Annotated in this window: 86 protein-coding genes and 1 tRNA gene (1 of these 87 only partly in view); 41 read left to right on the forward strand and 46 right to left on the reverse strand. The window is 39.2% G+C overall.

The window, feature by feature from the left end:
* From ACQQ5U_RS07805 to ACQQ5U_RS07840, 8 genes are all read right to left on the reverse strand, one after another.
* Positions 1 to 538 carry the 5' portion of a hypothetical protein gene (locus ACQQ5U_RS07805; protein ID WP_437396533.1) on the reverse strand. Its footprint begins 320 nt before the window's first position, so 538 of the gene's 858 nt are visible here — the first part of the coding sequence; it begins with the start codon at positions 536 to 538; the stop codon falls past the left edge of the window.
* Positions 531 to 1,430, reverse strand: coding sequence for a GyrI-like domain-containing protein (locus ACQQ5U_RS07810; protein ID WP_437396535.1), 900 nt, complete (start codon positions 1,428 to 1,430; stop codon positions 531 to 533). The genes ACQQ5U_RS07805 and ACQQ5U_RS07810 overlap by 8 nt, the downstream gene beginning before the upstream one ends.
* Positions 1,431 to 1,459: 29 nt before the next feature.
* Positions 1,460 to 2,791: a vanadium-dependent haloperoxidase gene (locus ACQQ5U_RS07815; RefSeq protein ID WP_437396536.1), complete on the reverse strand. Its 1,332-nt coding sequence runs from the start codon at positions 2,789 to 2,791 to the stop codon at positions 1,460 to 1,462.
* A gap of 10 nt (positions 2,792 to 2,801) precedes the next feature.
* A complete protein-coding gene (locus ACQQ5U_RS07820; RefSeq protein ID WP_437396538.1) occupies positions 2,802 to 6,041 on the reverse strand; it encodes a VCBS repeat-containing protein in 3,240 nt (1,079 codons plus the stop codon).
* The gene (locus ACQQ5U_RS07825; RefSeq protein ID WP_437396539.1) at positions 6,034 to 9,381 is read right to left on the reverse strand and encodes an FG-GAP-like repeat-containing protein; all 3,348 of its coding nucleotides are present in this window, start codon (positions 9,379 to 9,381) and stop codon (positions 6,034 to 6,036) included. Before ACQQ5U_RS07825 ends, ACQQ5U_RS07820 begins: the two co-directional genes overlap by 8 nt.
* Positions 9,378 to 12,674, reverse strand: coding sequence for a VCBS repeat-containing protein (locus tag ACQQ5U_RS07830; protein ID WP_437396541.1), 3,297 nt, complete (start codon positions 12,672 to 12,674; stop codon positions 9,378 to 9,380). Before ACQQ5U_RS07830 ends, ACQQ5U_RS07825 begins: the two co-directional genes overlap by 4 nt.
* 173 nt (positions 12,675 to 12,847) lie before the next feature.
* Positions 12,848 to 14,482, reverse strand: coding sequence for a RagB/SusD family nutrient uptake outer membrane protein (locus ACQQ5U_RS07835; protein WP_437396542.1), 1,635 nt, complete (start codon positions 14,480 to 14,482; stop codon positions 12,848 to 12,850).
* An 11-nt stretch (positions 14,483 to 14,493) separates the two neighbouring features.
* Positions 14,494 to 17,562 carry a SusC/RagA family TonB-linked outer membrane protein gene (locus ACQQ5U_RS07840; RefSeq protein WP_437396544.1) on the reverse strand — a complete coding sequence of 1,023 codons (3,069 nt, stop codon included), beginning with the start codon at positions 17,560 to 17,562 and terminating at the stop codon, positions 14,494 to 14,496.
* Positions 17,563 to 17,933: 371 nt separating this feature from the next.
* Between ACQQ5U_RS07840 and ACQQ5U_RS07845 the strand changes: the two genes are divergently transcribed.
* The 4 genes from ACQQ5U_RS07845 (at position 17,934) to ACQQ5U_RS07860 (ending at position 22,967) form a co-directional block, all read left to right on the forward strand.
* Positions 17,934 to 18,953: a LacI family DNA-binding transcriptional regulator gene (locus ACQQ5U_RS07845; protein WP_437396546.1), complete on the forward strand. Its 1,020-nt coding sequence runs from the start codon at positions 17,934 to 17,936 to the stop codon at positions 18,951 to 18,953.
* A gap of 29 nt (positions 18,954 to 18,982) precedes the next feature.
* On the forward strand, positions 18,983 to 20,854 hold the full coding sequence (locus ACQQ5U_RS07850) for an alpha-amylase family glycosyl hydrolase (protein ID WP_437396548.1): 1,872 nt from the start codon (positions 18,983 to 18,985) through the stop codon (positions 20,852 to 20,854).
* A gap of 95 nt (positions 20,855 to 20,949) precedes the next feature.
* Positions 20,950 to 21,702: a glycerophosphodiester phosphodiesterase gene (locus tag ACQQ5U_RS07855; protein ID WP_437396550.1), complete on the forward strand. Its 753-nt coding sequence runs from the start codon at positions 20,950 to 20,952 to the stop codon at positions 21,700 to 21,702.
* Positions 21,702 to 22,967 carry an NAD(P)/FAD-dependent oxidoreductase gene (locus ACQQ5U_RS07860; RefSeq protein ID WP_437396552.1) on the forward strand — a complete coding sequence of 422 codons (1,266 nt, stop codon included), beginning with the start codon at positions 21,702 to 21,704 and terminating at the stop codon, positions 22,965 to 22,967. The genes ACQQ5U_RS07855 and ACQQ5U_RS07860 overlap by 1 nt, the downstream gene beginning before the upstream one ends.
* An 8-nt stretch (positions 22,968 to 22,975) precedes the next feature.
* On the opposite strand, the gene ACQQ5U_RS07865 is transcribed toward ACQQ5U_RS07860, so the two are convergent.
* Positions 22,976 to 23,701 carry an MIP/aquaporin family protein gene (locus ACQQ5U_RS07865; protein WP_437396553.1) on the reverse strand — a complete coding sequence of 242 codons (726 nt, stop codon included), beginning with the start codon at positions 23,699 to 23,701 and terminating at the stop codon, positions 22,976 to 22,978.
* A 38-nt stretch (positions 23,702 to 23,739) separates the two neighbouring features.
* Complete coding sequence (glpK, locus tag ACQQ5U_RS07870) at positions 23,740 to 25,236, reverse strand: glycerol kinase GlpK (RefSeq protein WP_437396555.1); 1,497 nt, start codon at positions 25,234 to 25,236, stop codon at positions 23,740 to 23,742.
* 60 nt (positions 25,237 to 25,296) lie between these two features.
* Between glpK and ACQQ5U_RS07875 the strand changes: the two genes are divergently transcribed.
* Positions 25,297 to 25,836, forward strand: coding sequence for a DUF1697 domain-containing protein (locus ACQQ5U_RS07875; protein WP_437396557.1), 540 nt, complete (start codon positions 25,297 to 25,299; stop codon positions 25,834 to 25,836).
* Here ACQQ5U_RS07875 and ACQQ5U_RS07880 read toward each other — a convergent pair.
* Entirely contained in the window at positions 25,833 to 26,309 is a 477-nt protein-coding gene (locus tag ACQQ5U_RS07880; protein WP_437396559.1) for a TspO/MBR family protein, read from the reverse strand. The genes ACQQ5U_RS07875 and ACQQ5U_RS07880 overlap by 4 nt on opposite strands.
* Positions 26,310 to 26,402: 93 nt before the next feature.
* On the opposite strand from ACQQ5U_RS07880, the gene ACQQ5U_RS07885 reads away from it, so the two are divergent.
* The 4 genes from ACQQ5U_RS07885 (at position 26,403) to ACQQ5U_RS07900 (ending at position 30,387) form a co-directional block, all read left to right on the forward strand.
* Positions 26,403 to 27,488: a diphosphomevalonate/mevalonate 3,5-bisphosphate decarboxylase family protein gene (locus tag ACQQ5U_RS07885; protein ID WP_437396560.1), complete on the forward strand. Its 1,086-nt coding sequence runs from the start codon at positions 26,403 to 26,405 to the stop codon at positions 27,486 to 27,488.
* A gap of 141 nt (positions 27,489 to 27,629) precedes the next feature.
* Positions 27,630 to 28,568: a mevalonate kinase family protein gene (locus ACQQ5U_RS07890; protein ID WP_437396562.1), complete on the forward strand. Its 939-nt coding sequence runs from the start codon at positions 27,630 to 27,632 to the stop codon at positions 28,566 to 28,568.
* Positions 28,569 to 28,578: 10 nt separating this feature from the next.
* The gene (locus tag ACQQ5U_RS07895) at positions 28,579 to 29,484 is read left to right on the forward strand and encodes a geranylgeranylglycerol-phosphate geranylgeranyltransferase (RefSeq protein WP_437396564.1); all 906 of its coding nucleotides are present in this window, start codon (positions 28,579 to 28,581) and stop codon (positions 29,482 to 29,484) included.
* Positions 29,485 to 29,544: 60 nt separating this feature from the next.
* A complete protein-coding gene (locus ACQQ5U_RS07900; protein ID WP_437396566.1) occupies positions 29,545 to 30,387 on the forward strand; it encodes a pseudouridine synthase in 843 nt (280 codons plus the stop codon).
* 46 nt (positions 30,388 to 30,433) lie between these two features.
* On the opposite strand, the gene ACQQ5U_RS07905 is transcribed toward ACQQ5U_RS07900, so the two are convergent.
* The 22 genes from ACQQ5U_RS07905 to ACQQ5U_RS08010 all read right to left on the reverse strand — a co-directional run bounded on the left by ACQQ5U_RS07905 (position 30,434) and on the right by ACQQ5U_RS08010 (position 57,249).
* The gene (locus ACQQ5U_RS07905) at positions 30,434 to 30,853 is read right to left on the reverse strand and encodes a DUF3995 domain-containing protein (RefSeq protein ID WP_437396567.1); all 420 of its coding nucleotides are present in this window, start codon (positions 30,851 to 30,853) and stop codon (positions 30,434 to 30,436) included.
* Positions 30,854 to 31,269: 416 nt separating this feature from the next.
* Complete coding sequence (locus ACQQ5U_RS07910; protein WP_437396569.1) at positions 31,270 to 32,238, reverse strand: MBL fold metallo-hydrolase; 969 nt, start codon at positions 32,236 to 32,238, stop codon at positions 31,270 to 31,272.
* Between the two features lie 525 nt (positions 32,239 to 32,763).
* Positions 32,764 to 34,953, reverse strand: coding sequence for a DUF5916 domain-containing protein (locus ACQQ5U_RS07915; RefSeq protein WP_437396571.1), 2,190 nt, complete (start codon positions 34,951 to 34,953; stop codon positions 32,764 to 32,766).
* A 132-nt stretch (positions 34,954 to 35,085) separates the two neighbouring features.
* The gene (locus ACQQ5U_RS07920; RefSeq protein ID WP_437396573.1) at positions 35,086 to 35,925 is read right to left on the reverse strand and encodes a DUF5694 domain-containing protein; all 840 of its coding nucleotides are present in this window, start codon (positions 35,923 to 35,925) and stop codon (positions 35,086 to 35,088) included.
* Between the two features lie 242 nt (positions 35,926 to 36,167).
* Entirely contained in the window at positions 36,168 to 36,653 is a 486-nt protein-coding gene (locus tag ACQQ5U_RS07925; protein ID WP_437396574.1) for a hypothetical protein, read from the reverse strand.
* A gap of 588 nt (positions 36,654 to 37,241) precedes the next feature.
* Positions 37,242 to 38,774 (reverse strand): M20/M25/M40 family metallo-hydrolase, encoded by a 1,533-nt coding sequence (locus ACQQ5U_RS07930; RefSeq protein WP_437396575.1) that lies wholly within the window; start codon positions 38,772 to 38,774, stop codon positions 37,242 to 37,244.
* Between the two features lie 203 nt (positions 38,775 to 38,977).
* Positions 38,978 to 40,570: a M1 family metallopeptidase gene (locus ACQQ5U_RS07935; protein ID WP_437396577.1), complete on the reverse strand. Its 1,593-nt coding sequence runs from the start codon at positions 40,568 to 40,570 to the stop codon at positions 38,978 to 38,980.
* Between the two features lie 50 nt (positions 40,571 to 40,620).
* Entirely contained in the window at positions 40,621 to 41,904 is a 1,284-nt protein-coding gene (argH, locus tag ACQQ5U_RS07940; RefSeq protein WP_437396578.1) for an argininosuccinate lyase, read from the reverse strand.
* A gap of 55 nt (positions 41,905 to 41,959) precedes the next feature.
* Positions 41,960 to 43,030: a M20 family metallo-hydrolase gene (locus ACQQ5U_RS07945; protein WP_437396580.1), complete on the reverse strand. Its 1,071-nt coding sequence runs from the start codon at positions 43,028 to 43,030 to the stop codon at positions 41,960 to 41,962.
* Entirely contained in the window at positions 43,027 to 43,806 is a 780-nt protein-coding gene (gene argB, locus ACQQ5U_RS07950; RefSeq protein ID WP_437396582.1) for an acetylglutamate kinase, read from the reverse strand. Before argB ends, ACQQ5U_RS07945 begins: the two co-directional genes overlap by 4 nt.
* Position 43,807: 1 nt before the next feature.
* Positions 43,808 to 44,554: an SDR family NAD(P)-dependent oxidoreductase gene (locus ACQQ5U_RS07955; RefSeq protein ID WP_437396583.1), complete on the reverse strand. Its 747-nt coding sequence runs from the start codon at positions 44,552 to 44,554 to the stop codon at positions 43,808 to 43,810.
* Complete coding sequence (locus ACQQ5U_RS07960) at positions 44,551 to 45,489, reverse strand: acetylornithine carbamoyltransferase (protein ID WP_437396585.1); 939 nt, start codon at positions 45,487 to 45,489, stop codon at positions 44,551 to 44,553. The genes ACQQ5U_RS07955 and ACQQ5U_RS07960 overlap by 4 nt, the downstream gene beginning before the upstream one ends.
* On the reverse strand, positions 45,489 to 46,613 hold the full coding sequence (locus ACQQ5U_RS07965) for an aspartate aminotransferase family protein (protein WP_437396587.1): 1,125 nt from the start codon (positions 46,611 to 46,613) through the stop codon (positions 45,489 to 45,491). The genes ACQQ5U_RS07960 and ACQQ5U_RS07965 overlap by 1 nt, the downstream gene beginning before the upstream one ends.
* Positions 46,614 to 46,722: 109 nt before the next feature.
* On the reverse strand, positions 46,723 to 47,517 hold the full coding sequence (gene proC, locus ACQQ5U_RS07970; protein ID WP_437396589.1) for a pyrroline-5-carboxylate reductase: 795 nt from the start codon (positions 47,515 to 47,517) through the stop codon (positions 46,723 to 46,725).
* Between the two features lie 79 nt (positions 47,518 to 47,596).
* Positions 47,597 to 48,571, reverse strand: coding sequence for an N-acetyl-gamma-glutamyl-phosphate reductase (argC, locus tag ACQQ5U_RS07975; protein ID WP_437396591.1), 975 nt, complete (start codon positions 48,569 to 48,571; stop codon positions 47,597 to 47,599).
* Entirely contained in the window at positions 48,568 to 49,755 is a 1,188-nt protein-coding gene (argG, locus tag ACQQ5U_RS07980) for an argininosuccinate synthase (RefSeq protein ID WP_437396592.1), read from the reverse strand. The genes argC and argG overlap by 4 nt, the downstream gene beginning before the upstream one ends.
* A gap of 62 nt (positions 49,756 to 49,817) precedes the next feature.
* Positions 49,818 to 50,432 (reverse strand): GNAT family N-acetyltransferase, encoded by a 615-nt coding sequence (locus tag ACQQ5U_RS07985; RefSeq protein WP_288935457.1) that lies wholly within the window; start codon positions 50,430 to 50,432, stop codon positions 49,818 to 49,820.
* A 221-nt stretch (positions 50,433 to 50,653) separates the two neighbouring features.
* Positions 50,654 to 52,006 (reverse strand): glycosyltransferase 87 family protein, encoded by a 1,353-nt coding sequence (locus ACQQ5U_RS07990; RefSeq protein WP_437396594.1) that lies wholly within the window; start codon positions 52,004 to 52,006, stop codon positions 50,654 to 50,656.
* 9 nt (positions 52,007 to 52,015) lie between these two features.
* Positions 52,016 to 53,500, reverse strand: a complete 1,485-nt coding sequence (locus tag ACQQ5U_RS07995) for a cellulose synthase family protein (protein WP_437396595.1) — start codon at positions 53,498 to 53,500, stop codon at positions 52,016 to 52,018.
* Complete coding sequence (locus tag ACQQ5U_RS08000; RefSeq protein ID WP_437396596.1) at positions 53,500 to 54,189, reverse strand: glycosyltransferase family 2 protein; 690 nt, start codon at positions 54,187 to 54,189, stop codon at positions 53,500 to 53,502. The genes ACQQ5U_RS07995 and ACQQ5U_RS08000 overlap by 1 nt, the downstream gene beginning before the upstream one ends.
* A 90-nt stretch (positions 54,190 to 54,279) precedes the next feature.
* Positions 54,280 to 55,884 carry a 4Fe-4S binding protein gene (locus ACQQ5U_RS08005; RefSeq protein WP_437396598.1) on the reverse strand — a complete coding sequence of 535 codons (1,605 nt, stop codon included), beginning with the start codon at positions 55,882 to 55,884 and terminating at the stop codon, positions 54,280 to 54,282.
* A 9-nt stretch (positions 55,885 to 55,893) separates the two neighbouring features.
* Positions 55,894 to 57,249 (reverse strand): NAD(P)/FAD-dependent oxidoreductase, encoded by a 1,356-nt coding sequence (locus ACQQ5U_RS08010; protein ID WP_437396600.1) that lies wholly within the window; start codon positions 57,247 to 57,249, stop codon positions 55,894 to 55,896.
* 128 nt (positions 57,250 to 57,377) lie between these two features.
* Here ACQQ5U_RS08010 and ACQQ5U_RS08015 point away from each other — a divergent pair, with 128 nt between their 5' ends.
* Positions 57,378 to 58,391: a glycoside hydrolase family 113 gene (locus tag ACQQ5U_RS08015; RefSeq protein WP_437396601.1), complete on the forward strand. Its 1,014-nt coding sequence runs from the start codon at positions 57,378 to 57,380 to the stop codon at positions 58,389 to 58,391.
* Between the two features lie 99 nt (positions 58,392 to 58,490).
* On the forward strand, positions 58,491 to 59,423 hold the full coding sequence (locus ACQQ5U_RS08020) for a hypothetical protein (RefSeq protein ID WP_437396603.1): 933 nt from the start codon (positions 58,491 to 58,493) through the stop codon (positions 59,421 to 59,423).
* A 19-nt stretch (positions 59,424 to 59,442) separates the two neighbouring features.
* Here the strand turns inward: ACQQ5U_RS08020 and arsM are convergent, their stop codons facing one another.
* The 4 genes from arsM to ACQQ5U_RS08040 form a co-directional block, all read right to left on the reverse strand.
* Positions 59,443 to 60,408 (reverse strand): arsenosugar biosynthesis arsenite methyltransferase ArsM, encoded by a 966-nt coding sequence (gene arsM, locus ACQQ5U_RS08025; RefSeq protein WP_437396604.1) that lies wholly within the window; start codon positions 60,406 to 60,408, stop codon positions 59,443 to 59,445.
* Complete coding sequence (locus ACQQ5U_RS08030) at positions 60,405 to 61,220, reverse strand: purine-nucleoside phosphorylase (RefSeq protein WP_437396606.1); 816 nt, start codon at positions 61,218 to 61,220, stop codon at positions 60,405 to 60,407. Before ACQQ5U_RS08030 ends, arsM begins: the two co-directional genes overlap by 4 nt.
* Positions 61,217 to 61,831, reverse strand: coding sequence for a TIGR04282 family arsenosugar biosynthesis glycosyltransferase (locus ACQQ5U_RS08035; protein WP_437396607.1), 615 nt, complete (start codon positions 61,829 to 61,831; stop codon positions 61,217 to 61,219). Before ACQQ5U_RS08035 ends, ACQQ5U_RS08030 begins: the two co-directional genes overlap by 4 nt.
* A gap of 192 nt (positions 61,832 to 62,023) precedes the next feature.
* Entirely contained in the window at positions 62,024 to 64,069 is a 2,046-nt protein-coding gene (locus ACQQ5U_RS08040; protein ID WP_437396609.1) for a response regulator, read from the reverse strand.
* 322 nt (positions 64,070 to 64,391) lie between these two features.
* On the opposite strand from ACQQ5U_RS08040, the gene ACQQ5U_RS08045 reads away from it, so the two are divergent.
* The gene (locus ACQQ5U_RS08045) at positions 64,392 to 65,939 is read left to right on the forward strand and encodes a glycoside hydrolase family 32 protein (protein WP_437396611.1); all 1,548 of its coding nucleotides are present in this window, start codon (positions 64,392 to 64,394) and stop codon (positions 65,937 to 65,939) included.
* Between the two features lie 72 nt (positions 65,940 to 66,011).
* The gene (locus tag ACQQ5U_RS08050) at positions 66,012 to 67,826 is read left to right on the forward strand and encodes a pyruvate kinase (RefSeq protein WP_437396613.1); all 1,815 of its coding nucleotides are present in this window, start codon (positions 66,012 to 66,014) and stop codon (positions 67,824 to 67,826) included.
* A gap of 488 nt (positions 67,827 to 68,314) precedes the next feature.
* Here the strand turns inward: ACQQ5U_RS08050 and ACQQ5U_RS08055 are convergent, their stop codons facing one another.
* Positions 68,315 to 68,542 carry a hypothetical protein gene (locus ACQQ5U_RS08055; protein ID WP_437396614.1) on the reverse strand — a complete coding sequence of 76 codons (228 nt, stop codon included), beginning with the start codon at positions 68,540 to 68,542 and terminating at the stop codon, positions 68,315 to 68,317.
* Between the two features lie 307 nt (positions 68,543 to 68,849).
* Here ACQQ5U_RS08055 and ACQQ5U_RS08060 point away from each other — a divergent pair, with 307 nt between their 5' ends.
* Together ACQQ5U_RS08060 and ACQQ5U_RS08065 are read left to right on the forward strand one after the other, a co-directional pair.
* Positions 68,850 to 69,146, forward strand: a complete 297-nt coding sequence (locus ACQQ5U_RS08060) for a hypothetical protein (RefSeq protein WP_437396615.1) — start codon at positions 68,850 to 68,852, stop codon at positions 69,144 to 69,146.
* 393 nt (positions 69,147 to 69,539) lie between these two features.
* On the forward strand, positions 69,540 to 70,289 hold the full coding sequence (locus ACQQ5U_RS08065; protein ID WP_437396616.1) for a slipin family protein: 750 nt from the start codon (positions 69,540 to 69,542) through the stop codon (positions 70,287 to 70,289).
* Between the two features lie 438 nt (positions 70,290 to 70,727).
* On the opposite strand, the gene ACQQ5U_RS08070 is transcribed toward ACQQ5U_RS08065, so the two are convergent.
* Entirely contained in the window at positions 70,728 to 71,174 is a 447-nt protein-coding gene (locus tag ACQQ5U_RS08070) for a hypothetical protein (protein ID WP_437396618.1), read from the reverse strand.
* 117 nt (positions 71,175 to 71,291) lie between these two features.
* Here ACQQ5U_RS08070 and ACQQ5U_RS08075 point away from each other — a divergent pair, with 117 nt between their 5' ends.
* The 14 genes from ACQQ5U_RS08075 (at position 71,292) to ACQQ5U_RS08140 (ending at position 82,084) form a co-directional block, all read left to right on the forward strand.
* Positions 71,292 to 71,528 carry a helix-turn-helix domain-containing protein gene (locus ACQQ5U_RS08075; RefSeq protein WP_437396619.1) on the forward strand — a complete coding sequence of 79 codons (237 nt, stop codon included), beginning with the start codon at positions 71,292 to 71,294 and terminating at the stop codon, positions 71,526 to 71,528.
* A gap of 73 nt (positions 71,529 to 71,601) precedes the next feature.
* Positions 71,602 to 72,219, forward strand: a complete 618-nt coding sequence (locus ACQQ5U_RS08080) for a hypothetical protein (RefSeq protein WP_437396621.1) — start codon at positions 71,602 to 71,604, stop codon at positions 72,217 to 72,219.
* A gap of 199 nt (positions 72,220 to 72,418) precedes the next feature.
* Positions 72,419 to 73,114, forward strand: a complete 696-nt coding sequence (locus ACQQ5U_RS08085; RefSeq protein ID WP_437396622.1) for a hypothetical protein — start codon at positions 72,419 to 72,421, stop codon at positions 73,112 to 73,114.
* 384 nt (positions 73,115 to 73,498) lie between these two features.
* A complete protein-coding gene (locus tag ACQQ5U_RS08090; RefSeq protein WP_437396624.1) occupies positions 73,499 to 75,037 on the forward strand; it encodes a hypothetical protein in 1,539 nt (512 codons plus the stop codon).
* 317 nt (positions 75,038 to 75,354) lie between these two features.
* Positions 75,355 to 76,623, forward strand: coding sequence for a tyrosine-type recombinase/integrase (locus ACQQ5U_RS08095; RefSeq protein ID WP_437396626.1), 1,269 nt, complete (start codon positions 75,355 to 75,357; stop codon positions 76,621 to 76,623).
* The gene (locus ACQQ5U_RS08100; protein ID WP_437396628.1) at positions 76,623 to 77,498 is read left to right on the forward strand and encodes a hypothetical protein; all 876 of its coding nucleotides are present in this window, start codon (positions 76,623 to 76,625) and stop codon (positions 77,496 to 77,498) included. Before ACQQ5U_RS08095 ends, ACQQ5U_RS08100 begins: the two co-directional genes overlap by 1 nt.
* Before the next feature lie 104 nt (positions 77,499 to 77,602).
* Complete coding sequence (locus tag ACQQ5U_RS08105) at positions 77,603 to 77,884, forward strand: hypothetical protein (RefSeq protein WP_437396630.1); 282 nt, start codon at positions 77,603 to 77,605, stop codon at positions 77,882 to 77,884.
* A gap of 10 nt (positions 77,885 to 77,894) precedes the next feature.
* Positions 77,895 to 78,284, forward strand: a complete 390-nt coding sequence (locus tag ACQQ5U_RS08110; RefSeq protein WP_437396631.1) for a hypothetical protein — start codon at positions 77,895 to 77,897, stop codon at positions 78,282 to 78,284.
* Between the two features lie 109 nt (positions 78,285 to 78,393).
* Positions 78,394 to 78,585, forward strand: coding sequence for a helix-turn-helix domain-containing protein (locus ACQQ5U_RS08115; protein ID WP_437396633.1), 192 nt, complete (start codon positions 78,394 to 78,396; stop codon positions 78,583 to 78,585).
* A 139-nt stretch (positions 78,586 to 78,724) separates the two neighbouring features.
* Entirely contained in the window at positions 78,725 to 79,312 is a 588-nt protein-coding gene (locus tag ACQQ5U_RS08120; protein ID WP_437396635.1) for a hypothetical protein, read from the forward strand.
* Positions 79,313 to 79,328: 16 nt separating this feature from the next.
* Positions 79,329 to 80,363: a hypothetical protein gene (locus ACQQ5U_RS08125; RefSeq protein WP_437396636.1), complete on the forward strand. Its 1,035-nt coding sequence runs from the start codon at positions 79,329 to 79,331 to the stop codon at positions 80,361 to 80,363.
* 11 nt (positions 80,364 to 80,374) lie between these two features.
* On the forward strand, positions 80,375 to 80,890 hold the full coding sequence (locus tag ACQQ5U_RS08130; protein ID WP_437396638.1) for a terminase: 516 nt from the start codon (positions 80,375 to 80,377) through the stop codon (positions 80,888 to 80,890).
* 88 nt (positions 80,891 to 80,978) lie between these two features.
* Positions 80,979 to 81,248 (forward strand): hypothetical protein, encoded by a 270-nt coding sequence (locus tag ACQQ5U_RS08135; RefSeq protein ID WP_437396639.1) that lies wholly within the window; start codon positions 80,979 to 80,981, stop codon positions 81,246 to 81,248.
* Between the two features lie 20 nt (positions 81,249 to 81,268).
* On the forward strand, positions 81,269 to 82,084 hold the full coding sequence (locus tag ACQQ5U_RS08140; protein WP_437396640.1) for a hypothetical protein: 816 nt from the start codon (positions 81,269 to 81,271) through the stop codon (positions 82,082 to 82,084).
* On the opposite strand, the gene ACQQ5U_RS08145 is transcribed toward ACQQ5U_RS08140, so the two are convergent.
* Entirely contained in the window at positions 82,039 to 82,347 is a 309-nt protein-coding gene (locus ACQQ5U_RS08145; RefSeq protein ID WP_437396641.1) for a helix-turn-helix domain-containing protein, read from the reverse strand. The genes ACQQ5U_RS08140 and ACQQ5U_RS08145 overlap by 46 nt on opposite strands.
* Before the next feature lie 136 nt (positions 82,348 to 82,483).
* On the opposite strand from ACQQ5U_RS08145, the gene ACQQ5U_RS08150 reads away from it, so the two are divergent.
* The 3 genes from ACQQ5U_RS08150 (at position 82,484) to ACQQ5U_RS08160 (ending at position 87,131) form a co-directional block, all read left to right on the forward strand.
* Positions 82,484 to 82,654 carry a hypothetical protein gene (locus tag ACQQ5U_RS08150; protein WP_437396642.1) on the forward strand — a complete coding sequence of 57 codons (171 nt, stop codon included), beginning with the start codon at positions 82,484 to 82,486 and terminating at the stop codon, positions 82,652 to 82,654.
* 129 nt (positions 82,655 to 82,783) lie between these two features.
* Positions 82,784 to 83,083, forward strand: a complete 300-nt coding sequence (locus tag ACQQ5U_RS08155) for a hypothetical protein (protein WP_437396644.1) — start codon at positions 82,784 to 82,786, stop codon at positions 83,081 to 83,083.
* Between the two features lie 616 nt (positions 83,084 to 83,699).
* Complete coding sequence (locus tag ACQQ5U_RS08160; RefSeq protein ID WP_437396646.1) at positions 83,700 to 87,131, forward strand: phage tail tape measure protein; 3,432 nt, start codon at positions 83,700 to 83,702, stop codon at positions 87,129 to 87,131.
* Here the strand turns inward: ACQQ5U_RS08160 and ACQQ5U_RS08165 are convergent, their stop codons facing one another.
* Positions 87,132 to 87,608 (reverse strand): hypothetical protein, encoded by a 477-nt coding sequence (locus tag ACQQ5U_RS08165; protein WP_437396648.1) that lies wholly within the window; start codon positions 87,606 to 87,608, stop codon positions 87,132 to 87,134.
* Between the two features lie 143 nt (positions 87,609 to 87,751).
* Complete coding sequence (locus ACQQ5U_RS08170; RefSeq protein ID WP_437396649.1) at positions 87,752 to 88,075, reverse strand: hypothetical protein; 324 nt, start codon at positions 88,073 to 88,075, stop codon at positions 87,752 to 87,754.
* Positions 88,076 to 88,412: 337 nt separating this feature from the next.
* Between ACQQ5U_RS08170 and ACQQ5U_RS08175 the strand changes: the two genes are divergently transcribed.
* Entirely contained in the window at positions 88,413 to 89,168 is a 756-nt protein-coding gene (locus ACQQ5U_RS08175) for a hypothetical protein (RefSeq protein WP_437396650.1), read from the forward strand.
* A gap of 357 nt (positions 89,169 to 89,525) precedes the next feature.
* Here the strand turns inward: ACQQ5U_RS08175 and ACQQ5U_RS08180 are convergent, their stop codons facing one another.
* Genes ACQQ5U_RS08180 through ACQQ5U_RS08190 form a run of 3 tightly spaced genes read right to left on the reverse strand, consistent with a single transcriptional unit; the run spans position 89,526 to position 92,346 of the window.
* The gene (locus tag ACQQ5U_RS08180) at positions 89,526 to 90,539 is read right to left on the reverse strand and encodes an RES family NAD+ phosphorylase (RefSeq protein WP_437396651.1); all 1,014 of its coding nucleotides are present in this window, start codon (positions 90,537 to 90,539) and stop codon (positions 89,526 to 89,528) included.
* Positions 90,540 to 90,542: 3 nt separating this feature from the next.
* Positions 90,543 to 91,475 (reverse strand): sce7725 family protein, encoded by a 933-nt coding sequence (locus tag ACQQ5U_RS08185; protein ID WP_437396653.1) that lies wholly within the window; start codon positions 91,473 to 91,475, stop codon positions 90,543 to 90,545.
* Positions 91,456 to 92,346: a sce7726 family protein gene (locus ACQQ5U_RS08190; RefSeq protein ID WP_437396654.1), complete on the reverse strand. Its 891-nt coding sequence runs from the start codon at positions 92,344 to 92,346 to the stop codon at positions 91,456 to 91,458. The genes ACQQ5U_RS08185 and ACQQ5U_RS08190 overlap by 20 nt, the downstream gene beginning before the upstream one ends.
* A 136-nt stretch (positions 92,347 to 92,482) precedes the next feature.
* On the opposite strand from ACQQ5U_RS08190, the gene ACQQ5U_RS08195 reads away from it, so the two are divergent.
* Positions 92,483 to 93,496, forward strand: a complete 1,014-nt coding sequence (locus tag ACQQ5U_RS08195; RefSeq protein ID WP_437396656.1) for a hypothetical protein — start codon at positions 92,483 to 92,485, stop codon at positions 93,494 to 93,496.
* Between the two features lie 88 nt (positions 93,497 to 93,584).
* Here the strand turns inward: ACQQ5U_RS08195 and ACQQ5U_RS08200 are convergent.
* Positions 93,585 to 93,660: transfer RNA gene (locus tag ACQQ5U_RS08200), tRNA-Phe, on the reverse strand.
* A gap of 102 nt (positions 93,661 to 93,762) precedes the next feature.
* Between ACQQ5U_RS08200 and ACQQ5U_RS08205 the strand changes: the two genes are divergently transcribed.
* The 7 genes from ACQQ5U_RS08205 to ACQQ5U_RS08235 all read left to right on the forward strand — a co-directional run bounded on the left by ACQQ5U_RS08205 (position 93,763) and on the right by ACQQ5U_RS08235 (position 101,537).
* Positions 93,763 to 94,491 (forward strand): type III pantothenate kinase, encoded by a 729-nt coding sequence (locus tag ACQQ5U_RS08205; RefSeq protein WP_437396658.1) that lies wholly within the window; start codon positions 93,763 to 93,765, stop codon positions 94,489 to 94,491.
* Entirely contained in the window at positions 94,492 to 95,757 is a 1,266-nt protein-coding gene (locus ACQQ5U_RS08210; RefSeq protein WP_437396660.1) for a hypothetical protein, read from the forward strand. It begins immediately after the preceding gene.
* 103 nt (positions 95,758 to 95,860) lie between these two features.
* A complete protein-coding gene (locus ACQQ5U_RS08215) occupies positions 95,861 to 97,231 on the forward strand; it encodes a tetratricopeptide repeat protein (protein ID WP_437396662.1) in 1,371 nt (456 codons plus the stop codon).
* A gap of 1 nt (position 97,232) precedes the next feature.
* Positions 97,233 to 97,835, forward strand: coding sequence for an LPS export ABC transporter periplasmic protein LptC (gene lptC, locus ACQQ5U_RS08220; RefSeq protein WP_437396664.1), 603 nt, complete (start codon positions 97,233 to 97,235; stop codon positions 97,833 to 97,835).
* Between the two features lies 1 nt (position 97,836).
* A complete protein-coding gene (locus ACQQ5U_RS08225) occupies positions 97,837 to 98,040 on the forward strand; it encodes a hypothetical protein (protein WP_437396665.1) in 204 nt (67 codons plus the stop codon).
* 2 nt (positions 98,041 to 98,042) lie between these two features.
* Complete coding sequence (locus ACQQ5U_RS08230; RefSeq protein ID WP_437396667.1) at positions 98,043 to 99,332, forward strand: hemolysin family protein; 1,290 nt, start codon at positions 98,043 to 98,045, stop codon at positions 99,330 to 99,332.
* Between the two features lie 84 nt (positions 99,333 to 99,416).
* On the forward strand, positions 99,417 to 101,537 hold the full coding sequence (locus ACQQ5U_RS08235; RefSeq protein WP_437396668.1) for a peptidylprolyl isomerase: 2,121 nt from the start codon (positions 99,417 to 99,419) through the stop codon (positions 101,535 to 101,537).
* Positions 101,538 to 101,699 lie beyond the last annotated feature (162 nt).

Consider the following 101,699-nt stretch of genomic DNA (forward strand, 5'->3'; position numbering starts at 1 on the left):
AATAAATCAAAGTGTTTCCTGAAAAAGGTCTCGTGCGGTTTTTAGTGAAGATGTACAGATGGTCATTTAGGTGAAAAAACCCTTCCGTATCATAATAAAGACTGTCTTTTTGGGGTGGAAAATCTTTTTGTTGCGGGTATTTAAACTCAATCTTTACGGCATTGGGTTTCTTTTTATCCATTTGGTTTTTTGGAATCTTGTAAATAACCAAATCATCGCGCTCATTGCCATTATTGCCAAAATCTCCGATATATAGATTGCCATAAACATCCATGGTCAAATCTTCCCAATCCTTATTTTTGGCATGGTCAACTTTTAATGATTCCTGGATTTGACCATCTTTATTGACCCTATAAATTTGATCCTTGTTACCACTGTCTTCAATCACCCAGATTTTACCATCTTTGGTAACTTGCAACCCGGATACTTCTTTAAGTTTGGAAGGGAATTTGGCCAAGTTCTCCAATTCGCCAAAATAGGTTCTTTGGGCAAAAGCTTGCACAGCTATTAGTAAAAAAACTAAGGCAAACTTATTCATTGGATTCTTTTATGGGCATAAATACCTCCGTAGTCCATTCCAACTCATTTCCTCCCATATTGGGGTTATTGTAGAAAATTTCCAGTGGTTTTTTCTCTATGGGAATATTATTCTTTTTCGCATAATCCATTATAGCATACCATGCTCTGTCCGAGGTAATATAGTTTCCGTGATAAATGGCCTTGATAGCATTTTTACTAAAGATACGTTTGTATTCAATATCAGGGTGATCTGGAAGTCTTTCGGAACGAATAATCGGGTTGCAAAAATTATAGGAAAGACTATTGTTTTCCAAATCCCAGTCCAGTACCTCTACGAAAGGAGGACCATTCAATTGAATTTGTTTTTCCAAAAGAATTGCGTTAAGAAAGTTGTAGTTTGCCATCATACCCTTAGCCTTTTCTTCGGGAGCTGTAATAAGTTGAATACAGGCACAAAATGAAGAGAATGTCTCTTCCTCACCTTCGATAGAAACATTAAAACCACTTATGTGCTCATTCAAAAAACCATTAAAATCCAAAAGCTTTTTTCTAGAGCCTTTTTCAAAATCGGTGTCAGAAAACGGAATAGTTAAGCGATTGTTGAACGAATAATCCTGGTCTTTGATATTTACTTGGATCTCACTTAAAGAATCGTGAACTGGGTTTATTTCCCATTCGTACATATGCACGGAATCGTTTACAAAAACAGTTTGTTTAAAATGGCTGGGGCTGATGTAGTCCACAGGTATAACGGAATCAAAACCTTGGTTCCAAGCCTTCACGGTTTCGAAGATGGTCCCAGGAATCGCTTTTGCCTTAAAATTGACCTGATAATCTTGTGGTTTTAAAAACAGGTACCACAAAATTACTCCCACCGTAAGGGCAAGGATTATTGAAAAAATCTTCCTCATAACTAGTAACTAGAAAGCAAAAATAGGGTTTAGCCTTTTGTCATGTCCAATTTATCTACTACAAATTTACCTAGTTCTCTACCTTGCTTAATTCCAACAACAATTGCCGCGCGGTAATGGATACCACCATACATTCGGCTTAGGGCAGCCTCATCAGATGCTTGGTTAAAAGAAGAGAATGAGCGTACAGGCAAACCATAGGCTACTTCAGTATCGTCATCAAAGGCAAAATTGTCGCCAAAAATGTCGGTCAAAGCCGTAGCTGCCGCACCCGAGACTACACTGTGTCCACTCGTATATTCAGGGAATGGAGGTGTTTGAAGAACAGGCTCCCAACTGTCGTCGATATATTCGTTAATAACTGTTTCCGGACGGATAAGGTTACTTCTGTATTTTTCATCCCAACAGCTTATAAAGGCATCAGCGATAGCGATAGAGGTTTTGGTATATGCATATACTGTTTTGTCAAAATCCGCATTTGTTTTTCTTGCAGCAATTTTGGCAATGCCTATCCAGTGAGCACCTGGGGTAATTTTCTTTGTGGCAAACATTAAGTGTCCACGGGTTACGGAAACATAAGGATTACAATCCCAAAATTGGGCAATGGCTATTTCATCTGACTTGTCGCCTTTACCGATCATACTTTTTCTAACCTCGTACACTTCCATTACTTCTTTATAAAAATCGGAGTCTTCTTCCATTGAAAATTCAGGAGGTGGAACTGGTTTAAACTGTTGTGCAGAATCTATCGCAAACGGACGTATTTTTTCCCAGTGAGGCTCAATACCGTTCATATAGGCCGGTGGAGTAGGTTGCCAACGAGAAGGGTCGTCAGAGTCCACGGAGAATTTTGGCATGGTACGCGTTTCCTTGTAGTTATCCTTGTCCATCCATTCACCAATAAAGTTGGCCACCTCGAGACCATATTCTTTGGAGGCATTAAAAGCTGACTCGTTTTTTTCTGTCCATATCATATAAAGACTATCCCTGAAGCTTTCCATTTTTTCTTCAGAAAAGATAAGTCTCTTGCTAAGGTCCATTTGGGCAATCAATGCGGCCATTTCGTAATTGATGTTCTCATTGTTCTTTGGCTCAGGGATACTTTCCAAACCTGTTACCTGACCCGCCAAGGATTTGTAACTATCGTTTTTCTTGGCAATAATTTCGTAAGCGGCAATGTTCGGGTAGGCAAATATTCTACTCGCTACCGGTGGGGAGAATATATCGTGAATCATTATCTCGATTACCTTGTCCACAGAGGCGTGGTATTCTTCGGGGGTAATTTCAATAGGTTCCTGTTTTTTTTGACATGATGCCAGAACCAATAATAATGCTGCAATTAAACTTATTCCTTTTTTCATAGCCTTGCTGTTACTTGTTGATTTTGTAGACTTGTGCCTTCTCGTTATTAAATATGGCTAACAAGTATTTTTGATTGTTGAGTATGATTGTTTTTAAATGTCGAATTGATTTTTTCGTGAAATCCAATCCTAGTTGGTTGCCCAAAACAATGTTGTTTTCACTTTTAATCAGGGCACCCGGAAACGAATCGAGTCTACCGTGGTATGGTTTTACCCCAAAATAATTACCTCCAAGTAATGCTTCGGTGCTGCCATCACCATCAAAATCATCTACTAAAAATGACATGATAGGAGATACTTGGAGTTCGTTTTTAAATGGGACAAAAGTGTAGTTACCCTTATCATTTCTTAAATAGCCCGATTTAAGTGTATTAACTTCCAATTTGGTGGATGCATCCAATACGTCCTCTCCAAATATTTCTTCTATGGTTTTACCGGCGAAAGACTTATAGGTAGTGTATTTCTTTTTTAGGTAAACCATCTGGGACGATAAGCCATCTAAAGTTTCTAGTGGATAGTATTTACCATCTTTCTCCATTGTTGTAACCGTTTCTGTTTGACCATTTTCATCAAAGTCGTTGAAATATAATTTCATTGGATGTTCTTCAGAGGCCTTGAACTTGGAATTTGTTCCCCAATTGCCCAAGAGATAATCCAAATCCCCATCCCCATCAATATCAAAGGCTTCAATGGCCTGCCACAATCCTTTTAGGTCTATTGGCTCTATTTCGGTAAAAGTTTCGTTATTCTGTTTTAAAAACTTTGGAGACATCCATTCTCCGATTATAATTAAATCGGTAATACCGTCACCATCAAAATCACTCCAAATAGCATCGGTAATCATGCCTTTTCCAAGCTTGTCAAAACTTTCTTTCTGTTTAAAAGTTCCATCCTCATTTACCAATAAGTATGAGCTGGCAGGAGCTCCAAACTTAGTTGTAATCGTATGTCCGCCAACAAAAACGTCCAAATCACCATCATTGTCAAAATCAAAAGGCCGTACTACAGATGAATTTTGATAGAATTCTGGAAACTCAGTATTGGTAAAAACAGAGTCTTTTTGAACATAATAAGCATCCAAAAGCGCACTGGATTTTCCATAGAAGTCACCACCTCCAGAGTTAATGATCAAATCATTTTTGCCATCATTGTTAAAATCAGCAATGGTGGCCGAAATATTTTCTCGAACGGAATCCTTCTGTAAATTTTTGAATTCTTTGTTTACAAAAACGGAATCTTGATTCATATAAACTTTGGAGGATCTATATTTAGATCCCCCGATAAAGACATCTTCTTTGCCATCACCATTTAAATCACCAATGGCCAATGCGGGTCCTCTATCGGAAATTTGATATGGAATCAATTTTTCACGGTTAAAGTCGGTGTAGTTGTCCTCTATATGCTCAAAATTCAGGCCCAGATTGTTTTCCACTATAGTAAAGCGTAACTTTTTTATTTTATGAAGGGAATTATAATCAAAAGGTTTAGTGTTATTTGGCTTCACCGTGATTGTTTGGTTTACAGGAACATTTTGTAAAAATTGATAGGTCTTATCGGGCCATATAATCTTTATGGAATCGATTTGCTCCGCATTTCGGTATCCAAAATGTATCATCGGCTCGGATGATGCTTGAAAACCACGAGTTGGGAAAAGTTCCTTGAATTGAAGTCCTTCTTCTGTATAGGAATACACTTTGGTTCCAATGCCAAACTTGTTCTTTCCGTTATATTTGAACTTTAGTTTTAAGTAATTTCCTTTGTCGTTTGTTTTGTTGATGTATAAAGATGCGGGCTGATTAATATTGTTCGTGACTAAATCCAAGTCCCCGTCGCCATCGAGATCACCTATGGCGGTAGCCCCAGAAATTAAAGTGTCTTTGGTAATCCATTTTTCGGACATATCCTTAAAATGCAGTTCCTTACTTCCTTTAAAAACATAGTTGTGTGCATTGCCGGATGGCATTAAATCCAACGCTTTTTGATCTACAAGTTTAGTGTTGTCAATCTTTTGTTGGATTTGTTCATTAGAAAGAAAATTGATAAAATCCAAGTCATTAGGTCTTTTCGGTATACCATTGGAAATAAACACATCTTGTTGACCATCGAGGTCATAGTCACCAAAAAGGGCACTCCAACTCCAGTCGGTTGCCGCAATCCCGCTCATCAAAGCAGTTTCCATGAAGTTTCCATCAGGTTGGTTCACATACAACATGTTTCTGGTAAACTGATAATGGTACCCAAAACGATTTATTCTCATTTTTTGGGTTTGGATATTATCATCACCTTCCGAGGATTTCAAGGCAACCTCATCTTCCGGAAGCATGTCCAATGATAGAAAATCGGGTCTACCATCATTATTGATGTCGGCTACATCGTTCCCCATGGAGAACCGAGAAGTATGTCCAAAATATTTTTTTAAACTTTCGGTGAAAGTGCCATCGCCATTGTTTAGGTAATAATAATCGTCTTCATGAAAATCGTTGCCTACGTAAATGTCTGGATATCCATCTTGATTAAAATCGGCAATGGCCAAACCTAACCCATAACCGTTGATGCCTCCATAGATACCAGCTTCTTCACTTACATTGATAAATTTGCCATTATCGTTGCGAAGTAACTTGTCTCCAGTTTCATATCGGCGTTCATATCTCAAATCAAAACGGCCAAAGGAGTTTTGGGTGTGTACGGCATGGTTAAGGAGGTACATGTCGAGGTCTCCGTCCAAATCATAATCAAAGAAAGTTGCGTTGGAACTGTACGAATCAAAGTCGAGCCCATATTTAGCAGCACTTTCGGTAAATGTATTATCCCCATTGTTGATATAGAGTTCGTTGAACCCATTAAACCCATTAATGCCCACCACAGCACAAACATAGATATCCAAGAGGCCATCACCGTTTACATCGGCCATAGTAGTTCCAGTATTCCAACTACTTTTGCCCTCTATTCCTGCGGCACCTGATATATCGTCAAACTTAAGATTGCCTTTATTCAGATATAATTTGTTTTTGACTTGGTTACCGGTAAAGAAAATATCGGGTAATCCATCATTGTTGATATCACCAATGGAGACACCACCACCGTTATAAAAATAAAGATAGTCCAAAATGCTCAGGTCTTTGGAAGTGGTGAGGGTATTGGTAAATTCCACACCGGTCTGCTGAGGTTCAGGATTTTCAAAAAGATTCCCTCCTTTTTTGCAGGAAACAACAAAAGTTGTCGCTAGTATTATGATTAGAAACCTATTCATTTAGGGCAAAAATCTTTGGTTTATTGTTGTTTATAGCGGCAATAACATATGTATTGCCATTTTTATCCTTGAACTGCCTTAGGTATTTTACTTCGTCCCTGATTTTAAAACCACTGGTTTCGTAGTCTTGCCATTTAAAACCTAGTTTTCCATCTCCTAACAACAGGTTCCCTTGGTTTGCATCCAAGCGTGAGAATTGTGGCTTGAACTCGAAGTTGTTTCCGGCCATTATCAAATCCATATTACCATCGTTGTTTACATCAGTGCAGGTGATATCGCATACACATGAAAGTTGTACTCTTGGGGGCAAATTCTTAATGATAAACTTACCGCCACCTTCGTTTATAGCAATTACGGATGCGGAGGTTTCAACTTTTTTTACGATGGATTTATCCATTACCTCTTTAGAAAATAGTTGTTGAATGGTTCGGCGGGCATAATCGGATGCCTTTAAGTTTTGTTTTTTAAGTGATGGCAATTGCTCCGTAAGTTCTCTTTTTTGATGAATTGGATAATCACCGCCATTTTCTTGCAAGGTCATGATTTGTTCAATGGTTCCGTTGTTATCATAGTCGTTGATATACATTTTCATTGGTGCATATTCCGTTGGCTTATAGTGGAGGTTTAAGCCTTGATTGCCCAATATCAGGTCTTGATCACCATCACCGTCCAAATCGGCTGTTTCCAGCGTATTCCACCATCCGTAAAGACTATCCAGCGAACTGTCCATTTTTGTCAATCTTCTTCCTGTATTTTTGTAAATTTTTGGAGTATCCCATTCTGCGGTTACTATTAAGTCTTTTTTGCCGTCTCCATCGATGTCCCTCCATTTGGAATCTGTAACCATTCCTGCATTTTTAAGATCATATCCTAACCGTTCGGTTACATTGTTAAAAGTGCCATCTCCCATATTTTCAAGAAGAAGATGATCTGGAGATATACCATAAACCCCTACCACACTTCGGGAACCTATAAAGAGATCCACATCTCCGTCGTTATCAAAGTCATATGGAGAAATAGTCGAAATGTTTTTAAATGTGGATGGCAATTCGTTTTCTGATTTTGAAAAGTTACCGTTGCCATCGTTTAAATATAGTCGAGCTCTGTAATTGCGTTGCATGTTGACGTCATTGCCACCGGAACCTACAACTAGATCAAGATCGCCATCACCGTCGGTGTCGAAAAAGGCAGCGGCTACATCTTCAAATTCATTATCCTCTTCAAAAACAGGGGTTTTCTTCGGAGCAACTTTTCCATTTCCATTATGAAGGTATATTGTTCCTGATTGCCCTTTTGCTCCACCAATAAAGAAATCTTCGTTTCCATCACCATTAATATCGCCAACAGCCAATGAAGGACCTTCTTGAGAAAGTTTGTGAGAGATTAGACCTTCATAGTCAAAATCGTTGTAATTATCTTCTTTATGTGCCGAAACCATATTGGTTTTCAATTCCTTTAAGAAAGAGTTTTTAGCTTTATTATTGGGTATTGTATAAGTCTCTGATGCATTGGAATGGTCTACGGTCAATACTTGATTGACCTCTACATTTTCTAGCTTTTGGGTAAGATTGTCCGGCCATACAATGCGAATGGAATCCAACTTATTGGATTTGCCCAATCCAAAGGTCATATCGTACTGAATGGAAGACTGAAAACCTCTTGATGGAATCAATTCTTGGTTTACGATATTACCATCAAAATAGAGCTTCGCCAAGGTACCCACTGCAAAAGGATTGGTTTTTGGCCCCTTAAATTTAATTTGAATATAATTGTTGTTTAACTGGGAATCGGTGTTGTTTTTATAGATAAAGGCGGGTGTGTTTACATTATTGATCACTAAATCCAAATCACCATCGTTGTCCAAATCTGCATAGGCGGCGCCATTGGAGCGAGATGGAAGTTCAAAGCCCCATTCTTTGTTGGCGTTTGTAAAAGAAATGTCACCATTGTTTTTGTATGCGTAATTAGGTTGCGGCTTAATCGGCATTTTATTGATAATGGAATCAATGGATTGTTTTTTTCCCGTCAATGCCATTTTTTGGACTATTTCGTTGGCAAAAAAGTCCACAAAATCCAAATCGGTAAGATCATGATTGATACCATTGGTTATAAAAATATCCTTAAGACCATCGTTGTCCATATCAAATATAAGTCCAGCCCAACTCCAATCGGTTGCATCAATCCCGCTGTAATAGGCTACTTCGGAGAATGTACCATTACCGTTATTAAGCTGCAAGGTGTTTTGGATATACTGTTGACCAAAATCTTTACTTTGTTTAAGATCAAAAATATTGTAGCCTTCAAACTCCATTATAGATTTTACCCTATGTTCTTTTTCTGGCAACATATCGGTAATAAAGATATCGTTGTGTCCATCATTGTTGATGTCCGCAATGTCAATACCCATGGCAGAAAGACTCAAATGTGATGTCCATTTCGTGATTTCTTCATTGAAAGTTCCATCTTGCTGATTAATGTAGAGGTAGTCCCTTTCATAAAAATCATTGGAGACGTAAATATCAGGATATAGGTCTCCGTTAAAGTCAGTAACCAGTACTCCCAAACCAAAACCAATCAGACTTCCGTAAATACCCGCATCCTCACTGACATCCACAAATTTACCGTTGTCATTACGTAGAAGCATATCTCCAACACCTTTAAAAATATCAGGAACCCCTTCCCAATCTTGTGCTCGCACATCTCGTTGTTCGGCATAACCAAGACTGCTCACGGGAATGTTGCTATTGTTTAGTATATAGGCATCCAAATCACCATCCTTGTCATAATCAAAGAATGAGGCATGCGTGGTAAACCCGGTTTTGGCCAGATTATATTCTTCCGCCTTTTCGGTAAAGGTTAAATCTCCATTGTTGATATAAAGATCATTATCGTGGTTGTTGCCTTCCATGTTTCCGGCATTAGAGACATAAATGTCAAGTAGTCCATCGTGATTAATATCTACCATAACGACTCCTGTGGACCATGGTTTGTTGCCCAAAACTCCAGCCTTTTCAGAAATATCCTCAAACTTAAGGTCTCCTTTGTTCAAATAGAGTCTATTGGGTTCCATGTTACCTGTAAGGTAAATGTCCTGTAGTCCATCATTATTTATATCCCCAATAGCAACGCCACCACCGTTATAGAAGTTACGGTACTTAAATATGTTGAAGTTTTTTTGGTTTTCGACCTTGTTAATGAAAGTAACGCCCGTTTTCTCGGGTTCCAATAGGGTAAAGAGCGTCTCTCTTTGCTCTTCTTCGATATGTTGAGCCCCCCCTTTGTCTTTACATCCCAATAGGGTTAGTAAAAGGAGGCATACTACTGTATATTTCAGTTTCATTTATTGTTGTGTTTTTTGACCAAAAAAATGGGAGCTTCATTATTTATCGTTATGATGAATTCCTCATTCCCATTAATGTTTATTTTTTCAATTTTTCTGGCTGCACCGGAAATTCCCATGTTTTGCTTCCAACTAATATTTCCGCTTTCGTCATTCTTCAATAAAAATCCGTGTGAAGCGTCCAATCTACCAAGTTGGGTGCTTATCTCAAAATTATTGCCTACCATTAATATTTCATTAATCTTTTCTTTATTGTTTTTTACCAAGTAAATATCGTTTACGGAAGAGGACTGTACTAAATGTGGTAATTGTTTTTTTGAGAACATGTTATTGCCATCATTTTCAAAATAGGAAGTGGCAAGTAAATATACCTTTCTTTTGGTGGCTTCTTTCAATTTATCAGCACCGAAAAGTTCTTCCAATGATGCTTTTGCGAAATCCTTGTAAAAGAGGAATTTTTTGTTCAAAAAGGGCATTTGTTTGGCAAGTTCATCCTTAGATGCGAAAGCTGTTTCGCGTTCACCATGAAAATGGGTCACTACAGTTTCAATGGAACCATTGCCGTCAAAGTCATTAATATAAAGGGTAATGGGCTTTTCAACAGAGGCGCCGAACTTAGTATTCAGTCCCCAGTTTCCTGCAAGGATATCCAAATCACCATCGTTGTCCATATCGGCTAGTTCAATACTATTCCACCAGCCATTGGTTTTCCCGAGACCATTGTTTTTCTGTTCTGCAAGTTGCTTACCGTTGTTAAGGAAGATAGTAATTGGGGACCAATGACCCGCAACCACCAGGTCATAAAACCCGTTTTGGTCAAGATCTTTCCAAACAAAATCCTTTATATTGCCGACATTGTTCAATTCTGGAGCGAAGGAAGGTGTTATTTCGTGGAATTTTCCAGTTCCATCATTTTCTAACAAAAATTGGGTGCTCTTAACACCAAATTTTGTGGGGACTGTATTTGAAACAATAAAAAGATCTAAATCCCCATCGTTGTCAAAATCAACGGCATCCACTTTGGATGCATTTACTTCGATTGTTGTGAAACTTTTTTCGTTCTTGGTAAACTTTCCATTCGTATTCAAATAGAGTCTAGGCCGTAGCGGTTTCCCATTGGTAAATTCGTTGCCGCCACTGACCACGATTAAATCAAGGTCTTCATCGTTATCAATATCTGCAAAGACTTGATCAATATCTTCATTAATTGCATCCTCGTTAAAAACCTCTGTTTGGTATGAATTAAAGTTACCCTTGTTATCTTGAAGAAATAATTTTGATGCCTGCTTTTTACCCCCGCATATAAAAATATCGTCCAGTCCATCTTTATTGATGTCCACTACAGCGGTTGATGGGCCTTCATTGGAATAAGCAAAAGGTATGAGAGGATTTCGGTCAAAATCCAGACTTGGATATTCTTTATGGACAAAATCGAAGTCTTTTTTAGGGCTGTTAAAATATGAGTTTAAGGTATCCTTATGGGTATAATAGTTTCCGGATGCATTGGAATACGAAACTTTCAGAATTTGATTGGCTTTCACCTTTTTTATAGTTTGAAACTTACCTTTGGGCCATATAATTTGGATGGAATCTATGATGGAGTCCTTTCCAAGTCCAAAATTTAAGCTATTGTCTTTAGCGGACATAAACCCACGTGTAGCAATGTTCTCCTGTACTGATATCCCTTTGTTGTTGTATACAATTGCCTTTGCTCCTATGCCGAACTTATTTTTTTCGCTACCATCAAACTTGATTTTTATGAAATTTCCCTCGTCTAGGGTATTTTCCATTATAAATGCTTTTTGGTTTACATTGTTTACCACCAAATCCAAATCTCCATCGTTATCCAAATCTGTATAAACGCTGCCGTTACTGTAAGAGTCAATCTGTGGTCCCCAAGCTTTTGTAACATTGTTGAAATTTGTACCGCCTTTATTTTGATAAAAATAATTCTGTACTTTTTTCTTAGGTAACCGGTCAATAAGTTCCATATCCTTATCGGATAATCCTTTTTCTATGCTTTGTTGAATCTCTTCGTTTGATATGTAATTAATATAATCCATATCATTGGTGACCCCTTGAATACCATTAGAAATAAAGAGGTCTTTAAAACCATCATTGTCATAATCGGCAAATAGGGCTCCCCAAGACCATTCGGTGGCTTCTATACCACTTAAATTGGCAATTTCTCCAAAATTTTCGTCACCCAGGTTCAAATGGAGTGCATTTTGCATGTATTGTGGAGCAAAACCATTTTTTAAATATTGTTGGTATACAGGATACGCATATTCTAATCCTGATGTTTTATATGTTTCTAAATCCTCTGGGAGCATATCTAATGATAAAATATCCGAAAGGCCATCGTTGTTGATGTCAGCTATATCGTTTCCCATAGAAAAGTGGGTCGTGTGTCCCAGTTTTTTGTCATCACGGGAAATTATTTCTTTAAAAGTGCCATCTTTTTGATTGATATAGAGGTAATCGTTTTCAAAGAAATCGTTACCGATATAAATGTCTGGATAGCCGTCGTTGTTAATATCGCTTATAGCAAGTCCTAAACCATACCCTATAGTTCCTTGGAAGATCCCGGCTTCTTTGGAAACGTTAAGATAACTGCCGTTTTCATTTTTAAATAGTATGTCGCCGGACATGGAGTCCACGATTTTACGTTTTGCGCCTTTACCATAGGATCGGTTTGGGTTAACGGAATGGTTCATCAGATATATATCCAGGTCACCATCTAAGTCATAATCGAAAAATGCTGCTTGGGTTGAATAACCTATAAAATCCAATCCATACTTTGAGGCCTTTTCTTTGAAAATAGGGACACCTTTCTCATTATTCCCTTGATTGATGTATAGTAGGTTTTGTCCACGTATAGAACCATGATCGCCTACTTTACAAACATAAATATCCAAAAGTCCATCGTTATTTACATCGGCATGGGTAACACCGGTTGTCCATCCTGATTCATTGATGAGGTTGGAAGTTTCGGTAACATCATTAAAGGTAAGGTTGCCCTGGTTTAGATAAAATTTATCCTGTCCCTGATTTGATGTGAAATAGAGATCTACAAGACCATCACCGTTAAAATCTCCCGCGGCAACGCCTGCACCATTATAAAAATAAAGATAGTTCAGTATGTTGAGTTCAGGAGTTTGCTCTAAACGATTACTAAAGTTTATTCCTGTATCCTTGAAATTTTTTAGAACGAACAAGGTATTTTGGTCTTCTTTATTGCAACTTGTCAATATAAGACCAAACCAAAAAATAATCCGGAGTACTTTTCTCATCTCAACCATCAATAACGGGGGATAATATAAATATTTCTATGTCTTAAGAAGTTATAGAAATGGTTAATCTTTTTCTAAGGAAAAATTAATAAATGATTAATACGATTTATAAGAAAAGGAAAGACCACCGATCGGTGGTCTTTCATATATAAAACAGCTTAAACTTTGAATTGTTAGTAGCCTGGGTTCTGAACCAAATTAGGGTTAAGAATAAGTTGGGCAGATGGAATTGGGAACAATTGGCGATCTGCATTGCCTACGGCTGCATCTTCTTTGAACTCCCAATCTTTGGTGTACTGTCCAAAACGAATCAAATCGTTTCTTCTCCAACCTTCGGTGTATAGTTCACGAGCTCTTTCGTCCAAAAGATCTTGTTCGGTTACCGAACCTAGTGGAGCGGCACCTCTAATTGTTCTCAATTCATTAATCATTGAAGTTGGGTCGCCACCACTTCTCATCATAGCTTCAGCTTTCATCAAATATGCATCTGAATATCTAAAAAAGATGATATGATTAGCAAATGCTCCATCTCTTGGATTGTATTTAATAACACGAATACCTGTTACCTCATTATTATCTACAAGACTTGGTTGTCCATCTATAGCACTGAAGAATTCTCTTGTAAAAGAAAGTGGGTTACCACCTCTATCTTCCAAAGCGGCACCGTTAGGCCCATATTGTTGACCAATCAAGAATCCATATCCTACGTTTGAACCGTCAACGATACCATCACTGTTATCGTCGGTTCCATAACTACCATCATAGGCTATTCCTCCTTCGGTTGGAACAAATCCTCTACGCTCTTCTTGGTTATCACTCAATGTACCATTGTTAAGACCACGGTTATTATCGGCGTTTCCTTCAAACAAATCGTAGAACTCCGCTAGGGTACTGAAACCATTCCAGCCTCCTCCACCTAGCTCGGTAGAATTATAGTGTAATGTATTGAATATTCTAGCTCCAGCTGAGGTTTGTGCGTACCAAATTGTTTCTGTATCACCTCCTGGTACAAAAATGTCAAAATAATCTGAAGCCAATTCATATCCATCATTCTCAATTGCATTAACAAGGGAAATCACTTCATTCATATCCGCTGAAGCTGCAGATCCAGAACCATTGTAGACATGTCTGTTCAAAAGTACTTTGGCTTTAAGGAAACGAGCAGCTGCTTTGGTCGCTCTAAAATTATCGTCACCTGCTGCTGACGCTGGAAGGTTGGAAATGGCATTGTCCAAATCACTTATGATAAAGGCAACTGCATCTTCACCAGTAAATACATCTGGGTCGGCTAAAGGGTCTGCAGCTTCGGTGTCTCTATAAGGAACTTGTCCAAAATTGTCCAAGATTACAAACATTGCCAAACCTCTCAAAAATGAGGCATGACCTATTGCCTCGCTGGAAGAAGCAGATCTAGAATCTAAAACTTCGCTAGCGCTCAATTGTAGACCATTCCATTCGTTCCACACACCTAAAATGTAAGAGTGTTCTGGAGTCCAAGAATGCTGGTGTAATTGTCTCCATATACCGTTATCTCCCCAATCGGATCCTCTTGTAGGAACCAAAAGAGCATCTGTGGTAACTTCGTTAAGGGCGTACAGGTTAGCTTGTGTGCCAAAATACCCATTTACATCATTGTACATTGCGGTTACCTGGCTTGAAGCCGCCTCAGCGGTTTGTATACCGGTAAACCCGTCATCTAGTAGCGAATCCGTTGGCTCTACCTCCAAATCCGTACAGGAAGTTAGTAAAAGCCCTACGAACAAGCTGAGAGAAAAATATTTGTTCGCTTGTTTTATAAATTTTTTCATTGCTTTTTTTTTTAAAATTTAGCGTTGATACCCAATGTTATAGTTCTTGGTCTTGGGAAAGCAGTATAATCTATACTGGCACTAGGTATTCCTGTACCTAGGTCACCGGTAGTAGATGATACTTCTGGGTCTAGACCGCTATAGTCTGTAATCAAGAACAAGTTTTGTCCTGTTAAAGATAACCTTAAGCTCTTAAAAGCGCCATCGCCACTTAGAGGGACGTTATATCCTACACTGGCGTTTTGCAACCTTACAAAATCACCGCTCTCCAAATATAATGTTGAAACTTCTTGACTTACGTTCGTATCCAAAGCTCTTTGGGTAACGTTTCTTGTGGTCTCAAAGGTTGGACGGTTCAAGAATGCATTTGCCGTGTTGTTGTACACAGAGAATCCAAACTGACCGGTAAAATAAGCGGATGCATCCCAATTCTTAACTCTAAGGTTAAGGGAAAGACCTGCGTTTACATCAGGTAGGCCATCTTCGCCCACAAAATCCTTTTCATCAGGGTTGAAGTTATCTTCTGAATATTCTGCCATGTAGAAAGAAAATAGTGATCTTCCTTCTCCCAATCGCTGAGCGAAGGCGTCAGTTAGTCCAGGACCATTCAAAGCACCAAAGTTAGCGGTAACTCCATTCAATCCTTCTACGGTATTTTTGTTGTACGCAATATTAAAGGAGGAAGAGAATGTAACATCTTCCATTTGGATGAAATCATAGTTCAAAGCAACCTCAACTCCTTGGTTGATAATAGTTCCGTCTTCCAAGTTTTTGAAAACAAATGGGTCGGCGGCTGGTGCAGCAGCTCCTTGTCTAAACAATAGATCGTATGTTTCTTTTCTATAGAAATCCACAGAACCGCTGAAACGGTCTAGGTTAAAACCAAAATCCAAACCAATGTTTACATCCAAAGTGGACTCCCATTTAAGGTCTGGGTTTTGTACTGCTACGGTTTGTGCACCGGGTCTTAAAATCTCACCACTGTCGCTAATGCCTGGTTGTGCAAAACGAACCCTTCTCAGGTAGTTTGCGTACCCAAGTCCTTCTTGGTTACCTGTAATACCAGCACCCAATCTCAATTTCAATGTTGAAATATTGTCTCCTATGAAATCTTCTTCGTTGATTTTCCAAGCAAAGGCACCGGAGGGGAAGTAACCATACTGATTACTACCACCAAACTTGGAAGAACCATCAGCTCTTACTGTGGCAGTAAACAAGAACTTATCGTTCAAACTATAATTCGCTCTTGCAAAGAACGATTGAAGTTCATCAGTGTTATCAAAAGTGTCTACCCAAACTGAAGTGTAAGCGCCAGAGGAAACACCTAAACTAGCTGTATCATCAAATGGGTTGATGCTATTTACGAAAGTACCGTTTGGCGCATAACCTGCTTGTTGGTACCGTCCATTGATACTGGATCTTATGTTATTGACATCTTCAATCAAAAGATCGCCCATCTCATTAAGATCTGTTGTTGGTGCTTGCCAACCTTGTGAGTTAAAGCCTTTTCTTTGGAAATCCTGGAAGGAATAACCTACAATAACATCCAAGGATGAATTATCGAAATCCTTTTTGTAATTAAGGGTACCTTCCAATAATTTACTTGTTGCATTCAAAGTATTGTAAGCTGTTTGACCATTTCCGGTAACTCGGTTGAAGTTGTTTGCTTTTCCTGATATGGAGGAAATTGCCTCCGCATCCGAATCATCATAACCAACACTAACTTTTGCAGTCAATTCAGGAGTTAAATCATACTCTGCTGAGAAATTAATTAAAGCACGATCGGTATGTGTTACAGATTGGAAGTTTGTTAGGTAGTTAGCAGGGTTCAATTGATTTCCTTCTAGGAAAAAAGATGAACTTGCTGGCCACGTTGGGTTTGCGGAATAAGCCGCACCAATTAAGTTTCCACTTGCACCGGAAGTGCCACTAATAGGAGGTGCATCATCATTAACTCTGGAAACTGAAGCCTGAAGGGTCAACCTTAATTTGTCATCTAAAAAGCGTTGGCTGGCATTAATTCTACCAGTAATACGCTCTTGTGCTGATTTTTCTATTACACCAAATTGTTTTCCGTAAGAAAACGTGGCTCTAACATTACCACTACCATAGTTTCTTGAGTAAGAAAGGTTTTGGTTTTGTGAAGCAACTGTCCTTGTAATATAATCTTGCCAATTGGTGTTGTAACCATAATCACTTGCATCTGCAATCGCTTGACTTCTTTCTGTCGCGGTTGTTGATAAAAACTTGTTCCTATCAAAAAGATCGTAATCATTGGCTGGAGTAGAAATACTTAAATTGGAACTGAATTCCCAAACACCACCTGAACCGGCTTTACCACTTTTAGTGGTAATAATTACAACACCATTGGCTCCACGAGAACCATAAATGGCAGTTGCAGAAGCGTCCTTAAGAATGGACATGCTTTCAATGTCATTAGGGTTGATAAAGTTCAGAGGGTTTCTAGTTGCGTTACTTCCGTTGATTACATCACCTCCCGATGGCGTGGTAGATTCACCTGATAATGGCACTCCATCTACAACAAAAAGAGGATTGTTATTGGAACGGATGGAATTGGAACCTCTAATTCTAAGGTTTACCCCAGATCCTGGTTCACCACTTGCTTGGGTGATTTGTACACCAGCTGTCTTACCCTGAATCAATTGTTCAGGTGAAGCGATGACCCCTCCGTTAAAATCCTCAGAGGTAACCGCGGCAACAGAACCGGTTGCATCTTTTACGGTAGTTTGTCCGTAACCGATAATTACAACTTCATCCAAAGCTTGTGCATCTTCTTCCAAGGCAACGTTAATGGTAGATTGGCCATTTACCGCGATTTCTACGGTTTTATAACCAATGTAACTAAAAACCAAAGTGGCAGTGTCCCCAACATCATTAAGGGTGTAGTTACCATCGAAATCGGTTTGCGTACCATTGGTAGTACCTTTTACCAATACGCTTGCCCCTGGCAACGGCCCGTTTGCATCCGAAACGGTACCTGATACTGTCTGAGCCTTTGCCAACCCAAAGCATAAAAATGCTCCAAGCAACAAAAAGCTTTTTAGTAGCGTAATCTTCATAAATAATTAATTTTAAGTTTAGTTAATTTTAATTCAAGTGTTAAACATATATAAAAAAAAGGTTAACCGAAATTTAAGTATATTGTAAAATACAACGAAAACGGTTTCGTGTTAATAACTTTGAGAAGTGTAGGTATGACAATACTTAAATAGTTAGTTTGTTATAATCTCAAAAAAAGAATCGCGAACTGCGAATTCAGCAATATAGCTACTAATATAGGAATTTTATTTTTTGGATAGGTTCTTTTGTTTGTTGAAAATATTAGGAAGCTTTTATTTAGGTTTTGTTAAAAAGTATAATTTTTACGTAACCTTGAATCTATATTGAGTAATTTACACATTGAAATTAACGTTCCTTAAAAATTTCATAATTGAAAGCAAAGATTACCCTGAAAGATATAGCCAGAGAACTTGAAGTCTCGATTTCTACAGTTTCCAAAGCACTTAAGAATAGTGAGGAAATTAGTAGAGACACTAAAGAAAAGGTGCAAGCTTTCGCAAAACTTTATAACTACAAGCCCAATAATATTGCCATTAGTTTAAAGAACAAGCGAACCAAGAATATTGGGGTCGTAATTCCCGACATTGTCCACCACTTTTTTACAACGGTAATTCGTGGTATTGAGAAATACGCAAATGCACGGGGATATAATGTTATCGTTTGTCTTTCCGAGGAATCATTTGATAAAGAGGTCATCAATATGGAGATGTTGACCAATGGTAGTATAGATGGATTTATTATGTCACTTTCCTCTGAAACCCAGGAAAAAGGAGACTATAATCACTTAAAAGAGGTTACAGAACAGGGTATACCCGTAGTGCTCTTTGATCGAATTACGCATGAGGTTGATTGTGACAAAGTCATTATCGATGATGAACTTGGGGCCTATCAAGCCACCAAAAAATTTATTGACCAAGGTAAAAAGCGAATTGCCCTTATTACCACGGACGATTACTTGAGTGTTAGTAAAGCCCGTACAAAAGGATATCTTAAAGCACTGGAAGAAAGTGTGTTAGGTGTTGACGAATCCATGGTGTTGAAAATGCCTTCCATGGAAATGGATGAAATGGCTATTAAAACATTTTTGAATAAAAAAGAACCCGATGCCGTTTTATGCGTAAACGAAATCTTTGCCGTATATAGCATGAGATTGGTTCAGGAAAAAGGGCTTAAAATTCCTGAGGATATATCATTTATCGGTTTTACCGATGGCGTTTTGTCCAAATATGCCAATCCTAGTCTTACCGTTGTTGCTCAACACGGAGAGAAAATGGGAGAAGTTTCCGCAAAAATGTTGATCGATAAGGTAGAAAGTGAAGCCGAGGAAGAAACCTATCAAACCAGAATACTGGAACCTACATTGGTAATCAGGGATTCCATAGCACATTAATTCGAGCATCAAAATTTCTTATACATAGGATGAAAACAAATCGTATCCTGACTTTTTTGATTGTACTCGCCACGTTATCTTCGTGTAAGCAACAAACCGATCAAAAGTCTGCCCCTCCACAAATGAAAAAGAAAGAAGTAGTCTATCAGGTATTTACCCGCTTATTTGGAAACACCAATTCCACCAATAAACCTTGGGGTACCATTGAAGAAAACGGAGTGGGCAAGTTTGCGGATTTTTCAGATAAAGCCTTGTCCGAGATAAGGGATTTGGGAGTAACCCATATTTGGTATACCGGAGTACCACATCATGCCGTAATAAACGATTACACCACTTATGGTATTTCCAATGATGATCCAGATGTGGTTAAAGGTAGGGCAGGTTCTCCTTATGCAGTAAAGGACTATTATAATGTAAACCCCGATCTAGCTACCGACCCATCAAAACGATTGGAAGAATTCAAAGCTTTGATTAAAAGAACCCATAATGCCGGTTTGAAAGTAATCATCGATATCGTGCCCAATCACGTGGCGAGAAATTATGAAGGGCTCACCAACCCAGAGGGCGTAGAAGATTTTGGAGCCAATGATGACACGAACAAGAAATATGATGTAAACAATAACTTCTATTACATCCCTGGTGAAGCATTCCAAGTTCCAGAATGGCAGGATGGATATTTGCCATTGGGAGGTGAGAAAAATAGATTGGCTGATTCTAAATTTCGGGAGGTTCCCGCGAAGTGGACAGGAAATGGTTCACGGTTGGCGCAACCACATTTTAATGACTGGTACGAAACCGTAAAAATCAATTATGGCGTTCGTCCAGATGGCACCAAGGACTTTAACGAACTGCCAGAAGAATACCGTCAAAAAGATTATAAAGTCCATTACGAATTTTGGAAAGAAAAAACGCTTCCTGACTCTTGGTACAAATTTAAGGACATAACGCAATATTGGTTGGATTTTGGAGTGGATGGTTTCCGTTTTGATATGGCCGAAATGGTACCTGTGGAATTTTGGAGCTATCTCAATTCCAATATCAAAATGAAAAATCCAGATGCCTTTTTATTGGCAGAAGTATACAATCCGGATTTGTACCGTGATTATATCCATCAAGGTAAAATGGATTACTTATATGATAAGGTAGAACTTTACGACAGTATCAAGCATATCATGAAGGGTTATGGGTGGACAGACCATATACCTGTGGTGCAAAAAGGGATGGCAGACATAGAGCATCACATGCTCCACTTCTTGGAAAACCATGATGAACAGCGTATCGCTAGTCCCGATTTTGCGGGTAATGCCCTATTGGGAAAACCGGCCATGGTGGTTTCCGCGACGATAAGCACTTCTCCCACTATGATTTATTTTGGACAAGAAGTGGGTGAGCCCGGGGCAGAAAATGCCGGATTTGGTCAACCGACTCGAACTTCTATTTTCGATTATGTTGGAGTGCCGCACCACCAAAGATGGGTGGACAACAAAAAGTTTGATGGTGGCCAATTATCCAAAGAGGAAAAAAGTTTAAGGGATTTCTACAAACGACTTTTGAATTTCACTATAAATAGTGAAGGTTTGATGGGCGAGTACCAAGAAATTCATTTTTATAATAAAGATAATACCGAAGGATACGACCATCGGGTACTTTCCTATGTAAGATGGTCCACTAATGAAAAAATCATCATCCTATCCAATTTTGATGAAAACAAAAGCTATTCCTTCGATTTCAAAATACCTGAAGATATAATCGCAAAATGGCAGTTAGCGGATGGTGAATATCCGTTGACAGAAGAACTTTACGGAGAAGCAAAAAAATACATGACGGTACATAATGGGCAAGGTCAAATTCCAGTAGAATTAGAACCGCTCCAATCTTATATTTTCAAGGTTTTAAAATAAACCGTTTCAAAACAAGTGTAATTTGTGTCATCCTAAAATTTGATTCATTTTTTTCATTTGCAAATTGTATTTTTAGCATCCAAAACCGAACCAAAATGAAGAAAAACTTACTCATTGCTCTTGGAGCTGTTCTACTTTTAACTAGTTGTGAAATGACTAAATCAAAACCATTGGTAATTGGGCATCGAGGAGCCATGGGTCACGAGACTGAAAATACATTGGCATCGGTTCAGAAAGCCATGGATCTTGGCGTTGATATGATTGAAATCGATGTGTTTAAAATCAAAAGTGGAGAAATAGTTGTTTTTCATGATGAAACCGTTGACAGATTGGCCAACTCAGGAGGCAATATTGAAGAATATAATATTGTACAAGTCAAACAACTTACTTTGGATGGAGGGCATAAAATCCCTATGCTTCAAGACGTTTTAAAACTGATTAACAATCAGGTAGCCCTGAACATAGAACTTAAAGGTGCGGATACGGCGGATAGGGTAAACCAAATTGTAGAGTATTATACAAAAAATAAAGGTTGGATTCCGGAGAATATCATTATATCCAGTTTTAAATGGGATGAGCTCAAAACAATGAGGGAGAAAAACAAAGATATTCAGATTGCTGTTTTAACGGAAAAGAATCCACAGGAAGCAATTGAAGTGGCCAAAGAACTTAATGCGGTTGCTATAAATCCAAACTTTAATACACTTACCAAGGAAAACACCTCAAAAATCCAAAGCGAAGGATTAAAAGTGTATACATGGACGGTAAACGAACCCGAGGACATTCAAAAAATGATTGCGTTAGGGGTCGATGGCATTATTACCAATTATCCGGAACGTGTGAATTAATGTTCGATGTCATAATAGTAGGGGGAGGTGCTGCCGGATTCTATGCGGCTATTCAAATTGCGGAACTTTCACCCGAGCTTAAGATCGCTATTTTTGAAAGAGGTAAAACGGTACTTTCCAAAGTTAAGGTTTCTGGAGGTGGACGTTGCAATGTGACCCACGGTGAATTTTTGCCAAAAGAATTGGCGACCAATTACCCGAGGGGCGAAAAGGAACTTTTAGGCCCTTTTCATAAGTATGCTCCTATGGACGTAATGGCCTTTTTTGAGGAAAAGGGAGTTCCTCTAAAGATTGAAGAAGATGGCCGCATTTTTCCCAAAAGTGATTCCTCTCAAAGTATAATAGATTGTTTGGTCGGTGAAGCCAATCGTTTAGGTATACAGGTTTTAAAAAATAGTTCGGTTAAAACAATAGGTAAAATAGAAGAAGGCTGGCAGGTAACCACCATGAACAAGCACTATCAAGCCAAAAAAATAATGCTCGCCACAGGCAGTAATCCCAAAATATGGAAACAGTTGGAAAACTTAGGGCACCATATCATACCTCCTGTACCTTCGCTATTTACATTTAATATTAACGATGCAAGAATTAAGGGAATCCAAGGGTTGAGCACTTATGCTACTGTTGAAGTGATGCCAAAGAAAACCTTCAATACCGACAAAAAAGCGTTAAATCTAAAAAGTAGACACAAGGACGAAGCTGTGCTTTACGCCGATGGTCCACTCTTGATAACACATTGGGGTTTAAGCGGTCCTGCCATTTTAAAACTCTCTGCCTGGGGTGCAAATATCCTTCACGATTATAATTATACTTTTAAAATCAAAGTGAATTGGCTTCCTGAATATAGTACAGAATCCATGGAAGCCTTTCTAAAGGAATTGAAAGGAGTCGAAGCCAAAAAAACAGTGATGCGCACCAATGTAACCGAACTTCCAAAACGCTTGTGGATGCGCTTGGTAGAAGCTGCGAACATTGAACCTAATGAACGCTGGGCGGACATTAAAAAAGAGCAACTTCAAGGGTTGGCCGAACAATTGACGGCTTCATCATTTAAAGTAGAAGGGAAAAGTACCTTCAAAGAAGAATTCGTTACCGCTGGTGGTGTGGATTTAAAAGAAATCAATTTTAAGACATTTGAAAGCAAATTGCACCCCAACCTATACTTTGCAGGCGAAATCATTAATATAGATGCCATTACAGGGGGATTCAATTTTCAAAATGCATGGACTGGAGCTTATATTGCCGCACAGGCCATTACTTCCTAAAGGAAATATTATAAAAGCATGGAAAGCCAAGCTGCCAATACCCCTCCCAAAATAGGACCTACCACAGGAATCCAGGCATAGCTCCAACCGTTGGATCCTTTGTTTTTCAAAGGCAATAATGCATGAACAATGCGCGGTCCTAAATCTCGTGCTGGATTTATGGCATACCCCGTGGTACCTCCCAAAGAAAGACCAATGCCCCAAACAATGAGAGCAACGGGCAATGCTCCCAATGAACCTAAACCGATAATTGCGTCGTCGGTGGATAGCACAGCATCGGTAAAATAAAGCACGGAAAAAACCAATACAAACGTGCCCAATACCTCAGAAAAAAGATTGATAAATGTATTGGGTATGGCAGGAGCCGTGCAAAAAACACCTCGCTTGGCACCTCCGTCCTCAGTAGCATCAAAATGATCTTTGTTTACCAACCAAATACAGAAGGCAGCCATCATGGCACCAATGAACTGCGCTAAAATATAACTTGGTACTTCATCCCATGGAAACTCACCTGCAACCGCCAGGGCAACTGTTACCGCAGGATTAATGTGGGCACCGCTGTGCGGACCGGCAACAACAACACCGGCATATACGGCTAATGCCCATCCGGTAGTGATTACAATCCAACCTGAGCCATTACCGTAGGTTTTTTGCAGGGAAACATTGGCAACTACGCCACATCCGAGTACCATTAATAAAAAGGTTCCTATAATTTCAGATACAAAAGGAGTCATATAAATAGAATGTTAGTGTTTGTGATGTTTTGAAACTCTTATGGGTTTTCCGTCCAGAATTCAAGTGCTTTGATAGCTTTGTACCAACTTTTAACACCCTCATCAATGGCTTCACGTTCTTTGGTAGGATTAAAATGCACATCGGTTTGCCAAATATCTTGGATTTCCTCTGGGCTTTCCCAATAACCAACGGCAAGCCCAGCCAAGTATGCGGCGCCCATGACTGTAGTTTCCACAATTTTTGGTCTTACGGTGACCGTGTTCAATACATCCGCCTGAAACTGCATCAGCATATCATTTATAGTGGCCCCGCCATCAACTCGCAATTCTTTTATGGAAATTCCGGAATCGGCTTCCATGGCTTTAAGGATATCCATGGTTTGGTAGGCGATGGACTCTAACGCTGCACGTGCAATGTGGGCATCGGTACTTCCTCGAGTAAGGCCGAAAATGGTTCCTTGGGCCTTTTGGTTCCAATGAGGGGCACCCAAACCCGCAAAAGCCGGAACAAAAACAACTCCGTCCGAACTATCTACGGAACTAGCAAGTTTTTCCACTTCTGAAGAGGTTTTTATAATATTCAAACTATCACGTAACCATTGTACCACTGCACCTGCTATAAATATACTGCCCTCCAGGGCGTAGTGGGTTTTTCCGTTGATTTTCCAAGCTACCGTGGTAAGTAGATTGTTCTTGGAAACAATGGGCCGTTCTCCAATGTTCATCAACATAAAACAACCCGTACCATAGGTGTTTTTAACCATTCCCTGTTTGGTGCACATTTGACCAAACAAAGCAGCTTGTTGGTCACCTGCAATCCCTGCAATCGGAATTGGAGTGGCAAATAAATTAGGACTGGTATGTCCGTAGACCTCGCTGGACTGTTTTACTTCGGGAAGCATATTTTTTGGAATGGTCAATAGTTCCAAAAGCTCATCGTCCCAGTCCATGGTGTTGATATTGAAAAGCATGGTACGGCAAGCATTGGTCACGTCCGTAATGTGAAGCCCTCCATCTGTCATTTTCCAAATAAGCCATGAATCAATAGTCCCAAGAACCAAATCTCCTGCTTCGGCTTTCTCTCTGGCACCTTCAACATTATCCAATATCCATTTCACTTTGGTGCCCGAGAAATAGGAGTCTATCACCAATCCCGTTTTTTTACGAATCAGATTGGATTTCCCTTCTTTTTTCAATTCATCACAATAGTCTGCAGTACGTTTGTCTTGCCAAACAATGGCATTGTAAACCGGTTCTCCGGTATGTTTGTCCCATACAACAACCGTTTCTCGTTGGTTGGTAATGCCAATGGCGGCCAATTGGGATGCCTTGAGTCCTTTTTTGCTTACGGCTTCGGCGGCCATACCAGCTTGTGTGGACCAAATTTCGTCTGGATCGTGTTCTACCCATCCTGGTTTTGGGAAAATTTGTGTGAATTCTTTTTGTGCTACGGAGATTATTGTTCCCTTCTTGTCGAAGACCACGGCACGGGAACTTGTGGTGCCTTGGTCCAAAGCAAGGATATATTGATTCATTTTATTAATTTAAGTGCGTTTGAATTTAATAAAATTAATCAGAGTAGAGAATCAATTAACATGTCAAAAACTTTCATCGCCCTATTGAGGGGAATAAATGTAAGTGGTCAAAAGAAGATTAAAATGGCCGAGTTGAGAATTGTTCTGGAAGATGCGGGGCTTAAAAATGTCCAAACGTATATTCAGAGTGGAAATATTGTTTTTGATAGTGATGAAACTGGAAAAGAGAAACTTCAAGACATCATAACAAAAGCAATCCAACGAGATTTTGGATTTGATGTGCCGACTTTGGTAATCCAAGAAAAAGATATTGGACAAATTCTGGAAGCTAATCCGTTTGCCAATGAAGGCGAAGAGAACAAAATGTACTATGCTTTGCTTAAAAATCCACCAGAAAAAGAATTGGTAAAACAGTTTGAGCAACTTCATTTTGAAAATGAAGATTTCCATATTACCGATACCTGTGTGCATTTACTATGTAAAAATGGGTATGGAAAGGCAAAACTGAATAATAATCTTGTTGAAAAGAAGCTAAAAGTGGAAGCGACTACCCGCAATCAAAAAACTATGAAAAAATTACTGGAAATGACTTCGGATTAGCCGTTGAGTTCCCAGATTTTATAATTCAATGCAGAGGCAAAGGCCACCCATAATACGTAAGGCACAAGTAATAGTGCAGCAGGTTTACTAATGACCTTAAACCATTTTATGGTGAGTATTATCATAGTAAGTAAAGCCAAAATAACCACCATTCCAGCAAGAGGATTTTTCAATCCAAAGAAGACTATGCTCCAGAGCGCGTTGAGCAATAACTGAATCACAAAATGATAAAGCGCCGTCTTTACCCAAATATGATGATAGCCTTTGGACCAAACGATTCCAGCAGCAACCCCCATCATAATGTAAAGAGCAGTCCAAACAGGTGCAAAAAGGTAGTTAGGGGGCGTAAAAGATGGTTTGTTGAGCGTAATGTACCAATCGTTCACTGAACTTTGGGTTGCAATGCTGGATAGGAATCCAATGGCAAGGCATACCAAAACGCTTATAGTGATATAAACTATTCTTTTTTTCATGGTTGGCGCAACTTCGACTAAAATAAGAATTTATTTCAATCCGATTTCAAGTAAGTTAGCCGCTGCTTATATTTGTTCAAATATCCACGCCCAATGACGGAAAAAGATTTTTTGCCCGGCGCCTACCAAGAATTGCCCGAAAATGGTAAAGTAACATGGAAAGCGCCCAGCAATATTGCCCTGGTAAAATATTGGGGAAAAAGACCAGTTCAAATTCCGGCCAATCCATCCCTTAGTTTTACTTTGGATACTTGTGCGACTACAACTTCCGTTTCTTTTGAGAAAAAGCATGCCAATGATGCACTTTCCTTTGATTTGTTTTTTGACGGAAAGCCCAAGGTCGATTTTAAGCCCAAAATCCAGACCTTTTTGGAGCGGATCGAGATGTATTTGCCCTTTTTAAAAGCGTATCATTTTACGATTGAAACCTCCAATTCCTTTCCGCACAGTAGTGGTATTGCATCATCTGCAAGTGGAATGGCAGCCCTTTCCTTGTGTTTAATGGATATTGAAAAACAACTGATCCCGACTATGGATGAAGCACTGTTTTATGCAAAGGCGTCATATTTGGCCCGCTTGGGATCGGGAAGTGCTTGCCGAAGCATAAAAGGCAATCTGGTGCAATGGGGTGCACACAAAAACATTCCCAACAGCTCTGATCTGTACGGCATTGAATATCCGTTTGAGGTGAATTCGGTTTTTAGAAACTACTGTGATACTATTTTGCTGGTACACAAAGGACAGAAACAGGTAAGCAGCACGGTGGGACATCAATTGATGCACGGACATCCTTATGCCGAAAATAGATTTGAACAAGCATTTTCCAATTTGGATAAGCTAAAACTTACTTTGGCCAAAGGTGATTTGGAAGAATTCATCAAACTGGTGGAAAGTGAGGCTTTGACCCTACATGCCATGATGATGACCAGCATGCCCTATTTTATGCTGATGAAGCCCGATACGCTGGAAATCATCAACAAAATTTGGAGGTTTAGGGAAGAAGCCAAAACGCCCGTTTGTTTTACGCTCGATGCTGGTGCCAACGTACATATGCTTTATCCTTCATCAGCGAAGGAAAAAGTATTGGGTTTTATTCAAGATGAATTGATTGAACATTGTGAAAATGGCCAATATATTCATGATCGAGTGGGGGTGGGTGCAATCAAAATAAACGGTTAAAAATGAACAGCTAAGCTGTTTTTTTACGTTCTTTGCCAAGATTTTAGACCACGTAAAACAGGTTTTTAAAGATAAAATTAGTTTGTTTATCGAATTTTATCAAACATTAAACAAAATTTGTTTGTATCTTAGCAATATCATATGAAAGGTCCATTATTTTATTCCAAGATTTTATTGTTCGGAGAGTACGGCATTATTAAAGACTCGAAAGGACTTTCTATACCTTATAATTTTTTCAAGGGCGCATTAAAAAGGGACAAGAATGATTCCAAAATGGCCCAAGAATCCAATAAAAGCCTAAAAGCTTTTGCGCAATATTTAAAAGACCTTGAGCAGGAGGAGCAAGGTTTGGTTTCCTTTGATATTTTGTCGTTGGAGCAAGATGTAGAAAAAGGAATGTACTTTGACAGTTCCATTCCCCAAGGATATGGTATCGGGAGTAGTGGTGCCTTGGTCGCCGCAATTTACGACCGTTACGCTACCGATAAAATCACGGTTCTGGAAAACTTGACCCGAGAAAAGTTACTTCAATTAAAGAAGATTTTCGGAAGAATGGAATCTTTTTTCCATGGTAAATCCTCGGGATTGGATCCATTGAACAGCTATTTGAGTCTTCCGATTTTAATCAATTCCAACGACAATATTGAGTCTGCCAGTATTCCTTCACAAAATACGGAAGGAAAAGGAGCGGTGTTTTTATTGGACAGCGGAATAACGGGCGAAACAGCACCGATGGTGCAACTGTTTATGGAGAATATGAAGCAGGAAGGTTTCCGTAATATGGTAAAGAATCAGTTTGTGAAACATACCGATGCCTGTGTGGAAGACTTCTTGAACGGCAATGTAAAATCGTTGTTCGGGAACTTGAAACAACTTTCGCATTTGGTGTTCGACCACTTTAAACCGATGATTCCTTCCAAATTCCACCAACTTTGGCAAAAGGGAATCGAGACCAACGATTACTACCTTAAACTTTGTGGTTCTGGTGGTGGCGGGTACATTTTAGGCTTTACCCAAGACCTGGAGAAAGCCAAAAAAGCACTTGAAGGACATACTTTGGAAGTAGTCTACAACTTCTAAAAGCGAAATCATGCTTAGCAGAAAAAACAAACTCCTGCTTTTTAAGCTGTTGAGTCTGTTTTCCGTAGTGAGGGGGTATAATATCCTTGTAATTACCTTGGCCCAATACTTGGCCTCCATTTACATTTTGGCTCCAGATATTCCATTAAGGGATGTGGTTCTGGATTTAAACCTATTTCTTATCGTTACTGCTTCAGCGCTTACCATTGCCAGCGGGTACATCATCAATAATTTTTACGATGCGGAAAAGGACTTGATCAACAAGCCCACCAAGAGTATGCTGGACCGTTTGGTGAGCCAGCGCTTTAAGTTGACGACTTATTTTATTCTCAATTTTCTGTCCGTTTTTGCAGCGAGTTATATTTCGTTTAGGGCGGTATTGTTCTTCTCTGCCTATATTTTTGGCATTTGGCTCTATTCGCATAAACTTAAGCGCATACCCTTTGTGGGTAATTTGGTATCCTCCACTTTGGCGATAGCTCCGTTTTTTGTGGTGTTTGTATACTATCAGAATTTTCAAACAGTCATTTTTGTGCATGCCATATTCTTGTTTCTATTGATTTTGGCCCGCGAAATGATCAAAGATTTGGAAAGTATGCCTGGTGATATGGCACAGAATTACAAAACCATACCCATAATTTATGGTCCAAACGTATCCAAATCCATAATTTCCTTATTGATTGTACTAACCTTGGTTCCTGCACTTTTGCTCATCAGAACTTTTGATGTTGGTTATATGTACCTCTATTTTATGGCTTGTATTGCACTTTTGATTTTTTTCTTGGTTTTATTGTGGAAAGCAGATGCCAAAAAGCACTACGTTTGGCTGCACAACATTATCAAATTTATTATTGTAGCCGGGGTTTTCAGTATCCTTTTAATTGATGTGGATGTTGTACTGAACCGAATTTTGTAATTCTTTGTTCTTTAGGTTTTTTGGAACTTAAAAAGACTACATTTGCAAAAAATTCGACTGATGGCGAAATCAGACAACAACAAAGGCAGAAGACCTTCCAAAAGCTTCAATGGCGGGGATAGAAAGAAGCCGTTTGATAAAAAATTTTCTTCCAAACCGAGGCGGAACGCTCCACGAAAAACATCCAATCCGGATGAAATCCGGTTGAACCGTTACATTGCCAATGCTGGTATTTGTTCCCGAAGGGAAGCGGACACCTATATTGCTGCCGGAAATGTTACGGTAAATGGAAAGACCGTGACCGAAATGGGATTTAAGGTAAAACGCTCTGATGATGTCCGTTTTGATGGAAAACGACTCGATTTGGAAAAGAAGGAGTACATTCTGTTGAACAAACCCAAGAATTTTATTACCACCACTAGTGATGAAAAGGGGCGTCGTACGGTTATGGAACTAGTTTCCAGTGCCTCCAAAAATCGTTTGTTGCCCGTTGGTCGATTAGATAGAAATACTACAGGACTTTTGCTTTTTACCAACGATGGTGACCTTACCAAAAAATTGACCCATCCCAAGCACAACGTGCGAAAAATTTACCACGTGCATTTGGACAACAACCTGAGTTTGGGAGACCTTCATAAAATTGAAGCAGGTTTGGAACTTGAAGATGGAGCCATTACGGTGGATAGTGTAAGTTATATTCAAGGAGCACCAAAACGCGAGGTGGGTGTAGAGATCCATAGTGGTCGAAACCGCATTGTACGGCGCATTTTTGAGCATTTGGGGTACAATGTTACCAAATTGGATCGTGTCATCTTCGCAGGATTGACCAAAAAGGACTTACCTCGGGGACATTGGAGACATTTAACGGAGCAAGAGGTGGTTAATTTGAAGAACATAAAATAGGGTCGAAGGAAATCAGAATTTCGGATACATTGTTAGCACCAGTTTTTTACTTTATAAGTTGAATTATTATTCCCAATATCCCGATTATCAGACACAAAGGTGAAAAGAGTTTTGTGTCCAGTTTCCCAAAGTCCGTTTTTCTCACGCTTTTAAAAAATCCGACATATTTAAATTCTCCAACTGCTCGTAAAAGGAATATTATTGGGATTACCCAACTTCCATATTTTAGAATCCATTCAGGTAGATTGTATTCAATAAGTCCAGACTTAAGAACATAAAAAAATCCGAAAGCTATTAACCCAATTCCAACTATTGCACTATCAATTTTTTTCGGATTCAATACTCTTTCTCCATTTTCTTTGGTCGGTAGGGATTCCACAAATCCGAATTTTCCTCCAATTACCCAATTGAAATGAATCATTCCAAGTCCAATTAGGATTAAGCTTAATAAAATTGATAAAATCATAATTTCAGTAGGGTGTTGTTAAATTGGTGCCAACGGCCACGCGGTTATGGCGGGCAGCGTTGCGAGCTTGCTCGCATAAGCTACCGGGAGCCATTGGACGCTGATTCGCTATAGCCGCCAGTTGGGAAAAGGTGCATCTTTTCTTTCTGCAGCGCGAGGGCCCTGATTGGTTAAACGGTTATAAATATAGCGAATAAGCCGTCTTACTGCGTGGCCGTTGGGAAAAAACAGCTCGGAGGGTTGTTCCCCTTACGGCACTGGCCGAGCGGCCGCAGGCATTTCCCCCAACGGTTTTGTATATGGCTTGTAGCGTTTTGCGTTGCGGATTTTTTCGTTGCGATTAAAGGTGTTTTATATAGGAAATTTAATTTGTCTAACCATCTCAGCTATGACCTATACGTTGTTGGCGTTAGTTATTATAATTCAAATACATCATTTATCTTACCTACTGTATACCCTTTTTCAATTACAGTTTGACTTTCTTTAGTCTTGGGGTTTAACAAAGGGTTGGTATGATTAAAATGAATAAATATTATTTTCTGTTTTTTCTTTTTATCTAAATTTTTAAATGTTTCATAACTTTCAATCACAAAAGGATGCGGAATTTCACTAATATCTCTATTATTAATTTCTTTCTCATTATAAAAGGTTGCATCTAAAAAAGCATAATCTACCTTCTGTATTTCATCAGCGATATTTTTATCCCACTTTTCCCATTTGTCAATGTCTGGAATAAATAAAGCACTTTTCTTTGGTCCTTTAATGCGATATCCAACCGTTTCAGAATACTCGTCCCTATGCGGCACTAAAATTGGAGTTACCTCAATTTTTTCTGATAGACTTATAGGTTTCTCATTTTCTATTTCTTGAAGTTGCACATTTTTTCTGTTTACAAGTTGATTCCAGGGTCCATTCTCAGAAAGAAACTTTTTCATTCGCGGCATAACATACAAGGGAATGTTCTTAGCATCCATTGCTTCCTTTCCTAAATACATTAAGCCTGTATAATGACCTATGTGAGCGTGAGTTAAAAAAATGCCATCTACAAACTCCTTATCGCTTTTTGGCTCATATTTGGTAACCATTTTCATCTGTTTACCAATGTCAGGTGTAGCTTCAAACATATACGTTTTTTGATTCTCTGTATCGATTAACCCTAATGAAATAACTTTTCTATTTTCATTAGGATTTTCGAATAGACCAGCACAGCATTCTTTTGTACAACCAATTTGAGGTGAACCTGCGTCTTGTACAGTTCCAAGAATAATGATAGATGTATTCTCTACAATAGCTTTTTGGCTTAGTTGTAAAACTTGTTTTGATGTAGATTTTTCAGAACAAGAAATGATGATGAAACCTAAAATAATTATGATATATCTATTCATTTTGTTTTAATTAATTCCAACGGCCACGCGGCTATGGCGTTCAGTGTTGCGAGCTTGCTCGTATAAGCTACCGGGGGCCATTGGACGTTGATTCGCTATAGCCGCCAGTTGGGAAAAGTGCACTTTTTTTCCTGCGGTGCGAGGGCCCTGATTGGTTAAACTGTTATAAATATAGCGAATAAGCCGTCCTACCGCGTGGCCTTTGGGGGAAAATAGCTCGGGGAGAGGTGCCGCTTGCGGTGCCGGCCGAGCGGCCACAGGCATTTCCCCCAACGGTTGTAAAAATTAAAATAGAGGATTTTAGTTTTTATAACCCCTAAGTAGCCAAATTTACTTAGTTATTTTCTACTCCTATGCTTGTTGGCTATGGAACACCTAAAGAAATGAAAGGCCATAATGGAATTAACGCTTAAAGATTATGGCACGTTTTTAAATGAATTATACCGACCAATAAATGGAGTTACTGGAGTTTGGACAAAAAATATAGCGTAATTGACCAACTCAAACTTGAAGATGATCTTTTTATCACCGATTAAACCAATACGTAAACTTCAACGTCAACGACCATAAATTGCCCTCGAGTGGTGATAACTGTTCGTTATTATTAAAAACCAGAAACAGGTCGGAGGCAGGTGCGTAGCGCCATTGCAACCTGGAGTTGATTCCAAAATTGTTACTCTGTTCGTTGTACTGAAACAAGGTGTTCCAAAACAGTTTATTGGTAAAGGTAATGTCCGCCTCGGTGCCCACGAGCCAAAAATCGGTGGTGTACCATGGGTCGGGCAAATCCAAATTGTTGTAGCTCAGGTTGGCACCCAAACTCACGTAGGGTTGAAAACGGTAACCCAATTGCGCATTTATATTGGTTCGGTATCCTCCAGAAAAGTATCGTCCCAATCTGGTGGTCATATTATAAGTGAACAGACTTTTAGGACGGGAATTGTATTGCAAATACACCCCGTTCCAATGATGTTGTGTGCCTGCGGCCAATTCCTCTTTTCCAGTATTGGTAGGGTCAAAAGGGGCCAAAAGTTGTACGTATTCGTTGAAAACATCAACCCCCAGAGAACTACGGTTGATAAAATTTACGGCATAACCCACAATGGAAACGTAATCCGTGGAGTTCATGCTTGGGTCGAAATAATAAAAACCAGTGTATTGAGGGCCATGGCTCACCACCTTTTCACTTGCGGGCAAAAACAGATAACCTACGGAACCTTCTAACTTAATGTAGTTGTTACGCGGTACAAAACCGACTTCGGAAGTGAAGTTTTCGGAAATATACTCCTGTTGAACGCGCCAGTTCCATTTACGGCTTCTGTACGCCAAATGGGCACCTTGTGCAAAGCCGTTGTAAGAGGAATCGGGTCCAAACGATTTGAGCATAAACACCTTCCCATTGTATTTGTTGTCCGCGGAGGCCAAATTATACTCCAATCCAAGGTTTCGGTTGAATTTGGTGTATTCCGTTTTAAGGCTATCGGCCAAGGCATTATAGTCCAACGATTCTTTGTTCACGAACATTAACCCAATGTTGGAGCGGGAAAACACTTTTTGTTGTAACGAGAGCACTGCAAAGTTTTGACTGGGCAAGCCGGTTTCGTCCACTTTTTCGGTCTGCATATCCATCACCCCCAAACGAAGGTTACGATTCAGGTTACCGCTCACACGGGCACCTGCAATAATGGGCACGCCCAAACCAATCCTTCGTGAAAAGAAAGGACGAATTGCATCGTATCCAAAATTGGCGAAGAGGTCGGCATTTTCAAGGAAAAACTGTCGTCTTTCCGGAAAAAAGAGCTCAAATCGGGTTAAATTGGCTACTTGTCTGTCTGCTTCAACCTGTGAAAAATCTGGATTCAAGGTCAAATCTAAATTCAAAGATGAGGTAAGTCCCAATTTTACATCACCTCCCACCTTAAATTCATTATCATAGGTAATATCGTCGATACTCGAATTGCCCACTGTACCCAACACGTAGGGAATTATGGAGTAATTGAGCCCCTGTTTGGGTGGAGGATTGTCCCAGACCATTGTTCCCGTGTAAGCCAATGAAGCTGTTGGGAACTGTCTTGGAATAGGGGTCCAGCTCGATTTTTCGTTCGTACTCAGGTCCAATCTCGAAAAGTTCACACCCCACTCTGTCACATCTTTTTCGTATCGGATGGATTTAAAGGGAATGGCCATTTCCACGACCCATTTGTCTTCATAGTTCTGAACCTCCGAAACCCATTTACTGTCCCAATTTAGGTCTATGCTACCCCCATTGGACATGGTACCATCCCACTGCGCTCCATAGGCGTTGGCCCCAAAGCTAAAACCCGTTGTTTGGTTGTTGAACGGGTCCATGAACAAAAGAAAATTATCGTTGCCTCCAAAGGAGAAATCCCTTCGTAGCGATTCCACGACATAGGTGTTTCCGGGTGTTTTAAAAAAGGTGGCCAAAAGGTAGAGCTGTTTGTCGTCATAGGCCATCTTAACCTCGGAGGGCTGGGTGGCCTTTCGGTCGTCCATGGGCAATACCATAAAAAAGTCATTGGCAGCCTCTGCTTTTTGCCACGTGGCCTCGTCTCCCTTACCATCTATGGTAAAGGTTTCACTGGTTTTGAACAGATGGATTTTGTAATCGGCATTTTTCTTTTGGGCATACGAAAGTGCGCAAAAGAACATAGCAAAAGCTATGAGAACGGGGGTTGAAAATTGTCGGATGATCATCGTTTGTTTAGTGCATCAAAAATAATGATTTACTTTCATTTTTAACAATGAATCATTATTACCCCAGTTAAATTAACAAATAGCCATTTTTAAGCTTAATAATTGTTTATCTGGATTTAAAAAGATGCAATATCAATCCTCCAAACTACTGAACTCGACAAATTCGTATTGAGGTGAAGCCTCTAATAATTGACGTAAAACAGCGGCATGTCCATTTCCAAAAATGACCAAGATTCGTTCTTCGGGATTTCGGGTGATATTGATGAGCTTGGAAAAAATGCGCACATTCCTGTTGTACCACCAAATCGAAAGATGGTCCGCCCCCTGGCCATCACCGGTAGCAATGGAACCCGTAAGGTAAAGCCCAAAATTAAAATTGTGCCCTTCTCTGGTATTCATCGCTTTTATAAAATCCAACAGGTGCACATCTTTCATTTTTTTGTCTCGATAATCAAAATAGGATTCGGCATAGGGCCAAAAAGTGTTCTCCGCTTTCCAATTTATCTTGTAGGTAAGCTTTTTTAATAGCATGGAATCTTGTTTTTCAAGATCACTGCGTAACGAAGTAGCATCAATCCCATAAACGGAATCCAAGCCCAAATCGGAAGCGATGCGCATGCCCAGTTGGTAACGTTCATCTCTACTTTTTCTATGTTCCCCATTTTTGTATTCCTCAAATTTTAGCATGGTGTTCCATGAGGGCCGTGCTTCGATGACAATTTTGGTGGGCTTGAATTTTTTTATGTAGGCCACTAATTCTTCCAATTCCGATTTTTTTGGCTCTTTTAAAACATCGATTTTGTTCTCGTCGGCTGTTTTTACCTCGTCCAATCCCGGAAAATCAAAATGAAAAGTACCTACGACCAGTACTTTGGTTTTTTGGGCTGGATAGAATTCGGAAGGTGATTTTAATTGGCCTTGAGCCAAAGAAAAAGTTGAAATTAAAATGAGTAGAATGGAAAACTGACGCATAGTTAATGTTTTCTTTTAAGGAGAACTTGGCCTTGAGTTTGTTACACCTATCCTTTAAAGATATGAATCGTTTCAATGATTTATATCGACCGATACCGAAACGAGTTCGGCACAGGTATGTAAAGTTGGAATTTTTTTCTTGAAATTAAGGGCCTGCTATTTGATTCGATTATCTGCGGACAAAAATAAAACCCCCAACAAATATTGTGGGGGAACTTTACTTGATCTGGATTACTATACCATCAGCTTTGCTTGTTTTCGGGCTTCTTGGATTCTGACCCATAGTTTTCAAGAAATTTTTTTTGCATTTCTTGCATATGTTCATGGATTTCATTCAAATCCATAAAGTCTTTACCAATGGGACTTTCAAAAAAATCATCTTGAAAAAATCTTTTGGTAAATAAGGAGTCGTTCGAAAAAAAGTTATTGAACTGTTCATCATCTAAAGGAGAAAACTCCTTTGAAAACTGCATCCGGAAGTTTTGCAATAAGCTGTCCTTGTCCATTTTTGCCATTTCTTGGCCAAGATCGGAAGAGGACCAAGAATATATAGAATCGTAAGCGATCAGATTTCCATTCTCATCATATTCACGATTTACTTCCCAACTCCCCTTAGGCTGTTCTTGTGAAATGTTGTCCTTGGTTCCCTTTGTTTGTTCTTTTTTCTCTTGACTATGGCAACCGACCATTAAGAGCAAAGCAGCTACCAAAAAAAGTGTACGTTTCATTTTGCTCAAGTTTTAAAATTATACTTCAGTTACTCGAGCGGTTTTCAGTATCAAGCGGTAATTAGAAAACCAACTCGATTTTACGCTTAAAGTGCAGCAAAATGAGTACCAAACCAATAGCTTCAATAGAAAAATAGTATAACCTTAATACTCTTTTAAGAGTAGAGGTAACCAATGCAGAAAAAATTAACATACTGCTGGTCAATATGTCATAGTCAACAAGGAGTTAAAGGTTATTCCTAGGGTCAGGATGTTCCAACATTCTCTATCAAAGTCATTTCGTTTGGGTTCAAAACAATGGAATCAATTTGGAAGGCGCATGGTTATGTTTTTTTTAAGGATATGGAGGAGGGCGTATTGTTACAGTATAAATGAAAAATATCCTTGCCCAAGCGCAAAGTCCTGCTAGGATTTTGGTGTTGCACTTATCGCCTAGCTATGATGAGTGGGGATTAGAAAGCACTAACCTCTCGTCTTGCACACAGCCGCCCCTTGATTTAAATTTAAAACTTGTGGCGGAATTTCCAATCCCCACGAAACTATCCTGACCGATAAACCCCATTCATTCATAGGTGTTGTTACTGGTAGTTAATTAAGTTTTCTGGGGATTTTTTCTTTCATATTATCCAAAGAATAAATAGTCCAGGCCAGAATCACTGCATTTTTCTTAATGACATCTTCATGAACATATTCCAGAAGGTCAAGATTTGTATGATGAGTAGAAGTGTTATAAGCTAGTTCATCTTGAATAAATTGAAATGAAGGAATATTATAATAATCAAATGTTAGGTGATCTGTGCCAAGTGTATTTTCAATTGTTATAGTTCCGGAACTCAAATCAGAAATTGGCTCAAATATTTTTTGAAAGATAGGTCTTGCCAATTCATTATTCTGTAAATAAACGCCTCTAATTAGCCCAGCGCCATTGTCTAAATTTAGATAGGCTGATACTTTTGTTGATTCGGTGTTCGGTTTTTCATTTAGAGCTCCAAAGTGTGTTTTTGCATAGGCAGCTGACCCTAAAAAAGCTTGCTCTTCACCTCCCCAAAGACCAATTCTAATCGTTCTTTTGGGTTTATAGTCAATCTGTTTAAGAATGCGCAACGCTTCTACTAAAACTATGCAGCTAGCGCCATTATCTGTAGCACCTGTTCCAGAATGCCAAGAATCGAAATGCGCTCCTAACAAAATACTCTCTGATTTTAGTTTAGCGTCATTACCTGAGATTTCCCCGATAATGTTTACATTATTTTCGGGTTCACTATAAAATTCGGTATCCAAATTAAGACGTAATGTAGGGGTTACATTTAACTTTGTCATTCGGTACAATCTACCAAAATGTTCAGGCATAATTGTAAAATAAGGCAATGGTTTTAGGTCGCTATCCTTATAGTAATAAATTTCTTTTGGGTGTAAAATGCCTAAATATCCAGGCTGTGTGTTCAATAAAGCTAACGCACCTTCAGCTTCTAAAAACTCAAGAAAAGGCACTTCTTGTTCATCTTCAATTTCCCATTTCTTAAATAGTTCAGGTAATGGTGTTGTTTTCACTTTAGAAGTTACTTGCTGCTCCATTTGCTTTAATTGTTTATCTGAATATCGAAACTCTAGGGTATCTAATAAGGATTTATTCTTTGGTTCTTTTCCTAAGAGAACTATTTTCCCCTTCAGTTTCCCGGAAAACTCATTTCGAACCTTAGTCATATCGCCAATATTCTCAATACTAATTATTTCACCAGTAACAATTCCACCGGTGCTTTTAGACATGGCCAAAGGATAGGCTGCAATTTTCATATAGTTGGGAGTGACCATTTCTACATTAAAGGTTTTAATATTCCATCCTCTACAATCAGAACAATAATTCTCAAAATGCACGTTAGTGAGTCCAACTCTTTCCATCTCATCAGAAATCCAGCTGGCTGCCTTATAATACTCCCTAGTTCCTGTAAGTCTCTGACCGTAAATATCGGTTAACTGACTTAACATATTCATGGCTTCAGAATTATTAAATCCTTCATTACGAATTTCTGACAATGTGCTTTCATCATTAGTTAATTGGGAGAAACTGTTGAGAGAAAGTCCAATAAATAGGAATAAAGCAATAATTGTTTTTAGACTCATAATCATGATTTGTTGTGATAGACTTTTAAATTTTGGATTGGTTTTATTAATTACCAGTAACGTTAAAGATATGATTCGTTTTTAAATGAATTATATCGACCGATAAGTGAAGTTCGAGAAATTATGTGTCTAAATCAAGTACAAATTGACAATTGCCCTGTTTCCGTTGACTGATGAAGATTTTGCCCTAAAATAATAAATTGCTATTTCCCCACCTTCTCAAACAAAGTCCATTCGTTGGGATCTAAAACAATGGAATCGGGTTGGTCTTTGGTTTCGATTGCGATATTCTGGTTGCGCTGGTCCACCTCAATGGTTTTGATGGTCATTTTACCATCTTTTACTATACCTATTTCCAAAGGAAACTCAAATACGTGATGGTCTTGTAATTGTTGTATGTTCAAATTGATGTTTCCATTACTGTAATCCCAATTCCATTGTATTTGGGGGTGGCCCTTTACAAATAACCATTGCTGTAAAAATGATTCCAAATCTTCTCCTGAGACCTGTTCCATCACATGCCGAAAATCATCGGTAAGTACATTGCTATTTTGGTAGGTGGCGTAATAGTTTCGGATACCCTCCCAAAAAACTCCATCACCCAATTTGTGACGAAGCATGTTCAGTACCCATCCTCCTTTTTGGTAGGTGTTGGTACTCAACACCTTCATGGGATCCTTTATGCTAAGGTCTACAATGGGAGCGGGATTTTTTCGGTAATAGTCAAATATTTGTTGTTTATCGATGGCCAATTCTTCCTTTCGGCGCTCATCGCCGTACACACTTTCCAAATACAGGATACAGAAATAGGTGGCAAAGCCTTCACTGAGCCAAACATGGTTCCAACTTTTTTCCGTAGCAGAATTTCCAAACCATTGATGGGCGATTTCATGGGCAATCAACGGTTCCACGGTTTTGTTGCCTGTCACTGAATTTTCAAAATAGGCGATGGTGCCGGCATTTTCCAGTCCGCCCCATTGAGTTTTAGCCTGCATATTGGCCAGTTTTGCATAGGAATATGGACCGATATGATCAATGAAATATTCGAGTACATTTCCAGCTACCGTGTAATCGCTAAATCCTTCCAAACGGTTTTGTGGATATACCCATGCCGAAACTTCAATGCCGTCAATGTTGTTCACCAATCGTGAAGCAAACTCAGTGACACCGATGGTCATCACTTTAGTGGCCACAGGAGCAGGTTCGTTGTAAATGGTAAGTTTATAACCGTTTTCCAGATTGCTTTCTTCTACTTTTTTGCCTGTAGCTACCACATCGTAGTGGTCTGGAGCAGTAATCTGGAATTCCACACTTGCCTTATCATACGGATGGTCTACCGAAGGTAACCAATGCCGGGCCAAGTTGGGCCAATTGTCACCAAAAAAGGAGCGCTTGCCAAATTTGGTGGTGTCGATGACCAAGCCTCTTTCTGGAACACCTTGGTATTTGATGGTATAGGTCTGGATGGAATCCGAAGTAGCCTTTGGAACAATATTGATTTTGTTGTCGGTATACGAATAGTTGGCTTCCGAACCATTTTCCATCACTTTGGTGACTTCCATTCCAAATTCCCCTGATTTTTGGATCAGGTCCAAGGAAAAGGGAATTACATTTTTTTTGAATAGAACCGTTACCTGGGTTTCCCCTTTGATTTCGTTGGACGCATCATTTAAATGAAGACCAAAAACATAGTTTTGGATGTCTACGGATTCATTTTTCGCATACACATCCTGTGCAAACGAAAAATTGGAAAAAGTAAAGACTAGAAAAAAGCTGAGTAAAATTCTGATGGACATAAAATCAAGTTGAAAGCCTTAGGCTTAAATTTCAACCCAATTTATCCATTTTAGGCCAAAACCTTTTCCATTTTTCCCTTTATTTCATCCAAACACAGATTGCCCAAACTGCCTTCGTGAGTGTGTTCAATATCCCGTTTTGGTTTAAAATTGCCATTTTCAATGGCCTTGCCCATAGTTTTGTAGGCATCACGGAAGGGCATGCCACTTTTTACGAGCTCGTTCAAGGTGTCCACACTAAAGAGGTAATCGTATTTGGGGTCTTCCAAAATGTTTTTGTTGACCTTGATTTCTTTTAGGCTGAAGGTCATCATCTCCAAACAGGCGTGCATATCCTGCAAAGCGGGAACAATAACTTCCTTCACCAATTGAAGATCTCTGTGGTAACCACTGGGCAAATTATTCATGATCATGATCAATTGGTTGGGCACCGCTTGAATTCTATTGCACTTGCCTCTGATCAATTCGAACACATCTGGGTTTTTCTTGTGTGGCATAATGCTGCTACCCGTAGTCAATTCGTTCGGAAAGGAAATAAAATCAAAATTCTGGCTCATGTACAGACAAATATCCATCGCCATTTTGGAAAGGGTAGCGGCAATGCTCGAAATTCCAAAGGCGGTAGCTTTTTCCACTTTGCCACGCCCCATTTGGGCGGCAACCACATTGTATTTTTGAGTGGAAAACTCCATTTCTTTCGTAGTGAAACTTCTATCGATAGGGAAGGAGCTTCCATAGCCCGCGGCGCTACCTAATGGGTTCTGGTCTGCCACTTTGTAAGCGGCCTGTACAAAGTACAGGTCATCCACCAAACTCTCCGCATAGGCCGAAAACCAAAGTCCGAAGGAGGAAGGCATCGCAATTTGTAAGTGGGTATATCCTGGCAACAAAACATTTTTATGTTTGTCGGCAAGGTTCATCAACAAGTCAAAAAGTGACTTTACCTGACTTTTGATTTCGGTCAGCTCATCTTTTAGAAACAATTGCATAGCCACAAGAACCTGATCATTTCTGGAACGGGCAGAATGGATTTTTTTCCCGGTATCCCCTAACTTTTCGGTCAGCATAAACTCAATTTTGGAGTGCATGTCCTCAAAATCCTCCTCAATGGTAAAATTGCCCTTTTCAATATCCTTGGCGATGGCATCCAATGCCTTTACAAGGTTTTTGGCTTCGTCTTCAGAAACCAATCCTACCTTACCCAACATTTTGGCATGCGCTTTGGAAGCGATCACATCATATTTTGCCAATACCAAATCGAGTTCGCGGTCGTTGCCAACGGTAAAATGGTCTATTTTTTTATCGGTACTGAATCCTTTGTCCCAGAGTTTCATACTATTCAATTATCAGTTGTCAATTATCAATAAACAATTCATCAATGTAAATTGCTTATTGTAAAAATCCCGTTAGGGTTTTGATGTAAATATCTATTCCTTCTTCAATCTCATTTACAAAAATAAATTCGTTGGCCGAGTGGGAACGTGTGCTGTCACCAGGTCCCAATTTTACCGATTGACAGGTCAGGGCAGCTTGATCGGACAAGGTAGGGGAACCATAGGTTTTTCTACCAAGGGCCAATCCACTTTTTACCAAATCATGGTCAGGGTCTATGCACGATGAGTTCAATCGTAAAGAACGAGGCGTCATTTTGCACGGTGCTTCCCTCTGAAGGATATCCGCTATTTCCTGATTACTGTAACAATCATTAACTCGAACATCAATCACCAAATCCACATGGCCCGGTACTACGTTGTGTTGGTTTCCTGCGTTGATTTGAGTGGTTGTTAATTTTACTTCGCCAAGCGCATCAGAAACTTTGTCAAAAGAATAATTTTTGAGCCATTGCAATACTTCAATTGTGTTGTAAATGGCGTTGTTGTCGTTGGGGTGTGCAGCGTGAGAGGGAGTTCCATCAACAACGGCATCAAAAACCACCAAACCTTTTTCGGCAATGGCCAAATCCATCAATGTGGGTTCGCCCACAATAGCTACATCAATTTGGGGCAGTATGGGAAGCAAAGCACGGATACTCTTCTCTCCCGCATCTTCTTCTTCACCCGTAGCAGCCATAATAATATTGTGGCTTAGATTTTCTTTCTCATAAAAATGAACAAAAGTGGCCAAAAGCGATACCAAACATCCCCCGGCATCATTACTGCCAAGACCATATAGTTTTCCATCTTCAACATGGGCGTTAAAAGGGTCTTTGGTGTAGGCACTGTTTGGTTTTACGGTATCGTGATGGGAATTGAGCAACAGGGTTGGTTTGCTTTCATCAAAATATTTGTTGAAGGCATAAATGTTGTTGTACTGCCGTAGGGTCTCGACCCCAAAACCCTGTAAAAATAACTCAATGGCATCACCTGTTTTGTCCTCTTCACCTGAAAAGGAAGGTGTGCTGATGAGTTTTGTCAGCAGTTCAATGGCTTTTTCCGTTAATATGTCCTGATTTATTTTCATAAGGTCAATGTGGTATAATCTGAATTGTCTGCTTCTAGCATATTCGTGTTTCCAACGCAAACTTTAGATACCTCGTTGCGTAAAGCATAAAAGCAGTTATGCATTTTGGGAAGCATTCCATCTGCAATAATGCCATAGGCCAAAAGTTCATCATAACCTTTTGAGTCGATATGCTGAATCACAGAGTTTTCATCCTCAATATCCTGAAGTACTCCTTTTTTCTCAAAGCAATAGTAAAGCGTTGTTTCAAATTGGTCGGACATGGCAATGGCCAGTTCTGCTGCTATGGTATCGGCATTGGTGTTCAACATTTGTCCTTTTCCATCGTGTGTGAGTGCGCAAAATATAGGGGTAAAACCTGCTTGCAATAATTTAAGAATAGCGTAGGTGTTTACCACATCTACATCGCCAACAAAGCCAAAATCAACATTTTTCTTAGGTCTTTTATGTGCTCGGATGGCATCGGCATCGGCACCGCTCATTCCAATGGCGTCGGTTCCCAATGCTTGTAATTGGGCCACTATTCTTTTGCTAAATAGTCCACCATAAATCATTAGGGCAATGTCCAGAGTTTCTGCATTGGTGATACGTCTTCCGTTTACCATTTTGGATTCAATCCCCAATTGATTTGCCAATTCCGTGGCTTTCTTTCCTCCTCCATGTACCAAAATTTTGTTTCCGTCCATTTTGGAAAATAGGTCTAAAACATGTTTAAATCCTTGGGTGTCTTCGATTAGGTTGCCTCCTATTTTTACTATGGATAATTTTTGTTTCATACTATGTATTTATAATTCCCCCATCAATGGTAACTGTGGTTCCGGTAATCCATGAACTATCATCAGAGACCAAAAAAAGCGCAAGTTTAGTAATATCTTCAGGTGTCCCCAACCTTTTTAACAGTGTAGTCTTTTTAGCTTCCTCAACGGCAGTTTCTGGATGTTCAAATGCCTTGGCGGATTCCCATAATAAAGGGGTGTCGACTGGACCCGGACAAATGGCATTTACCCTAATTTTAGGGGCGTAATCCACTGCTATTTGTTTCATTAAGGCTACCGATGCAGCTTTTGAAGCACAATAAGCTGGGTGATTTGGGAAACTCTTAAAGGCAGCGATTGAGGCATTGATCAAAATGTTACCTTGGGATTCTTGTAGTAAGTAGGGGAGCGCATATTTACAAAGATAAAATATGGAGCTCAAATTAGTGTTGATGGTTTTTTGCCAGGACTCAATGGATAGTTCTTGAACATTTCCTAATCCAAGAATACCAGCATTCAACGACAGGATATCCAATTTGCCAAAAGTTTCAATGGCGGTATCGACCAATTTTTTGTTGTACGATGGGTCGGTAATATCTCCAGAAATGAACACGGCATTATCCAGACTTTTTTCCAAAGCCACTCCTCTTTCTTGGCTTCTGCCAGAGAGTATCAACTTGGCACCTTCGGAGGAAAGCCCTTTGGCTATTGCTTTTCCCATTCCGCTTGTTGCTCCGGTGACTATACAGACCTTATCCTTTAGTTTCATTTGTTTTCCAATATTTTCTTCAATACAATTTGAGCTGAGAAAACCCTATTTTTTGCTTGTTCTACGACCAAGGATTGATCACTGTCCAAAACAGCATCTTCAACTATCATATTTCTACGAACCGGGAGACAGTGCATAAACCTGGCATTTCCCAGTTTTTCTTTTGTAATCATCCAATTTTTGTCCTTGTTCAAAACCTTCCCATAATCGGAATAACTGCTCCAATTTTTTACGTAGACGAAATCGGCATCCTCCAATGCTTTGTCTTGGTCGTATTCAATTTGGCATCCTTGGGTCAATTCTGGATTAAGTTCATATCCCTCTGGATGGGTAATAACGAAATCCGCCTCCTGCAACTTCATCATCTGTATAAATGAATTGGCCACCGCATGTGGTAATGCTTTTGGATGAGGAGCCCAAGAAAGTACGACTTTGGGTTTCTTTTTTGTTTCGTTCTCTTTCAAAGTTATGGCATCTGCCAAAGCTTGAAGTGGGTGACCCACTGAACTTTCCATATTCACTACAGGAATCGAAGCATGTTTGGCAAATCCATTAATTACTTCTTCCGCTTCGTCTTTCTCTTTGTCCTTCAATCCTGCAAACGCTCTTATCGCCAAAATATCGGAGTATTGGGAAACGACTTGTGCGGCTTCTTTGATGTGTTCCGAAGTGCCTTGATCCATTATGGTCCCATCACCGTATTCCAAAGCCCAGCCTTCATTGCCAAAATTCATGATCATTACTTCCATTCCAAGATTCATGGCTGCTTTTTGTGTGCTCAAGCGCGTCCTGAGGCTATTGTTGAAAAACAACAAACAGATTGTTTTTCGTTTGCCCAAATCTTCAAACTGATAAGGGTCTTTTTTTAGGGTTATAGCTTCATCTACCCAATCGGGCAGGGATTCTATATCGTTTACTGTTAAATAATGCTTCATTATAATGCTTTTTTGAGCGCTTCAAAAAATAGGTCTATGTCTTCTTGGGTGATATTCAATGCAGGCAAGAACCGTAACAATTTTTTGTTTTTTGCACTTCCTGTAAACATATGTTGCTCCACTATCATTTTTTTTCTGAGGTCGGCGATTTCGAAGTCAAACTCCAGACCAATCATCAACCCTTTTCCTTTTACGTTTTTGATTTCTGGTATCTCCGCAGCTTTTTCCCTGAAATAGTTGCCAAGTTTAGCGGCATTTCCCATCAATTTTTCATCCTCCAGAACTTCCAAAACTGCAAGACATGCGGCACAGGCCAAATGGTTACCACCAAAGGTGGTTCCCAAAAGCCCGTAGGATGGTTTAAAAGAGTCATGGATCAAGATGCCACCAACGGGGAAACCGTTCCCCATGCCTTTAGCTATAGAAATAATGTCGGGTTGAATACCGTGATGTTGAAAAGCAAAGAATTTACCACTTCGTCCGTAGCCTGATTGTACTTCATCTGCAATAAGAACTATGTTGTTTTCCTTACATTTTTTAGCAATGAATTGAAAGAACTCCGTAGTCGGTTCATCCAAACCGCCCACGCCCTGAATGGCTTCCAGGATTACGGCGCAATATTCATCAGAAGTAATTGCTTTTTCAAAAGCTTCCTTATCGTTCAATGGCAAAAAAGTAACCTCTTGTTGTTTGTTGATTGGGGCATTGATGCTAGGATTGTCCGTGGCAGCAACGGCGGCCGAGGTTCTCCCGTGAAAACTATTGGTGAAAGCGATTACTTTGGATTTCCCAGTGTGGAAAGAGGCCATTTTTAAGGCATTTTCATTGGCTTCCGCCCCGGAATTGCACATAAAAAGGGCATAATCCTCGCATGTGGACATTTTACCCAATTTATGGGCAAGTTCCTGCTGGAGTGGATTTTGAACCGAGTTGCTGTAAAACGCTATGTTGTCCAGTTGTTCCTTGATTCGCTTTACGTAGTGCGGGTGTGTGTGCCCGATGGAAATTACAGCATGTCCGCCATAAAAATCCAGATACTTTTCTCCTTTGTCATCCCAGACCTCAATGCCCTTTGCCTTTATTGGCGTGACATCATAAAGTGGGTATACGTCGAATAATTTCATAATCTTTTAATTGTCACCTCGAGCGCAGTCGAGAGGTGTTTTTATATTTTTCTTCAATAAAGGTCTCGCATCTCGACTCCGCTCTATATGAGAGCACGACCTAACATTTTTATCCTTTTCTGATTTGGCTAATTTTCTCAAACGAGGATACAATTCCCCTGATCAATGATGAGCTCAAGCCTTGGTGCTCCATTTCGTTCAAACCTTCAATGGTGCATCCTTTAGGTGTGGTCACCCTGTCAATTTCTTCCTCCGGATGGCTACCGGATTCAATCAATAGACTTGCGGCTCCGTTACAGGTGTGCATGGCCAATTCTTGAGCTTCTTTTGCATCAAACCCCAATTGAATGGCACCTTGTGTCGTGGCACGAATCAATCGCATCCAAAAGGCAATACCACTAGCGCAGATTACCGTTGCGGCTTGCATTTGTTCCTCAGGAATTTCCATAGTATGGCCCATACGATTAAAAATAGCCTTGGCCAGATCAACCCGTTTTTTTCCAAGCTCATTGCTGCAGATGCAGGTCATGGATTTACCTACCGAAATGGCCGTGTTGGGCATACTTCGGATGATAAACTTGTCCGAACCTATGATTTCCTCAATTTTAGGAATACGGAAACCCGTAATGGTACTGATCACCACATGTTTTTCGGTGAGCAGGTCTTTGGTTTCTTCTAAAATGGAAGCAAAATGTCCCGGTTGTACAGCAAAAACAAGGATATCCGAATTTTTGACAGCTTCTTGGTTATCAGAAGTAACGGTTACATTTCCATAATTTTCAAATTCCTTGATGGATTTGGTGTTTCGCTTGGTCAGGTACATCGTGGTGGCTCCGTTGCTGTGCAAAATGCCTTTAGCAATGGCCATTCCTAAATTTCCCGCTCCTATGATGGCTATTTTCATTTGTTGTTTTATTTGTCATTCCTGTGCAAGCAGGAATCTGGTTTAGTTGTACCCTTGGACTACGCTCAGGATACCTGTTTTAAAATACTCCTGCTTTTAACAACAGGCCTTCGGTTTCTGGGAAACCGAACATCAAATTCATATTTTGGACTGCTTGTCCCGATGCCCCTTTCAATAAATTATCAATGGCAGAGGTAATCAAAAGGAGGTCATCGTGTTTGTGCAAATGGATGTGGCATTGGTTGGTGTTCACTACTTGTTTCAAATGCAGTTCATCTTCCGACATATGTGTAAACGCGGCAGCTTTGTAAAAGTCGTTGTACAACTGTTTTGCTTCTACCAAGCTGCCGTCGTATTTGGTGTAAGCCGTGGCTAAAATCCCTCTGGTAAAGTTGCCTCGGTTCGGCAAGAACATTAATTTGCCCACGGATTTCCCGAAGGAGTTCAAGCTTTCCCCGATTTCTCCCAAATGTTGATGGGTAAAAGGTTTGTACCAAGAAACATTGTTGTTCCTCCAGCTAAAATGTGAGGTTGCGGATAACCCAACACCTGCGCCTGTACTTCCTGTAACGGCGTTTATATGGACGTCATCGCTCAATAAACTTGCTTTTGCTAAGGGCAACAACGCCAATTGAATTGCCGTGGCAAAACAACCTGGGTTGGCAATGGCCTCAGCAGCTTGTATGGCAGACTTGTTCAATTCGGGAAGCCCATAAATAAATCTTTGACCGTTAAAAACAGAATCAGCTTGTAATCTGAAATCGTTACTTAGGTCGATGATTTTTGTTGATGCCGAAAACTGGTTCTCGTTCAAAAATGAAGTCGAATTACCGTGTCCCAAACAAAGAAAGACAACGTCAACATTTGGATTTATCGCTCCAGAAAACTTCAATTCCGTTTGTCCCAACAAGTCTTGATGGGCAGAGGTAATCGGCTTGCCGGCTCTCGTGGTGCTGTACACAAAGTCAATTTCGGTTTGAGGATGGTTGAGCAATAACCTGATCAGTTCCCCACCTGTGTATCCAGAGCCTCCTATGATTCCTACCTTGATCATGAATCCTGGTTTACGTGGTTTGCAATTTTTCCGGAGTTGGACAAAATTTTGATGAAACCTTTGGCCTCATCAGCTGTCCAACCTTTGTTCATTTCACCATAACTTCCAAAGGAAGCGTTCATCAAATCGTGCTTGGAAGAGATTCCGTTTAATTCAAATCTGTAAGGGTGCAAGGTAACAAATACATCTCCCGACACATGTTTTTGAGTGTCGGACAAAAAGACCTCGATATTTCGCATAACCTCGTCCAAATAGTTTCCTTCGTGCAACAACATTCCATAAAAGTTGCCCATTTGCTCTTTTTGGTATTGTTGCCATTTGCTCAAAGTGTGTTTTTCCAACAAATGGTGCGCTTTTATGATGATCAAGGGAGCAGCAGCTTCAAAACCTACTCTTCCTTTAATTCCAATAATGGTATCGCCAACGTGAATATCCCTTCCGATGGCATACTTGGAGGCAATGGCGGATAATTTTTCGATGTTCGCCACAGGGCCGTCCTGTTCTCCATCCAAAGCAACTAGCTCACCATTTTTAAAGGTCAACTTTAATTCTTTGGGTAATTCTTTTTCCAATTGACTTGGGTAGGCACTCTCCGGTAAGGACAGGTGAGAGGTCAATGTTTCGTCACCTCCAACGGATGTTCCCCATAACCCTCTATTGATGGAATATTTAGCCTTTTCCCATGGGTAGTCGATTCCGTTCTGTTGTAGATATTCGATTTCTTCTTCCCTTGCCAATTTTTTATCTCTGATTGGGGTAATGATTTGAATTTCCGGGGCGAGGATTTGAAAAATCATGTCAAATCTTACTTGATCGTTGCCAGCACCTGTACTTCCGTGGGCTATGTATTTGGCCCCGATTTTTTTGGCATGGTTCACAATCTCGATGGCCTGCACAATTCGTTCGGCACTTACCGAAAGCGGATAAGTGTTATTTCTAAGCACATTTCCGAAGATGAGGTATTTTACCACCTTATCATAAAAGGTGGAAACGGCATCGATGCTAGAGTAGGAGGTGGCACCCAAGGCGAGTGCCTTTTCTTCAATCTCCTCTATTTCAGCTTTGCTGAAACCTCCAGTATTTACACTAACGGCATGCACTTCGAATCCCTCTTCTTGCGAAAGATATTTGGCACAATATGAGGTGTCCAATCCGCCACTATAAGCTATAACTAATTTTTCCATTTTTTTGATTCTTTAAATATTGTTGTCATACGGAGCGTTCTGGACTACGCTTGAATGGACATTTATTTATCTTTCTTTTTGAGAAAAAGGCTTTCTTTTATGCTTTTTAATCTTTTAAAGGCCTTTTTGTTTATTTTTTCAGGTTCTTGCTTTTGCGCTTTTGGGTCGTGCAACATTCCTGTGCAGAGGCACATTTTTCTGTCGGTTCGTGTGAGAATGTCAAAATTCTTGCAGGTTTGACAGCCTTTCCAGAATTCGGGGTCGTCCGTAAGTTCGGAAAAGGTTACAGGTTTATAGCCGAGCTCGTAGTTCATCTTCATTACAGCCAGTCCTGTGGTGATACCAAAAATTTTGGCGTCGGGGAATTTTTTTCGCGATAGGTCAAAAACTGCTTTCTTGATTTTCTTGGCAAGTCCTTGATTTCTATAATCGGGATGCACAATCAAGCCCGAGTTGGCCACAAAGTCCTTGTTTCCCCAGACTTCGATATAGCAGAATCCCGCAAATTTATCACCATCCAAAGCAATAATGGCATTACCGTTTTGGAGACGTTTGATGATATATTCCGGCGTACGCCTGGCGATACCAGTACCTCGGACTTTGGCCGAATCGGTGATGGTATCACTTATGATTTGTGCGTATTTAAAATGAGATTCGTTAGCAACAATAATTTCCATTGCAAGCGATTGTTCTGTAAAAAATTGAAAAAAAGTATTTGGAGATTTTGCGGAAATGGACTCACCTATTTCCAATAGTTATGTTGCACCCTTACGGGCGACGACGGCGGGGAGTAAACGGACTGATGGGAGCAGTGATGCTCAAAGTAGATAATATGTACAGTTGTCCTTTCATTCTGGGGCTAATGTACAAATTAATTCGAATTAGGCTAAGGTTGGAATTATTTTTTGAAGAAATATAACTTTTTTGGCCTGTTACTTATCATTTCATAAATAAAAAAGCCAATTACCAAAATGTATTCAATAGCCAGTAACCAGAGATTTTCCTTGTAGTCTGGATTGGAATAGGCATAGTAGCTCAGAATAATGGTGCAGGACCATACCAAAGGGAACCTATAATTAGTAAAGATGGCAAAACCCAGCAAGAATACCACGTACCAAGGGTGAACGGTACTTGACAGAAAATAATAAGTAGCAAGTGCTAACACTATAGAGGTGATGACATCCTCCAATTTGCGGTTTTTCCGTAGGAAGGCAATTAGCAACACAATAACAATGACTGCTTTTTTAAGCATGGAGCCATAGGAATCGATAAGTTCCCATGGTTTGGCCTCATAATAGGTGACGGCTATCTTTTTTACTACATTGTAAATGCTGGCATTGAATTCAAAATTGGAAAACCACAGTCCAACGGTCTCAGCATAATTATCAATAAAAACAGGAGAGTAAAATGGGAGTAGCAGGGCTGCACACCCCAATATAACGAGGGTATAAAAAACAGCACTCTTTTTAAATCCAAAATATCTTATAAAGATGGGTAAAAATAGTAGGGGCATCAATTTTACCATAATAGAGATGGCATAAATGGGTGTTGCCCATAACCACTTGTTTTTTGATATGAGGTACAAGGCCCACACAAAAAAGAAGAGCATTACTCCTTCAAAATGGAGGTTGCCGGTGAGTTCAATAATGACCAATGGATTTAAAAAGTACCAAAAAGTCATGTGATTGGCCTTGTTCAGGTTCTGTAACAGCTTTCTTCCAAAATAAAGCACACCGAAGTCTGCCAGGATTACGGTTAAACGCATGACAATCATGGAACCCATTACGCTTCCTCCACCTAAAATTGAAGCGAGTGCGAAAAGAATTTGGTTGACCGGCGGGTAGTTGCTGTAGTGCCGAGCGTTGAGAGTGCTCATGCCTTCATGGAGCTCATTCATGCTGGCAAAGGACACCGTACCTTGCTCCATAATTTGGTCAGGGGTATACAAATAGGGATTAATGCCGTTTTTAATGAGTTCGCCATCCCAAATAAATCGGTAAAAATCTTGTGAAAGGTTGGGTTCTGCAATCAAAAATACCAACCTAAACAGGATTCCGACAATCAAAAGGAATTTGAAGTTCCATTTTTCGAATTGGATGAGTTTGTAGCACAAGAAAAAGAGTGCTCCAAAAAGCATGAACAACTTTACAAAATCCGTGCGGACCAAGTTGTAAGCAAAGCTCCAATAGAATAAAATACAAGCGACAGCAAAAAGTATCGGGTATCTATGCAGTCGCCAATAAGATTGCATGTGTATGGATTAGGCCTTGGAAGTTAAGGATTTAAAGAATACAAACCCGAAACCTAGGAACAACATTAGGTGGAAAGGAAACAATCCGTAGTCGTTCAACGGTATGGCGCTGTACATTCCGAAAAGGAAATAAATCATCAAGGCAAACTCCAAGATCATGTTGGGCGACAATTTGGTGGTCAAATATTTATTGCCCTTCCAGGTGTCTTTAATACTATTGATGTTGAATTTTGGAGTTCTAACAAATTCACTTCGTTTTCCCAAATGTCCTTCCAAAACAGCTACGCTATTGTGCAAAGAGAAGCCCAATGCCACGGAGAAGAAGGTAAAGAAGAGTTTAATGTAATCCACAAAATTATCAAAACTACTCCCCTGAATACTCTTGTAAGTAAACCAATAACACACAAATAGGATGATGGTACTTAAGATGAAGAAGCTGGTTACCTCAAATACCCAGCCTAAATGTCCGTAAGTATTTTTGATGTAGAGCATTGGAATGCTCAACAAAGCTACGGTGAATACGCATAGGAACATTGAGCTGTTCAACAAATGCATTACACCGTGAAATTTTGTTTTAAAAGGTATGTTTTTGGAAGTGATAACACTCCAAACTGTTTTTCTAAAGTTTTCGGCTCCACCTTTGTTCCAACGGAATTGTTGCGAACGTGCTGCACTAATGACCACGGGAAGCTCAGCTGGGGTTTCCACATCTTCCAAATATTTAAATTTCCAATTTTTCAATTGTGCACGGTAGCTCAGATCCAAATCTTCGGTAAGGGTATCGCCTTCCCAGTTGCCTGCATCCAAAATGCATTCCTTTCTCCAAATACCTGCGGTACCGTTAAAGTTGATAAAGTGCCCTTTGGAATTTCTTCCTACTTGCTCTAAGGTAAAGTGGGCATCCAAAGCAAAGGCCTGAATACGGGTAAGGGTGGAGTAATCTCTATTGATGTGTCCCCAACGGGTTTGCACAACACCAATTTCTTCATCCTTGAAGTAAGGAACGGTCTTTTTCAACCAATCTGCCTCGGGAAGGAAATCTGCATCAAAAATGGCGATAAAGTCACCTTTGGCGATTTCCAAACCTTCTTTAAGGGCTCCTGCCTTAAATCCTTTGCGGTTTTCCCTACGGATGTGTTGAATGTCCAAACCGGTTTCTTGAAGTTCTTTGACCCTTTGGGCTGTTTCTAAAACCGAATCATCTGTGGAGTCGTCCAACACTTGGATTTCCAATTTACTTTTCGGGTATTCTATTTTGGCGATGTTGTCCAACAAACGCTCCATTACATACTCCTCGTTGTAGATGGGAAGTTGTATTGTTACGAACGGAATTTCTTTGGGATCGAGCAGGTTGAATTTTGGGGCTTCTTCGTTTCGTTTTTTATAACCGAGATAGTTTACCAAGAGATTCAACTGCGCAAGGCTGTAGAAGAATATCAAAAGTAAGGCGAAACTGTAAATAGCAATGATGATGTAAGCGATAGCAAGTCCCATTATTTTAAACTGTATTTAAAGATCCAACCCAATATTTTTACGCCCGCAAATATAGTACCTTTTACCGTACCTGATACTTTTGAGATGCCAATTCTTCGTTTGTAACGTACTGGTACTTCGATATATGACATTTTTTTTCTCAAAATTTTCAATTGCATTTCCACAGTCCACCCATAAGTTGTGTCCTGCATTTCCAATTCTTTGAGCTTTTCATATTTTATCGCCCTAAAAGGTCCTAAATCCGTAAATTTTGACCTGAAAAACAATCGCATTAAAAATGTGGCCAAATTGTTTCCAAAAACTTGTTGTGGAGTCATGGAACCTGGTTCGCGAAGTGATTTTTTTCGCGCTCCAATCACAAAATCAATGTCATTTTCCAAAATTGGGGCGACAATCTTATCCAATTCTTCCGGATAATCTGAATAGTCTCCGTCGATAAATACGATAATATTGGGTGTTTTGGATTGTTCGGATATGTATTTTAATCCTTTTAAACAGGCAAACCCATAGCCCTTGCGGTTTTCAGCGATTACAGTTGCCCCTGCTTTTTTTGCATTTGCTACGGTATCGTCCGACGAACCGTTGTCCACGACCACAATTTCGGATACGTGTTCTGGTATTTCTGAAACTACCAAACCAATGGAATCTCCTTCGTTGATAGCTGGGATAATAACTTTGATATTCGCCATTGGCAAGAATAATTTTAGTTAGTGTTTAAGTTGGCAAAACTAAAATTTTCCTTGGATTCCACTTTTAATTGTTCAAAGGAGAAGGATAGTTTACTTTTTGTTAACCAGGGTCATTAAATCTACATCATTGCCCAACAGTACTTGATTGCTGTCAATTCTACCTTCCAAAGGACCATTCTCCAATTTGAGGACGCCTCGAGGACAAACGGCGGAGCAGACACCGCATCCAACGCAGCTTGCACGAACAATGTTTTCCCCCTTTTGCGCGTAGGCACGTACATCGATACCCATTTCGCAGTATGTGGAACAATTCCCGCAAGAAATGCATTGTCCTCCGTTGGTTGTAATTCTAAATCTGGAGAAAAGTTTCTGCTGAAAACCAAGAATGGCGGCCATGGGACAACCAAACCTGCACCAGACCCTACTTCCCAAAATGGGGTAAAATCCTGTTCCGATTACTCCAGAAAATATACTTCCAATCAAAAATGAATAAGATTTACGTAATGTTTCAGATTTAAAAAGAAATACTTGTCCTTCACCACTAAAAAAGTGAAAACCGATTAGAGCGATGATAATCACAAAATATCCAATGGCTCCATATTGTGCATCCTTCTGGAGTTGTTCGCGTTTAAATATCATTACCCAACCAAACACCAAAGTAAGCAAAAGGGCTACACCAATTAAAAAAGTGCTTTTGGTTAACCAATATTTACTGGTATCGGTTCCCAAATAGGAGTAAATTACTGCTGTGGTCATCAAGGTTACAAAAACCACTACACTGTGCACCACCCAACGCTCAATTTTCCAAGCCTTGGTGGATTTGTCACTCAATTGTCTAAAAGAATCCCCTGCTGTTTCTGCTAGTCCACCACAGCCACAGACCCAGGAGCAATACCATCTTTTTCCATATTTATAGGTAAGGATAGGAGTGATAACGAATATGGATAGGATAGCAAAAATTAGCAAGGCAAAACCTATATCTCCAGAGCTGACAAAAGCTTTGATACGATACCCTTCAAAATTGTAATAGTTGAGGGGCCAAACGTTTTTGAGGTCGTAATAAGGAAGGCTTCCTCCGTTCAACACTTCATGTCCATTTAAACGAGCCATCAATTCTGGGATGATGAATGCAAAGGCAGTTTGAAAAAACATAACACTGATGGTGCGCAATCTTTCGTATCGATTATGACGGTATTTCCAAAGGAATTTTATACCAAAGGACAATATGGCCACGGTGTAGAGAGTACCGTAAACAAACCATTGGCTAGCTGGATTGCCGCTCAATAACTTGCTGAGGGGGTCAAAAAGGGCAATTAAACCTTTGTTGTCTCCATCGCTGACCAATCCAAGGTACTCAGGATAAAAATAGAGAACAATATAAAATCCTGTCAAAGATAGACCTGCGATCCACCCCCATAAACCACGACTGGAAATGGATTTAAACCAAACCCCATCGTTTTTTATGCCCGGTAGCTTATTGGTGTATGAAGCCCACGAAAACCAAATAATGCCTATTGCGATTGCTGAAAGGGATAGCGTTAACCACAGGGATTTATTCGGAAAGTTAACATTGAATATTGCCAGTAGGAGAATTCCCAAACCTGACAATCCCAGAAGTGTTGCAATTTTTTGGTTGATGCTCAGGTTCTTTGGTGGTTCCCCGGTAAGGGCCATACTTTTGTCGTACGTACTCATAATTATAGGTTAAGCAATCTGGAAGATGCGTTTTAGATTTTTCTTTTTTAGCATGATGGATTTTCCAAAATCGGAATTGTACTTTGATACAATCTGAGATTCAAAATTCTTATAAAACTCAGGATCAAAATTGGCGTCGATGAGATGCTCCATCACAAAATCCACATCTCTTTTTTTGTTGAGCCAATGGTCAAACACTTCGTGCCGAAAGCGTATACCAAAAGTGTTGATGCCCAAAAACTCTTGAGAATTTTTATCAAAAGCTATGGTAATGCATATTTTTTCTTTTGGATGTCTCCAATGAAAATGGGCTTCTGTCTCTTTTTTAATGTTTTCTGAAAAAACCCAACCATAGGTTTGGTATTCGATATCCAGAAATTTGGCAGAATTGAACCAATGTCCTGGATTGTATTCCATTCTGTTACCGCAAATGGTCTGGGCAAGGGTTTCGCCCATCATTCGGCCTGTGTACCAAACCGCTTCAACAGGTCGGCGATTTCCAATGGCTTCGTGCTGTTCTGCACAATCACCAATGGCATAAATATCTTCAACATTGGTCTCCAAAAATCGATTTACCTTCACTCCACGGCCCAATTCAATGCCCGATTCTTTAAGGAAATCAATATTTGGTGTTACTCCGGCCGTCAAGCCAACAAGATTACATTCAATTTCCTCTCCTGTTTCGGCAATAATCACTGATTTTACCTTGCCATTTTCATCAGGAATAATTTCTTTGAGCGAGGCGCCCAAACGGAGATCAATATGATGTTCTCGGATATGTTCATTGATCATTTCGGATTCACCTTGAGGCAGCACTCCGTTCCAAAAACTGGTCTCTCGAACCAAGAAAGAAACCGGAATATTACGGGTGCGAAGCATTTCGGCCAGCTCAATGCCAATCAACCCACCTCCTACAATAACTGCATGTTTACAAACCTTGTTGTTGGGTGCGTTTTCTTCCAAAAGTTCCAAGTCTTGTTTGGAATAAAGGCCTTGAACTCCATCTAAATCTTGACCGGGCCATCCAAATTTATTGGGTTTGGAGCCTGTCGCTATTATAAGTTTATCGTAATTAAGACTGGAAATCCCGACACCATCAATTTGGAGAACTTTTTGTTCAGTATTTATGTGCGAAACATGGCCCTCTACCAATTCAATCCTGTTTTTCTTCCAGAAATGGTTTTGGTAGGGCTGTGTATGCTCAAATTTCATGTGCCCCATGTACACGTACATTAGGGCAGTTCTTGAAAAGAAATACTTGCTTTCGGCCGAAACAATGGTGATTTTTTTATCTGAAAGTTTTCGGATATGCCTTGCGGCTGTGACACCAGCAATACCATTTCCAATAATGACAATGTGTTCCATGGGTTGGGTTTGATTGTTTTATATGTCGAGTTTTATGGAAAGAACTTAACAGTAAAATGAAAATTAATAAGAATTTGGAAGCTAAATGATATTTTAAAATTATTATTTTAGGGGTATCCACAATCATTATGAAGAAGTTATTTTTTTTACTGGTATTTATTGCTGCTTCTTGCAGCAGTAGCAAGTTAGATAAGGTCAACGGCATCAGTTTTGTATCGTCTAGGGAAGAGCTGTCGCAACAGCATATTGCCCCTGTTCTTGATATACAGGCCAATTATGCAGCCATAATGCCTTTTGGGTTTATTCGCGATTTGGATTCACCGGAATTGGTTTTTGATTCGGACCACCAATGGTATGGAGAACGTAGGGAAGGAGCGAGGCAATACATTCAAAAAATGCATCAAAATGGAGTGAGCGTAATGGTAAAGCCCCAAATATGGATTCATAGAGGTGAGTTTACCGGTAATATGAAGATGTCCACAGAAGAGGATTGGAAGAAGTTGGAAGCATCTTACGAAAATTTCATTTTACTATATGCTGCACTTGCGGAAGAAACCCAGAGCGATATTTTTTGTATCGGAACGGAGTTAAAAACATTTGTAAACGAGCGACCTGAGTTTTGGAACAGCCTTATCAAAAAAGTTAAAAACGTATTTCATGGCGAACTTACCTATGCTGCCAACTGGGACGAGTATGCTAAAACTCCGTTTTGGTCACAATTGGATTATATCGGTGTAAACGCCTATTTTCCATTATGCGAAAATCAGAACCCTACCATTCAGGCACTTACCGAGGGCTGGCAACCTTGGAAAACCAAACTCCGAAAATTGGCGAAACAAGAGGCCAGGCCTATTCTTTTTACCGAGTTCGGGTATCGAAGTATGGATTTTACGGGTAAAAAACCTTGGTTGGTTGATAGTAACCAAATGGATGTAAACCTCAAGGCCCAAGCCGATGCAACACAAGTTGTTTTTGATGAATTTTGGAACGAAGATTGGTTTGCGGGAGGCTTTGTGTGGAAGTGGTTTATGCAGCACGATCAGGTTGGAGGCCATGAGGATAATCGCTTTACCCCCCAAAACAAACCTGCGGAATCCGTTATTCGAAGACAGTATGCCCAAGTGAAAAAATCAAGTCTGTAAGGTTGTTAAAAAAATGTGGGAAAATTTCTCTTAAAGAGGTGTCAACGTATTTGATTTTTCGCCATCTTTGTAATGCACCCCTCCCAAAAATATTCAGTAATGAAATCACGATTAACCCTTCTATTTTGGGTATGGGCCTGTACATTCATTTTTGCTCAAAAAGAGAAATATTATAATGTCGTTGCGGAACAAGGGGATGGTATTTTTTCCCTGCTTCGCAAACAAGGATTGGACCCTGCCAAGCACTACGGCGAATTTTTGGAACTGAACTCGGACAAGATTAAAAAAGGCAGCGCCTTAAAGCTGGGTGAGAAGTACAAAATACCTTATGCAGATGATTCCTTCAAGAAGACGGGAGTGATGGTGGCCGCTGTAAAGGATGAGGAACAGCCGATTTTTGATAAGGAATTGGCCCAAATGTCCCTTAAAAGTGAAAAGCTGAAAGATGCGGTTTACTATCTAATTGCGGAAAATACTACGGAACAGGATGAAGTTTTTGTAAAGGATATTACCGAACGGTTGGCAGCTGAGTTGATGATACATGGAGCCAAGGTGTATGTAATGGGTGAAGAGGTTTCCAAAGGTTTCGTAGCGGATAGTTTATCTACGGAGAGCCCAATGGGGGACTATATCAAAGCAATCAATAAGCGCTATATACAGAACACTGGGAAATATCAACGCGTATTGGTTATACGTGCCGAAAATATTACTGGAAGGGATAATATGGACGTGGCCGTATACCATTATAACAAAAGCACTCAAGGGCAACGATTTGCCCAAAACATTCAGAGTGTATTTAAGGAAAAAAGTATTTCCAACAAGTCCTTCGAGGAAGCCAGCTTAATTTTCGAAGATAAAAACAGTCTCTACCTGGCTAGAAATATTCTTCCTGCCATAAGCTTACTTACCATGGAAAATGCTTCCAACCCCTCAGATAATAAAATTTCTCTAAGATCAAACAAAAAAGAATTCGCCAACCTGATCAGTAGTGGCATTATGAACGATTACGTTGATTTAGAATTTGAGAATTGACTTTCCTTTTGATTAAAGCCTAGCAACATCCACCACCATTATAGTGATAAGTACTTTCACTAATATAAATTTCGTCGGATTCGTTGCCAAGAGCCTCTGCTGTTTTATCGCATACCGCCAAAGGTTGGTTTTGTTGTAGCACGTGGCCTTTTTTATCATCAAAATACTCCTCGTTGCCAAAATATATAGCGGTTTTTCCGGTGAACATACAAGGGCCATCTTCGGGCATTGGGTCTTTTATGGCAGCAATTTCAATGGATTCAATATGTATAAGTTCGTCCGTAGGATAATGATTTGGCGATAATACCCTATATGATCTTTTACCTCTAATTTCAATGGTGCCGAAGCCAGCATCGGTCAATACTTTTACATAATCCTTAAGCGGTATGCTTCCACTTAGGCATTGTGCTCTAAGTCTATCATCATTTCGCAGTTCATCGCTCATGGGTTGTTCGCAGATGGGGTCGCTCATCACCAATCGACCATAAGGTTTCAAAACGCGGTACATTTCGGAAACGGCCTTTTTTAAATCTTCCATTTTAAAAATGTTGAAAAGGCAGTTCTGGGCAGCCACATCGATGCTTTCATCGGCCACGGGCAAATTCAATGCATCACCTTTTACCAAGTTTACATACTCGCTGTTGAACCAATCATTCTCCTCTTCGGCTATTTTGAAGTTTTTTCGGGAAGCTTCCAACATTTCATCTACTGAATCTACACCGATGACCCCTCCCTTTTGTCTTGAGAAATAGGAGAACTGAAGTAGTTCCATGCCCCCACCAACACCTACGTACAGAATATTGGGATTGTTAACTAAGTCCTGCGCGGATACGGTGCTGCCACAACCATAGTTCATCTCTTGCATGATCTTGGGAATGGAAAGCCCAGGGAATTGCCAAATGGGATTGGTGGTACAGCAAAGCCCAACATCTGGGGTTAGGGCAGCTTCTTTATATAGGTCTTGGGTCGCTTCTAAATAGCTCATAGTTCTTTAATTAATTCTTTAAACAGTTTGATCATTTTGGGTTCTGCTTGTCCTGCAATTTTCAAAATCTCCTGAACCTCAACGGGTTCCAAGTTATCTGGGTCGCATTCATCGGTTAAAACAGATACCGCTACAATAGGTAGTCGTAAATGATTGGCAACAATTACTTCTGGAACTGTGCTCATACCCACGGCATCGGCACCCATAATTTTAAGCATACGATATTCTGCCTTGGTTTCCAGTTGCGGTCCAACTACCGAGGCATACACCCCTTTTTGAAGTGAAATATTTTCTCGGGTTGCAATGGCTTCAATTTTTTTACACATTTCCAGATCATAGGGTTCGCTCATATCCACAAATCGGTCACCAAATTCTCCTACATTTTTAAAGGCAAGTGGTGAGCCACCTTGTAGGTTGATGTGGTCTTCAATTAACATGATGTCACCCTTTTTAAAGTTAAGATTGATAGCCCCCGCAGCATTGGATACGAACAATTGTGTTATCCCAAGTTGATGCATTACTCTTATGGGATAAGTGATGTCCAAAAAATCATAGCCTTCGTACAGATGAAAACGACCTTGCATCACCACCGCTTTTTTGCCTTCAATAGTTCCGTAAATCAGTTTGCCTGTATGGAATTCCACGGTGGCCAAAGGAAAGTATGGTATGTGGTTATAGTGAGCTTCAATGGGGTTTTCTATACTGTCTATTAGTTGGCCCAAACCAGTGCCCAGTACTATGCCAATTTCTGGAGTTTCAAACCCTCGTTTTTTCAAGTATTCGACGGATTCGTCGAGTTGTTTTTGTGTCATTCCTTTATATGTTTTAAAAATGGATCAAAAGACCTAATGTCTTTGATGTCCTCATAATGGTCCACATCATTTTTTTCATCCAAAAGAGCAACTTCCTCTGATTTTAAATCTTTTAAAGTGTCGGACAGGACGGTATCTGTGCCCCAAGTTTTGTTTTGGAATAATTTTTCATTCAATGACTTCATTCCCAAAAGATAATACCCTCCGTCTTCGGCAGGTCCCACAACATAGTCATTGTCTTCGAGTTTGGAAAAAGCTTCCTCCAAATCAGATTGGTTGAGATGAAACATATCACTTCCAATAATAATGATATTATCAAAACCGGCTTGGAATCCTTCCTTAAAGGCGTTCATCATACGCTCTCCTAAATCTTGTCCTTTCTGAAGTTCTTTTCGATATATTTTGTTGTCCCAAATATCATCTTCCCAAATCTCCTCGGAATAATATACCCATTTTTCCACTTCGAGGTCTTTTGTGAAAGATACGGTATGGTCCAAAAGAAATTGATAGATGTCCAAAGCGGCTCTATCACCTACTTTAGCGGCTAGTCGGGTCTTGCATTTACCAAGTTCGGGGTTACGGGTAAGGATTAAAAGTAGGCTATTCTTCAATGATTATTGTTTTGGCCGAGGACACTTTTAAAGCATAGGTCAACAAGTTGTTCCAATACTTACTGAAGTTATGTAATTTTTAGTTTTAATTGTTTTCGTACACAGGATGTCCTTTGTTTATCCTCTCAAATATACTACCATAAAGATTTTGGGCATTGAAGAAACCGGAATTTTTAATTTTTCAGGTAAAGATCAAGACATTTTAACAAGATAATTGGGCATGTGTTCGCGAAGTTTGTCGAACGAAATCGGTTTGGTAAAATAGTCGTTCATGCCAACTCCTTTGGCTTCATCAATAGCTTCCTTGGTCACATCTGCCGAAAGACCAATAATGCCAATATCTTTGTTGAACTTTCTTATTTCCTCCGTGGCTCTTAAACCATCCATTTTGGGCATATGGATGTCCATAAATATTAAATGGTAACAGTTTTTCTGTACAGCATATACTGCTTCCAGGCCATCGGAAACCGATTCGGATTGTACCCCTAGTTTTTCCAGTGTCTTTTCCAGGACCATTACGTTCACCCTGTTATCATCCACTATTAGTACTTTGCAGCCACTTAAATCGATTGATTCGGTATTGGAGGTGCTCGTTTTACTTTTAGTTTTTGACAATGGGAATTTAAGGGACACGTAAAATTCTGTCCCTACACTCTCCTGACTTGTGGCTGTAATTTTTCCTCCCAAGAGCTCCACAAGTTTATAGGTGATATAGAGACCAAGGCCACTGCCTTCATGTCGTTTTGCTTTTCCGACATCTACTTGGGTAAACCTGTCGAATATGGTTTTTAATTTGTTTTTTGGAATTCCTATCCCGGTATCCTTGATACCAATATCTATGGCCAATTCATCATTTACAATGTTCTCATGGTAGGATACCGTTATTCCCCCTTTTTCGGTGAACTTTAAGGAGTTCCTAAGGATATTTGTGATGATCTGTCCATATTTCCCGGCATCCCCGACTGCTTCAACATCGCTACTGACGGTTGTGTCCAAGGAAATGTTGAGTCCTTTTTCTTCTGCAGTACGCTGATATATTCTGATGATGTTTTTCAACTCTTGCAATGGAGAAAAAATATCTTTTCTAAAAGTGGTTTTGCCGGATTCTATTTTATCGATTTCAAGAATGTCATTTACCAACAGAAGTAACTTTTTTGAGGAAATGTCCATTAGTGATAGATATTCTTGTAAAGAACTATGTATTTCGGACAATTTTAATACTTCAATAAACCCAATAATTGCATTTAATGGTGTTCTTATTTCATGGCTCATATTGGATATGAACTCTGTTTTTGCCTTGGATGACTTCTCAGCTCTTAACTGTTCTTCCTTTAAGGATTTATTAAGCTCTTTAAGTTTAATGTTTGCATCACCTAGATAATCGTTTTTTCCTCTTGAGGACTGATAAAAATAAACAAGTAAACTGGTAAGAAAAGACAGTAAAAGCCCAAAAATCAAGTATACGTAGGTTGCCTCTTTTCTTTCTGCCAAAAAATCCAAATGGGACGGCATTAAGGAGAATGTCCATTTTTGCCCATCAAGGGCATCGACCTCAAAGCTGGTCGTGAATATGAATTCGTCACCAATTTCATTTGTATTTGGGTTGTTTTTAGAGTAAAAGATTGTTCCTCTTTCATCTTTGACTTCTATGGCATACTTATCCAAACCGGTTACCAATTCATTGAAGGGTGAAGTAAAATCCATGCCAGCGGTAACCGACCCTCTAAATTTTCCCTCGAAATATACAGGTGCGTCTACCAAAAAGGCACTACCTCCTTGGTATAGTTTTGTCCATGGCGAAATATTTGTGGATGAATCTTTTACGTGGTTTTTCCATTCTGAATATCTTGGGTGTTTAGAAAGGTCCAGCCCAACAGCTGCTTTATTGGTCTCCAAAGGAGTTATCATTTTAACAAGCATTAAAGTATCCAACCACTCTACAAATTTAAAAGATGGGTTTTGTTCCAAAATGAGGCTGGCATCTTTCTCCCAATATTGAAAATATGACCCGTTGGTCATTTCAATACGTTGTTTTAAATTTTCCAAGGATTTAACATCGTATTTGACCAAAGAGAAAAATTCTTTAGCCCGCAGGCTGCCAGTTGTCTGGATTTCGCGTATAAATGTTGACTTTTGGGTTTTGAGGGATTTATTCCATAAAACCAATACAATTGTGATAAAAACTGCAAATATCACAATGGGGAAAATCAGTTCTTTTTTTGAAAATTTCAACGACATACCAAGTATCTAAATCGGGGGCTTATTATATAATACTTTTTATTGATCAAGATTCATATTCATGACCCTGGTCAATTCTTGGCTGTGCAAAACACCATATTAGTAGGAAAATACAACACCAAGTATGGTGTTAACAATATTTCGATAAAAAAATTGTGTCCGATACCTACTTTTTAAAAAATAAATATTCCAGGTGTTTTTTACTTGTAAAGGTCTAACATAAAATACCTTAAGAAGGTTTGATAAATAAAAAATGGAGACTTGTGTGTAAAGCGGTGTGGGGTTAAATTTTGTGTATCTTCGGAAATTTATTTTCGTAAGTATGAATAAACTGGTTATAGGCTGTGTAATTATGGCGGTATTTGTAGCGTGCAAGGAAAAAAAAGTGGAAGTATCGAAACAACAGGTAGAGAAATCAAGATACAAAGAAGAATATAGACCACAATTTCATTTTTCCCCTCAAGAGAAATGGATGAACGACCCCAATGGACTGGTCTATAACAAGGGAGTATATCATCTATTCTATCAATATTATCCAGAAGACATTGTGTGGGGACCCATGCACTGGGGGCGTGCGGTAAGTAAGGATTTGGTACATTGGGAGCATAAATCCATTGCACTTTTTCCCGATGAACACGGCCTTATTTTTTCTGGTAGCGCTGTAGTGGACAAAAAAAATACTTCTGGATTTGCTGAAAATGGAGAAGCTCCTTTGGTCGCCATTTTCACTTATCATTCCATGGAAGGTGAGACGACCGGGAGAAAGGATTTTCAAACACAAGGTATTGCATATAGTTTGGACAATGGGGATACTTGGACTAAGTATGCAGGTAATCCTGTGATACCCAATGAAGGCATTAAAGATTTTAGAGATCCCAAGGTATTTTGGCACGAGCCGTCCGAAAATTGGATCTTGACTCTTGTTGCCGGTGACCATGCAAAGTTTTATACTTCCAAGAACCTAAAAGATTGGACACATTTGAGCGATTTTGGCAAATCGCAAGGTGCCCATGGCGGGGTATGGGAATGTCCGGATCTTTTTCCCTTGCAATTAGAGGGTTCCGATGAGGAAAAATGGGTGTTGATCATTAGTGTCAATCCCGGTGCACCTAATGGAGGGAGCGGGACCCAGTATTTTGTTGGGAATTTTGATGGCAAGACCTTCACATCTGATCAAAAGGAACCTAAATGGTTGGATTATGGTACGGACAACTATGCAGGGGTGACCTATAACAATGTGCCGGGAAACGAGCGTATTTTTATAGGTTGGATGAGCAATTGGGATTATGCCAAAGTTACCCCAACCACAACATGGCGAAGTGCCATGACGGTACCTCGACAATTGTCCTTACATAAAGTTGAAGATGATTACTACTTAGCCAATTATCCAGTTGACGAAATGGATACTTTGACCAGTTCCACATTGATCGATCAAGTTGAAGTAGCTGCCGGTGCAACCGATACGCTGCAAGTGGAGGGACTCAATCAATCAGAGATTCAGTTGAAAACGACTGCCAAGAACTTTCAACTACTTTTTAAAAATGAATTGGATGAAGTTCTTGTCTTGGATATTGATTCAAAAAATCAGACTTTAACGGTGGATAGGACATTGTCCGGAAAAGTTGATTTCCAAGAAGATTTCGGGGCTAGAAAACATGTGGCTCCACTGAAAAATTTAAAAGAAGGATCACATCAATTCAAAATATTGATGGACTGGTCGTCCATGGAATTGTTCATAGATCAAGGTTTGGTATCCATGACTGAGCAGGTTTTTCCATCGAGTCCGTACACTACATTGGTTATTGACAATAAGGACGGGAAGGAACCGATCATTGTCCAATCTATAAAGAATATAAAATCTATTTGGTAGAGGAGGGCTAGCCTGACCAATATCAGTTTTTTTGAAGAGTTTCCATATGATCTTTGATGCAAATGATTGCATATGGGCATTACCCGGAATCAGCTTCAAAAAATGGCTGTACAAATAAATCAGGTGGTTGATTTAATTCAACAACAAGATGCAGATATTGTGTTGCCCCAAAAGGTGTGCCCAATGTACAAGGAAAGCGCCAAAAACCTTATACACTATGCTGCTTTCCGAAGCTTTGATGCCCGAAAAATGCAGGAGGGCCTAAAATATTTGGGCTTGACCCGCTTGGCCAATTCCGAGGGCAATATTTTAGGGAGTCTCATAAACTTAAAGATTATAATCCACAGTTTACTGGGAGATGTTCCGAACCTATCCACTTCCAAATTTCTATCTATTGGTGATGGAAAAAAACTTTTAACGAAACATACGGATCAGCTTTTTGGGGATAGGAACAAAGAAAGACGGGTCCGTATCATGGTTACGCAACCATCGGAGGCTGCGACCAATTATAATATGGTTTTGGAAATGGTAAAAAGTGGGATGGACTGCGCCCGCATAAATTGTGCCCATGACAATCCTGAAACTTGGAAGGCCATCGTCAATAATGTGCAAAAGGCAGCTGAAGCATGCTCAACAACCGTTAAAGTGGCCATGGACTTGGCGGGTCCCAAGATTAGGACCGGGAACATAGGATTAGGCCCAAAAATCAAAAGGTTCCAGTCACAAAAAAATAGCCATGGAACCAAGGGACCGGTTTTCATAAAATTGGTGAAAGACGATAAAGCTTTTTTAGAGAACGGTGAAGTGCCGGTGGATCAAGATTGGATGTCCACATTGAGGGTTGGTGATAAGTTAAAGGTGAAGGATTCCCGAGGTAAGTCAAGAAAATTGATAGTGGTACAAACAGAAGCTGATTCAGTGCTTTTGGCCTCCCCTAAGACAATTTACTTAAAAACAGGAACTACGTTGAAGCCCTTACGTAAAAAGCTGAAAAAAGTGAAGGTGGGGGAATTTCCAGGGATTGAACAATTTATTTTGTTGAGGGAGGGAGATGTTCTTACAGTTTCAGGAAAGGGGGATGATGCCACATTACCAGAAATCAATATCAAAGGAGAATTGGTTAAACCTGGTATAATAGGTTGCGTACCACCACAAATTGTGGGTCGCATGGAAAAAGGTGCCCCCGTTTTATTTGATGATGGTAAAATTGCAGGGGAGATTATAGCTATAGGGCCAGAATCTTTTCAAGTTAAAATAATAAGGGCCAAGGAAGGCGGGGCAAAACTAAAAGCAGAAAAAGGAATGAACTTCCCCACTTTAGATTTGGGTATTTCAGGACTTACGGACAAGGATAGGGAGGATTTGAAATTTGTTGTGGACCATGCTGATATTGTCAATTTCTCTTATGTAAATGATGAAAACGATGTTCGCGCGCTCTTGGCAGAATTGGAACGATTGGGCGCCAATAAGGATTTGGGCGTTATTTTAAAAATTGAGACCAATCTGGCCTATAAAAATCTAATACCCATTCTTCTTACCGCTATGCAACGTAAACATTTAGGAGTTATGATCGCAAGGGGCGATTTGGCACTGGAAGTGGGATGGAAAAACATGGGAATGGTGCAGGAAGGTATTCTATCCTTTTGTAGCGCTGCGCATATTCCGGTTGTATGGGCAACACAGGTTTTGGAGGGGTTGGCCAAAAAAGGAATGCCATCCAGATCTGAGATTACTGATATTACATCATCGGTACAAGCAGAATGTGTAATGTTGAACAAAGGGCCGCATATAAACGAGGCCATATCATTTTTGGATGAGGTTTTATACAATATAGAAAGTTCACACGATAAGAAAGAAGTAATGCTCCCAATAATGCAATGGAAATAAAAAAAGGGCGCCTTGTAAAGGCGCCCATTGAGATACATAACCAATTATTGGAGATTGTAATTAGTGTGCTAGTGTTTAGTATAGCTTAATTAATGTATAGATAGATACTGCTTAAAAGAAAGTAAATGGATAGTGCAATTACAACATACCAGAATAGGTATCCTAGTTTTGCGTCTATAGTGTTCATTTTTCTGAGTGTTTTTGTTTTAGTTGAGTTTAAAACTGCACCCTAAATTATATGAAACAAGCCCAGCTACCATCCAAATTTTTATTGGTTGCACTAAATTGGATATAATTGGTCGTAAAACTTATGTAATTGGAAAAGACGTGTTTTTGGGCAATAAACTACTGAGCGATCAATGGATTTTTCGCTGAATTATAGTGGGTTATGTTTTTTTTGGTGGGTTCGGGAACTGAAGACTTAGTGGAAGGATGTTTATTTTAAGGAAGAAACAACACCCTTCCATAAAAGGTATAAATAGTAGAAATTAAACTAAAGGGGTGCCCTTTAATCGTTTTTCAATTTTTCGCTTTTTAGCCGTTATGATCTTCATGGCTTCCATTAATTTGGAATCCTTGGTCTTTTTATAAATCTCGTTGATAGAAAGGATTAAACTCTTTGCTTCTCTTGAGGCTTTAACCCTATCACTGGTGGACATATGGCTCATCGGCCTTTTTTCAAACTCTTCCGCCTTTTCAATTAACTCTTGGGTCATTTTTTGTTTTTAAAATTATTCGCAATCGGCTAAATATAAGAGTTAGTTTGATATTTTTTGCCTATGGAACCATTTGATTTCCATATTTATGAAAACATTAAGAAGTTGAAACCAACAAGTCTTATAAAAATCTAAAGAAATGAAGTAATTATCTCTTTAATTAAGTCTATGTGGTTGATAACGTGTTCATCTCTTCCTGAAAGTCAAATCTAGAACCAAAAAGTCAATGTCTTCTCCCAATGTTAAATTAATGCATCTTTATTGTAAACTAAATATTGTTTAGGCTATTTTTGGATAAAGTTTAGCCTTGGAGATCATCTGGAAAAATATAGAAGATAAAGACACTTGGAATCATGAGCACAGCATCAATTTGGAGTATGAGGTTCGTCTTCAGGTAGTGAAAATACTCATTAAAGAAGCCGAGCACCTCATGGATTATCTTTCTTTGGTCGTAATTGAGATCAATTCATCCAACGGTTATGTTTCAGTTCACAAAGAAACACCTGAGCCTCTCTTTTCTAAAATAGCAAACAACTTGGAACAACCTAAGGCTAAAAAAGTTTCCAAGGTAACTTCACCTCTGCTTGCAGCCATAAATCCTTAAGATCATTTAAATCAATCAATGATTGATTCAAATAGAAAATGAATCTGTTTTAAAGCAGGGGCTTAAGGAATATGAAGAGTCCTTCAAGAAATTTCGGCAGAAACCGGACTTGCCCGGGCAAAGCTTCAAGAAGGGTTTAAATTATTGTACAATAAAACGGTGACCTAGAACCGGGAATCATTGTTGCTCTTTGGAGCGTAACCAAAAAGCTGGAAAATTTACTGGTTTTTTTTTGTATCTTATAGGTGCGTTGTCAAATAATAAAATTCTCCGAATTCTTGCCCCGGGATTCCCGATAGAATGTCATTCCCACTTTAGTGGGAGTTTGAGCATAAGAATTTCTTTAAACCGAAATGTCTTATTGAATCGGTACTATTTTAAAAATAAAAAATTATGAATCCAGCGGTATTGTTTATGGTCATTGTTAGTGTAATCGCATTGGCCGGTATACGAATCATTTTTGAGTATAAAAGAGCCCTCAAATTCCGTTTTGGAAAATATATCAGTACGCTTCAACCCGGTTTTCGATGGATAATCCCCTTTGTTGAGACCATCCAGATAGTGGATATTCGGGTCATTACCATCAACGTTGTTTCCCAAGAGGTCATGACCGAAGATAATGTGCCCTGTAGTATTGATGGGGTCGTTTTTTTTAAGATCACCGACCCGGAGAAAGCGGTTTTGGAGGTTGAGGAGTATAGTTTTGCCATTACCCAGCTTTCACAGGCCGCATTGCGGGACGTTTGCGGTAAGGTGGAGTTGGACACCATTTTGAGCAAGAGGGAAGAAATGGGCAAGAACATCAAAAGCATAGTGGAGGTAGAGACAAAACATTGGGGCATTGAGATTATTGATGTAAAGATCAAAGACATCCAACTGCCCGAGAACATGAAACGGATGATGGCCAACCAGGCCGAGGCCGAAAGATCCAGAAGGGCCCGAATCATCTTGGCGGAAGCGGAAGAACAGGCCGCCGGCAAACTGCTCGAGGCAGGGCTACAGATAGACAAATCGCCATCGGCCATAAAGTTACGGCTGTACCAAACCCTATCGAACATTGCATCCGAGAAGAACTCTACCATCCTTTTCCCGTTCCCGGAGGAAATGATGCCAAAGCACCCGGAAAAGACCGATTTGGACTAATTCTGAACTTTTTGACGTTTAAGGATGTCGATAACATTAGAGCAGGTATATAAGTCACTTTTTGGTTTTGACACGCCTGCCCGCCCGAGGCGGGAATTTCGCCAATTTGCACGAACGCCCTTTTTGTCGGGTCGAGTGGTCCAAACTCCGTTTGGAGTGTATCGAGACCTCGGTTATGGCAAAAATCGATTCTCGATACAGCCCGCTGCGGCGTGCCACTCGAATTGACGATTTTTGATTAACACGGACTCCACCAATTTTCTAGGGTGCCATTGTCATTTCGAGCGTATGCGAGAAATCTGAAGCTTGATAGGTAGATTTCTCAATCGATGCGTTGCATCTCATTTCGAAATGACATTTACTTGTTCTTGTTTTGATGTGATGCCGAAACCTAGCTAATTATCGGTAACCTATTTGGTACACCCTCGTGGTAGAACTTCATGGCATTTGCCCGCAAAGGGGCGCGCAGCACCGTTCTAGCTTACTTATGCCTTGGTACACATGCGTTACCTCCACACAGAGCGTAGGGTCCGGGGCATCTATCCTAAAGGATAGCCATAATTTTTCTTCATCCACGTGCAGCCTGCCATGGCTTAACGGCCGGGGCAGGGACAATATTTTAATATCATGGATTTCCTCGCTACTTGGTATGTGGAATTGAAAGGAAAAGCTAAATACCAGATTGTCCGCCACTGTGATTTCGACTACATCGCTGCAAGGCATTTTTTGCAGGATAATACGGCTCTGCTGCCGTTGCACTTGGTTAAGGAAGCGCCCGTTTTGGTGGTTTCGGATTTCAAGGGTTGTAAAGGTGATTTGTAGTTGGGTAGGGGTACTTTGGTGCAAAAAGTTGGTAAACGTGGATGAAATGGGACGTGGTGGCATGGTAGATTGTTGGATTATTAGATTTTGGAATTTTAATGGGTATAAAGTAAGCAAAATAATTCAAAATAACACCATTTGGTGTTTTTATACGGTTGTTGGAATGGGCAATTTGCTGCTATGCAGAAAGATTTGACAAAAGAAGAAGAACAATATCTCCTGAAATTTGGCGCACGGATACGTCGTTTACGCAAAGAAAAAGGGATGACTCAAGCAGATTTGGTGTTTGAGGCTAAGGTTCATGGAAATATGATAGGCCGAATAGAACGCGGTGAGCGGGCAGCCAATCTTCTTCAACTCCAAAAAATTGCGAAGGCCCTTGAAATTAGTGTGGAGGAGCTTTTTGATTTTAAATAATAAATCACCCCGATCATCGGTTTTATACCTATTTTGGGTGTATATAGATGTATTTTACATCTATATAAACAAGTTGGCAACAATTTTAAAAATGAGAGGTTTACTCACAATTCTAATGGTTCTTCTTATTTCAAGTAGCTGTAAAAAACGGTTGATTAGAAATGAGCCCATTTTTAACGACTTGATTTCGGAAATCGTTGACGCAACAGATTTAAATATCAATGATTCCTTATCAAGGAAAACGTTAATTGGATATAGAAAAAATCTAGCCTACCCATTACCTCCAGATTTAGAAACAATCAAAATTATTAGGAACTATCTAGGACATAATTTAAAAAGTGAACAAGATTCCATCGATTTCCTAGAGCCTTTGGACAACTTAATCAAAAGAGAGAAATCTGACTCCTATACTATTGAAACGGATTCATTAAATCCCCTTGGTAATATTGAAGTTTTGTCATTTGAAAAAATAAAAAGAAAATATCCAGAAAAAAAGAGTGGAAACTTATCCGTTGAAATTACCAGAAGTTACTTCTTTTCAAATGTTTATTTCAATTCAAATTCTACAAAAGGGGTTTTTTACAGTTCTTACTTATGTGAGGGTGACTGCGGTTATGGGGAACTTATTTTTATTGAAATAAGAAATGGAAAATGGAGAATCGTGAATAGACTTTTCCTTTGGGTTGCATAAAAACTATTGCCAACACTGGCTATAATTCACTGTTCCCTAATGCCTTGAACTAAATTCCCTACTTTTAAGAAAACTATTAACCAAAAGGAATGATTTCGTAACGCGGCATTGGCTCGCTGGAAAATCCCACCGGCCAACGCCGTCGCTCGCCAGCCGCCAGCCACAACGAAATCATAGCCGAGAACCGTTATAAACAAGTTTGAAAAGAGCATTTATCATTTTATTTATATTAAATGGACTAACCAATTCTTTCGGTCAGAAGTTGGATGGAGTTTGGATGTCATATAAAAATCAAATTATTGACCGTAGTAGGGTATCCACAAGGGGAGGCGAAGGAATTTTAATTGATTTTGACAATTCAACGGTGGGGCATATAGGTTCTGACACTGTAGTTGACGTAGAATTCATTTTCAAAAAAAAGAAGGTCAAATTAAAGTTTGAAGGAGTAAAAGGAAAGTTAAAAAAATACGGAAATGATTCCCTTGAAATGGATTCAGGACATAATATGGCTCATATATTTAGGAAATTGGACCTTGATCATAAACTTAATAAAACCATTCAGGAAGTATCAAGTTTCCTTGTAAGTAACAGATTTGAACCATTGAATGATTATACTGAAATCGAATTTAGTTCAGACCAATATTGGATCGACAAAATACTTGGAGAAAAAAGTAAAAAATTAAATCTATTAAATCATACTTGGGAGCAGGATAATGGGTTTTGGTATTTGAAAGAGGTTAAGGAAAACCTTTTTCTGATTTTCACCTTAGGCCAAGTTGAAAAAATGAATATCTATCAAATTTTGGAAATCAAAAAGGTTGGACTAAAATTAAAACCACTCCAAGAGACTGATTTTGGACTTAAAAATGTTACCGAATTAAAAGCATGTTTATAACTATTATTCCTTCCTTCCTTAAACCAAATCCCCCGCTCCCGCAAGATTGCATCTTGTGGTTTTGCAGAAAAGACGCTAAACAAAAAACCCACAAACATAGTTTGCGGGTTTTTTTGTGGTACCGCCAGATTTTAAGCAATACATCTAAGTTTTTCTCCATGGAATATCCTAATGGATAGAGTGTAGTTATTTTCAGGATTTTATAAGGAAAAGTAACTCAATAGTTGTAATATTTACAAAACACACAATATTACGGTCATTCCATACAGATGTGTTCGGTAAATCAAGACTTGTTTAGTAGCTTATGTAGGTTCCGTCCAGCCTATTGGTCATATTCATGCCAAAGGAAGTTAGTCCCCCTTATTAATTTCAAATATTGTACTTATGGGTTTTTTCAGTAGTATAGGTAATGCTGTTTCCTCTGCGGCTTCGGCCGTTGGCGATGTCGTGGAAGATGCTGTTGATGCAGTGGTGGATACGGTGGAGGATGCCGTGGATGCGGTGACCGATGCCGTGGAGAGCGGAATCGAGTCGGCCACTGATTGGTTATGCGACAATGCAGGTAGTGTAGGGTGCTTTGTAGGGAATGTAGTTGGTGGTTTGATCGGTGGTTTTGTTAAAGGTTTTTCTGATATCATGCACGGGGTATTTGATGTGGTCCGTGATATTGGCGGGATTGTAGGCTCCGTTCTGCGACTGGATCTACCGGGTCTTCTTAAAAACTTGGGAAATTTGGTGCAAAATGTATTTGACCTTGGAATTGATGGTTTAAGGTTTGCTACCGGTGGTTATGCAGTAGGAGGGATAGTGGATAAATTTAAAAGGTCGGCCCTTAAGAAATTTGTAAAGAAACTGGTCAACGATACTTTTGGCGATAATCCTGAGCTTTTGGACAGGGTTCGAAAAGCTATTGGTTTGGAAGGTAAAAGGTTTGGGTTTAGGTTGCCCTCTAAGCATTTGACCTTTTATCTTGATTCGGATAATACACCGCTATGGAGGATGCACAAGGATGGGATAATAGATTTATACGCCATGGCCGGATTGTTGAGCTTTGATTCCTTTTCGCTTGGGATTGCCCACCCCAATACGGTTGTTAAGTCCGTATCGGCCAATGGCGATGAAAGTATCTGGCCCGTTAATAGGTGGATCATATCAAAGTATTTGGAAAGTGAAGGAAGGGAAAAGAGGATAAGGGTCTATTCCATTTCCAAAAGGGTGGTTTCCCAAATGTTGGATACTGCAGCGCGAAAACTTGATGATGTAGGGGTTATTTTGGATTGGAACGACAGAAAGAACTTTTCCTGGTTCGGAAATCAGACAGGGGTTGAGGTTACGGAAAATGAATACGATATGAGTTCCAACCGTATTGAATCGCTATTGGGGCAACCAGAATATGGTCGGCGCCCCAATGTAAATTGTAGTTTGATTGCGTTAGGGGCCTTCAAACTTGATAATTTTGGTCGAGTTGGTGGTAGGGACATTCTTGAATGTGATGATTTTCCGAATGATTGCGAGACCCAGGGAAGGGATGATAAATGTTGTATAACCATAGATTGGAACGTTCCTTCTGGGGTTATTTACAGGGATGTTTATCCCACGGATACTTTTCAATACATACTCGCACACGAAATTGGACATTTTCTTGGTCTCTGTCATTGTGGGCACGATGGTTTTCAAAACATAATGTACACTTCCAAATCCCTTGACTTTTTTGATTCTGGCATTGTCAGTTTGTATTGGGATAGCGAACCACACTTTTCGTTAAAGGATGGCAAGAATGTTTGGAGATTTATTGTTGATCAACTGAGACCTTGTCTTACTGGTGAACCCGAGACAGTGCCAATAGATGTGATCAGGACAAGAAGATCATCACTTAATAGTTGTGCCGTTGTTAAGGAGGAACAAAAAAGTTATGTGGAGTAGTTGGGAAGTTTATTGTTTGTACGAAAATCGGCTTTGTTGGTGAGTGTAAATGAATAAATACTCAACTCGACTTAAAAACAATAGGCAAAGTTTCAATAAAAGATGCCTTTAAAAAAATAAACCGCAATAATCTTTGAATCAAGATTTTGCGGTTTTTTGTTGTGGTACCTCCAGTAATTGAACCTTTTACAATTTAAATAAAGTCATAATTCATTTTAGTAGTTAAAACTATTGATAAATAAGGGTTTTTCATACCTTTACAAAATTCACACTTTAGTCAAGATGTGATATTATTGTCAACTAAATTGTAAACTGGAATGTCAACTCTATCTTCAACCTTCTTTCTTAAGCATCCAAAAGGTAATGATGAAACCCTGATTTTGTTTTCGTGTTATTTCAAATATGAGGAACGGAAATTTGTGTATTCAACTGGTGAAAAGATTCATCCGAAGCACTGGGATTTCAAAAATCGTCAACCCATATCAAACGGAAAAAACAGGTCGCCTCATGCCTCTTCTATAAGAATGCAGATAAACAGGTATAGGGATAAGTTTGAAGAGCTTCAAGCTAGGACCAAGTCATACGGTGAGGAATTCACTTCAAAGTTTTTGAGGGATGAATTTGACACTGAATTCAAAAAGGCGCCATCAGGTAAGAATATTTTCTTTAAGGCTTACGACGAATTTATGGAGGCCAATAAAATGCAACAAAAATGGTCTGAGAGTTCAATAAAACGGTATAACAACATTAAAAATATTCTGGAGGAATTTGAAGTGGCTAGAGGCTACAAACTGACTTTCAATTCAATCAATAAGAAGTTCCATGCCGAGTTTACTGATTATTGTATGACTGACCGAAAACACGCCACCAATACCTATCGGAGAAACCTTGGTTTGTTCAAGACATTCATGTATTGGGCCCTAGATAACGGATACACCTACCAAGATGATTTCAAGAAGTTTGAAAAAATGAAAGAGGCCTTCACGGAAAAAATTGCACTTAAGGGAGAAGACCTGGCCAAGATAATGAACTACCAGTATAAAACTAAAAGTTTGGAAAGAGTCAGGGATGTATTTGTTTTCGCGTGTTGTACCGGGATGAGGTTTGGGGAACTCAAATTGATAGGCAAGCATAATGTAAAGGATGGTTCCATTCATTTGAAAGAGGAAAAGAGCTCAACTAAAAAACCTCGGGAAATTCCATTGAATACATTGTCTGAAATGATTCTCAAAAAATATGATTATCAACTCCCCTTAATTGCGAATCAAAAGCAGAATGAATATATCAAGGATGTTTTTAAAGATGCTGGATACACCCATGATGTGGAAAAGGTTATTGTGAAGGGAAAACAAATAATTCGTGAGACTATGCCATTCCACGATCACATTTCAACGCATACAGCCAGAAGGACATTCATTACAATGATGAAAAGAAAAGGCAAGAGCGATAAGTTGATCAGTAAAATCACTGGCCATACTGATTTAAAAACCCTGAACACTTACTATCAAGTTGATCAAGAAGCGAAAAGGGAAGCGGTTGGTGATGTCTTCAATGGAATTATGACACCTCTAAGAAAAGTTGATTGATGGATTACAAAGAGTATAAAGTTGCGGTTAATGATTTGTTGGCCCTAATCGAGGATATTGATATTCCCTATGCTAGTCTTTCTTTACTATGTGACCCAGATCCTATCTATGATTCTATAAAAGGAGAGAATGTTGAATCCGATATAGAATTATGGTCTGAGTATTTAATGAAAAAGCTGAATGATGATGATAGATGGGATAAGTTTGATGAAGGTTTATTCAATCTGATTCAAAAGTTGAACAATGAATCAACGGTCAACCATTTGCTAACCTCTATGTTACCTCTTGTGGAAATGCCTCTTTATAGGACGTATGATTTGTATCAACTTGAAGAAAAGGTGTCAGAAAATAAGTCTAGTGAAAAAGAGAAACGACGTTATGATTCGTTGGTTCAAATCAGTGAAATAACCAACTTGTTAAGTGATAGGTTCACTCATATTAGGAATTTCATCAATGGCCTAATGAATCCTGAAAGCTTCAAATTAAATACGATTTTCACGGACGAGATTTTACCAGGGGGAGAAAAGCACACTACTTTAAAACCGGGTATTTTGAAATGGGATTCAAATGAGGAATCCAATATAGGGTTAACGGATAAATTCAAACCCGGAGCTTTTAAGTTTTTGGTTGAATCACTCAATGGTAAAATAGAAATGAAAACCCATATATGGACAGATGCCGAAAAGGGTAGCAAAGGTTATTTGGCATCACTTTTAAAGAACCTTCATTCAAAGAACTATTATTCCGAAAAGCCAAGTAATAATGACTACAAATACTTTTGCGAGAAGGTTCTTAAGTGCCCAATGGGTATTGATACGATTAAGCGTACAAAGGAGCACGATTACGACCATAATAACATTCCTTACTTCAACTAAAATGAATACACTGTTTACACTTGTGTAACATGTGTAATCAAAACATTGAAAAACAGTAGGTTAAACTGATAATTTAGCCGTGGTTAACATAAAAACTCACGGTTATGGATACAACTAACCCATTTACACAAATACTTCACGAAATAAAAACCCTAAGCAATAAGGTCGAAGAGCTAGGGAATAAAATTCCAAAGGAACAATCAATTAAAAGGTATTCACCACAGGATATAGCAGACAACACACCTTTAACGGTTTCTACTGTATGGACCGCTATCAGAGATGATCGGATTAAGGCCCAGAAATTTGGGCGTAAATATATCATAACCCAAGAAGAATTTGATCGGGTATGTGAAGAGGCCAAATCCATTAAGTATAAAAGAGGGTAATGGGTAGGCCATGGAAGACCTCACAATATTTCAACGCTTTGGAATAACTGATGGCGAAAGGCAATTTGCGACAAGGGTCCAGATTGAACGGTTGTACAATGTGCCTAGAAAAACTCTATCGGACAATATCAAGGACCTTAAAAAAGATGGATTAATCAACGGGGCGAAAATCCGCCATGTTGCACAAGATGGAAAACAAAGGCTTCAAGAAGTTTTTGATTTAAACGAGGTCATTGCCATTGGGTTTCGGCTTCGATCTGATACTGCCATCCGGTTACAGAAATACGCTTCAAATCTACTTGTCCAAAGAATGAGAGCTATGACAGAGGAAAAGAGAACCCTTGAACTCGAGTTGTCTTTTGCATGGAACAAGTCGGATCAAAAGGATTTGTATCAATAATAAGCACACATATTAGAAAAGTGTTGAAGCTATTGCATAGAGCTTAGTAATTGCAATTGGTTCGGATAAGTAGATGATACTTTAGCTAAAACTTTGAAAAACAAAGTATATGGACAATTTAGTTACAATAAAGCAAGCATCAGAAATCTTGGCATGTACACCTGAATATGTTAGGCAGCTGTGCAAAGAAAAGAGGCTTACCCCGGTATCCACAATTCATCCAAGGTACTATTTCGATATGGATGAGGTATTGGAATTCCAGAAGACAATGAAGCCAACGTACGGCTCAAATAAGAAGTAAATAATGTTTACAAAAAAGTGTTTAAATGAACGGTTATACCCTTACGAAATCATGGTTCAACTTCTGCTCGGAAAACCCCGAAAAAATAAGGCCCAATCATACGGCTGTTTACTGTTTCGCGGTGGAGCATTGTAACCAGTTGGGTTGGAAGAAAAAATTCGGATTGCCATCAGCAATGACCATGGAGGTTATAGGGATTAAATCATACAACACTTACAAGAAAACATTCGAGGATTTGGTGGAATGGGGATTTTTTAAAGTAGTGGAACGAAGTAAAAACCAGTACACTGCCAACATAATTGCTTTGTCAAAAATTGATAAAGCACCTGACAAAGCAAATGCAAAGCACTTGATAAAGCAAGATCATAGCACTGAACAAAGCAATGATAGTATAATAAAACATGAAAAACCTAATAAACCAAAAAACGAAGAAACTGATGAAATTGATTGGTCTGCCTTTCTAGATTTTTTTAAAAAATTAACTGGTAAGAATTTAAAGAGTATTAGTGACAGTGCAAAAAGACAATTCAGGGTATTGTTAGAAGAAGGGTATGAGAAAAAGGATATCCTCAAAGCAATTATAAATGCCCAAAAAGACCCATGGATTAGTGAACGACCTCACGTACTGACTTTTGAATTCATTTCAAAGAAAGAAAATTTTGAACGGTACTTGAATTATGTTGAGAAGAAAGAGTTTAACCCAACGTCTAGAATCCCAATTGTATAAAATATAAGCACTCATAATGGAAGATAACCACAAAGTATTACTGGCATTTTTGACCAAACAGGATAGGGCACTTAGCATCATATACCGGAACATGGCTGCAGAACTGGCCCCAGTGCTCAGAAAATATAAGGCAACATCTTCATCAAGGTTGTGGAATCGGAACATGGGTATCAAAAGAAGAGTGGATGCCATTTTGGACAAGTACCAAAAAATCCTATTGGACCATATAACCGCAACCACTAAAACAGCATGGGACCTCTCAGATGACCACAATGATCGATTGGTTGATAACTACATTAAAGGAATCAATGTGCCCAAGTACATGAAAGAGCAGATGAAGAAGAGGAACCTCGAAGCATTCAAAGCTTTTGTAAAAAGGAAAGCAGGTGGTTTCACTTTATCACAAAGGGTATGGAACATTACCGAGGCCACACGTGCCCAACTTGATTATTTTGTGGCAGAGGGTTTGACGTCTGGAAGGTCTGCAGCGAAACTATCCATGGATATCAGGAGGTACCTTCAGAAACCTGAAAAGAGATTCAGAAGGTTAAGGAACCCCGAAACAGGTAAACTCATGCTTAGCAATCCGGCCAAAGATTATCATCCTGGTACCGGTGTTTATCGTTCCAGTTATAAGAATGCACTAAGGTTGGCCCGTAATGAAATCAATATTGCATACAGAACTGCAGATATCGAACGGAGAAAAAAATTACCATTCATTCTGGGAGTTGAGGTTCATTTAAGCCCAGCTCATGAAGTAAGGGATATCTGTGATGATTTGGTTGGCCTCTATCCAAAGGATTTCAAGTTTACTGGTTTCCATGTCAATTGTCTTTGTTACACCACGTCTCAATTAATGCCCAAGAATGATTTTATCAAATTCTTGAATGGTCAAAGGAAGGGATTAAAAAAGCCAGTTACAGGAATCCCCAAGAAGGCAAGTAGATTCTTGGACAAGAATGCTGATAAATTAAAAAACCTCAAATCACAACCTTACTTCCTTGCCGATAATTTCAAGGAGACGAAAGAGGGGTATGAACTAAAAATCTAAAAGACAAAATCATGGGAGCACCAAAGAACAATAATTATGCATTTGGAAACCCTGGCGGGGGTAGGAACTCATCATTTAAGCCTGAGTATGCTGATACTGCATACAAGCTTTGTTTGCTTGGGGCCACTGATAAGGAAATGGCAAATTTCTTCAATGTTTCCGAGACTACAATCAACAATTGGAAGAAGAATCATCAAGAGTTTTCTTTAGCCCAAAGGAAAGGTAAAATGGTGGCGGATGCAGAAGTGGCAGAAAGGCTATATCAAAGGGCTGTTGGGTATGAGTATGAAGAGCGCAGAGAACAATTAGACCCGAACACAAAAAAACTAGTAAAAATTACCACTATAAAAAAGCATGTAGTTCCAGATGTTTCCGCTCAATTAACATGGTTGAAGAATAGGCAGCCCAATAAATGGAGGGACTCCAAGAATATTGACCATACCGCTAGGGGTGAAAAGATTGAATATTCTAGGGAAGAATTGATGGATGAAATGAAACGGATATTATCCGGAGATGATGAAGAGTAATCCTCGTTAAAGTAACTAAAAGTAACATACTATGAGTTTAACATCGAAACAAGCAGCAGAACTGGGGAAAAAGTAATCCCGAAAGGGTGTGCCCAATAAATCGACCTCGGAAATCAGAGATTCTTTTCAAAAACTGATTGAAGGAAAACTACCAAAATTATCCAAGTGGTTGGATGAGGTGGCCAAGGACAATCCAGAAAAAGCATTGGATATCATTGCAAAGTATGCCGAGTTTGTTTTGCCAAAATTACAGCGAAGCGAGATATCGGGAACAGCCGGGGTGGAGCATGTGGTAATGACCCAAGAGGAACGCACCAAACGAATCAAGGAACTTTCTGAGAAGTTATTAAAATCATAAACAATTAAATCAACACTATTATGGCAGCGAAAAAGAAAGCAGAATTTAAACGAGTCTTAATCCACGAGGACAAAAAATTATTTGAGGATTTTCAAAAACAGTTCAAACAATACAAGCCGTTGCTTGAAAACTTGAAAACCGAATATGAAAAACTTGAAATGGGACCCTTTTCCAATAAGACTTTCAAAGATCTCTTAAAGGGAGGTATAGTGCAATTTAAAAAGGTTTATGAAGCCTTTATCGATAAAGAACTCGATAAGGGTGGCACAACATCGCTTCAATCTGTTAGGAAGCGCTTAAAGCGTGGTTTAGAAAATAATCTGTCGGGACTATCCAGCAGTTTGGACAAGTTGAAGAGGTTTGAGCCACGTTATAGCAAATATCGAGGTGTAAGTGATAGGTTGGACATAAAATATATTTCCTACAACGACAAGTTGATGGTATTCTGGATTAATCGCGAAGACTCCGAAACTCTGAAGGAAGATCGTTGTAGGACTTATATCGAAAGTGAACAAGAGAAGCTTGCCTATGATTCCTTGGAAAAAGTCCGAAAAGCCTATTTGGAATTTATGGAAAACGCAAAGCCTTTTAGGGGTGTAGGAAGCTTTGATATGGGGGAGTTGAAGTATTTGATTCCCATGGGTGTGAATAGTGATAAAAACCCTCAAATCAATACAATTCAATTCAAGCAATTTGTGAATAACGGGAAAATATTCGCGGGATTTGACATGACTATGGCTTCAAGAAAGGCCAAGGATGGCATTCAATCTGCTCCAAAATCGAATAGCCTTCATTCTTCTGATGTATTAGATAATATCTTGGATAACTTTTCGTAATCATTAATAGATGCAACCTTGTGGATTTCGCCTTTGTATTCAATATATCCATAAGGTTGCTCATTACCTTTTTTCCCATGGAAAAGATCACGGACCTCCACATCAAGTTCTTTGGCAATGGCAACAAGTAATTCAGCTTTGGGAAAATGTGTTCCGTTCAATATGTTACTAATGCTGGCGGGTGTAACACCTACCGCACTGGCAAGTTTTTTTCCGGTGATGTTTTTGTCCTTTAAAATCTCCCTGATTCTCAACAATTCCATGGTATAGATGTTTGAAACAAAGGTATAAATATTTAGTGTAGCTATAATAATTGTCGATGAAATGATAGTTTTATTTGTTTATTGTTATAGTGATACTTAGATTTGATGTATAAAAATTTAGAAAAACTATAATAAAATGAAAAAATCCACTTCTAAAACGGCAAGCAACATGAAAAAATTATCAACTGACTCGTATTGTGAAGCATACGGTAAGCTTGAGGCTTCTTTGGAAGAAGCAAAGAAAAAGGAGGCCGAAAGTTCTATTTTACTACAGAATTCAATGGATAGATATTTTAAAGTTCGATAAGCTCCGGCTCCATAAAAACAACCAAAACCCCTTATTATTATTAGGGGTTATTTTTTGGTTGACAATCAAGTTGATATAATGGGCCGGTCAAGCCTGAAAATTCAATAAGAACATCAAAACAAAACTATTATGAGTAAAGAAAAGGACTTTAAAAAAATTATGGGCGCAATGAATAAAATCAATGGCATGATGTCCGTTGAGGTTAGAGAAAGAGCATTGGATAGTGCAACTAACCTTATTTCCAGTCTAAACGAATCAATGGGAGAAGCCCAATCCCTAGAAGGGCAAGAAAGGATTGAGGCGGTCACAAAAATAAAAGAACAACTATTGACCGTGTTGATCAACAGTAATGCATTTGGGAAATGGATTCCCAAAGAGCATAATGAAGTATTGAAGGAAGAAATGTGGAAAATCCTAAAAGCTGACTAGATTCCTTTAAATCTTCCTTCAAACTGACTTTAGAAATTGATTTAATGATCAATCGGTACTTATAGCCTCATCATATTCTGTATTACATTTTTTTATTTCCTGCCCGCTTGTGTGGTAACAATTGCATCTATCCAAACATGCAGTGTCTCCATCCAAGCTACCAGTATTACAATTTGATCTACACTCATTCAAATCATCTCCAATTTTCGGGCGGTCCTTGCAAGAGCTAGCCAATGCTATCAGAAATACTAAAGTGGCAACGTAAAAAACAGCTTTTTTCATAAGGATAATTTTTAGGGTTAAAAATTAATTAGTCAAGCGGGTCAAATGAATGGACCCAAATCCTTGTTGGGGGAAGCAAATTGTGGGGGAAAGAATTTTATGATTTCACATTTAAAGTTAGCAAAAAATAATTAAACACTTGAAAATGAGATGCGTAAGTGTGTTTTCGATTTAAAAGTGCTGCAACTACCGAAAACAAAAGAGTAGATGCCACAATCCATAAAGGGCTTCGGTTAATTTTAGCAACAATCCATTGAAACTATTGAAAACAGTGGTGTTGAGAAGGCATTTCGCAATCTCCAAAAGCTAATTTTAATAAAAACCAGGCTTAACAATGGTCAAAGGAGATAACAGTTTATATTTTGCTACCGGACTTGATAATTCTGGACTACGCTCAGGCGCACTTGATACCGTTTCCATCATCCAGGGCCTATCCGGTAAGATTTCAAAGATTAATCCATTCGCAGCTTTGGCAGTTGGTGCTACGGCTGCTTTTGCTACAATAGGGAATGGGGCTTACAATATGGCCAAGGATTTTGAGCAAGCCATGAAAGAGGTTGCCACTATATCGGATGCCGTACAAGAGGATTTCCAAGGGATTTCAAATTCTGTGTTCGACCTTTCCAAAATAACCCCAGACGGTCCCGAGAAATTGGCAAAAGCGTATTACCAGATAGTATCTGCCGGATATGATGGGGCTAAGGGGTTGAAGCTTTTAGAGGTGTCAGCTAAATCCGCTATTGCCGGGGTTACCGATACGATTACCTCTGCAGATGGATTGACCACTATTTTGAATTCCTTTAATATCGAAGTCGAAAAGTCCGATGAGGTTGCCGATTCACTTTTCAATACGGTAAAACTGGGTAAAACCACCTTTGAGGAACTTTCTTCCAATATTTCCCAAGTTGGACCAATTGCAGCCTCTTCCAATATTCCACTAAATGAGGTATTGGCCACTGTAGCATCTTTGACCAAGCAAGGTGTGCCCACGGCCCAAGCAATGACACAAATCAGGTCTGCAATTGTAGGATTGAATGAATCTGGAAGGTTGGACGGTACCAAGACTTTACAGGAAAACATGCAGGCCCTTTACAACACTTTGGAAGGGAACCAAACTTTGATACAAGGGGAGATTGGTAGGATTGAAGGAGTGCAAGCCATTTTGGCCATAGCAGGAAAGAATGCTCAATCGGCTAACAAGGATTTACAGTCGTATCAAAATACTATTGGTGCCACGGAGAAAGCTTTTCAGGAAATGGCCACTTCCAATGTCAATCAGTGGGCTATACTCAGAAATCGTATCAAAGCCACAACGCAGGGCATTGGGGACACTATTTTGGAGTTTAGCAGCGAAATAGCCAAATTTTTCAATGATGCCTTAGAGCCTTCGGATAGGGTTATTGAGAACCTCGAGAAAGAAAGGTTGAAGCTTCTGGAATTGGAGTCCAGAATCAAGGATGCCAATACCACAAATGAGGACAGGGTAAAGTTGATTGATGAACTTAGGGACAAATACCCTGACCTTCTTAAAAACATTGATTCCGAGAAAGTCAGTAACAAGGACCTGACCAAATCGATAAAGGAAATCAATGAGCAGCTGATTAACAAAATCATATTGCAAAGGCAAGATGGAAAGATAGGTGAGCAAAATGAGGACATTGCATTAAAAAGGCTCGATTTGCTCAAGCAGGAAGATGAGGTCCGTGAGCAGCTTGTGAAAATAGCGGAAAGGGAAGGCAAGACCATAAAGGATAATGCTACCCTGGTAGAGCAAGGAAGGGATTTGCTGTCCCAGTTTACCGATGAGCAACTCAGAGGGGGTAGGCTCATTAACCCACTTGTTGAGTTTGGCTTTCAATTAAGTGAGCTAGTAAACATCCAAAAATCCTTGAACTTTGAAGAGGAAAAAGGCGCAGACCTATTGAGGGAGCGTGAGGAACTGGCCAAGCGTTTGGGTATTACCTTAAAGTCATCAGGTGGCGGCACAAACGGAACCAATGATGAAAACAAACCAGACCCGGGGCCTGATGAACCCGATTTAGTTACTTACGAGGAATATCTCCAAAAGAAAAGGGAACTATACCAAGAGTATGAGAATTACGTAAACCAGGTTGGAAAGGATAAAGCAGATGAGCGCTTCCAGAACCTTTTGAAAGAAGGCAGTGATTACGGGGAGTTTTTAAGGGACCAACTGGCCAAGGTAAAAAACTTTGAAAAAGAAAGAGCAGTCATAAATGCTGCAGCGGATGCCAAACTCAGATTGACCCGTGACCCACTGGAAAAGGTTGAGGTGGAGATAAAACCCATCGTTACTGATGTTGAGGTTGATACCCAGTCCATAAGGGCAATAGAGCAAAGGTTGAAAAAGTTGAATGAGGCCTATGAAAAATCCCAGTCCGATGCTGAAAAGAAAGTACTTGGGGAGAAAATACGGATTGAACAAGAAAAGCTTGAGGTTGCCAACAAGTACAGGAACCAAGAGGCTGATTTATATGATGATCTTACAAGAACTGTTTCGGAACTGAACAATAAAGAACTTCGAAACTATATCAAATATTGGAGAGATAGGCTCAAAGTTGCCAAGGATGGTTCGCAGGAAGCTGCTGAGGCCGAGGGCAAGATAATGGAGGCGCAAAAACAAAGGGCCGATAATATTTCCTATACCACCCAACAGATATCCGGGGTCCTTGGGGAAGCCTCTTCCCTTTTCAGAAAATTTGGAGAAGAGGACGTTGCTCAGTTATTGGACCAATTGGCAGGAGTTGCAGAAGGGATAGGTCAAATTGCATCCGGGGACCCACTCCAAATGATACAAGGTTCATTAAAGGTTTTGAACAGCGCTATTACAGTGGAAGTGGTTTCCGATACAGCAAAATTTGAAGCTGCCATCGAAGACCTGGAAAAGGCCATTGACCAATTGGATTATGTAATCTCCAAAAGTTTGGGTCAAGATAAGGTTACCAGCAGGAGGCAGGCCATTAAGGATTTGGAGGACTTGGAACGTCAGGCGGATTTAGCCTATGAAGCAGAACTCGAAGCCAGAAAACAAGTCAAATTGTTAGGCATTACTATTGGTAAAAAAGGTTCTGGTTCTGGTACCGACCCGGCAAAGCTTGAGGAATTGGAGCAGCAAGCGGAAGAGGCCAGAAGGAAAGTTGTTGAACTTCGAAATGAAATCAATGAGCTCTACACTGGTGCGACTTCAACTACTTTGGCAGATAGCATAATCGAAGGCTTCAAGGAAGGGAAAAGGTCTGCAGCCGACTTCGCGGAAACCTTTGAGGAAATGATGCGGAATGCGATGTTTGAAGCATTGAAATTAAAGTACCTGGAGAAAGCCTCGAATGATTTCTTTGACCAGTTTGGAGCACTTGCCGGGGACGATAACGGACTTACTGCAGGGGACATCAATGCATTGAGGAACTTGGCTGAGAATATATTCTCAAATTCAGTTAACGAATTGGAGGCACTGGACAGTATTTTGAAAGATGCCGGTATTGCTGGAGGTACTTTTGGGGGAAATCAACAAAGGGGATTGGCGGGAAGTATCTCTACCATAACACAGGAAACGGCAAGTATCATGGCTGGAACCCTCAATAGTATAAGACTTGATGTAAGGGAGGGCGTGGAAATTGCCCAACAGAATACCGAATATTTATCTCAGATCGTTATCAATACTTCACTACTGGAAAAGCTTGATCCCATTGATAGGAAACTGGGTAATATCGAGTCAGTTTTAAATCAGTCTGAGGCACAGGGATTTTGATTAAATTGAAAATATTTTCTTTGATTTGTCCCATTCTGTCTTCATGATCTCCCTAGAGATTTCAACTATGTCTTTAAGTTTGGCCTCTACTTTTTCCTGGTTAATATCTTGGACGTTTTCTATAAGATAGAATTTATCAATGGCATCCATGATTTTAATCAAATTCGCATGACTTTTTTCATTTGGATTTAGAAGCATACGGATTTTGTTGGAGTTTAAATGGTATTTAGAATGTTGTTCTTCATACCTAGTATAAGCTGTCTCATCTGAAAAGCCTAATTTTTTAAATCCATCACCGCTTTCCAGATATAGTGTTGAACGAAGTGCAGAATCATAGTAATCACATAGAGCTGATCGCAAATCTTCAATCCACTTAATTCGAGCAGAGGAAACAACATTTGATTTAACTTGATATAATGCTACTAGTCCAGCTATCAATGCTATTATAATAGTAATAATGCTTTGGATGAATTCCATCTTTTTAACTTATTAGGAGAGAGTGAAAACATGAATGTAGATAATTTTCCCTTCTTTTAGATGTGAAAATTCATTTTTCGCAAAAACCAATGGGCTCAGTCTTTGGGGACTGGGCCTTTTTTGTTGGGTAGGGATAAAACTTATTATTCAGTTTTTAATTGTTCTTTGAATTTTTCCAAGTCGAGCCGTGAAATGATATAGTCCCTTCCTGTCTTGGTGGCCTTTAGCTTTACGGTTCTACCTCCAATCTTTTTGCCATTGGTAATGTACCTGATTATTGTGACTTTGCTTACGCCAATCTTTATAGAGGCGTCCTTAGAGCCGAGTTTTTCATCCCTCAGCATTTCCTCTTTATATTTTTCCACCGCTGCATCAGCTGCTACAATGGCCACTTTCTTCATCAATTTGTCCATATAGTCCAAACGCATTGTAATTGTGTTTCCCACTATTGAATAATCTGTTTCCATATAATGGTTTTTCTTGACTTTAATGTAAAATTTAAAAATGACTTTCATCATAATCGTACATTAAAGTGTTAAGGAAATATCTATAAATGTTAAAGAATGATGTATTTCATCGATTTTATGTTTAAAAATCACTTCGAAACATCCATATGATCAACTAGTCCCGTACTTGTTTCAGAATTTATCATAAAAAAGAAATAATAAAGCGTATATCATTTATTAAGAGGCATTTTTATTAAAAATAATTCAATATAGAATTAATTTGTTGATAGATTCAGAATCAGGCGCCAAATCGATTAATTGTTTTAGTATCAATTATTAACCCTTAATTCACCTAGTTATGTTTGCGAGAACACTTACATTCAGAATTATCTTTGTCCTTTTTGTTTTTATGGTTTTATCATTGGTCATTACTTGTTTTAATGATTCAAGGAACGATAAAAACTTTGAACCCTCTATTGATCAAATAGATAATAATTTAACTTCCTTAGTTCAAGGGAATGTAGAATACATGCAGGAGGGAACAATTGAAGTTGAATTTTTGCCAGATGCATCTCTTATCTTACGACTTACAGATTGTGAAAGAGATAATAAAGCAGCATTCGATGAGCTATTAAACGGTTATAATGAGTTTTTTGTAACCATAGATGAAATCATTAAGGATTGTGTTGCTAAAAATCTTGATCCAAGAAAGTTTAATCCTGGTGTTAAATCCAATTTAGTTGATTTGTATGCTATGAGGCAAGATTTAATGACCCAACGAGACCATGATTTAAAAGCTCTACGTCAAGAAATAAAAGAAGCTTGTTACCAACCACATGAAATGATTGCCCAAATCTATATTGATGCAGCAATTGCAAAGTATACAAAAGGGGTCTCTCTTATACTTCCAAAGTATATGACTCATATTGACGCACGAGATATTCTTAAAGGCGAGATTGTTGGTGGGAAAAATAGTGTGGCTTATAAGTTAAGAGATGATTTTCTAAATGGTTTGGGAATCAATAACCCAAATAATGACGTTTATATCATAATAAAAGATCCCGTTAAAAAAACTACGGAGATATTTGAAAACGCAACTGGGATTAGGTTATAATACTTTTCCAAGTTCCTTGAAAAATCACCTGCCATCAATTGGCAGGTGATTTTATAGTTTAGGTACAGTAAAATGAAAAGTACAGTAATATTTATGGTTAAAATTCTGTAAATCGGAGTCTTGATTTTTTAAAATGACTGTACGATTCATTTTTAGATTAGGGTGCCAATATAATTGTGAAAATACTGTTAATTAGGGGAATGCTTCATTTTCGCATTGTACAATTCATTTTGCCAATCTTAGACAGTTCAATTACACCCGTCTCCAATAATTGAATCGGTAGATATTTAATTCATTAAAAAGTGTAAGCTGGTTGACAATATGGTTGATATAGTTGTGGATTGAGAGTTCAAACGATTAAAACTCACTGCTATTAAGTTGAAAAGTGGTTACTTTATGTAGGTCAACTTGTGTACAGTCTAATAAATCTTGGTTGAAAATAACAATATTCTTACCGGATGGATGCAAGGAACTTGCAAACCGAACCCCACTTGCACCGGTATATATCCTAATGAATTCGCAAATGTATTGAGTAGGTATGTACTCAATTTCGGAATCATAACGTCTCATAGGTTTAGATAAATCCTTACTGACCTTTTCCCTTAATAATTTACCCATAATAGTTTCTTGAATCATTTCTGGCTGGAATAGAGGGGTGTCTTCAGTAAAATCTACAATGTTAACAAATTCATTATTTTGTTTAAGTTTAAAAGAGGCAATACTGAGTTCATCTAAATAGGATGCTCGAACCTCATAAAGTACCGTTTCTTGATTATCACATAAGTACAGATATGGTATTCCTAAGGGGTTTGCCCTTCCTCCTTTTGCATAATCCCGGGTAGGGGCATACATTTCACTATGGTTATAAGCTTGATCTCCACTTCGGTGATGAACCCTAGCTCGAAATAGGGTAGTGTTGCTGGTCAATCTGTATTGAGTATTGAAAAAGCCATCCCAGCCCAATTCAAGAAGCTGATCTAAATTAGATAAAAATCGATGAGACCATTTCAATTCGTGCTTTAGTGTTTCCCAATACCCATAGTTGTTGGTGATTTCCTGAATGTAATCTACTGGAGTGTTAGCATTGTGTATAGAGGTGTTGAGTTTTGGCAACAAATAATTCAAGATAGTTTCCGCAACTTGGTGATCAGAAAAGAAACTCCAGTTACCCTGAATTTTATTTTTTATACTATCCCCCGAATCTACTGGAGTATAATTGTCCATAAGCTCCTGAAAGAAATCCATCAGCTCTTTGAGGTCCATGGTTGGCTGGTTCTGAGCATTGCAAACTTTACAGTTTTCTATGGTGGTTGATGCAGAAATAAATGCCTTTAGTTCAGTATCTGCAAAACAACTTGGACAAACTTCCATGGTTTAATGATGGGTTAGGTAGTTTTGAACAAGAAGAAGATGATTTTTAATACTAATTTTTTTCACAGTTCCTAATCCAGGATAATGTTGACGGTCATAATAATCTTCTAACTCCATAATGGCAGCATTGTTCAGGCCATTGTCCCTGCAAAAGGTAACTGCCTTTTCAGCGGCTTCGGCGAATTTCCCCTGTACGTTGGATATTGAATCATTAGTATGCGATGTGAAGTGTCTTATCCATATTTGGTTGTCTTCTTTCATGTAAGTAAGATGAATAACAACAGCCCTTGGTGTACTCCCGCTGTCACTATATGCACTAGGGAGAACTGTATAATCAGAAAAACCATTGAAGCTTTCATTTGCATAGTGAAGATGTTCTTCAGAAAATCGATGTTCTTGAATGTCTAGGAAATCACTATTTCTCTTTTGCTTTTCAAAAAAGTCGTCCAATCTGACATAATTCTTATCCAATCCCCTGATATATCTATTTAATGCCCTGTTTCTACCTGGGTCTTCCACAACAATGGTTTGTATCGACGGTAATTCTGCTAAGGATATAAATTGTGGGTCGTCAGGATTAATGTCATTCTGGCAAACTAGCATACAGTTATCCAATCCGAAATTCGCTATTGATTCCTGAATGTAATTAGAATTGTTTCTGTAGTAAAATGCTCTGCCAATAGGGAAATCACTGGTTTGAAGATAATCCAAAAATACATTATGGTCCCCTGGTAAGTCTCCAACCAATGGATTCATAATAAGTATTGCATCTTGGTGTGTATCTGCAAAAATGGAAAGCGCAATGTTCAAATTATTGAATGATTCCTTGACTGGTTCTAATATTGGAATAATCGTGCCCTGGGAAATACCAGCTTTTGCTATATCTCGTAACGCTATTAACTCAAATTGACGCGCTCTAAGAAGTGGATAATACATGGTTAGGTTTGATAGGTAATTTAAGATGCTCCATCAATGCTTTCCTTTCCGTTTTTGACAATTTCAGGGCAAGACTTATTTGATTGAATTCTCTATAATGCTTCTTGTTGAGGGCAATGGATTTTTGTCTTGCCTTCATAAATGAAATAAAATAGGAATTTAGTTCATCATTTGGAATTTGCAGAATTAATTCCCTGCATTTTTCAAATTGGTTGAAACTAGTCATTTTAGGCAACTTTCCAAAGTGTGATTTGACCAAATTTTTGTACTCATGTGTATGAAGCACCTTCATAATTGTGTTTTTGTCCACGGTTTGGTTTGGGATGGCTTTGTGAATGACTTTAAATTTTTCAATAAAATTGGGCTGGTAGACAATAATTCCTATTTCTTTTCCAATATGTTGATATTGATAAAGTTTAGATTCTGGTAGTACCAAATAGATTTCATTGAATGCTCTTTGATAATTTTGCAGTTGAAAATCTAAACGTTTTGCGGAGTCCATTTCTGTTTTTATTTCAAAAACTTTTGAAGTTCCATTGAACATTGCCAAATCTGCCACGGCATTTCCTACTCTGAATTCAGAAAATATTTGTGAGTTAGTGGAGCTAATTTCTTTTATCAAGCATTCATTTAAAAAACTGTTCTTAAAAATATATTCATTTTGGTAATGACTTTCAAGAACTTTGTATACGTAGCGAAGGTATTCTACATAAGTTGAATTATTCATTGTCAACCATTCCTCATCATACCTATATATTTTTTGGTAAATTGAGGTAAAATCATTTTTAAACCATGATTTCACCTGATTTCTGGAGAACAAAGTGGAATAATCCCTTAATTGATTTGTCGTGAAATTAGAAGCCTTAGACATGATACAAAGTTAGCTCATAATTTTAGATATCTATGTTGTTGGGAAATTCAATGCTCTACCGTTTCTCAGAATTCGTTCTACCAATATCCTCCATTATTAAATTCAATACGTATTTTTAATTCATTGAATTTCCATAATGAAAAACATTACTTATTTGTTTGGTGCCGGGGCTAGTGCCCAGGTATTGCCAGTCGTAAGGAACATGCCCAAAAGCATTGCTGATGTGGCTAAGGTAATTGAGGACTATTCCAAAATATTGGTTGAGGAAGAAATAGATATCCAACCAATTCCAAAAGGGAAGACCAATCTTCAGCTTTTGAATCAGCTTTTGAATCAGTTCAAATGGATGCAGGAAAAGGCCAGTTCACATGCTAGTATAGATACCTTTGCCAAAAAACTTTCCATAAACAATGAGCACAATCAACTCAGGAACCTCAAGGTTGCAATGTCTGTCTACTTTACCATTGAACAGAGTCGTCAAAGATTCGATAAAAGATATGATACGTTTTTCGCATCCGTGCTAAGCAATTTTGGGGAAATGCCCCAGAACCTAAAAATCTTGAGCTGGAATTATGATTCACAGTTCGAGATGGCATATTCTGAATACAATAACAGACTAAAAGACATTGGTGACAACGCTTTAGGACTGAATATCCAAACAAAGCATCTTTTGAAAAGACGTACAAATGGCTTTTCACTATTAAAATTAAACGGCACCTCCAGCTATCATCCATTACGTGGTTATCAAAATGGACAATATGCAAATTCGCTAAGAGAATTGGATAATCACTTTTTTTCCGAAGTACTTATAAACTTTGGAAGGATGACCTATTCAACGGACATGGCCCCAACATTGTCATTTGCCTGGGAAGGTGAGAATAATACTAATCTTGAAATAGTGGAGATGGCCCAAAGAGAAACTAATCAAACAAACGTGTTAGTTGTGGTCGGATATTCATTTCCATTTTTCAATAGGGAAATAGACCGCGCAATCCTAAATTCGATGGAAAATCTCGAAAAGATATATTATCAGGATATGAATGCTCATCAATTGAAAGCCCGATTGTTATCTATAAAGGAGAATATGGATGGCATTGAGGTAATTCCTTATACCGAAGTTGATCAATTTTTTCTTCCGTATGAATTGTAGTAAATTTTCTTTAAAAGGGAATTTTTTGTCAACCATATTGTTAACCAAAAAACAAAACCCCCGCAATCCTTGTAGATGCGAGGGTTTGTGGTGGTACCTCCAGGAATCGAACCAGGGACACACGGATTTTCAGTCCGTTGCTCTACCAACTGAGCTAAGGTACCAAGCTTTATTAAGCGGGTGCAAATATAATTTCAAAATTAGGATATACAAACAAAAACCCGAAAAAAAGGTTTTGATTTTTTTCAATTACCGATCTTTGTAATATGAATCTGGTTATCGACATAGGGAATACACTGATCAAATATGCTGTTTTTCAGAACAGCAGGATAATCCATGACCATAGTTTTGAATCTGGATTGTTTCTATCCAAGATAAGGGAGTTGTTCGAGAAATATCCGCAAATCAACAATGCCATACTATCTTCGGTAGGTAAATTGGACAGAAAAGAAAGGGATGTAGTTGCACTTTTTTGCAAAGTACATGTACTTACCAACAATTCAAAAGTCCCTTTTAAAAATAGTTACGCTACCCCCCAGACCTTGGGTGTGGATAGGTTGGCTTTGGCTGCGGCGGCCTACCACCATAACCCAAGAGGCAATACTTTGGTGATTGATGCAGGCACTTGTATCACTTATGAGATGGTAAATAATTTCGGCGAGTATGTAGGTGGGGCAATTTCACCAGGTGTTAAGATGAGATACAACGCTATGCACAACCAAACGGCCGGCCTACCTTTGCTCAATCCAAACGATCTTTTAGATTTTATTGGTAACTCAACAGAATCGTGCATGCACAGTGGTGTAATTAATGGTGTAACACAGGAAGTGGACGGGGTAATCGACCAATATCAATCTCGTTTTCAAGATTTAACAGTTATTTTAACAGGCGGAGACTCCCATTTTTTTGCCAAAAGGTTAAAAAACACCATATTTGCGAACTCCAAATTTCTCTTGGAGGGGCTAAATTGCCTACTGGAATACAACACAAACTGAATGATTAAAAAAATTCTGATTGCTTTTTTCTGCGTTACCGCCCACGGCCTGTTCGCACAAAATGGAACAATTTCCCCATATTCCTATTTTGGTTTTGGAGATAATAGGGATAATGGATCTGTGGATAACCAAATGATGGGAGGGGTGAGTATGTATGGAGATAGTATCCATATTAACCTGACCAATCCAGCGGCATACTCCAAGCTTAAATTAACTGCATATACCGCAGGAATTTCCCATAAAGAGTACACGCTTAAGGACTGGAGCGAAGAGCAAAACACATCGGTAACAAATTTGGACTATCTGGCTATTGGTTTACCCTTGGCAGAAAATATGGGTTTTGGTTTTGGGATCATGCCATATTCATCGGTAGGGTATAGCTTGAATTCTACATCCATTAATGGTCAGGGAGCGGAAGTGACCAATGCTTTTACTGGAGAGGGAGGATTAAACCGACTTTATGCTTCAATTGGTTTTGAACCTATCAAGAATTTAAGTTTGGGAATTACCGCCAACTTCAATTTTGGAACCTTGGAATATGAAAGAGCCCAAAGTGTGGAGGGTGTCCAATTCGGAACATTGGACAATCGTAAATCCAAAATTAACGGGTACGATTTTAAATATGCCCTGAATTATAATCCGACAATCAAGGATAAATATACTTTGTATACATCCATAATAGTGGATACACAAGGGAACTTGATTTCTAAAAACTCACAATCCATCGGATCTTTTTCCCTTTCAACCGGAAACAATGTGGAAGTGGTTGATGTAAACCTCGATGCTTCTAACTTGCGGAATACCGAAATAAAAATACCTACTAGAACAACGGTGGGTCTTGGGTTTGGAGAAAATAAAAAATGGTTTTTAGGGGCAGAGTACAGTTTCCGACAGGCAAGTGATTTGGAAAATGGATTTCTTGCATTGGAAAATGTAACGTACAATGATGCGAGCACATATGCTTTTGGAGGCTATTGGGTCCCGGATTACCGCTCGCTTTCGGGGTATTTCAAAAGAGTCACTTATCGCGCTGGATTAAGGTACGATGTTAGTGGTTTGACCGTGAACAACAAAGAGATAAATAATTTTGGCATAACTTTTGGATTAGGATTACCATTAGGAACAAACTTCTCCAATCTTAACTTAGGTTTTGAACTGGGAAGACGTGGAACAACTGATGCAAACCTTATAGAGGAAAGTTATTTCAAAATCAACGTAGGCTTATCGTTAAATGATAGATGGTTTAGAAAGAGAAAAATAAATTGATAGGCCCTTTTTTTAAAAATTTGATAAATAACCACCCATAGAAGGTCCTGCAAGAGGATTTTTTAATGAAAATTTGTACTTTAACAGCTTTAAAATTAGTAAGATGAGAAAGAGACACTACTTAACAATGATAATGGTCACCATGTTCGCGGGATTAAGTATGGCACAAGCACAGAACCCCGAGTGTATGACCAATCTGTCAATTTATGCAGAACACGTAAAGGTAAAAAACTATGATGCGGCTTACGAGCCATGGAAAATGGTTTACGAAAGTTGCCCGGATATCAATAAGGCCAACTTCTCTTATGGAGAAAAAATTTTGAAATCCAAGGTAGATAATTCATCAGGAGCTGAAAAAGATGCCTACATCCAAGATTTATTGGATTTATATGACAACAGCTTGAAATACTTCCCTACTAAATATAGTAAGGCAGGCGTTGCAATAGATAAGGCACTTTTGCTATATAAGAACAAAATGGCCTCCGATGAGGAATTGTTCAATATGTTGGATAAAGGTTTCCAAGGCGATCAGGCCAATTTTAACCACCCTCAAGCTTTGTACCTATATTTTTCTAGCTTGGTAGATTTGCACGATGCTGGTAAAAAAGACCTTCAGGATGTATTTAACACCTATGATGATGTTACTGCTAAGATTGAAGAGGAAAATAAGAAGCTGACAGCAACAGTTACTAAACTCCTTCCGAAAGATTCTTTGGGTACCATAACTTCTAAAGAAAAAAAGCAACTTAAAGCAGCTACCGTAAATTCGGAATCCTACGGTAAAGTGGCAGGCAGTGTAGATGCTAAATTGGGTGCACTTGCAGATTGTGACAATCTTATTCCACTATATGAAAAGAGCTATGAGGAAAAGAAAGGTGATGTAAAGTGGGTGAAGCGTGCTGTTGGAAGAATGTTCTCCAAAGAATGTACGGACGACCCAATGTTTAAAAAGTTGTTTGAAGCTCAGTTGGCTTTGGACCCATCTGCCGATGCATACATGTACGGAGGTGTACTTAAACAAAAATCAGGAGATATGAACGGTGCTCTTGCTGACTTTAACAAGGCAGTAGAGTTGGAAACGGATTCTTACAAGAAATCTGAAATTTTATATAAAATTGCAACCACGGTTAGAAGGGGCAGCAAATCACAGGCAAGAAGCTATGCGCTTAAAGCTATTGATGCTAACCCAGCTAACGGTAAAGCGTATTTGTTGATTGCCAACCTTTATGCGACCAGTGCCAATGCATGTGGTAGCACTCCGTTCGAAAAGAGAGCAATTTATTGGAAGGCTGCCGACATGGCAAGAAAAGCCGGTAGGGTAGATCCCGCTTTGAGTGGTCGTGCAAGTCAAACTGCGGCTAGTTATGATGCCAAGGCCCCATCCAAAGAAATGATTTTCAGCTCAGGAAAAGCTGGTCAGACCATTTCGTTCAGCTGCTGGGTAGGAGGTAGTGTTAAAGTACCTAGTCTGTAGTGTGAAACGAACATCAGAAAATATTTTAATGAGCTTTGCCACGGTTTTTACCGTGGCAATCCTTTTTATATCCTGTGGTGATGATTACGAAAGGGTCGGGGAGGAAGCCGTAAAACCTTTGTTTCCGCAAGGCGTGGCGCAAAATTTTACTTTGACCTATACCGAGACCATGGAAGCCATGGGCACCCAAGACTCTGCAAACTCAAGGGTAATGGCCGTTCTCACCAGTCCGTTGTCCGAAGATTTTGATAACCAAAGATTTAAATTCCGTACCTTTCCCAAAGGACTTCAGGTTGATTTCTATGATGAAAAAAACCAAAGAAGTGTAATTATAGCAGATTATGGGATTGTATATTCCCAGACCAATTTGATAGATTTGCAAGGAAATGTGGTCATTGAAACCCACGATGGCAAAAAATTGGAGACTGACCAATTGTTTTTTGACCAAAAGAACAATTGGATTTTTACCGAAGCAGCCTTTAAATACACAAATCCAGAGGATGGAACTGTAATGGATGGCGAAGGAATGGACTTTAATAAGGATTTTACTTTTTTCAAGGCCAACAAAACCTTCGGTCTAATGACGATTAAAGAAGAAGAATAGGATGATCAAGATTTTAAGATACACAGAATACCTTTACTTGGCCGTAGCCGCCATTTCGATATATAAGATTGCCACACTTTGGAGCGTAAATCCAAAGGATACTTACATTTTCATCTTCTTTGCGGTGGTCTCCACTGCAATGTTTGCTTTTAGGAGAAGATATAGAAAGCGTTTTGAACAGCGACAAAAGGATAATCAAAAATAACATTGGATTCCTCCCTAATAATCATAGTTCTCTCTCTGCTGTTTTCAGCATTTTTTTCTGGAATGGAAATTGCCTTCGTTTCCGCTAATAGGATTCATATTGAAATAGAGAAAAAACAAGAGGGCTTTTTGGCCAAGGTATTGACATGGCTCACCGATAAACCCTCAAAGTTTATCGCTACCATGCTTATCGGCAATAATATCGCCTTGGTAATCTATGGTCTCTTTATGGGGGAAATGCTTATGGATTGGTTCCAAGGTATACTTCCCACAGAGTATCAATTTTTAAATGTTTTGTTGTCCGATTTCAGTTTACTTTCCCAAACTGTGATCTCAACATTGGTGATACTGCTAACGGCGGAATTTTTGCCCAAGGTGTTCTTTCGGATATATTCCAATGCCCTGCTAAAAATATTTGCTGTTCCTGCTTATTTCTTTTACCTCTTGTTTTCTGCCATATCATGGTTCGTTATCAAAGTATCGGATTTTATCCTGAAGGTATTTTTTAAGACCGAAGGGGATGAGGTCCAACTCTCCTTTACAAAACTTGAACTCGGGGATTATATTACGGAACAAATGGAAACGGTAGAGGAAGAGGACGACGTGGATTCCGAGATTCAGATTTTCCAGAATGCACTTGAATTTTCTACGGTTAAAGCAAGGGAAGTAATGGTGCCGCGCACGGAAATTACGGCCGTTGATCTGAGCGAGACCCCAAAAAATTTGACCAAACTCTTCACGGAAACGGGTTACTCCAAAATTTTGATTTTCAAAGAAAGCATCGATGAGATTATCGGGTATGTCCACTCTTACGAGTTGTTCAAAAAACCCAAGACCATCAAAAGTATACTACTTCCTGTGGAATTTGTGCCCGAAACCATGCTTATTCAAGATATCTTGAATGTGCTCACCAAAAAAAGAAAAAGTATGGCCGTAGTTTTGGATGAATATGGGGGCACATCCGGTATATTGACCGTGGAGGATATTATAGAGGAACTTTTTGGGGAGATTGAGGACGAACACGATTCCACCGATTTATATGAAGAGCAATTGAGCGAGAACGAGTATAAGTTTTCGGCCCGTATGGAAGTGGACTACATAAATGAAAATTATAAACTGGAGCTTCCGGAAGGGGAAGAGTATGAAACCTTGGGTGGTTTGATCGTAAACCAAACCGGTGAAATACCTGAACAGGATTCAGAGGTGACCGTTGACAATTTTACCTTTAAAATTTTGGAGGTGTCCAACACCAAAATAGATTTGGTAAGTGTGAGCGTTCATACTGAAGATTAATAATTTCCACCCCTTTTTTAGCTTTCCTATTTGAAAAGAAAGTGGTATTTTCGCCCACTGAATTTAAAGAAAACAAGCAGTAAAATGGCAATATTAGAGAATATTAGAAAACGGACAACAATTCTTATTCTGATAATTGGTTTGGCGTTGTTCGCATTCGTAATATCGGGAGTATTCAGCAGTAACAATTTTTCTGGTGGAAAAGTAGGCTCTTCGGTTGCAGAAGTAAATGGGGAAGATATTTCCATAGATGAATTTAGGGCTCAGGTAGAAACAGCCTCCAGAAGATATGGATCCACTGTTACTTCTACACAGTTGGTGAACATGGTGTACGACCAAGAGGTCAGAACAACCATTTTAAACCAACAGTTCGAAGATTTGGGAATAGATGTGGAAAGTGATCAAATTATTGATTTTGTCAGAACTTCGGGTTATGCACAAATTCCCGATTTCCAAGATGAGAACGGAATATTCAACGAACAAGTTTTTAAAAGTGCCATTGCTGATTGGAGAGCAAACGATCCTTTGCGTTACGATGCTTGGTTGCAGGATGAACAATCCATTATCCAGGCCGCTAAGGAGCGTATGTACTTCAATTTGGTTAAAGGAGGGGTGACTGCTACCCTAACGGAAGGTAAACTGGATTACGACATGGCAAACGATAAAGTTGATATGCAATACGTTCGTATTCCATATACTTCCATTCCAGATAGTACTGTTGAAGTTTCCAAAAGTGATATTCAAGCATACATTAACAACCACAAGGCTCTGTTCAAACAAGATAAAGCCCGTGATATTCGTTTCGTATACTTTGAGGAAAAGCCTTCTGCAGAAGATGAGAATACGGTAAAGGAGGGAATCATGGCTCTTATGGATGATTCTGTAGAGTATTCAGAGGCAAAAGACGCCAACGATACCATACTTGGTTTTAGAAATACCAATAATATGGCCGCATTTCTTGACAGATATTCCGATTCTAAATTCGATACCATTTACAAGGCCAAAAGAGATCTTCCTTCTGTAGTGGCAGATACATTGATGGCCATGAGCGTTGGGGAAATCTATGGCCCTTATAAGGATGGAGATTCTTACAAAGTGTCCAAAGTAATGGACAGGAAAGAAGATGGAACCGTAAAAGCAAGCCATATCCTAATTACTTGGGAAGGAGCAGAGCGTGCCAATCCATCCATTACCAGAACCAAAGAAGAAGCCAAGGCTGAAGCCGAAAGGTTATTGGCAGAAGCTCGAAAAGAAGATGCTGTATTTACAACTTTGGCAAGAGATAATTCTGATGGTCCTTCCGCTCCTCGTGGAGGTGACCTTGGGTATTTCCAAGAAGGCGTTATGGCAGATGAGTTCAACGATTTCTGTTTTGGAAATCCAACCGGAACCGTTGGTTTGGTTGAAACACAATTCGGATATCACGTAATCAAGGTAGACGATAAGCAAGATATAATTCAAGTGGCTACTTTGGCAAGGGAAATTGAGCCGTCGGAAGAGACCATCAACACTTTATTTACCGATGCCACCAAATACGAAATGTCCGTAATGGATGCGGAACCAGAAAATTTTGGTGACATTGCAAGAGAAAGCAATTATACTGTTCGACCTGTGAACAAAATCAAGGAGATGGAAGAAAACCTTCCTGGTCTAGGTTCTCAGCGAAGTGTTGTACAATGGGCTTTTAATGATGATACCAGTGTTGGGGATATTAGACGTTTTAACGTAAACAATGGTTATGCCGTAGTGCAACTGACAAAGAAGTACCAAAAAGGTCTTATGGCTCCTGAGGATGCCTCTGCAATCGCATTGCCAGCGATTAGAAAAGAGCTTAAGGCCAAACAGATTATCGCTGCAAACCAAGGAAAAGCTATGGATGCTATTGCGTCGGACAACAATATTAGCCAAAGTACTGCTTCTGCAGTTACTTTATCTTCACCGACCATACCTGGTGCAGGTAGAGAGCCCTTGGTAGTGGGAACGGCGTTTGCCCTGGATGCGGACCAGACTTCTGACCTTATTGAAGGAAACACGGGTGTATTTATGGTTAAGGTTACCAACAAAACAGAAGCGGCGGATATAGAGAACTACAGTACCTATGCACAAGGCTTGCAGACAAGTGCCTCCGCAAGGGTTAATGGAGCAGTCTACAATGCTTTGAAAGATAAAGCCGAGATAGAGGATAAAAGAGCTATTTTCTACTAGTAGAAGAATATTAGATAATAATAAAAGCCTCCTTTAGGACTATCTCATAAAGTGTGTAAATAGAAAATTAGCGGGGGCATGCCCCCGCTAATTTTTTGTCTAATTTTAAATATTTGCACATTATGAAGAAAGAAGAATTGTTCAATGACGATTTCCTGAAGC

Origin of the sequence: Flagellimonas lutimaris (assembly GCF_051494225.1) — a bacterium.
GTDB classification, from domain to species: Bacteria; Bacteroidota; Bacteroidia; order Flavobacteriales; family Flavobacteriaceae; genus Flagellimonas; species Flagellimonas lutimaris_A.

What these genes read in the sequence shown, in the direction of transcription:
- ACQQ5U_RS08210 (WP_437396660.1), top strand. Translation starts at nt 94,492, where the DNA reads ATGATTAAAAAAATTCTGATTGCTTTTTTCTGCGTTACCGCCCACGGC.
- ACQQ5U_RS07825 (WP_437396539.1), bottom strand. Translation starts at nt 9,381, where the DNA reads ATGAAACTGAAATATACAGTAGTATGCCTCCTTTTACTAACCCTATTG.
- ACQQ5U_RS08130 (WP_437396638.1), top strand. Translation starts at nt 80,375, where the DNA reads ATGGGAGCACCAAAGAACAATAATTATGCATTTGGAAACCCTGGCGGG.
- ACQQ5U_RS07850 (WP_437396548.1), top strand. Translation starts at nt 18,983, where the DNA reads ATGAAAACAAATCGTATCCTGACTTTTTTGATTGTACTCGCCACGTTA.
- ACQQ5U_RS07935 (WP_437396577.1), bottom strand. Translation starts at nt 40,570, where the DNA reads ATGTCCATCAGAATTTTACTCAGCTTTTTTCTAGTCTTTACTTTTTCC.
- ACQQ5U_RS08180 (WP_437396651.1), bottom strand. Translation starts at nt 90,539, where the DNA reads ATGGAAGTTTGTCCAAGTTGTTTTGCAGATACTGAACTAAAGGCATTT.
- ACQQ5U_RS07915 (WP_437396571.1), bottom strand. Translation starts at nt 34,953, where the DNA reads ATGATCATCCGACAATTTTCAACCCCCGTTCTCATAGCTTTTGCTATG.
- ACQQ5U_RS08050 (WP_437396613.1), top strand. Translation starts at nt 66,012, where the DNA reads ATGGGCATTACCCGGAATCAGCTTCAAAAAATGGCTGTACAAATAAAT.
- ACQQ5U_RS08075 (WP_437396619.1), top strand. Translation starts at nt 71,292, where the DNA reads ATGCAGAAAGATTTGACAAAAGAAGAAGAACAATATCTCCTGAAATTT.
- ACQQ5U_RS07905 (WP_437396567.1), bottom strand. Translation starts at nt 30,853, where the DNA reads ATGATTTTATCAATTTTATTAAGCTTAATCCTAATTGGACTTGGAATG.
- ACQQ5U_RS07910 (WP_437396569.1), bottom strand. Translation starts at nt 32,238, where the DNA reads ATGAATAGATATATCATAATTATTTTAGGTTTCATCATCATTTCTTGT.
- ACQQ5U_RS08225 (WP_437396665.1), top strand. Translation starts at nt 97,837, where the DNA reads ATGATCAAGATTTTAAGATACACAGAATACCTTTACTTGGCCGTAGCC.
- ACQQ5U_RS07855 (WP_437396550.1), top strand. Translation starts at nt 20,950, where the DNA reads ATGAAGAAAAACTTACTCATTGCTCTTGGAGCTGTTCTACTTTTAACT.
- ACQQ5U_RS08000 (WP_437396596.1), bottom strand. Translation starts at nt 54,189, where the DNA reads ATGGCGAATATCAAAGTTATTATCCCAGCTATCAACGAAGGAGATTCC.
- ACQQ5U_RS08205 (WP_437396658.1), top strand. Translation starts at nt 93,763, where the DNA reads ATGAATCTGGTTATCGACATAGGGAATACACTGATCAAATATGCTGTT.
- ACQQ5U_RS08090 (WP_437396624.1), top strand. Translation starts at nt 73,499, where the DNA reads ATGGGTTTTTTCAGTAGTATAGGTAATGCTGTTTCCTCTGCGGCTTCG.
- ACQQ5U_RS08235 (WP_437396668.1), top strand. Translation starts at nt 99,417, where the DNA reads ATGGCAATATTAGAGAATATTAGAAAACGGACAACAATTCTTATTCTG.
- ACQQ5U_RS08125 (WP_437396636.1), top strand. Translation starts at nt 79,329, where the DNA reads ATGGAAGATAACCACAAAGTATTACTGGCATTTTTGACCAAACAGGAT.
- ACQQ5U_RS07930 (WP_437396575.1), bottom strand. Translation starts at nt 38,774, where the DNA reads ATGAGTCTAAAAACAATTATTGCTTTATTCCTATTTATTGGACTTTCT.
- ACQQ5U_RS08115 (WP_437396633.1), top strand. Translation starts at nt 78,394, where the DNA reads ATGGACAATTTAGTTACAATAAAGCAAGCATCAGAAATCTTGGCATGT.
- ACQQ5U_RS08140 (WP_437396640.1), top strand. Translation starts at nt 81,269, where the DNA reads ATGGCAGCGAAAAAGAAAGCAGAATTTAAACGAGTCTTAATCCACGAG.
- argG (WP_437396592.1), bottom strand. Translation starts at nt 49,755, where the DNA reads ATGGAAAAATTAGTTATAGCTTATAGTGGCGGATTGGACACCTCATAT.
- ACQQ5U_RS08015 (WP_437396601.1), top strand. Translation starts at nt 57,378, where the DNA reads ATGAAGAAGTTATTTTTTTTACTGGTATTTATTGCTGCTTCTTGCAGC.
- ACQQ5U_RS08195 (WP_437396656.1), top strand. Translation starts at nt 92,483, where the DNA reads ATGAAAAACATTACTTATTTGTTTGGTGCCGGGGCTAGTGCCCAGGTA.
- ACQQ5U_RS08165 (WP_437396648.1), bottom strand. Translation starts at nt 87,608, where the DNA reads ATGGAATTCATCCAAAGCATTATTACTATTATAATAGCATTGATAGCT.
- ACQQ5U_RS08100 (WP_437396628.1), top strand. Translation starts at nt 76,623, where the DNA reads ATGGATTACAAAGAGTATAAAGTTGCGGTTAATGATTTGTTGGCCCTA.
- glpK (WP_437396555.1), bottom strand. Translation starts at nt 25,236, where the DNA reads ATGAATCAATATATCCTTGCTTTGGACCAAGGCACCACAAGTTCCCGT.
- ACQQ5U_RS07985 (WP_288935457.1), bottom strand. Translation starts at nt 50,432, where the DNA reads ATGGAAATTATTGTTGCTAACGAATCTCATTTTAAATACGCACAAATC.
- ACQQ5U_RS07815 (WP_437396536.1), bottom strand. Translation starts at nt 2,791, where the DNA reads ATGAAAAAAGGAATAAGTTTAATTGCAGCATTATTATTGGTTCTGGCA.
- ACQQ5U_RS07860 (WP_437396552.1), top strand. Translation starts at nt 21,702, where the DNA reads ATGTTCGATGTCATAATAGTAGGGGGAGGTGCTGCCGGATTCTATGCG.
- ACQQ5U_RS07885 (WP_437396560.1), top strand. Translation starts at nt 26,403, where the DNA reads ATGACGGAAAAAGATTTTTTGCCCGGCGCCTACCAAGAATTGCCCGAA.
- ACQQ5U_RS08160 (WP_437396646.1), top strand. Translation starts at nt 83,700, where the DNA reads ATGGTCAAAGGAGATAACAGTTTATATTTTGCTACCGGACTTGATAAT.
- ACQQ5U_RS07920 (WP_437396573.1), bottom strand. Translation starts at nt 35,925, where the DNA reads ATGCGTCAGTTTTCCATTCTACTCATTTTAATTTCAACTTTTTCTTTG.
- ACQQ5U_RS07840 (WP_437396544.1), bottom strand. Translation starts at nt 17,562, where the DNA reads ATGAAGATTACGCTACTAAAAAGCTTTTTGTTGCTTGGAGCATTTTTA.
- ACQQ5U_RS08155 (WP_437396644.1), top strand. Translation starts at nt 82,784, where the DNA reads ATGAGTAAAGAAAAGGACTTTAAAAAAATTATGGGCGCAATGAATAAA.
- proC (WP_437396589.1), bottom strand. Translation starts at nt 47,517, where the DNA reads ATGAAAATAGCCATCATAGGAGCGGGAAATTTAGGAATGGCCATTGCT.
- argC (WP_437396591.1), bottom strand. Translation starts at nt 48,571, where the DNA reads ATGATCAAGGTAGGAATCATAGGAGGCTCTGGATACACAGGTGGGGAA.
- ACQQ5U_RS07990 (WP_437396594.1), bottom strand. Translation starts at nt 52,006, where the DNA reads ATGCAATCTTATTGGCGACTGCATAGATACCCGATACTTTTTGCTGTC.
- ACQQ5U_RS07925 (WP_437396574.1), bottom strand. Translation starts at nt 36,653, where the DNA reads ATGAAACGTACACTTTTTTTGGTAGCTGCTTTGCTCTTAATGGTCGGT.
- ACQQ5U_RS08110 (WP_437396631.1), top strand. Translation starts at nt 77,895, where the DNA reads ATGGAAGACCTCACAATATTTCAACGCTTTGGAATAACTGATGGCGAA.
- ACQQ5U_RS07895 (WP_437396564.1), top strand. Translation starts at nt 28,579, where the DNA reads ATGCTTAGCAGAAAAAACAAACTCCTGCTTTTTAAGCTGTTGAGTCTG.
- ACQQ5U_RS07955 (WP_437396583.1), bottom strand. Translation starts at nt 44,554, where the DNA reads ATGAAACTAAAGGATAAGGTCTGTATAGTCACCGGAGCAACAAGCGGA.
- ACQQ5U_RS08070 (WP_437396618.1), bottom strand. Translation starts at nt 71,174, where the DNA reads ATGCCACCACGTCCCATTTCATCCACGTTTACCAACTTTTTGCACCAA.
- ACQQ5U_RS08095 (WP_437396626.1), top strand. Translation starts at nt 75,355, where the DNA reads ATGTCAACTCTATCTTCAACCTTCTTTCTTAAGCATCCAAAAGGTAAT.
- ACQQ5U_RS07880 (WP_437396559.1), bottom strand. Translation starts at nt 26,309, where the DNA reads ATGAAAAAAAGAATAGTTTATATCACTATAAGCGTTTTGGTATGCCTT.
- ACQQ5U_RS08185 (WP_437396653.1), bottom strand. Translation starts at nt 91,475, where the DNA reads ATGTATTATCCACTTCTTAGAGCGCGTCAATTTGAGTTAATAGCGTTA.
- ACQQ5U_RS07960 (WP_437396585.1), bottom strand. Translation starts at nt 45,489, where the DNA reads ATGAAGCATTATTTAACAGTAAACGATATAGAATCCCTGCCCGATTGG.
- ACQQ5U_RS07875 (WP_437396557.1), top strand. Translation starts at nt 25,297, where the DNA reads ATGTCAAAAACTTTCATCGCCCTATTGAGGGGAATAAATGTAAGTGGT.
- ACQQ5U_RS08005 (WP_437396598.1), bottom strand. Translation starts at nt 55,884, where the DNA reads ATGAGTACGTACGACAAAAGTATGGCCCTTACCGGGGAACCACCAAAG.
- ACQQ5U_RS07820 (WP_437396538.1), bottom strand. Translation starts at nt 6,041, where the DNA reads ATGAATAGGTTTCTAATCATAATACTAGCGACAACTTTTGTTGTTTCC.
- arsM (WP_437396604.1), bottom strand. Translation starts at nt 60,408, where the DNA reads ATGAGCTATTTAGAAGCGACCCAAGACCTATATAAAGAAGCTGCCCTA.
- ACQQ5U_RS08045 (WP_437396611.1), top strand. Translation starts at nt 64,392, where the DNA reads ATGAATAAACTGGTTATAGGCTGTGTAATTATGGCGGTATTTGTAGCG.
- ACQQ5U_RS08170 (WP_437396649.1), bottom strand. Translation starts at nt 88,075, where the DNA reads ATGGAAACAGATTATTCAATAGTGGGAAACACAATTACAATGCGTTTG.
- ACQQ5U_RS07965 (WP_437396587.1), bottom strand. Translation starts at nt 46,613, where the DNA reads ATGAAATTATTCGACGTATACCCACTTTATGATGTCACGCCAATAAAG.
- ACQQ5U_RS08215 (WP_437396662.1), top strand. Translation starts at nt 95,861, where the DNA reads ATGAGAAAGAGACACTACTTAACAATGATAATGGTCACCATGTTCGCG.
- ACQQ5U_RS07835 (WP_437396542.1), bottom strand. Translation starts at nt 14,482, where the DNA reads ATGAAAAAATTTATAAAACAAGCGAACAAATATTTTTCTCTCAGCTTG.
- argB (WP_437396582.1), bottom strand. Translation starts at nt 43,806, where the DNA reads ATGAAACAAAAATTATCCATAGTAAAAATAGGAGGCAACCTAATCGAA.
- ACQQ5U_RS08010 (WP_437396600.1), bottom strand. Translation starts at nt 57,249, where the DNA reads ATGGAACACATTGTCATTATTGGAAATGGTATTGCTGGTGTCACAGCC.
- ACQQ5U_RS07810 (WP_437396535.1), bottom strand. Translation starts at nt 1,430, where the DNA reads ATGAGGAAGATTTTTTCAATAATCCTTGCCCTTACGGTGGGAGTAATT.
- ACQQ5U_RS07995 (WP_437396595.1), bottom strand. Translation starts at nt 53,500, where the DNA reads ATGGGACTTGCTATCGCTTACATCATCATTGCTATTTACAGTTTCGCC.
- argH (WP_437396578.1), bottom strand. Translation starts at nt 41,904, where the DNA reads ATGAAACTCTGGGACAAAGGATTCAGTACCGATAAAAAAATAGACCAT.
- ACQQ5U_RS08065 (WP_437396616.1), top strand. Translation starts at nt 69,540, where the DNA reads ATGAATCCAGCGGTATTGTTTATGGTCATTGTTAGTGTAATCGCATTG.
- ACQQ5U_RS07945 (WP_437396580.1), bottom strand. Translation starts at nt 43,030, where the DNA reads ATGAAAATAAATCAGGACATATTAACGGAAAAAGCCATTGAACTGCTG.
- ACQQ5U_RS08055 (WP_437396614.1), bottom strand. Translation starts at nt 68,542, where the DNA reads ATGACCCAAGAGTTAATTGAAAAGGCGGAAGAGTTTGAAAAAAGGCCG.
- ACQQ5U_RS08190 (WP_437396654.1), bottom strand. Translation starts at nt 92,346, where the DNA reads ATGTCTAAGGCTTCTAATTTCACGACAAATCAATTAAGGGATTATTCC.
- ACQQ5U_RS08030 (WP_437396606.1), bottom strand. Translation starts at nt 61,220, where the DNA reads ATGACACAAAAACAACTCGACGAATCCGTCGAATACTTGAAAAAACGA.
- ACQQ5U_RS08150 (WP_437396642.1), top strand. Translation starts at nt 82,484, where the DNA reads ATGAAAAAATCCACTTCTAAAACGGCAAGCAACATGAAAAAATTATCA.
- ACQQ5U_RS07890 (WP_437396562.1), top strand. Translation starts at nt 27,630, where the DNA reads ATGAAAGGTCCATTATTTTATTCCAAGATTTTATTGTTCGGAGAGTAC.
- ACQQ5U_RS07830 (WP_437396541.1), bottom strand. Translation starts at nt 12,674, where the DNA reads ATGAGAAAAGTACTCCGGATTATTTTTTGGTTTGGTCTTATATTGACA.
- ACQQ5U_RS07865 (WP_437396553.1), bottom strand. Translation starts at nt 23,701, where the DNA reads ATGACTCCTTTTGTATCTGAAATTATAGGAACCTTTTTATTAATGGTA.
- ACQQ5U_RS08175 (WP_437396650.1), top strand. Translation starts at nt 88,413, where the DNA reads ATGTTTGCGAGAACACTTACATTCAGAATTATCTTTGTCCTTTTTGTT.
- ACQQ5U_RS08020 (WP_437396603.1), top strand. Translation starts at nt 58,491, where the DNA reads ATGAAATCACGATTAACCCTTCTATTTTGGGTATGGGCCTGTACATTC.
- ACQQ5U_RS07900 (WP_437396566.1), top strand. Translation starts at nt 29,545, where the DNA reads ATGGCGAAATCAGACAACAACAAAGGCAGAAGACCTTCCAAAAGCTTC.
- ACQQ5U_RS08145 (WP_437396641.1), bottom strand. Translation starts at nt 82,347, where the DNA reads ATGGAATTGTTGAGAATCAGGGAGATTTTAAAGGACAAAAACATCACC.
- ACQQ5U_RS08105 (WP_437396630.1), top strand. Translation starts at nt 77,603, where the DNA reads ATGGATACAACTAACCCATTTACACAAATACTTCACGAAATAAAAACC.
- ACQQ5U_RS08040 (WP_437396609.1), bottom strand. Translation starts at nt 64,069, where the DNA reads ATGTCGTTGAAATTTTCAAAAAAAGAACTGATTTTCCCCATTGTGATA.